The sequence below is a fragment of the Poseidonocella pacifica genome (assembly GCF_900111875.1).
GTDB classification, from domain to species: Bacteria; Pseudomonadota; Alphaproteobacteria; order Rhodobacterales; family Rhodobacteraceae; genus Poseidonocella; species Poseidonocella pacifica.
In genome coordinates this window covers 57,672-169,147 of record NZ_FOJU01000004.1, presented here as the reverse complement: position 1 = coordinate 169,147, position 111,476 = coordinate 57,672, and the positions used below count along the sequence as shown (strand labels likewise).

Annotated in this window: 116 protein-coding genes and 1 tRNA gene (2 of these 117 cut by a window edge); 50 read left to right on the top strand and 67 right to left on the bottom strand. The window is 59.8% G+C overall.

Annotated elements, in window-relative coordinates; genetic code table 11:
- The 3 genes in view from flaF to BM234_RS12760 are tightly spaced (each overlapping or abutting the next) and all read left to right on the top strand, a layout consistent with a single transcriptional unit that may run on beyond the window.
- Positions 1-52 carry the 3' portion of a flagellar biosynthesis regulator FlaF gene (gene flaF, locus BM234_RS12770; protein WP_092065576.1) on the top strand. 329 nt of this gene lie to the left of the window's left edge, so 52 of the gene's 381 nt are visible here — the last part of the coding sequence; the start codon falls outside the window, past its left edge; it ends in the stop codon at positions 50-52.
- The gene (flbT, locus tag BM234_RS12765) at positions 49-453 is read left to right on the top strand and encodes a flagellar biosynthesis repressor FlbT (protein ID WP_092065574.1); all 405 of its coding nucleotides are present in this window, start codon (positions 49-51) and stop codon (positions 451-453) included. Before flaF ends, flbT begins: the two co-directional genes overlap by 4 nt.
- Positions 450-1,241, top strand: a complete 792-nt coding sequence (locus BM234_RS12760) for a DUF1217 domain-containing protein (protein WP_092065572.1) — start codon at positions 450-452, stop codon at positions 1,239-1,241. Before flbT ends, BM234_RS12760 begins: the two co-directional genes overlap by 4 nt.
- 13 nt (positions 1,242-1,254) lie before the next feature.
- Here BM234_RS12760 and BM234_RS12755 read toward each other — a convergent pair whose 3' ends face one another.
- Positions 1,255-2,580 carry a FliI/YscN family ATPase gene (locus BM234_RS12755; RefSeq protein ID WP_092065570.1) on the bottom strand — a complete coding sequence of 442 codons (1,326 nt, stop codon included), beginning with the start codon at positions 2,578-2,580 and terminating at the stop codon, positions 1,255-1,257.
- An 86-nt stretch (positions 2,581-2,666) separates the two neighbouring features.
- Between BM234_RS12755 and BM234_RS12750 the strand changes: the two genes are divergently transcribed.
- From BM234_RS12750 to BM234_RS12710, 9 genes are read left to right on the top strand one after another with little or no spacing between them, the layout of a single operon-like run.
- Positions 2,667-3,053 (top strand): FlgB family protein, encoded by a 387-nt coding sequence (locus BM234_RS12750; RefSeq protein WP_092065568.1) that lies wholly within the window; start codon positions 2,667-2,669, stop codon positions 3,051-3,053.
- A 15-nt stretch (positions 3,054-3,068) separates the two neighbouring features.
- Positions 3,069-3,455 (top strand): flagellar basal body rod protein FlgC, encoded by a 387-nt coding sequence (flgC, locus tag BM234_RS12745; RefSeq protein WP_092065566.1) that lies wholly within the window; start codon positions 3,069-3,071, stop codon positions 3,453-3,455.
- 11 nt (positions 3,456-3,466) lie between these two features.
- Positions 3,467-3,757, top strand: a complete 291-nt coding sequence (gene fliE, locus BM234_RS12740) for a flagellar hook-basal body complex protein FliE (RefSeq protein WP_092065564.1) — start codon at positions 3,467-3,469, stop codon at positions 3,755-3,757.
- Positions 3,758-3,760: 3 nt separating this feature from the next.
- Positions 3,761-4,027 carry a flagellar biosynthetic protein FliQ gene (locus BM234_RS12735; protein WP_092065562.1) on the top strand — a complete coding sequence of 89 codons (267 nt, stop codon included), beginning with the start codon at positions 3,761-3,763 and terminating at the stop codon, positions 4,025-4,027.
- Between the two features lies 1 nt (position 4,028).
- Positions 4,029-4,742 (top strand): flagellar hook-basal body complex protein, encoded by a 714-nt coding sequence (locus BM234_RS12730; protein WP_092065560.1) that lies wholly within the window; start codon positions 4,029-4,031, stop codon positions 4,740-4,742.
- A gap of 14 nt (positions 4,743-4,756) precedes the next feature.
- Positions 4,757-5,542: a flagellar basal-body rod protein FlgG gene (gene flgG, locus BM234_RS12725; protein WP_092065558.1), complete on the top strand. Its 786-nt coding sequence runs from the start codon at positions 4,757-4,759 to the stop codon at positions 5,540-5,542.
- A complete protein-coding gene (gene flgA, locus BM234_RS12720; protein WP_092065556.1) occupies positions 5,542-5,964 on the top strand; it encodes a flagellar basal body P-ring formation chaperone FlgA in 423 nt (140 codons plus the stop codon). The genes flgG and flgA overlap by 1 nt, the downstream gene beginning before the upstream one ends.
- Before the next feature lie 4 nt (positions 5,965-5,968).
- Positions 5,969-6,700, top strand: coding sequence for a flagellar basal body L-ring protein FlgH (gene flgH / locus BM234_RS12715; protein WP_281247968.1), 732 nt, complete (start codon positions 5,969-5,971; stop codon positions 6,698-6,700).
- A 9-nt stretch (positions 6,701-6,709) separates the two neighbouring features.
- Positions 6,710-7,210: a flagellar basal body-associated FliL family protein gene (locus tag BM234_RS12710; protein ID WP_092065552.1), complete on the top strand. Its 501-nt coding sequence runs from the start codon at positions 6,710-6,712 to the stop codon at positions 7,208-7,210.
- 3 nt (positions 7,211-7,213) lie between these two features.
- Here the strand turns inward: BM234_RS12710 and BM234_RS12705 are convergent, their stop codons facing one another.
- The 10 genes from BM234_RS12705 to BM234_RS12665 form a co-directional block, all read right to left on the bottom strand.
- Entirely contained in the window at positions 7,214-7,582 is a 369-nt protein-coding gene (locus BM234_RS12705; protein WP_139226805.1) for a hypothetical protein, read from the bottom strand.
- Positions 7,558-8,664 carry a flagellar type III secretion system protein FlhB gene (flhB, locus tag BM234_RS12700; protein WP_092065548.1) on the bottom strand — a complete coding sequence of 369 codons (1,107 nt, stop codon included), beginning with the start codon at positions 8,662-8,664 and terminating at the stop codon, positions 7,558-7,560. Before flhB ends, BM234_RS12705 begins: the two co-directional genes overlap by 25 nt.
- Complete coding sequence (locus tag BM234_RS12695) at positions 8,661-9,440, bottom strand: flagellar biosynthetic protein FliR (protein WP_425439245.1); 780 nt, start codon at positions 9,438-9,440, stop codon at positions 8,661-8,663. The genes flhB and BM234_RS12695 overlap by 4 nt, the downstream gene beginning before the upstream one ends.
- The gene (flhA, locus tag BM234_RS12690; protein WP_092065546.1) at positions 9,437-11,524 is read right to left on the bottom strand and encodes a flagellar biosynthesis protein FlhA; all 2,088 of its coding nucleotides are present in this window, start codon (positions 11,522-11,524) and stop codon (positions 9,437-9,439) included. The genes BM234_RS12695 and flhA overlap by 4 nt, the downstream gene beginning before the upstream one ends.
- Complete coding sequence (locus BM234_RS17500) at positions 11,524-11,685, bottom strand: hypothetical protein (RefSeq protein WP_175501270.1); 162 nt, start codon at positions 11,683-11,685, stop codon at positions 11,524-11,526. The genes flhA and BM234_RS17500 overlap by 1 nt, the downstream gene beginning before the upstream one ends.
- 88 nt (positions 11,686-11,773) lie before the next feature.
- Positions 11,774-13,978, bottom strand: a complete 2,205-nt coding sequence (locus BM234_RS12685; protein ID WP_092065544.1) for a hypothetical protein — start codon at positions 13,976-13,978, stop codon at positions 11,774-11,776.
- On the bottom strand, positions 13,975-14,844 hold the full coding sequence (gene motA, locus BM234_RS12680; RefSeq protein ID WP_092065542.1) for a flagellar motor stator protein MotA: 870 nt from the start codon (positions 14,842-14,844) through the stop codon (positions 13,975-13,977). Before motA ends, BM234_RS12685 begins: the two co-directional genes overlap by 4 nt.
- 66 nt (positions 14,845-14,910) lie before the next feature.
- A complete protein-coding gene (locus BM234_RS12675) occupies positions 14,911-15,456 on the bottom strand; it encodes a MotE family protein (protein WP_245752635.1) in 546 nt (181 codons plus the stop codon).
- 75 nt (positions 15,457-15,531) lie between these two features.
- Complete coding sequence (locus tag BM234_RS12670; RefSeq protein WP_245752633.1) at positions 15,532-15,939, bottom strand: hypothetical protein; 408 nt, start codon at positions 15,937-15,939, stop codon at positions 15,532-15,534.
- A 10-nt stretch (positions 15,940-15,949) separates the two neighbouring features.
- Positions 15,950-16,453 (bottom strand): flagellar basal body-associated FliL family protein, encoded by a 504-nt coding sequence (locus BM234_RS12665; protein ID WP_092065538.1) that lies wholly within the window; start codon positions 16,451-16,453, stop codon positions 15,950-15,952.
- A gap of 115 nt (positions 16,454-16,568) precedes the next feature.
- On the opposite strand from BM234_RS12665, the gene fliF reads away from it, so the two are divergent.
- The 4 genes from fliF to fliP are packed head-to-tail and all read left to right on the top strand — an operon-like array spanning position 16,569 to position 19,801.
- Complete coding sequence (gene fliF, locus BM234_RS12660; protein WP_342714711.1) at positions 16,569-18,188, top strand: flagellar basal-body MS-ring/collar protein FliF; 1,620 nt, start codon at positions 16,569-16,571, stop codon at positions 18,186-18,188.
- Positions 18,185-18,784 carry a FliH/SctL family protein gene (locus BM234_RS12655; protein ID WP_092065534.1) on the top strand — a complete coding sequence of 200 codons (600 nt, stop codon included), beginning with the start codon at positions 18,185-18,187 and terminating at the stop codon, positions 18,782-18,784. Before fliF ends, BM234_RS12655 begins: the two co-directional genes overlap by 4 nt.
- Entirely contained in the window at positions 18,777-19,058 is a 282-nt protein-coding gene (locus tag BM234_RS12650; protein ID WP_092065532.1) for a FliM/FliN family flagellar motor switch protein, read from the top strand. The genes BM234_RS12655 and BM234_RS12650 overlap by 8 nt, the downstream gene beginning before the upstream one ends.
- Before the next feature lie 14 nt (positions 19,059-19,072).
- A complete protein-coding gene (gene fliP, locus BM234_RS12645; protein ID WP_092066041.1) occupies positions 19,073-19,801 on the top strand; it encodes a flagellar type III secretion system pore protein FliP in 729 nt (242 codons plus the stop codon).
- A 35-nt stretch (positions 19,802-19,836) separates the two neighbouring features.
- On the opposite strand, the gene bhcD is transcribed toward fliP, so the two are convergent.
- The 4 genes from bhcD to bhcA are packed head-to-tail and all read right to left on the bottom strand — an operon-like array spanning position 19,837 to position 24,207.
- Positions 19,837-20,802, bottom strand: a complete 966-nt coding sequence (gene bhcD, locus BM234_RS12640) for an iminosuccinate reductase BhcD (protein ID WP_092065530.1) — start codon at positions 20,800-20,802, stop codon at positions 19,837-19,839.
- Between the two features lie 53 nt (positions 20,803-20,855).
- The gene (gene bhcC, locus BM234_RS12635; RefSeq protein WP_092065528.1) at positions 20,856-22,019 is read right to left on the bottom strand and encodes a 3-hydroxy-D-aspartate aldolase BhcC; all 1,164 of its coding nucleotides are present in this window, start codon (positions 22,017-22,019) and stop codon (positions 20,856-20,858) included.
- A 12-nt stretch (positions 22,020-22,031) separates the two neighbouring features.
- Positions 22,032-23,003 (bottom strand): beta-hydroxyaspartate dehydratase BhcB, encoded by a 972-nt coding sequence (bhcB, locus tag BM234_RS12630; RefSeq protein WP_092065526.1) that lies wholly within the window; start codon positions 23,001-23,003, stop codon positions 22,032-22,034.
- Between the two features lie 13 nt (positions 23,004-23,016).
- Positions 23,017-24,207: an L-aspartate--glyoxylate aminotransferase BhcA gene (gene bhcA / locus BM234_RS12625; RefSeq protein ID WP_092065524.1), complete on the bottom strand. Its 1,191-nt coding sequence runs from the start codon at positions 24,205-24,207 to the stop codon at positions 23,017-23,019.
- Between the two features lie 178 nt (positions 24,208-24,385).
- Between bhcA and BM234_RS12620 the strand changes: the two genes are divergently transcribed.
- Positions 24,386-25,231: an IclR family transcriptional regulator gene (locus tag BM234_RS12620; protein WP_092065522.1), complete on the top strand. Its 846-nt coding sequence runs from the start codon at positions 24,386-24,388 to the stop codon at positions 25,229-25,231.
- Here BM234_RS12620 and BM234_RS12615 read toward each other — a convergent pair.
- The 7 genes from BM234_RS12615 to BM234_RS12585 all read right to left on the bottom strand — a co-directional run bounded on the left by BM234_RS12615 (position 25,228) and on the right by BM234_RS12585 (position 34,227).
- Positions 25,228-26,829: a putative bifunctional diguanylate cyclase/phosphodiesterase gene (locus BM234_RS12615; RefSeq protein WP_175501269.1), complete on the bottom strand. Its 1,602-nt coding sequence runs from the start codon at positions 26,827-26,829 to the stop codon at positions 25,228-25,230. The two genes, BM234_RS12620 and BM234_RS12615, sit on opposite strands and share 4 nt — an antisense overlap.
- Positions 26,830-26,928: 99 nt before the next feature.
- The gene (locus BM234_RS12610) at positions 26,929-28,038 is read right to left on the bottom strand and encodes a flagellar basal body P-ring protein FlgI (RefSeq protein WP_092066039.1); all 1,110 of its coding nucleotides are present in this window, start codon (positions 28,036-28,038) and stop codon (positions 26,929-26,931) included.
- A 5-nt stretch (positions 28,039-28,043) separates the two neighbouring features.
- Positions 28,044-29,054, bottom strand: coding sequence for a flagellin (locus tag BM234_RS12605; protein WP_092065518.1), 1,011 nt, complete (start codon positions 29,052-29,054; stop codon positions 28,044-28,046).
- A 2-nt stretch (positions 29,055-29,056) separates the two neighbouring features.
- Complete coding sequence (flgK, locus tag BM234_RS12600) at positions 29,057-30,508, bottom strand: flagellar hook-associated protein FlgK (protein WP_092065516.1); 1,452 nt, start codon at positions 30,506-30,508, stop codon at positions 29,057-29,059.
- Between the two features lie 43 nt (positions 30,509-30,551).
- Complete coding sequence (locus BM234_RS12595; protein WP_092065514.1) at positions 30,552-31,859, bottom strand: flagellar hook protein FlgE; 1,308 nt, start codon at positions 31,857-31,859, stop codon at positions 30,552-30,554.
- 132 nt (positions 31,860-31,991) lie between these two features.
- Positions 31,992-32,825: a flagellar motor protein MotB gene (locus BM234_RS12590; protein ID WP_092065512.1), complete on the bottom strand. Its 834-nt coding sequence runs from the start codon at positions 32,823-32,825 to the stop codon at positions 31,992-31,994.
- Positions 32,826-33,009: 184 nt separating this feature from the next.
- Positions 33,010-34,227, bottom strand: a complete 1,218-nt coding sequence (locus tag BM234_RS12585) for an argininosuccinate synthase (RefSeq protein ID WP_092065510.1) — start codon at positions 34,225-34,227, stop codon at positions 33,010-33,012.
- 125 nt (positions 34,228-34,352) lie between these two features.
- On the opposite strand from BM234_RS12585, the gene BM234_RS12580 reads away from it, so the two are divergent.
- Both BM234_RS12580 and ilvA read left to right on the top strand, forming a co-directional pair.
- The gene (locus tag BM234_RS12580) at positions 34,353-35,144 is read left to right on the top strand and encodes a hypothetical protein (RefSeq protein ID WP_092065508.1); all 792 of its coding nucleotides are present in this window, start codon (positions 34,353-34,355) and stop codon (positions 35,142-35,144) included.
- A 41-nt stretch (positions 35,145-35,185) separates the two neighbouring features.
- Positions 35,186-36,424 carry a threonine ammonia-lyase IlvA gene (gene ilvA, locus BM234_RS12575; protein WP_092065506.1) on the top strand — a complete coding sequence of 413 codons (1,239 nt, stop codon included), beginning with the start codon at positions 35,186-35,188 and terminating at the stop codon, positions 36,422-36,424.
- Here the strand turns inward: ilvA and BM234_RS12570 are convergent.
- A complete protein-coding gene (locus BM234_RS12570) occupies positions 36,387-36,749 on the bottom strand; it encodes an Hpt domain-containing protein (protein ID WP_092065504.1) in 363 nt (120 codons plus the stop codon). The genes ilvA and BM234_RS12570 overlap by 38 nt on opposite strands.
- A gap of 132 nt (positions 36,750-36,881) precedes the next feature.
- Here BM234_RS12570 and BM234_RS12565 point away from each other — a divergent pair, with 132 nt between their 5' ends.
- A complete protein-coding gene (locus BM234_RS12565; protein ID WP_092065502.1) occupies positions 36,882-38,147 on the top strand; it encodes a PP2C family protein-serine/threonine phosphatase in 1,266 nt (421 codons plus the stop codon).
- Here the strand turns inward: BM234_RS12565 and BM234_RS12560 are convergent.
- Positions 38,133-38,576 carry an NUDIX domain-containing protein gene (locus BM234_RS12560; RefSeq protein WP_092065501.1) on the bottom strand — a complete coding sequence of 148 codons (444 nt, stop codon included), beginning with the start codon at positions 38,574-38,576 and terminating at the stop codon, positions 38,133-38,135. The two genes, BM234_RS12565 and BM234_RS12560, sit on opposite strands and share 15 nt — an antisense overlap.
- Positions 38,577-38,651: 75 nt before the next feature.
- On the opposite strand from BM234_RS12560, the gene hslO reads away from it, so the two are divergent.
- The 3 genes from hslO to BM234_RS12545 are packed head-to-tail and all read left to right on the top strand — an operon-like array spanning position 38,652 to position 41,390.
- Positions 38,652-39,644 carry an Hsp33 family molecular chaperone HslO gene (hslO, locus tag BM234_RS12555; RefSeq protein WP_092065499.1) on the top strand — a complete coding sequence of 331 codons (993 nt, stop codon included), beginning with the start codon at positions 38,652-38,654 and terminating at the stop codon, positions 39,642-39,644.
- Positions 39,625-40,236, top strand: coding sequence for a CoA pyrophosphatase (locus tag BM234_RS12550; protein ID WP_092065497.1), 612 nt, complete (start codon positions 39,625-39,627; stop codon positions 40,234-40,236). Before hslO ends, BM234_RS12550 begins: the two co-directional genes overlap by 20 nt.
- Positions 40,233-41,390 carry a CCA tRNA nucleotidyltransferase gene (locus BM234_RS12545; protein WP_092065495.1) on the top strand — a complete coding sequence of 386 codons (1,158 nt, stop codon included), beginning with the start codon at positions 40,233-40,235 and terminating at the stop codon, positions 41,388-41,390. Before BM234_RS12550 ends, BM234_RS12545 begins: the two co-directional genes overlap by 4 nt.
- Positions 41,391-41,545: 155 nt before the next feature.
- Here the strand turns inward: BM234_RS12545 and BM234_RS12540 are convergent, their stop codons facing one another.
- From BM234_RS12540 to ilvD, 6 genes are all read right to left on the bottom strand, one after another.
- Positions 41,546-42,661: a site-specific DNA-methyltransferase gene (locus tag BM234_RS12540; RefSeq protein WP_092065493.1), complete on the bottom strand. Its 1,116-nt coding sequence runs from the start codon at positions 42,659-42,661 to the stop codon at positions 41,546-41,548.
- Positions 42,662-42,766: 105 nt separating this feature from the next.
- Positions 42,767-43,390 carry a ribonuclease HII gene (locus tag BM234_RS12535; protein WP_245752632.1) on the bottom strand — a complete coding sequence of 208 codons (624 nt, stop codon included), beginning with the start codon at positions 43,388-43,390 and terminating at the stop codon, positions 42,767-42,769.
- A complete protein-coding gene (locus BM234_RS12530) occupies positions 43,387-43,740 on the bottom strand; it encodes a hypothetical protein (protein ID WP_092065491.1) in 354 nt (117 codons plus the stop codon). The genes BM234_RS12535 and BM234_RS12530 overlap by 4 nt, the downstream gene beginning before the upstream one ends.
- Before the next feature lie 9 nt (positions 43,741-43,749).
- Positions 43,750-44,487: a DUF6478 family protein gene (locus BM234_RS12525; RefSeq protein ID WP_092065488.1), complete on the bottom strand. Its 738-nt coding sequence runs from the start codon at positions 44,485-44,487 to the stop codon at positions 43,750-43,752.
- The gene (locus tag BM234_RS12520; RefSeq protein ID WP_092065486.1) at positions 44,484-45,044 is read right to left on the bottom strand and encodes a hypothetical protein; all 561 of its coding nucleotides are present in this window, start codon (positions 45,042-45,044) and stop codon (positions 44,484-44,486) included. The genes BM234_RS12525 and BM234_RS12520 overlap by 4 nt, the downstream gene beginning before the upstream one ends.
- A 7-nt stretch (positions 45,045-45,051) precedes the next feature.
- A complete protein-coding gene (gene ilvD / locus BM234_RS12515) occupies positions 45,052-46,809 on the bottom strand; it encodes a dihydroxy-acid dehydratase (protein ID WP_092065484.1) in 1,758 nt (585 codons plus the stop codon).
- Here ilvD and BM234_RS12510 point away from each other — a divergent pair.
- The 3 genes from BM234_RS12510 (at position 46,793) to BM234_RS12500 (ending at position 50,131) form a co-directional block, all read left to right on the top strand.
- Positions 46,793-47,809, top strand: coding sequence for a CPBP family intramembrane glutamic endopeptidase (locus BM234_RS12510; protein ID WP_139226803.1), 1,017 nt, complete (start codon positions 46,793-46,795; stop codon positions 47,807-47,809). The genes ilvD and BM234_RS12510 overlap by 17 nt on opposite strands.
- Before the next feature lie 70 nt (positions 47,810-47,879).
- Positions 47,880-48,857, top strand: a complete 978-nt coding sequence (gene accD, locus BM234_RS12505; RefSeq protein WP_092065479.1) for an acetyl-CoA carboxylase, carboxyltransferase subunit beta — start codon at positions 47,880-47,882, stop codon at positions 48,855-48,857.
- Positions 48,854-50,131, top strand: coding sequence for a bifunctional folylpolyglutamate synthase/dihydrofolate synthase (locus tag BM234_RS12500; RefSeq protein ID WP_092065477.1), 1,278 nt, complete (start codon positions 48,854-48,856; stop codon positions 50,129-50,131). Before accD ends, BM234_RS12500 begins: the two co-directional genes overlap by 4 nt.
- A gap of 5 nt (positions 50,132-50,136) precedes the next feature.
- On the opposite strand, the gene BM234_RS12495 is transcribed toward BM234_RS12500, so the two are convergent.
- Both BM234_RS12495 and BM234_RS12490 read right to left on the bottom strand, forming a co-directional pair.
- Complete coding sequence (locus tag BM234_RS12495; protein WP_092065475.1) at positions 50,137-50,706, bottom strand: hypothetical protein; 570 nt, start codon at positions 50,704-50,706, stop codon at positions 50,137-50,139.
- A 191-nt stretch (positions 50,707-50,897) separates the two neighbouring features.
- Positions 50,898-51,923 (bottom strand): LacI family DNA-binding transcriptional regulator, encoded by a 1,026-nt coding sequence (locus tag BM234_RS12490; protein ID WP_092066035.1) that lies wholly within the window; start codon positions 51,921-51,923, stop codon positions 50,898-50,900.
- 109 nt (positions 51,924-52,032) lie between these two features.
- Here BM234_RS12490 and BM234_RS12485 point away from each other — a divergent pair.
- The 3 genes from BM234_RS12485 (at position 52,033) to msrA (ending at position 53,502) form a co-directional block, all read left to right on the top strand.
- Positions 52,033-52,109: transfer RNA gene (locus BM234_RS12485), tRNA-Arg, on the top strand.
- A 284-nt stretch (positions 52,110-52,393) separates the two neighbouring features.
- Positions 52,394-52,738, top strand: a complete 345-nt coding sequence (locus BM234_RS12480; protein ID WP_092065473.1) for a hypothetical protein — start codon at positions 52,394-52,396, stop codon at positions 52,736-52,738.
- A 98-nt stretch (positions 52,739-52,836) separates the two neighbouring features.
- Positions 52,837-53,502, top strand: a complete 666-nt coding sequence (gene msrA / locus BM234_RS12475; protein ID WP_092065471.1) for a peptide-methionine (S)-S-oxide reductase MsrA — start codon at positions 52,837-52,839, stop codon at positions 53,500-53,502.
- Here msrA and BM234_RS12470 read toward each other — a convergent pair whose 3' ends face one another.
- Both BM234_RS12470 and BM234_RS12465 read right to left on the bottom strand, forming a co-directional pair.
- Positions 53,503-54,363 carry a ribokinase gene (locus BM234_RS12470; RefSeq protein ID WP_092065469.1) on the bottom strand — a complete coding sequence of 287 codons (861 nt, stop codon included), beginning with the start codon at positions 54,361-54,363 and terminating at the stop codon, positions 53,503-53,505.
- 68 nt (positions 54,364-54,431) lie between these two features.
- Positions 54,432-54,881 carry a hypothetical protein gene (locus BM234_RS12465; RefSeq protein ID WP_092065467.1) on the bottom strand — a complete coding sequence of 150 codons (450 nt, stop codon included), beginning with the start codon at positions 54,879-54,881 and terminating at the stop codon, positions 54,432-54,434.
- 468 nt (positions 54,882-55,349) lie between these two features.
- On the opposite strand from BM234_RS12465, the gene mutS reads away from it, so the two are divergent.
- Together mutS and rpe are read left to right on the top strand one after the other, a co-directional pair.
- Positions 55,350-57,953, top strand: coding sequence for a DNA mismatch repair protein MutS (gene mutS / locus BM234_RS12460; protein ID WP_092066033.1), 2,604 nt, complete (start codon positions 55,350-55,352; stop codon positions 57,951-57,953).
- Between the two features lie 57 nt (positions 57,954-58,010).
- A complete protein-coding gene (gene rpe / locus BM234_RS12455; RefSeq protein WP_092065465.1) occupies positions 58,011-58,694 on the top strand; it encodes a ribulose-phosphate 3-epimerase in 684 nt (227 codons plus the stop codon).
- Here rpe and BM234_RS12450 read toward each other — a convergent pair.
- Positions 58,691-59,212 (bottom strand): isopentenyl-diphosphate Delta-isomerase, encoded by a 522-nt coding sequence (locus BM234_RS12450; protein ID WP_092065464.1) that lies wholly within the window; start codon positions 59,210-59,212, stop codon positions 58,691-58,693. The genes rpe and BM234_RS12450 overlap by 4 nt on opposite strands.
- 114 nt (positions 59,213-59,326) lie before the next feature.
- Between BM234_RS12450 and BM234_RS12445 the strand changes: the two genes are divergently transcribed.
- Positions 59,327-59,743: a c-type cytochrome gene (locus BM234_RS12445; protein WP_092065462.1), complete on the top strand. Its 417-nt coding sequence runs from the start codon at positions 59,327-59,329 to the stop codon at positions 59,741-59,743.
- Positions 59,744-59,745: 2 nt separating this feature from the next.
- Here BM234_RS12445 and BM234_RS12440 read toward each other — a convergent pair whose 3' ends face one another.
- From BM234_RS12440 to BM234_RS12400, 9 genes are read right to left on the bottom strand one after another with little or no spacing between them, the layout of a single operon-like run.
- A complete protein-coding gene (locus BM234_RS12440) occupies positions 59,746-60,732 on the bottom strand; it encodes an aldose epimerase family protein (protein WP_175501268.1) in 987 nt (328 codons plus the stop codon).
- On the bottom strand, positions 60,729-62,630 hold the full coding sequence (locus BM234_RS12435; RefSeq protein WP_092065457.1) for a beta-galactosidase: 1,902 nt from the start codon (positions 62,628-62,630) through the stop codon (positions 60,729-60,731). Before BM234_RS12435 ends, BM234_RS12440 begins: the two co-directional genes overlap by 4 nt.
- 15 nt (positions 62,631-62,645) lie before the next feature.
- Entirely contained in the window at positions 62,646-63,488 is an 843-nt protein-coding gene (locus BM234_RS12430) for an SMP-30/gluconolactonase/LRE family protein (RefSeq protein WP_092065455.1), read from the bottom strand.
- Entirely contained in the window at positions 63,485-64,090 is a 606-nt protein-coding gene (locus tag BM234_RS12425) for a 2-dehydro-3-deoxy-6-phosphogalactonate aldolase (RefSeq protein WP_092065453.1), read from the bottom strand. Before BM234_RS12425 ends, BM234_RS12430 begins: the two co-directional genes overlap by 4 nt.
- Positions 64,087-64,998: a 2-dehydro-3-deoxygalactonokinase gene (locus tag BM234_RS12420; protein WP_092065451.1), complete on the bottom strand. Its 912-nt coding sequence runs from the start codon at positions 64,996-64,998 to the stop codon at positions 64,087-64,089. Before BM234_RS12420 ends, BM234_RS12425 begins: the two co-directional genes overlap by 4 nt.
- On the bottom strand, positions 64,995-67,079 hold the full coding sequence (locus BM234_RS12415) for an alpha-galactosidase (RefSeq protein ID WP_092065449.1): 2,085 nt from the start codon (positions 67,077-67,079) through the stop codon (positions 64,995-64,997). Before BM234_RS12415 ends, BM234_RS12420 begins: the two co-directional genes overlap by 4 nt.
- Positions 67,076-67,924, bottom strand: a complete 849-nt coding sequence (locus BM234_RS12410) for a carbohydrate ABC transporter permease (RefSeq protein ID WP_092065446.1) — start codon at positions 67,922-67,924, stop codon at positions 67,076-67,078. Before BM234_RS12410 ends, BM234_RS12415 begins: the two co-directional genes overlap by 4 nt.
- Positions 67,924-68,898 carry a carbohydrate ABC transporter permease gene (locus BM234_RS12405; protein WP_092065444.1) on the bottom strand — a complete coding sequence of 325 codons (975 nt, stop codon included), beginning with the start codon at positions 68,896-68,898 and terminating at the stop codon, positions 67,924-67,926. The genes BM234_RS12410 and BM234_RS12405 overlap by 1 nt, the downstream gene beginning before the upstream one ends.
- A 58-nt stretch (positions 68,899-68,956) precedes the next feature.
- Positions 68,957-70,186 carry an ABC transporter substrate-binding protein gene (locus tag BM234_RS12400; protein ID WP_092065442.1) on the bottom strand — a complete coding sequence of 410 codons (1,230 nt, stop codon included), beginning with the start codon at positions 70,184-70,186 and terminating at the stop codon, positions 68,957-68,959.
- Positions 70,187-70,325: 139 nt separating this feature from the next.
- Here BM234_RS12400 and BM234_RS12395 point away from each other — a divergent pair, with 139 nt between their 5' ends.
- Both BM234_RS12395 and BM234_RS12390 read left to right on the top strand, forming a co-directional pair.
- On the top strand, positions 70,326-71,126 hold the full coding sequence (locus tag BM234_RS12395) for an IclR family transcriptional regulator (RefSeq protein ID WP_092065440.1): 801 nt from the start codon (positions 70,326-70,328) through the stop codon (positions 71,124-71,126).
- On the top strand, positions 71,126-72,184 hold the full coding sequence (locus BM234_RS12390) for an ABC transporter ATP-binding protein (protein ID WP_092065439.1): 1,059 nt from the start codon (positions 71,126-71,128) through the stop codon (positions 72,182-72,184). The genes BM234_RS12395 and BM234_RS12390 overlap by 1 nt, the downstream gene beginning before the upstream one ends.
- Before the next feature lies 1 nt (position 72,185).
- Here BM234_RS12390 and BM234_RS12385 read toward each other — a convergent pair whose 3' ends face one another.
- Complete coding sequence (locus BM234_RS12385; protein WP_092065437.1) at positions 72,186-72,746, bottom strand: nucleotide exchange factor GrpE; 561 nt, start codon at positions 72,744-72,746, stop codon at positions 72,186-72,188.
- A gap of 9 nt (positions 72,747-72,755) precedes the next feature.
- A complete protein-coding gene (hrcA, locus tag BM234_RS12380; RefSeq protein WP_092066032.1) occupies positions 72,756-73,820 on the bottom strand; it encodes a heat-inducible transcriptional repressor HrcA in 1,065 nt (354 codons plus the stop codon).
- A 111-nt stretch (positions 73,821-73,931) separates the two neighbouring features.
- Between hrcA and rph the strand changes: the two genes are divergently transcribed.
- From rph to hemW, 3 genes are read left to right on the top strand one after another with little or no spacing between them, the layout of a single operon-like run.
- The gene (rph, locus tag BM234_RS12375) at positions 73,932-74,648 is read left to right on the top strand and encodes a ribonuclease PH (RefSeq protein ID WP_092065435.1); all 717 of its coding nucleotides are present in this window, start codon (positions 73,932-73,934) and stop codon (positions 74,646-74,648) included.
- Complete coding sequence (locus BM234_RS12370; protein ID WP_092065433.1) at positions 74,641-75,249, top strand: non-canonical purine NTP pyrophosphatase; 609 nt, start codon at positions 74,641-74,643, stop codon at positions 75,247-75,249. The genes rph and BM234_RS12370 overlap by 8 nt, the downstream gene beginning before the upstream one ends.
- Complete coding sequence (gene hemW / locus BM234_RS12365; RefSeq protein ID WP_342714710.1) at positions 75,242-76,402, top strand: radical SAM family heme chaperone HemW; 1,161 nt, start codon at positions 75,242-75,244, stop codon at positions 76,400-76,402. The genes BM234_RS12370 and hemW overlap by 8 nt, the downstream gene beginning before the upstream one ends.
- Here hemW and BM234_RS12360 read toward each other — a convergent pair.
- The 7 genes from BM234_RS12360 to hemJ form a co-directional block, all read right to left on the bottom strand.
- Positions 76,385-77,278 (bottom strand): ParB/RepB/Spo0J family partition protein, encoded by an 894-nt coding sequence (locus BM234_RS12360; RefSeq protein ID WP_092065431.1) that lies wholly within the window; start codon positions 77,276-77,278, stop codon positions 76,385-76,387. The two genes, hemW and BM234_RS12360, sit on opposite strands and share 18 nt — an antisense overlap.
- Complete coding sequence (locus BM234_RS12355) at positions 77,268-78,092, bottom strand: ParA family protein (RefSeq protein ID WP_092065429.1); 825 nt, start codon at positions 78,090-78,092, stop codon at positions 77,268-77,270. Before BM234_RS12355 ends, BM234_RS12360 begins: the two co-directional genes overlap by 11 nt.
- A complete protein-coding gene (rsmG, locus tag BM234_RS12350; protein WP_092065427.1) occupies positions 78,085-78,681 on the bottom strand; it encodes a 16S rRNA (guanine(527)-N(7))-methyltransferase RsmG in 597 nt (198 codons plus the stop codon). The genes BM234_RS12355 and rsmG overlap by 8 nt, the downstream gene beginning before the upstream one ends.
- Positions 78,671-80,554, bottom strand: a complete 1,884-nt coding sequence (mnmG, locus tag BM234_RS12345; RefSeq protein WP_092065425.1) for a tRNA uridine-5-carboxymethylaminomethyl(34) synthesis enzyme MnmG — start codon at positions 80,552-80,554, stop codon at positions 78,671-78,673. The genes rsmG and mnmG overlap by 11 nt, the downstream gene beginning before the upstream one ends.
- A gap of 3 nt (positions 80,555-80,557) precedes the next feature.
- A complete protein-coding gene (gene mnmE, locus BM234_RS12340) occupies positions 80,558-81,844 on the bottom strand; it encodes a tRNA uridine-5-carboxymethylaminomethyl(34) synthesis GTPase MnmE (protein WP_092065423.1) in 1,287 nt (428 codons plus the stop codon).
- Between the two features lie 21 nt (positions 81,845-81,865).
- Positions 81,866-83,137 (bottom strand): transcription termination factor Rho, encoded by a 1,272-nt coding sequence (gene rho / locus BM234_RS12335; RefSeq protein WP_092065421.1) that lies wholly within the window; start codon positions 83,135-83,137, stop codon positions 81,866-81,868.
- Between the two features lie 120 nt (positions 83,138-83,257).
- Positions 83,258-83,704, bottom strand: a complete 447-nt coding sequence (gene hemJ / locus BM234_RS12330) for a protoporphyrinogen oxidase HemJ (RefSeq protein ID WP_092065419.1) — start codon at positions 83,702-83,704, stop codon at positions 83,258-83,260.
- A 385-nt stretch (positions 83,705-84,089) separates the two neighbouring features.
- On the opposite strand from hemJ, the gene BM234_RS12325 reads away from it, so the two are divergent.
- The 4 genes from BM234_RS12325 to dnaQ are packed head-to-tail and all read left to right on the top strand — an operon-like array spanning position 84,090 to position 86,800.
- Positions 84,090-84,701, top strand: coding sequence for a Maf family protein (locus BM234_RS12325; RefSeq protein ID WP_092065417.1), 612 nt, complete (start codon positions 84,090-84,092; stop codon positions 84,699-84,701).
- The gene (locus BM234_RS12320; RefSeq protein WP_092065415.1) at positions 84,698-85,528 is read left to right on the top strand and encodes a shikimate dehydrogenase; all 831 of its coding nucleotides are present in this window, start codon (positions 84,698-84,700) and stop codon (positions 85,526-85,528) included. Before BM234_RS12325 ends, BM234_RS12320 begins: the two co-directional genes overlap by 4 nt.
- The gene (gene coaE / locus BM234_RS12315) at positions 85,525-86,115 is read left to right on the top strand and encodes a dephospho-CoA kinase (RefSeq protein ID WP_092065413.1); all 591 of its coding nucleotides are present in this window, start codon (positions 85,525-85,527) and stop codon (positions 86,113-86,115) included. Before BM234_RS12320 ends, coaE begins: the two co-directional genes overlap by 4 nt.
- Positions 86,108-86,800 carry a DNA polymerase III subunit epsilon gene (dnaQ, locus tag BM234_RS12310; protein WP_092065411.1) on the top strand — a complete coding sequence of 231 codons (693 nt, stop codon included), beginning with the start codon at positions 86,108-86,110 and terminating at the stop codon, positions 86,798-86,800. The genes coaE and dnaQ overlap by 8 nt, the downstream gene beginning before the upstream one ends.
- A gap of 28 nt (positions 86,801-86,828) precedes the next feature.
- Here dnaQ and secB read toward each other — a convergent pair whose 3' ends face one another.
- Both secB and BM234_RS12300 read right to left on the bottom strand, forming a co-directional pair.
- On the bottom strand, positions 86,829-87,335 hold the full coding sequence (secB, locus tag BM234_RS12305; RefSeq protein WP_092065409.1) for a protein-export chaperone SecB: 507 nt from the start codon (positions 87,333-87,335) through the stop codon (positions 86,829-86,831).
- Positions 87,336-87,393: 58 nt separating this feature from the next.
- Complete coding sequence (locus tag BM234_RS12300; protein ID WP_092065407.1) at positions 87,394-87,906, bottom strand: FxsA family protein; 513 nt, start codon at positions 87,904-87,906, stop codon at positions 87,394-87,396.
- Positions 87,907-88,013: 107 nt separating this feature from the next.
- Between BM234_RS12300 and BM234_RS12295 the strand changes: the two genes are divergently transcribed.
- The 3 genes from BM234_RS12295 to BM234_RS12285 are packed head-to-tail and all read left to right on the top strand — an operon-like array spanning position 88,014 to position 90,195.
- Complete coding sequence (locus BM234_RS12295; protein ID WP_092065405.1) at positions 88,014-88,682, top strand: Tim44/TimA family putative adaptor protein; 669 nt, start codon at positions 88,014-88,016, stop codon at positions 88,680-88,682.
- Positions 88,679-89,620, top strand: a complete 942-nt coding sequence (gene mltA, locus BM234_RS12290; protein WP_245752630.1) for a murein transglycosylase A — start codon at positions 88,679-88,681, stop codon at positions 89,618-89,620. Before BM234_RS12295 ends, mltA begins: the two co-directional genes overlap by 4 nt.
- Positions 89,617-90,195: a Smr/MutS family protein gene (locus BM234_RS12285; RefSeq protein WP_092065403.1), complete on the top strand. Its 579-nt coding sequence runs from the start codon at positions 89,617-89,619 to the stop codon at positions 90,193-90,195. Before mltA ends, BM234_RS12285 begins: the two co-directional genes overlap by 4 nt.
- On the opposite strand, the gene hslU is transcribed toward BM234_RS12285, so the two are convergent.
- Together hslU and hslV are read right to left on the bottom strand one after the other, a co-directional pair.
- Positions 90,183-91,490 carry an ATP-dependent protease ATPase subunit HslU gene (hslU, locus tag BM234_RS12280; RefSeq protein WP_092065401.1) on the bottom strand — a complete coding sequence of 436 codons (1,308 nt, stop codon included), beginning with the start codon at positions 91,488-91,490 and terminating at the stop codon, positions 90,183-90,185. The two genes, BM234_RS12285 and hslU, sit on opposite strands and share 13 nt — an antisense overlap.
- Before the next feature lie 35 nt (positions 91,491-91,525).
- Positions 91,526-92,086 (bottom strand): ATP-dependent protease subunit HslV, encoded by a 561-nt coding sequence (gene hslV, locus BM234_RS12275; protein ID WP_092065399.1) that lies wholly within the window; start codon positions 92,084-92,086, stop codon positions 91,526-91,528.
- A 65-nt stretch (positions 92,087-92,151) separates the two neighbouring features.
- Here hslV and BM234_RS12270 point away from each other — a divergent pair, with 65 nt between their 5' ends.
- Both BM234_RS12270 and BM234_RS12265 read left to right on the top strand, forming a co-directional pair.
- Positions 92,152-93,096, top strand: coding sequence for a phosphotransferase (locus tag BM234_RS12270; RefSeq protein WP_175501267.1), 945 nt, complete (start codon positions 92,152-92,154; stop codon positions 93,094-93,096).
- A gap of 46 nt (positions 93,097-93,142) precedes the next feature.
- Entirely contained in the window at positions 93,143-95,116 is a 1,974-nt protein-coding gene (locus BM234_RS12265; protein WP_092065397.1) for a sensor histidine kinase, read from the top strand.
- Between the two features lie 47 nt (positions 95,117-95,163).
- On the opposite strand, the gene trxA is transcribed toward BM234_RS12265, so the two are convergent.
- The 8 genes from trxA to regB all read right to left on the bottom strand — a co-directional run bounded on the left by trxA (position 95,164) and on the right by regB (position 106,955).
- On the bottom strand, positions 95,164-95,484 hold the full coding sequence (gene trxA / locus BM234_RS12260) for a thioredoxin (RefSeq protein WP_092065395.1): 321 nt from the start codon (positions 95,482-95,484) through the stop codon (positions 95,164-95,166).
- A 65-nt stretch (positions 95,485-95,549) separates the two neighbouring features.
- On the bottom strand, positions 95,550-98,906 hold the full coding sequence (addA, locus tag BM234_RS12255) for a double-strand break repair helicase AddA (RefSeq protein WP_092065393.1): 3,357 nt from the start codon (positions 98,904-98,906) through the stop codon (positions 95,550-95,552).
- Complete coding sequence (gene addB / locus BM234_RS12250) at positions 98,903-101,836, bottom strand: double-strand break repair protein AddB (RefSeq protein WP_092065391.1); 2,934 nt, start codon at positions 101,834-101,836, stop codon at positions 98,903-98,905. Before addB ends, addA begins: the two co-directional genes overlap by 4 nt.
- Positions 101,829-102,518, bottom strand: coding sequence for a nucleotidyltransferase family protein (locus BM234_RS12245; RefSeq protein WP_092065389.1), 690 nt, complete (start codon positions 102,516-102,518; stop codon positions 101,829-101,831). Before BM234_RS12245 ends, addB begins: the two co-directional genes overlap by 8 nt.
- Positions 102,515-103,438 (bottom strand): aminoglycoside phosphotransferase family protein, encoded by a 924-nt coding sequence (locus BM234_RS12240; protein ID WP_175501266.1) that lies wholly within the window; start codon positions 103,436-103,438, stop codon positions 102,515-102,517. The genes BM234_RS12245 and BM234_RS12240 overlap by 4 nt, the downstream gene beginning before the upstream one ends.
- Positions 103,422-103,901 carry a tRNA (adenosine(37)-N6)-threonylcarbamoyltransferase complex ATPase subunit type 1 TsaE gene (gene tsaE / locus BM234_RS12235; protein ID WP_092065385.1) on the bottom strand — a complete coding sequence of 160 codons (480 nt, stop codon included), beginning with the start codon at positions 103,899-103,901 and terminating at the stop codon, positions 103,422-103,424. Before tsaE ends, BM234_RS12240 begins: the two co-directional genes overlap by 17 nt.
- Before the next feature lie 42 nt (positions 103,902-103,943).
- Positions 103,944-105,470 (bottom strand): PAS-domain containing protein, encoded by a 1,527-nt coding sequence (locus tag BM234_RS12230; protein ID WP_092065383.1) that lies wholly within the window; start codon positions 105,468-105,470, stop codon positions 103,944-103,946.
- Positions 105,471-105,572: 102 nt separating this feature from the next.
- Positions 105,573-106,955 carry a sensor histidine kinase RegB gene (gene regB, locus BM234_RS12225; RefSeq protein ID WP_092065381.1) on the bottom strand — a complete coding sequence of 461 codons (1,383 nt, stop codon included), beginning with the start codon at positions 106,953-106,955 and terminating at the stop codon, positions 105,573-105,575.
- Positions 106,956-107,046: 91 nt separating this feature from the next.
- Between regB and BM234_RS12220 the strand changes: the two genes are divergently transcribed.
- Positions 107,047-107,694, top strand: a complete 648-nt coding sequence (locus BM234_RS12220) for an SCO family protein (protein WP_092065379.1) — start codon at positions 107,047-107,049, stop codon at positions 107,692-107,694.
- Positions 107,695-107,727: 33 nt separating this feature from the next.
- Complete coding sequence (locus tag BM234_RS12215; protein WP_092065377.1) at positions 107,728-108,279, top strand: ActR/PrrA/RegA family redox response regulator transcription factor; 552 nt, start codon at positions 107,728-107,730, stop codon at positions 108,277-108,279.
- Here the strand turns inward: BM234_RS12215 and BM234_RS12210 are convergent.
- Positions 108,276-108,839 (bottom strand): HD family hydrolase, encoded by a 564-nt coding sequence (locus BM234_RS12210; RefSeq protein ID WP_245752628.1) that lies wholly within the window; start codon positions 108,837-108,839, stop codon positions 108,276-108,278. The two genes, BM234_RS12215 and BM234_RS12210, sit on opposite strands and share 4 nt — an antisense overlap.
- Before the next feature lie 113 nt (positions 108,840-108,952).
- Between BM234_RS12210 and BM234_RS12205 the strand changes: the two genes are divergently transcribed.
- Positions 108,953-109,246 (top strand): S-adenosyl-L-homocysteine hydrolase, encoded by a 294-nt coding sequence (locus tag BM234_RS12205; RefSeq protein WP_139226802.1) that lies wholly within the window; start codon positions 108,953-108,955, stop codon positions 109,244-109,246.
- 262 nt (positions 109,247-109,508) lie between these two features.
- A complete protein-coding gene (gene ahcY / locus BM234_RS12200; protein WP_092065371.1) occupies positions 109,509-110,903 on the top strand; it encodes an adenosylhomocysteinase in 1,395 nt (464 codons plus the stop codon).
- A 40-nt stretch (positions 110,904-110,943) separates the two neighbouring features.
- On the opposite strand, the gene BM234_RS12195 is transcribed toward ahcY, so the two are convergent.
- Positions 110,944-111,476: the 3' portion of a YjbF family lipoprotein gene (locus tag BM234_RS12195; protein ID WP_092065369.1), read on the bottom strand. Its footprint extends 70 nt past the window's final position; only the last 533 of its 603 coding nucleotides appear in the window; its start codon lies off the right edge, out of view; it ends in the stop codon at positions 110,944-110,946.

Genomic DNA, 111,476 nt, shown 5'->3' with positions numbered 1-111,476 from the left:
CAACACGGCTGTCATGCGCGGCCTACGCGGTAAAGTGGAGGCTGCAGCATGAGCGGACTTGTTCTCAAACTCAGCCCCAAGGAGCGGGTGTTGATCAACGGCGCCGTCATCGAAAACGGTGATCGCCGCAGCCGTCTCTCCATCGTGACGCCGAATGCGAACATTCTTCGCCTGCGGGATGCGATTCACCCCGAAGAGGCCAACACGCCGGTTCGCCGCGTCTGCTATGTTGCGCAACTCGTCCTGTCCGGCGATGCCGACCCGGAAGAGGCCAAAAGACAGCTTCTTCGCGGTATCGATCAGTTGCAGCAGGTCCTGCTCGATACGGAAAGCCTGACCCTCCTGACCCAAGCTCGGCGCAATGTCGAACTGGACCAGGTCTATCAGGCCATGAAGTCCTTGCGCGCCCTCCTCCCCAAGGAGGAAAAGCTTCTACAGTTCGCCGAAACATGAGCTTCTCACCGATCATACTCGGCACCGGCCTCATGGGCTGGCGCTTTCTGGAAAGTACGATTTCCACCCAGAAAGCAGCCTTCGAGGAGTCGGCGGTCATCCAGCGCGACATCGATTACTTTGCCGAGAAGATCGGTGACGTATCGACCGCGGAGGATCTCATGTCGGATCGCCGCCTACTCTCGGTGGCGCTCGGGGCTTTCGGGCTGGATGAGGACATCAACAACACCTACTTCATCCGCAAGGTTCTGGAGGAGGGCACCGTCGCCGACGATGCCCTCGCCAACCGGCTTTCGGATTCGCGATACGAAGAATTGGCCGGCGCATTCGCGTTCGGTGATCGCCCCGTCCCGCGTACGAAGCTCAGCACCTTCGCCGATGAGATCACCTCTCGTTTTGTGTCGGCCCAGTTCGAAATTGCGGTTGGCGAGCAAGACAACAACATGCGCCTTGCGCTGAACGCCGAGCGAGCGCTGCCTGAAATTCTCGAAAGCGATTCCACTGAGAATTCGAAATGGTTCCAGATCATGGGGACGTCGGCGCTTCGAACCGTGTTCGAAACTGCGCTCGGCCTGCCCTCGAACTTCTCGCAAATCGACCTTGATCAACAGCTGGACGTTTTCAAGGAAAAGGCCAGCCGGCAGTTCAACATCAACTCGATCGAGGACTTCCAGGACGAAGAAAAGATGGGAAAGCTGGTCGATACGTTCCTGCTGCGCTCGCAACTTACCACTGATGGCACGACGTCGAGCAACTCAATCGCCCTGACCCTGCTCACCGGCTATTGATCACCGGATTCTGCTACACCCTACCCTTTGCGAGATGATTGCGGAGCCGGCCAAAGCTGGCCGCGATGTTGTGTGGTTCGGCCTCCGAAACGAAACCATCCAGATGCGGCCACGTCGCTATCGCCTGATCGAGGATCGGGTCAGATCCACGCGAGTACAATCCTGAACGGATCATCATCTCGGAGCGGCTATACGCCCCGAGGAGCTTGCGGGCCTCCCCGATCAACTCATTTTCTTCCGGACTGGCTGCATCAGGCAAGCTTCGTGACACTGACTTTAGAAGGTCAATCGCCGGGAATCGGCCTCGCTCCGCGATTTGCCGATCCATCACCACATGACCATCGAGAACGCCCCGAAGAATATCCGCGACGGGTTCTTCCATGTTGGAGCCTGCGACAAGCACAGAGAAGATCGCGGTGATCATGCCCTGACCTTCCGCACCCGGCCCGGCGCGTTCGCACAGCGACATGATGGTATGTGCAGTGGAGGCCGGAAACCCCTTAAGGCTGGTATCCTCGCCGCCAGCGATAGCAATTTCTCGATGCGCCTCGGCAAAGCGGGTGATCGAGTCGGCGAGAAAAAGCACGTTTTGTCCCAGATCGCGGAAATGTTCCGCGACGGCCATGGCCGTCCAGGCACAGCGCCGCCGCACGAGGGGCGAGCGATCAGACGTGGCGGCGATCACCACGGACCGCTTCATGCCTTCTTCGCCCAAGACATTCTCGACAAAGTCCCGCAATTCCCTCCCGCGCTCCCCGACCAGTGCGACAACAACGACATCCGCGTCCATCTTGGCCGCAAAGGTGGCGAGCAATCGGGATTTCCCGACACCGGAACCCGCGAAGAGACCCAACCGCTGACCTTCGACGATCGGCAGCATGGTGTTGAACACTGCCATGCCCGTATTGAGTCGCTCTCCGAAAGCTCTTCGACTTGCTGGCTGGGGCGGATCGGCCCGCAGATCGCGAGCGACAGGCCCCCGAAGAAGGGGTTTTCCGTCAAGGGGTTGACCATAAGGATCGATGACCCGGCCCAACCATTGATCTTGCGGCGCAATACCGGGATCAGGTTTTAGAATCACCCTGTCGCCCAAGGCAATTCCCTGGATGGGAGCATCGGGAAGCATGACGAGCGTGGCGCCTCCGAGGCGGAGCACTTCGCCCCCCACCGTGCCGCCCGAGCGTCGCCGAATTTGAAGCTGGTCACCGACACGCGCGTGCCGTGACAGACCGCTGACAAGCAGCGTACCGCCCTCGACGGCGGCCACGCGGCCTACGGGAAAACTCATTTGGAGCGAGGAGAGCTCCGCACCGAGGCCTTCGATCGAGCGTGCTGTCATTTAGCCTCTCCTAAACTTCTATGAAAACGGTTTCTAAAGGAATCAGGGTTAAGCCTTGGTTGAAGCCAATCGAGGGAGAAGCCCCGATGTACGACAATCTGAAGATTTTCCATTCTGCGAATGCAATGGCCGCCCACGCCGGAACCCGGCAATCGGTAGTCTCGTCGAATATCGCGAATGCCGATACCCCGGAGTACAAGGCGCGCAAAGTCGCGCCGTTCACGCTTGAAAGCGGTCCCTCCGGTTCTGGCTTCGTCGCTCGGTCAACCCGCGCGCGACATCTCGACAGCGGTTCTGCGACCCGACCGGTCGTAATAACTGCCGACGACACCCCCGACTCCCCCAACGGCAACAACGTCGTGATCGAACTCGAAATGCTCAAGGGCGTCGAAGCTCGTGAGCAACACGATCGCGCCTTGACGATCTACCGCCACGCCATGGGGGTCATTCGTACCTCCATGGGTCGCGGTTGATAGAGGTTAGACAACATGAGTGATTTTTCCAACGCCCTAAATGTATCGGCAAGCGGTCTTCGCGCTCAGGCAACCCGCCTTCAGCACGTCTCCGAAAACATCGCCAATGCCGACACCCCCGGCTATCGCCGCAAATCCATCTCCTTCGAAGCTGTACGCAATGGCGACGAAGGCGCCGTCAAGACAAGCCGGGTCAATCTCGACCGCTCCGATTTGCCCTCTGTCTTCGACCCGGCTCACCCGCTGGCCGACGACAACGGCTATTACCAAGGCTCCAACGTCGATCTCATCATAGAGATCGCGGACGCCAGGGAGGCCCAGCGAAGCTATGAGGCCAACCTCAAGATGTTCGACCAGGTCCGACAAATGTCGTCGGGTCTGATGGATCTTCTCCGGAAATAGGAACTGCCAGAATGGACATGACCGCTCTTACCGCCGCCAGGAATTACCAATCCATCCGCCCGGCGACCCAGCCCGACCCGAACACACCCGGATTCGGCGAAACTCTCGTCCGCGCCGGACAGGATTTTGCAGCGACCCTGCAAGCCAGCGAACAGGAATCGATGAACACCATGTCGGGCAATGGCGACCCGCATGCGCTTGTCCACGCCCTCGCCCAGACCGAACTCGCCGTGGAAACGGCTGTGACGGTTCGCGACAAGGTGGTCGAAGCCTATCAGGAAATCCTCCGGATGCCGGTCTGATCAATGGATCAGCTGATTTTCTTCGACACGCTCCGCCAAGGGCTTTGGGTCGCCGTCACTGTCTCGATCCCGATCCTCGGCGTAGCGCTTGTCGCAGGTTTGACGGTCGGTCTCTTTCAGGCGCTGACATCGATTCAGGAAATGACGCTGACATTCGTGCCCAAGCTCGCGGCCATTGTGGCGATCTTTTGGCTGACCATGGGGTTCATGACGCAAACGCTCGTGACCTTCTTCCAGGACATGATTGTCCCGACCATAATCGGAGGCTGAATTGGAAAATGCCGTCTATGCCACACTGACCCGTCAAACCGGGCTGCTGCGCGAGATGAACCTCATCGCAAACAATATCGCAAATGTGGGAACCTCGGGCTTTCGGCAGGAGGGAATGATCTTCTCCGAGTACGTCATGTCCAGTGATGAAGGCCCCTCGCTTTCCATGGCCAATGGCAACGCAAGGGCGCTGTCGTTTGAACAGGGAACCCTGAGCCAGACAGGCGGCAAGTTCGACTTCGCGATCGAAGGCGATGCGTTCTTCTTGATCGACACGCCGAACGGAGAGCGTTTGACCCGAGCGGGCGCGTTCCTTCCGAATGAAAACGGCGATCTCGTCACACCAGACGGGAACCGCGTTCTTGATGCGGGCGGCGCCCCGATCTTCATTCCGCCGAATGCGACTGATCTTGCCGTCGCATCCGACGGCACGATCTCTGCCGATGGACGCCCAATCGCGCAGATCGGGCTTGTGGCGCCGAATGATCCCGGCGCGCTGGAGCGGGAAACCGGCGTGTTGTTCATCGCCGAAGCAGGGTTCGAGCCCGCCGAGGGAGCATCCATCGTGCAGGGCTTCGTCGAGGGATCCAACGTCGACCCGATCCTACAGATCGCGCGGATGATCGAAGTGCAGCGGGCCTATGAGATGGGCCAGAAATTCATCGAAAAGGAAGATGAGCGGGTCCGTTCCGCCATCAAATCCATGATCCGATAAACCGGGAGAGAACCATGCGTGCCCTGAAAATCGCCGCCACCGGCATGAGCGCCCAACAAATGCGTGTCGAGGTCATATCCAACAACCTCGCCAACATGAGCACCACGGGCTACAACGCTCGTCGCGCAGACTTTGCCGACCTTCATTACGAACAGGTCACGCGGCCGGGTTCGATCAATGCCAGTGATGGTACCGTGCTGCCCACCGGCGTTCAGATGGGCCTCGGCGTTCGTCCCTCCTCCGTTTCCATCAACCTTGCCCAGGGGTCGATCTCGGCCACGGGCGGGGATCTTGATCTTGCGATCGAGGGCAACGGTTACCTGGAAGTCACCCTGCCGAATGGCACCGCCGCTTACACACGTGATGGCGCTCTCAAGCGCTCCGCCGACGGCCTGATCGTCTCGGCGGATGGCTTTGCCGTGGCCCCGGAGATCGTCATCCCCGAGGATGCCAATTCCATCTCGATCAATGCCGATGGCGAAGTCTATGCGTATTTTGCCGATCAGGTCGACGCGCAGCTGCTGGGCCAGTTGAACCTCGTGGGTTTTACCAATCCAAAGGGTCTCGAAGCGATGGGGTCCAACCTTTTTCGTGAGACAGCGGCATCGGGCGACGCTCTCGTCGGAGAACCTGGCGAAGACGGGCTTGGAACGCTGCGGCAAGGCTATCTTGAGGACAGCTCCGTCGATCCGGTCAAGGAAATCACCGACCTGATCGAAGCGCAGCGCGGATATGAACTCAACTCCAAGGTCATTTCCGCCGCGGACCAGATGCTCAGCGCGACGACACAGGTGCGCTGATGCGGGCTGTCGCGATCTCTCTTCTTCTCGCCCTCGCGGCGGGTGGTGCCGTGGCCGACACGCTATATGCCACGGTCACCCTCCGCCCCGGCACGATCGTCGGGCCGGGCGATTTCGAACCGAGAGACGTGGCAATCCCCGGCATGGTCAGCGATGCAAGAGACATCGTCGGCCTTGAGACACGCGTAGCGATCTATGCCGGGCGCCCCGTGCGGCCGGGCGACTTTGGTCCCCCCACCATAATCGAGCGGAATGATGTTCTGACGCTCAATTATCGCGGCGGCGGCCTGCGCATTTCAACTGAGGGCCGCGCGCTCTCTCAAGGCGGTGTCGGCGACGTGGTTCGGGTCATGAACCTGTCATCCCGCAGCACCGTGACAGGCATCGTCCAGCCCGATGGCACGGTCGAGATCCAGAGGTAGTTTCGTGAAAAAATCCAAATACATCGCCCTCGCCCTTTGCTGCGCCACCGCAGCCTGCGGACGCATGGACCACCTCGGCAAGGCCCCAAGCTTTACAGCACCCGCCGAAAGCCCGGAGCATCTCGCCATGATGCACGCCGGCGCCCCCGAGGTGAGCACAGCGCTGCGCAACAGCGACCGCGCATCGCTCTGGGATACGTCCCGCGCATCACTTCTGGGCGAACGTCGCGCCGTGAAGCAGGGCGATATCATGACAGTGGTCATCGAGATCGACGAGAGCGCTGAAATCAGAAATTCCACATCGCAATCCCGAACGGGGTCCGAAAGCCTCGGCATTCCCCAACTGTTCGGTTTGCCGCAGCGTGCGAACGAGAAGCTCCCCGAAGGGGCAACAATGGCAGACGCGGTATCGATCGATTCCAGCAGTTCCGCTGACGGAGACGGTTCCGTCCGTCGCAACGAGAAGCTTGAGCTGCGCGTGGCGGCCACGATCGTCGACATTTTGCCAAACGGGGTCTTCGCGATCTCCGCAAGTCAGGAAGTGCGCGTGAACTTCGAGCTGCGCGAACTTCTGGTGACCGGGTATGTTCGCCCCGAGGATATTTCGCGCCGTAATGAAATCACCTACGACAAGATTGCCTCGGCCCGTATTTCTTATGGCGGCCGCGGCCAGATCACCGACGTTCAACAACCACGCTATGGTCAGCAAGTGCTTGACCGCGTGCTGCCCTTCTAGGAGCGCCCCATGAAAAAGCTCCTGCCAATTCTTCTCGCAATCATCGGCATCGGGTCCGGCGTGGGCGCCGGAATCATGCTCAAGCCGTCACATGAACCGGTGGTGGCTGAAAATCCATGTGAGTCGCCTGAATTTCCTGACGAGGTGCACGAAGCGGTTGCGACCGAACCCGAAGAAGCGCCTCAGGGCGTCGAATATGCTGAAATGTCCAACCAGTTCATCGTGCCTGTCGTCCTGAACGACAAGGTCACGTCAATGGTGGTGATGACGCTCAGCATCGAAGTGCCCGAAGGCATGTCAGAGGAAATCTACGCCCGCGAGCCCAAACTCCGCGACAAGTTCCTTCAGATCATGTTCGACTATGCCAACATGGGTGGCTTCAAGGGTAACTTCACTGCTGCATCGACCTTGGAACCGCTTCGCGCAATGCTCATCACGCAGGCCAAACGGCTTTTGCCCGGCGTCGCTTCAGATGTGCTGATCCTCGACATCATCCGGCAAGACATCTGATCCTCAGCTCTTCTTCGCCAGATCTTCGACGATCTGGCGGACGACCTGATCACGGCCAAAGGCCCGCCGCGCGCGGGCCTCGACCGACGCTTTCTCAGCCAGCACACGCGCCAGAGCCATATTGAGCTCCGACTTCTTTCGCGCGGCCCACCTGTCCCACATGAAATCCGCACCTGTTTGACGCGCCATGGTCTTGGCATCTTCGGGCACGTCCTCCGCCCCCAGCCATGCCGAGCTGGGCGTGAGCGCCGCAAGCGCCGCCCGCAACTCTGCCTCCCGGCGCGCGAATTCGACCAGCGGCGCAGACGCTCTCTGAAACGCCACATCCGTCAACTCAGCAAGTGCCTTCATCTGCTCGGTTTCTTCATCCATGGCTGTCCCTTAACCTTCCTGCGCATCTTTTCCGCGAAACGGATTGCCGCTGCGACGGCTTGGTAGTGTTCTTCTGCAATTTCCTGTCCGATCTGAACGGTCGCATAGAGTGCGCGGGCCGTCGGTGGATCTGAATGGATCGGTATCGCGTTTTCCTGAGCAATCTCCCGGATCCTCGCGGCGATCTCATCGACGCCCTTGGCGATGCACGCCGGCGCCTCGCCCTTCTTGCGGCTCCATTTGAGCGCCACAGCGTAGTGCGTCGGGTTCACGATCACCACATCGGCCTCCGGAACGTCCTTCAGGACCTGTCGCATCGCGATTTCATGACCCCGCTGACGCCGCTGCTGTTTCATGTGCGGATCGCCTTCGGACTGCTTCATCTCATCCATCATGTCCTTGCGAGACATACGATTCTTGCGAATATGCTCGAAGTGCTGCCAGGCGTAGTCCACCGCGGCGATAGTGGTGGCGATAACGATCACGACCAGCATGAAATCGAGACACAGCGACAGCATCAGCGCGCCAATACTGCCGGGCGAAGTATGAATCGCGAGGAGAAGCGAGTCGAAACGCCCCCGGAGAAAGATGCCGAGCACGACCGAGTATATCGTCAGCTTGGCGAAGCTCTTCGCAAACTCAAAAAGACCGTTCCGCCCGAATTTGTTTTTCGCGCCTTGGATCGGAGATATCTTGCTCAGTTTTGGTTCCAGCTTGGAGGGCGCGACGACAAAGGCCCGCTGCGCGATCACCGCGAGGAGTGCAGCCAACGCCGGGAGTAAGAACCACACCAGCAGAGGTGGGATGATTTCGGATATCAAGCTTCCGAAAATCGGGCGGCCCGGCTCTTCGAAGATGACCTTGGAAAGCTCGGGCGCCCGATCAATCAAGCTCGACAACGCCGTACCGAACCGGTCGATCGACGCAGCGCCAAAAGCGGCCCCGACCACCGTAAAGGCCAGGTAAACTGCCGCTGTTGATACATCGGCGGATTTGGCGATTTCACCCTTCTTCCGGGCATCCTCGAGTTTCTTCGGGGTTGGGTCTAGGTTCTTTTCACTGTCGTCGTCGCCCCCGCTCATGGCTGCGCCCCAAAAGGATTGGCGATGAACCCGTTAAGCGCCGTCAGCCAGACCTCAAGCATGATCGGGGAGGCAAGAAACAGAATGAAAAGGCCACCTGCCGTCACCACCGGTGCGCCCACGAAGGACACCATGAGTTGCGGCATCGCCTTGTTGATAACCCCAAGCGCCAGATTATAGACCAACGACGCGATCACGAATGGTGCCGCAAGCATGAACGCCAGCGAAAAGGCCCGCGAAATGCGCTGAACCCCCCATTCAGAGATAAGATTGGCATCGGGAAGACGGCCCGGCGGAAAGAGATCGTAAGACAGAACCATCCATTCAGTGATCCGGGTATGCAGTCCGAAGAGAACCGCGAGTGCGAGCCCTGAAACGACGAGGAGGTGCCCGATAGCTGGCATCGGCTCCAGCGCGGCACCGCCAAGAATCTGTGAGAGCGAGGTCGACTGCGCCGCGATGGACCCGGCCACGGACAGTGCGAGAACAAAGAGCCGCAGCATCAGCCCCATGACCAATCCGACAATGGTCTCGGGGATCAGATAACCCAGCATCTGCATTGGCGTTTCAAAGGCGATGTCCCAACCCGGAGTCACAATCGGCGCGACAATAAGCGTGAAGGATAGCGCGACAATCAACCTGACCTGAACGGGAACTGCACGTTCCCCGAAGGCTGGCAAGGTCGCAAGTATGGCGCCGATCCGAAAGAAAACCACCATCCCGACCGCGAGAAAGCCTTCGAGCAGATCTGTGGCGCTCGTAAGCTCTTCGATCACGCGGAGACTACCCCTACAAGAGCGGGGCGTGCCTCCAATCCGATCTCCTCGAAGGAGAGGACCGGGTTCAGCAACCCCTTGGCGCTCATCACCGTGCGCAGGAAACGTCTGCGACGCGTTGATGTAATCACTGCCGCATAAATGCCCTTTTCGTTGGCATCTCCCACCTTCTCGGCGAGGTTGTTGGCCAGTTGGTTGAACGCTTCGGGCGGGAGAGCGACGTCAAAACCGCCACGATCCCCTTCTACCTGATAGCGCGAGAAGATATCTTCCCACTCGGGGGCCAGTTGCACCAACGGAATGGAGCCATCCGGCCTTTTCATCTCTGCTACCAATTGGAACCCCAGGCGATGACGTACGTGTTCGCAGATCGCCTCCGTGCTCATGTTGACAAGCCGCGCTTCTGCGATGGCCTCCAGGATCACAGGGAGGTTTCGGATAGAAACCTGCTCTTCGAGCAAGAGTCGCAGCACACCGTGAAGCACATCCAGCGGTACCTTGTCGGGTACCAGTTCATCAAGCAAACGGCGGTTGGCTTCGGCTCTGCCGGCATCCGTGAGGTTGACCATCTCATCCAGAAGGCGCCGGAGCGATTTCAGCGTGAAGAGACGCGAGAAGTTGCGCTTGAGCGTCTCCAGAAGGTGAGTGGCCAAGACTTCTGTTGGCGCGACGATGGTCGACCCCGTGAGCGCCGCCGTATCTTGATCGTCCTCGTCAATCCAGCGGGCCGAGGCCCCATAAACCGGCTCCTTGACGTCTTCGCCGGCCGGAAGCCCCGCCGTACCATCAGCGGTCAGCGCAAGGACCCTGCTTGGATGAAGAACATCACGTGCCTGCTCAACACCGTGAATGCGGATTACATAGGTCCCTTTTGGCAAGGATGGGTCATCCGTCAAACGCATCTCTGGCAGGACGATGCCGAACACTGTCGCCACGTGATTACGCATGTTGGCGATGCGCGCATCGAGCCCGGTCCCCGGGTCGAGAACCATATTCACCAGATCAGGCGCAAACTCGACGTGGATCTCATCGAGATCGAGAGTGTCACCCATCGGGCGCGCGCGCGGCTCGGACGGCTCATCAGGGGCCAGATCCACTGCATCCTGCTCAGCTTGGCGTCGTCTGGAAAGATACACACCAGTCATCCCCAAAACGAGCGCACCCACCACGAAGGGGATGAACGGAAGGCCCGGCACCAATGCAAAGAGAAAGAGCAGCAGACCCACGGTATAGAGCGCCGGCGGATATTTTCCGAGCTGTGCCAGAACGGCAATGTCGGCCGCACCAGATGCCCCGCCCCGGGCGAGGAGAAGCGCGGAGGCGATGGAAATGATGACCGCGGGTATCTGGGTAACAAGACCGTCGCCGACGGTGAGGATTGCATAGGTCTCAAAGGCCTGACCCACTGGCATCCCGTGCACGACGATGCCCATCACGAGCCCCATGATGAGGTTCAAGAGGGTAATCAACAAGCCCGCGACGGCATCGCCTTTTACGAACTTCGACGCGCCATCAAGAGATCCGAAGAACGTCGTTTCAGCCTGTTCGCGCTCTCGTCTGGCCTTGGCCTCGGTATGATCGATTGATCCGGCAGAGACGTCAGCGTCGATTGCCAACTGCTTGCCGGGCATCCCGTCGAGTGCGAAACGCGCTCCGACTTCGGCCATACGAGCCGCACCCTTGGTGATCACCATGAAATTCACAATGAGCAGGACGCAAAAGACCACCAACCCCAGAAAGACGCTGCCGCCCATGATGAAATTGGCAAAGCCTTCGATCACCTCGCCCGCCGCGCTGGTGCCCGTATGGCCCTGCCCGATGATCAGCTTTGTAGAGGATACGTTGAGCGAAAGCCGCAACATCAGGGACGCGAGAAGGATCGTCGGAAAGGACGAGAAATCCAGCGGGCGTTCAATGAACAGTGTGACGGTAAAGATGAGAATCGCCAGGGCGAAAGAGGCGGCAAGGCCGATATCCAGAACGATAGGCGGCATCGGCAAGATCATCATGACGATGATCGCCATAAGCGCGACAGCCATGAGGACGGTCGGCTGAAAAATTGCGGCGACAGAGAAGTTTCGCATCAGTCTTCTTCCCCGATCAGCGTAAAGCGAAGGGGAGGAAGCTCAACCCGGCGCGTCGCCGCGCCTTCGATCCGCGCCCTTCCCCCGAAAAGGAAAGCGGCACAATCGGCGTTCGGCTCTGGGGTATCCCCTTTGGGGACGATGTCATGATGCGGTGTCATCCGGCTCTATCGTGCATTCTGCTACGTCTTAACCGGGATAGTGAAAAATGGTTTACGAGACATGACCGCCGGTCTGTGCCGGGGTCATTTACTCTCCTGCGATCAGCGCATCGACCCGCTCGCGCACTTCCATGCTGTTGGATAGCAGTTCGCGACTGTCTGCGAGCGGCGCGGACGGGCGAGCAGACTGTTCTGGCTGGTCGGTTTGCGCGACCAGAAGGCTTTCAACACTACTCTCAGGGGGAATAGCTGCGTCCTGCTGCCCCCCCTCGCTGAACGCACGAGCACGGAGAACCTCCGCCTCTTCTCCACTCAGTTCGAAGAGTTCAAGCAGAGCCATGTCGGACTTTTCCATCGCAAGATAGATTTCCGCCCGCAGCAGTCTTCGCTTGTCCGAGTCGCTCGGATTGGGCAAGCCAACGAAATCCAGTGCCTGCGACGCAAACCCCTCAGATAGAAGCCGCTTTGCGATTCCATTCGCGTTTCCGCTCGAAAGGTTCTTGCGCTCGTTTCGTCCCATGGGCAGCGTGTGAATGAGGAAGCTATCGGTTGCGGCTTCCCGCGTCAGATCCGCATAAACCTTATCATGAACGCGCTGGACCTCTGGCCCGGCCTCAAGCGCGGAGAGCCGCTCGATGGATTCCGCGTGACGAGCGCTATGCGAAAGCGCGAGCACGAAGGACCGCGATAGTGGACCTTCCGCCGGCGTTCCTCGATTTTCGACCAACATGACGCCAATGAGTTCGACAATCTCGGCAGCGATCTCTTTGTCTTGCTCGATAGCCTGTTCGATATACGCTGTCATCGCCTCGGGGGATTCCGGCTGATTGGCGCGTGCGATATCCTTGAGTTCGTCAAGGCCGTGATCATCGCCGTCAAAACCGCGCAATTTTACTTCAGCAAGTTGCATGGCGGGCTCAGGCTCATCAATTTGCCGCTTCACGAAGCGCAGAAGGGTTTCGGCCAGTTCCCGTTCTCCAAGCTCGCCTAGGCGGGTGGTAAGCGCCGGGGAGATAGCGGATTTCACCGCGACGGGGAGATCCGAATAGGCCTGCACGATTTCTTCCCGAGGCACGACGCCGAAAGGAAGGTCGGACTCGGGCGAAAACAGAGACCAAAGGCTGCGCGCGCCACCACATTTCCCCTGATAGGGAAGGATGTCCTGTCGCGCATTCGCCCCGTGTTCAAGGATACGAGCCATATCGGCCGCCACAGTGACAGCCGGATCCTCTGAATTTGCAAATTCAAGCGCTTGCGCGGCTTCCGCTCCGAATCCAAATGCGATGAACATCCGGGCGTAATCAAGGGCGGCATCAGTATCTGGCTCTTCACGTTCGTCAATCAGTGCGGCCCTGTTCTTTGCCAGTTCAGCGCCAAAATCTTCTGAGTCGATCCACGATGCGACATGGAAATCCGCGGCGTCGACGCAGGACGAAGAAGCCGACAAAGGCGAGAGCGCTTCGGCCACACCCGCCAAGGATTGGTCGACAGAGGTGGCGGCACGAATCTGGGCAGACGCCGCAGGGTGGGATTTCACCATCTCCGGGGTCGTCGGTGTATGCTCTTCCTTGCGTTTCACCACTGGGTCGGGACGTTTCGCCTCGACCGGCGCCAAAAGGCCTTGGCTCGCCGCTCTGCCGATCTGCTCCAACAGCTGTTTTTCAATCTCCGAAACTCGGCCACGGCGCGCCAACTCGTCGTCAAGACGCGTCAAGAGATCCCCTTTGTATTCAGAATCCGAGCGTTGGAGATTCGGTGCAGGTGCGGGGGGGGCAGGCTCCTCCGCAGGAGCCTCAATCGTCTCCATACGACCTGTTGTGATCACCGTCGGGGTGGTTGACCCATAAGAGAGTTCGCCAAAGGAAAGCGATGCGCCTGCGGGTGCCGAAAGGCCGAAGGGGCGCGATACGGTTTGCGCGCCTGGCTTCGGTTCCGATCCGTTGCCGGAAATATCGAGCACCAGATAGTTGTCCAGATGCCAAAACTGGGACACTTCACATTCGCATCCCAGTTCAACCTCTAGACTTCCAGCGCGCCCCGGGTCGGGAAAAGAATGAATTCTTTCCCGACGAATCCGTGCAAAAACCCGCCCCGTATCAAAACTCAAGTCGTCGTCCTCGAAGTTGAGACGAAGACGGGAACCATCCAGTTCCGAAGAAAAGTTCATACGCTGCGGAAGGTCCAGAACAAGGCGGGTATAGCCATCGTGTTCGCCGGAAAGCACGCGAACAGTCTCAGCCTCCGTCATGGCGGGCAAAAGCAGAGATATACCAACCAGACATCTTTTTATCATGCCGCTTCCTGTTTCGTCGATTTCAACGCGTCCTCGAGATCACTGAAGCTCGGGCGGAAATGCTCGGGCGTATTCTGACGCCCCACTTCGATGCAGATATTGGTGGAATGGTTGTGGAGGTTCGCAACCAGGACTTCGCGGATGAGCCTGTAGAAGTTGGCATCCTCTTCGATCACGGCCTTGACCTTTGAAGCGAAGGGGCCGACGAGACCATAGGCAAGAAACACGCCCAGGAACGTTCCCACAAGCGCGCCGCCGATCAACTTCCCCAACACCTCTGGCGGCTGATCGATCGATGCCATCGTCTTGATCACACCCAGAACCGCCGCAACGATACCAAGCGCTGGCAACCCGTCTGCAATCGTTTGCAACGCATGGCTGGAATGCATGGAATGGTGCAGTTTGGATTCGATCCGCTTTTCCAGAACCTCTTCGACCTGATGCGGATCGTCATAGTTCATCGACGCCGAACGCATCGTATCGCAAATCAGCGCGACCGCTTCTTTGTCTGCAAGTATCTTTGGGTACTTTGCAAACACCGCAGATTCGTCGGGAGCCTCGATATGTTCCTCGACCGCGACTGCGTTTTGACGCGCAAGGCGCAGCAATTCGAAGAGGAGGCAGAGGAGATCCTTGTAATCATCCATCTTCCACTTCGGCCCCTTGAATACCTTGCCTATATCTTTGACCGTGTGCTTCACTGCGGGCATATCGTTGCTGATGAGGAAGGCGCCAACAGCTGCGCCACCGATCATGGTCATCTCAAAGGGCAATGACTTGAGGATGATCCCCATCTTCCCGCCAGCGGCAAGATACCCGCCGAAAACCATGACGAAGATCACCACGATACCGACTATACCGATCATTTCACTGCTCCTTCAAAACCAAGGGCACTGTGGCACCGCACGGTTAACAAAGGTTGTTTCAACACCTCATTGCTTCGGAACATTCGCGTTTCTTCCCGCAAGAACCACACTCACGGAGTAAGCCGCCTCGGAACTGAGCCCCGCCATGATACCGGCTGCCGATTCTGGTTTCATCCGAGCGAGAAAACCTGCGGCAAAGTCAGGTGACATCGTCTCAAAGAGCGCTGCCGCATCCTTGGACTTCATGTTCTCATAAACCGCTGTCAGTTGCGCGATGTCGCCCTCGGATGCCGATTCGGCCTTGGTGATGGTTTCCGCCAGACGCGCTTCGGCCTGCGTGAGGGAGGCAAGCTTGGCCTCGATTTCGGCCTTGGCCTCTGAAAGCTTTTGCAAACGGGCCGCGACTTGCGATTCCCTCAGCGCGACCTGCTCTTCACGGGCCTGAAGCGCTTCGAGTACAATGGCCACATCTGCTGCAGGTTCGCATTCAGCAAGAGCGATCGGGGCTTCGGGTTGAGCCGGCTCCTTCGTAAACTCAAGAGCGATTGCCTGACCTGTCTCCCCGCCCAACCGAAGAACGGCCGACCCGATCAGCATGACGGCTAGGGTCATCAAAGCTCCACGCCCGCGGCGACGTCTGGCTTTGCGAACTGGCTTTTTGGGATTTGTTTTTGGTTTTGCCATGGCTCAGCTCCCCGAACGCCGAAAGAAGACCGGGGCTTCTGTTTCGTTCGCGGTGCCCGCATCACCCGCCGCTGGAGCGGCTGGCGCTTCCGGAGGCGCCTGTGGTTTAGGTGCTGCCTCCTGAGTCGCTGGAAGGTCGTGCATCGAGGCTACCATCAGTTCCAGCCGCTGGGCCACGCCGTCGGCACGTTCGGTGAGTTCCTGTAGCGTCCCTGAGGAGGAATTCGCCACCGATTGCGCGGCGGTCAACGTCTTGGTCAAATCATCGACCTGGGCAGAGAGTACGGCGACCGCGCCGCCTACGCCATTTTCCAGATCGTTAAAGCGGGACAATCTGCGTGCAAGAACAAAGCAGTAGATCCCTGCGCCAAGGGCCCCACCCACGAGAAGTACATCAGCTATCAAGTTCATTTTCTCGCCCTCAATTCATCACAAATTCCATGACGAGAAGGTCACGAACGCGATCCTCCCCGGCCACGACTTTGACTCGCCTCAACATCTGGGAGCGCAGCCGCACAAGCGCCGCGTTGCTTTCCAGATCCGCCAGTTCGAGTGCGCGAAGGTAATTGTTCAGCACATCGACGATTCGCGGCATGAGGGTCGTGACGTCGCTCTCATAGGAAGCGGGAACTTCGAGTTGGGCCCGAAACCGCAGATGCGTGTCAGATCCCAGTCCACCGATGGAAACCACCATTGGGTCGACCGGAACAAATGCCAGACCGGTCACGGATTCCAATTCGGTTTCCGTTTCATGAACCTCCTGGGGCGTTGCGTGTTCTTCTTCGGAAAGGCCGGGAATCAGTCCCGCATAGGCCGCGAAGAATCCTCCGCCGCCCCCCGCGAGGCCAAGCACCAGCCCGATGATCAAGGGAAGTTTCGAAGATTTCTTCGGTACTTCCTGTGTATTCGGCTCTTCGTCCGCCATAGCGCCTCCTGACAGCTAACAGGCATTGCTATAATCCCGAGACGACTAACCGATTGTTAAGCCTGATCACCGAAATATCGCCAAGAGCCGCGCAGAATGTCGGCAATGGAGGCGAGTGTTGCAGCAGTTAACAGAAGTCTGGTCACGGATCGGGGCACAACGCCGAATCATCGCGGTGATCGCTGCAGTAGCAATGTTTGCAGCTGTATTGGGCCTGACCCGCATGGCGGGAACGCCGACGATGTCCCTCCTATACGCAGGCCTCGAAAGCAGCGTCGCAGGCGAAGTCGTCGCGGCGTTGGAGCAAGGCGGGGTCGCCTATGAGGTGCGGGGCGATTCGATCTTCGTCGACTCCGCCCAACGCGATGGGCTACGCATGACATTGGCGAGCCAAGGCTTGCCCGCGTCGACCTCCAAGGGGTACGAGCTTCTCGACAACTTGTCAGGCTTTTCAACGACATCACAGATGTTCGACGCGGCCTACCTTCGTGCGAAAGAAGGTGAATTGGCGCGAACAATCATGGCAAGCGCGCATATCCGTTCGGCGCGGGTTCATATCGCCAATTCCTCAAGCAATCCGTTTCAACGCGACATCCAAGCCTCTGCCTCGGTGACCGTGGTGCCGTCCAACGGCACGGTTTCCCCGTCGCAGGCCAAGGCGCTCAGCTATCTCATATCCTCCGCAGTCGCAGGCTTGCGGCCCGAGAATGTCGCCGTCATCGACGCCGCCGGAAATCTCATTGGCGCGTCGGACGATCAATCCACGACACCCATCGGTGAAGAGCGCGCCGCCGCACTGCGTGAGCGGGTTCAGCGCCTTCTCGAAGCGCGCGTCGGATTCGGCAATGCGGTCGTGGAAGTCAGCGTCGATACCGTGACCGAGGCGGAATCCATTGTGGAACGTCGATTCGATCCATCCTCTCGTGTCGCCATCAGCACCGAGACAGAAGAACGCAGCACCAACGCAAACGACAGCAACGGCGGCGACGTCACCGTGGCCTCGAATCTTCCCGACGGAGATGCCGCCGGTGGCAACGGCACCAGCAGCTCGCAGAACAGCGAGACGCGCGAGCGGATCAACTACGAAGTTTCCGAAACCCAGCGGGAAATTGTTCGCCAGCCGGGGGACATCAAACGTGTCACCGTCGCGGTGCTGGTCAACGGCGAAGAAAGCCTGAGCCCTGAGGGTGAGCCGATCAATACCGAGCGCTCCGAACAGGAATTGGGCGCTCTGCGCGACCTCGTGGCCTCCGCAGTCGGTCTCGACGAATCCCGCGGGGACGAGATCACCATCAAATCGATGGAGTTCCAGCCGATCGCCCCCCTGGGTACCTTGGTGGAGCCCACATTCCTGCAAAAGAACAATCTCGATCTGACCTCGCTGATCCAGATGGCAGTGCTTGCAATCGTCGCACTTATCCTCGGGCTCTTCGTTCTGCGTCCCCTCTTTGCGAAACCCTCCGCCGATGACGGAATTCTCGCTCTGGAGAACGGTATGGATGACAATGCCGAAGGCGCTGGCGCAATGACCGGGGAAATCGACTTTGACGAGGATATCCCCGAGATGAATTTCATCGAGACACCCGCCTCCGACCTTGGTTCCTTCGCCCCGGCGCCGGCACCCGCCGTGCCACAAGACCCAGTCGCGCGCCTTCGCGCCATGATTGGCGAGCGCCAGGAAGAAACGGTGGAGATTTTGCGTAGCTGGATGGAAGATCAGGAGGAAAAAGCATGAGCAGCATCGGACACTTCCTCCCCGATTTCTCCATGCCCGGTGCCGTACCGGGCGGGACGGGGATGAGCGAAAGCGAGGTCGAGGAGATCCGGCTTCAGGCCTTCGAGAATGGCTATAACGCGGGCTGGGAAGATGCATCCAAGGCAAAGGCTGAAGAGGCATCCCGGTCCGGCGAAGAACTCTCTCGCAACCTCGCCGATCTAGGATTCACCTATCACGAGGCCCACAAGAGCGTGATGGGGGCGATGAAACCCCTAATTGAGCAACTTGTTCAGTCCGTATTGCCGGAGATCCTGCGCAGCACTTTGGGCGAACGCCTGTCCGCGGAACTACAGGATATTGCCGCGGCGCACGGACAAATCGACGTGCAACTCGCCTGTTCTTCCGGCGATGCGACCTTGTTGGAAGACTCCCTCCCGCAGGACAGCGCGATTCCCCTGCGCCTCGTGACGGACGAAAGCCTGAGCGATGGCCAGATTGAATTACGCTTCGATGACAGCGAAAGGCTCATCGATTTCAGCTCCGTCATGGGCACAATAGAGCAGGCCACGGCCGGCTTCTTCGAAGAACAACAAAAGGAAGTGGTCAATGGATGACGCAGATACAGAACTCAGCAGCTCGAACCCCTTCACATCGGTCCCGATCGATCTTCTCGTGTCCGTCGGCCGGGCGAAGCCGCTCGTGCGCGAACTGCTCGAACTGGGTGAAAACGCGATTCTGGCGCTCGACCGAAAGGTCGACGATCCAGTGGAGCTTTACGTAGGCGACCGCCTTATCGCCCGAGGTGAGCTGGAGGAGCTTGAAGGCGACCAAAAGGGTCAACTCGGCGTCCGTCTTACCGAGATCGTCGATCTGAAAAACGGCCTCTGACGTCCATTATGACAATGCGGATCACATTTTTCACGGCGGTATTTGCGCTGTTTGTGGCGGCCTTGCCCGCCCATGCGCAAGATATCTCGCTGTCTCTGGGCGATGATGGCTCGGTCGCCGCGCGCTCGGTCCAATTGCTGATCCTGCTCACGGTGCTGAGCCTCGTTCCGGGGCTTGCCATAATGGTGACGTGCTTTCCTTTTCTCGTCACCGTATTGGCGATTCTCAGACAAGCCATCGGTCTGCAACAATCACCACCCAACATGCTGCTGGTGAGCCTCGCTCTCTTCCTGACCTATTTCATAATGGAGCCGACGTTCACCGCCGCATGGGAATCCGGCCTCACGCCGCTTTTCGCCGAAGAGATCTCGGTCGAAGAAGCGTTCACGCGAACCGTAGAGCCTTTCCGGCAGTTCATGGGGGGGCGGGTCTCTCCGGATACCTTCGAATCCCTCGCCACTCTGCGGCCAAGTATAGAGCTACCGGGGGACCGGGCCGATGCGCCGCTGTCGCTTCTGGTTCCGTCCTTCCTGCTGTCGGAAATCGAACGCGCGTTTCAGATCGGCTTCTTGATCTTCATGCCGTTCCTGATCATCGATCTGGTGGTCGCCGCCATTCTCATGTCCATGGGCATGATGATGGTTCCCCCAGTTGTGGTTTCCATGCCCTTCAAGCTGGCCTTCTTCGTGGTCGCCGATGGATGGAGCCTGATCTCAGAGGCGCTGGTTCGCAGCTATCTGTAGCGAATGGGGCGGCGCGGGCCGCCCCTACTTTCTATTCAAAAATCGACTTCGACGGCCACGCCCGCCTCTACAGCGCGCTTAACCACGGCATCTGCTACAGCAAGATCCTGAAGCCCGACCCCGGTTCCGTCAAAGAGGGTCAGTTCATCGTCGCTGGTACGCCCCGGGTGATCACCGTTGATGACCGCTCCGATCTGCGCAATGTCTGCTTCCTTCAGCACTCCATTCGCAACAGCATGCTGAGCCTCACCAATACTGATCGACTGTGCGACCTCATCGGTGAACACAGTCGCACGACCGACAAGCGCGGCATCGACTTCCTGTTTCCCCTTTGTATCGGTACCCATACAGGCAATATGCGTGCCGCCAGTTACCTGTGCATCCATCAGGATCGCGTCGAAGGACGATGTGATGGTGATGATCGTATCGGCCTCTGCGCCCAGCCGGTCCAGATCGACCGCCTCAAAGGGAAGCCCGATCTCCGCCGCCGTCTCCTCCAACCGGGAGAGCATGGCCGGATCGACATTCCATCCGATGACCTTCTCGAAATCGCGCTGCTCCGCCGCGGCCCGCATCTGAAAGGCCGATTGGTGGCCAGCGCCGATCATGCCGAGCACCTTGGCACCCTTTGGCGCGAGATATTTGATCGACACAGCCGAGGCCGCCGCCGTTCTGAGCGCAGTGAGCAGGTTACCACCCACCACAGCCTTGCACTTGCCCGTATCCGCATCGAACAGAAAAACGGTCGACTGGTGATTGGTCAGCCCCTTCTCCATGTTGCCCGGCCAGAATCCGCCGGATTTCAGCCCAAGAACCAACTCCGACCGGTCAAAACCCGATTTGAATCCATAGAGCGCATCCGCATGGCCGATGGCCTCTCGAATAACGGGGAAGTTGTAGGCGCTACCCTTGGCCATCGAGGCGAAGACCTTTTCGACCGCAGCGAAGCTATCCGCGCGGGTCATCAGGTCTCCGATTTTGTTTTCGGGGACAATAATCATGAATTCTTCTCTTTGTTCAGGAATGGGCGGGATGCTGATCCCGCCCCGATATCTCAATAAGCCTTGCCGCGCGCACTCACGGGCCAAAGCGTTTCGACCTTGCCGCCTCGTACGCCGACGTACCAATCGTGAACGTTGCAGGTCGGATCACAATGCCCCGGCACAAGCCTCAGCTTGTCGTTCGCCTTCAGCACGCCCTGCCCGTCCTCGACCACGCCATGTTCATCGGAACACTTGATGTATTTGACATCGTCCCGACCAAAAACGGTGGGCAGGCCACTATCCACCGATTGTGCCTTGAGACCGGCATCAACAATCGCTTTGTCCGACTTCGCGTGGCTCATGACGCTGGTCAGGATGAAGAGAGCGTTTTCCCATTCCCCCTGATCGATCCGCTTGCCGTCCTTGTCCAGGATACGCCCGTAATCGGCATCCATGAAAGCATAGGAGCCGCACTGCAGCTCATTATAGACGCCCGAGGTTCCTTCGAAATAGTAAGATCCGGTTCCTCCTCCACCGACGATGTCGCATTCCAGACCCTCGGCCTTCAGTCCATCCACGGCATCGCGCACCATGGCGACGGCGGTGTCGATCTTGGCCTTGCGCTCATCATAGCTGTCGATGTGCTGCATTGCGCCTTGATAGGCTTGGATGCCGGAAAACTTGAGCCCCGGTGCGGCGTCGATGGCTTTGGCAATCTCGATCACTGCGGGCGTCGTGGTCACACCGCAACGCCCCGCGCCGCAATCGATCTCCACCAGACACTCGATCTCGGTGCCATGTTTCTGTGCGCCAGCGGACAGATCGGCGACGTTCTCCACGTCATCGACGCAAACGATCGTGCGCGCCCCGAGCTTTGGCAGGCGCGCCAGACGGTCGATCTTGGCCGGATCACGGACTTGATTGGAGACGAGCACATCCTTGATGCCGCCACGGGCGAACACTTCCGCCTCCGACACTTTCTGGCAGCAGACGCCGCAGGAACCGCCAAGAGATTCCTGAAGTTTCGCCACATCCACGGATTTGTGCATCTTGCCGTGCACCCGGTGGCGAACCCCATGCTCCTTGGCCCAATCGCCCATCTTCTTGATATTGCGTTCAAGCGCATCGAGATCGAGCACCAGACAAGGGGTCTGGATTTCATCCTCGCTCATCCCGATGGCGGCGGGAATGTCGAAGCCCACCTCGAGTTCGTCTATGTTCACTTGCTGGTTCATTGGTCGTCCTCCTCAGCCTTCGATCCAGGGAAGCTTGTTCATGTCCACATTGCCGCCGGTGATGATCACCCCGACGCGCTTGCCGCGGAACACTTCCGGGTTCTTCAGTATGGTGGCGAGCGGCACGGCGCAGCTCGCCTCGATGACGATCTTCATCCGCTGCCAGGTCAGCTTCATCGCGTCGATGATCTCTTCTTCGCTCGCGGTCAGGATATCGGTCACATGGTTCGACACGAAATGCCAGGTGTTGTCCTTGAGCGGCACCTTGAGCCCGTCCGCGATCGTTTCAGGCGCATCATCGGCGATGATGTGCCCCGCCTTGAAGCTTCGATAGGCATCGTCGGCCTGCTCAGGTTCGGCCGCGTAGATTTCCATTTCCGGAGCGATGTTTGAAAGCGTGAGACAGGTGCCCGACACCATTCCGCCCCCCCCGATCGGCGCAATGACCGCATCAAGCCCCGCAACCTGATCAAGCAACTCGCGGGAGCACGTCGCCTGTCCACAGATAACGCGCGGATCGTTGTAGGGGTGCACGAATTCAGCGCCCGTGCGCGCCTCTACTTCGGCAAAGACCGCTTCTCTTGATGTTGTGGAGGGTTCACATTCCGTGATTTGCCCCCCATAGCCCCGCACGGCTGCCTTCTTGGCTTCTGGCGCTGTGCGCGGCATCACGACATGGCAGGGAATTCCACGCCGGCCCGCCGCGTACGACAGGGAAAGCGCGTGATTGCCGCTCGAATGCGTCGCGACGCCCCGTTTGGCCATTTCGTCAGAAAGCCCAAAGACAGCATTGCACGCACCCCGAACCTTGAAGGCACCCGCCTTCTGGAAGTTCTCGCATTTGAAGAACAACTCCGCCCCGGTCAGTTCATTGAGATAACTGGAGGTGAGGACTGGGGTACGGTGCACATAGGGGGCAATGCGCTCATGAGCGGCAATGACATCGTCCAGCGTCAGACTGGCGGCCGGTACCTTGTCGAGCATTCTCAGATCCTCCTCATGCTGCTGAACGCAGCGCATTGGCGCGCGACGCCCGATAGTGTTCTTGTGCCGCAGCCACGCCCGAGCCCAGTTCGATGGGATAGCCGAGATCCGCCATCGCCATTTCGATGGTCGCCAACCCAGACAGAACCATGACATCCGTCAGCATGCCGAGATGGCCGATCCGGAACGCCTTGCCGTTCATTTCCCCAAGGCCAACGCCGAATGAGACACCATAGGCACGATAAGCATGCTCTGTCAGCGCATTGCTGTCGAATCCCGAGGGTACGTAAATGGCGCTGACCGTTTGTGAGTACAGTTCCGGCCGCGCGGCGCAAAGTGACAGCCCCCAAGCCGACGCGGCACGCCGCACCCCTTCGGCAAGACGAACATGCCGATCATAGACCGCGCCCAACCCTTCCTCGAAAAGCATATCGAGGCTGGTTCGCAGCCCCTGGATGAGTTGCACTGGGGGCGTGTAGGGATAGCCGCCACCGACGTAGGCTTTGCGCATGTCACGGAAATCAAAATAGGTGCGAGGCAGTTTCGCGCCTTCCATCGTGTTCAGAGCCTTTTGACTCACCCCCAGGATCGCCATGCCCGTCTGAAGCATGAACCCTTTTTGGGAACCGCTGACCGCGATATCGACACCCCATGCATCCATCTCGAACGGAACGCAGGCCAGCGAACTGACGCAATCCACAAGAAGGAGTGCATCGTGATTTGCACCGTCCATTGCCTTGCGCACCAAGGAGATGTCACTCATGACGCCCGTTGCGGTTTCGTTATGTGTGACGAGCACCGCCTTGATCTCTCCGGCGGTATCATCGGCAAGAATCTCCCCAAAGCGCTCGGCTGGCGCGCCTTCTCCCCAAGGGCATTCCACAACGCGCACATCGAGCCCGTGCCGCTCACACATGTCGATCCATTTGTGGGAGAACATGCCATAGCGCGCGATCAGAACCGCATCGCCCGGAGAAAGCGTGTTGGTGATCGCCGCTTCCCACCCTCCGGTACCGCTTCCGGGAAAGAGAATGATTTCCCCCTCCGCGGTGCCAAAGACCCGCTTTGTATCTTCGAGAACGGGGGCGAACGTCTCCACGAAATCGGGCGCGCGATGGTCTTTTGTCTGCATGGACATCGCCATGCGCAAACGGTCGGGAATATTTGTGGGGCCCGGAATAAAGACCGGATTCTGGTCTGACATGGTAAGCTCCTCCGCATTTTTTCCTGACCATAGGTCAACTTAGCCGTGCTTGCAATTTTTTTGAAAAACGATTTCATTTTTGTGTTTTCCGCGTAGATCGCTGAAATGCTGTGATTTTCATTTTACGAAATATTGGATGCTGCGGTATGCTGAAAAAAATTTTCAGTGTGAGTCTGGCATGTCGACCACCTTGGATGACCGAAAAGGCGAAAGACGTGGCCGTGGGCGCCCCAGAGGGCCCGCCGCCGCTACGGGCAGCATTCAGGCGCTGGATCGCGCGTTATCGGTGCTGCAAAGCCTCGCCGCTCAGGGCCGCGTGAAGCTCACCGATCTTGCGTTGGAGGTCGGAATCCCTACCGCCACCGCCTATCGCATCCTGACCACATTGCACTCCCGAGGTTTCGTGGATTTCGAAGAGGCGACACAGAGTTGGAAAGTCGGTCTCGAAGCATACCGGACGGGAAGTGCCTATCTCGTACAGACCCAACTCGTGGATGCCGCGCGCCCCGCGATGCGCGATCTTATGGAAGAAAGCGGCGAAACCGCAAATCTCGCGATTCCCGACGGGGGCGAAGTGGTGTTCATCGGACAGGTCGAAACCCGCAACCCTATCAGGGCCTTCTTTCAGCCGGGCACACGGACCAAGATGCACGCCTCCGGCACCGGCAAGGCGATCCTCGCCGCGATGAGCGAAGCGCAGGTTGTCCAGATCCTGACGAGGCAAGGTTTGCCGCAATTTACCGAGACGACGCTTGTCACCAAAGACGCGCTCTTTGCCGATCTGCACCTGACACGGGAACGCGGATGGTCCTTCGACCGTGACGAACGGCACGTCGGCATGTCCTGCATCGGAGCGCCGATCTTCAACAATCGCGGTGATGTGCGGGCGGGTATCTCCATCTCAGGACCAAGCGCCCGTTTTGACGATGGAAACATCCCGCTTCTTGGCCGCAGAGTGCGTACCGCTGCGGATTGGATCACCCAGATCACCGGAGGCACCCCCCCGGAAATCCCAGCGCCCTAGCCGGCCTCTCGGCCGGGCCAGGTCATGGGCATAGATGCGCCGACATCGGTCTCTCCCCTGAGTTCAAGGAACCAGGAGACATCCTCGCACGACATGGCCTTTGCGTAGAGGAACCCTTGCCCTTGCTCACACCCGATGCTGCGCAGCCAGACCTCGTCATCCTGCGTCTCTATCCCTTCGGCGGTCGCGATCAGGCCGAGGGTCTGGGCGAGGTTGACTATCCCCAGGACAATCTTCGCATTCTCCGTGTCCTGCCGTCCGTTGGTGACAAGGCTCCGGTCGATCTTGACCTTGTCGAAGGGCAACTGGCGCAATGTGGTGAGGCTGGAGTAGCCCGTGCCGAAATCGTCCAGCGCGATCTTGATCTTCTCTGCCTTGAGCGCATTGATCACCTTGGTCGCTGCTTGGAATTCGTGGATCAACGCGCCTTCGGTGAATTCGACCTCGAACCGCTCGGGCGGGAAGCCAGTTTCCTGAAGTGTCTTTGCGATAGAGCGAACAAGATTACGGTCCTTGAACTGCACCGGCGACAAGTTGAAGGACAGTGTCAGCGACGGATCCCAATCGCGCGCCGCGAGACAGGCCTTTCCCAGCACGACGGAGCCGAGCTGTCCGATCAGGCCAATATCTTCCGCAATGTCGATGAACTCGGACGGGGGCAACACGCCTTGCCGGGGATGGTGCCACCGGGCCAAAACCTCAAAACCTCGGATCCTGTTGTCCGCCAAGGTCACCATAGGCTGGAAATGCGGGTGGAACTCCTTCTCGCGAATCGCCCGACGAAGATCCGCCTCCAGCCCAGCGCGAATTCGCAAATGCTCTCCCAATGCCTCATCGAAATGGGCGATACGATTACGTCCGTCCCGTTTGGCGCGATACATTGCCTGATCCGCGTTTTTGACCAGATCGCCGACCGAGAGCGCCCCGACCTGCGTGGCGATCCCGATGCTTGTCTCCACATCGATCTCCAGACCCTCAATGGTGAACCGCTGGGTCACCGCATCACGCAGGCGATGAGCAAGCGCGGAAACATAGACATGATCGGATCGCTCGAACGCCGCCGAGACACCAAATTCATCGGCGCCCAGCCGGGCGACCAATTCCCCGTCACCGCAAGCGATCTTGAGCTGATCCGCCACGCGCTGCAACAGAAGATCACCGATCGCGTGACCATGTATATCATTGATGTGCTTGAAGGAATCCAGATCAAGAACCATGACCACGGGGATCAGATTGGTATCCACCTGCTCCCGGATACGGGCTGCGATATCTTCGACAAAGTACCGCCTGTTGGCCAGACCCGTCAAAAGATCGTTCCGCGCGAGAAGCTCCGCCCGGCGCTCAGCTCGACGTCGCACCAAAATCTCTGTCGATAGTTTCCGGTCGCGTATCAGCAGCAGGATCATCATCGTGACGCTGGTGGTCAAGGCGATGGGAACCATCTCCTTGTGGGACAGATGATTCCGCTCGTGAACAAAATAATCGAAGGCTTCGATCGCACCGAGTGACCGCAGCGTCAGATACACCGCGACCGCGCAACAGACGACGAGGATATACTCATACCGAGATTTGAGCGCGCAGATAAACCGATCAATCATAACAGGAACCCTAGCCAATCTGGCTATCACCATGGAGAACAGGGGTTAAGACGCTGCTTAGCTGGTGAGAGAAAATGTCGGGTCCGACCCGGCCTTCACCTAGCGAACAACGAATTCAGCATGCAGTGCGCCAGCCGCCTTGATGCTCTTGAGGATATCGATCATGTCGCGCGGCGCCACGCCCAAGGCGTTTAGACCGGCAATGACCTCCGACAGGGATGTCCCGTCTGGCACTTCGGCCAAGCCGATCCCTAGCTCTTCCTCGATCTGCGCATTGGTTCGCGGCACAACCACCGTTTCGCCCTCGGCGAAGGGGTTGGGCTGTACCACAAGCGGCGCCTCCTCGATACGTAAGGTCAGATTGCCCTGTGACACCGCCACGCGGCTGATCCGGACATCTTCGCCCATCACGATCGTACCGGAGCGTTGATCGACGACCACGCGGGCCTTTCGCTCAGGCTCGACGAGAATATTTTCGACACGGCCAAGCACATGCGCCGGAGAACGCATGCGCGCGCCATCGACATCAAGGCGTACGGTCCCCGCATCCGTCATCGCGGCGATACCCCGGCCAAATTCGCTGTTGATCGCCTGTTCGATCCGCGCGGCAGTGGTGAAATCCGGTGTACGCAAGGCGAGGCGGATACTGCTGAGTCCGGCAAAGTCGAATTCCACTTCGCGTTCGACGCGGGCCCCCGCAGGAATGACACCAGCCGTAGGGACGCCTTGCACAACTTGCGCGGCTTCGCCCTCTGCGACCGCACCGCCGGCGATGATCGTTCCTTGCGCCACCGCATAGATCTGGCCATCGGCAGCATTGAGAGGGGTCATGATCAGGGTCCCGCCGAGCAAGCTGCTGGCATCCCCGATCGCCGAGACGGTCACATCGATCTGGCCGCCCGTTCGCGAAAATGGCGGGAGGGTCCCGGTGACGATCACCGCAGCCACGTTTCGCGCCCTGAACTGTTCGCCCGCCACGTTGACGCCGAGCCGTTCGAGGATGTTCGACATGATTTCTTCGGTGAAGGGGGAGTTGCGCAAACCATCTCCCGTCCCGTTGAGACCGACAACGAGGCCGTATCCCACAAGATCGTTGCCACGAACGCCGTCGAATTCGACGAGGTCCTTGATCCGGATCGGGCCAGCCTCCCCGACCGATGCGTGAAAGGTCAGCGTCAGGGCGAGGAACAGGGTCAGGGCGCGCAACATGATCATCACATCAGGTAATCCATAAGGGACAGCCGTGAGGAACTGGCCGTGGCAACATAAAGCGACTCAAGCTGGAACTGAGCGTTCTCGAGCAATGTCGCCGTTTCGAACGGGTCGGCAGTCACCAGAAGCGATCGCGCGATGGAGAAGGCCGAGTGCTCCGCGGAAATCCGCGTGGTCTGGTATTCCAACTGCGCCTGCACCGTCCCCACCTTGGAGCGCGTATCGGTCAATGTGGCCTTCGACGACAGGCCGAGTTCAGCCGTGCGACCGAGAACTTGCCCACGCAGGGTGATGTTCGACGTCACGAGATTGTCTTTCATCAATGCGCCCATCGCCAGCGCCTTGAGTGTATCTCGAATGCCGCCATCAAGCGCCGTGACCCCGGGACCGACCTCGCGGCCATCGCCGATCATGAAGGGCTCCATTTCATCGGTCGAACCGGTATAGGCCCAGGTTTCATAGCCCCCCGCCGGATCCTTGAACCATGTGTCCAGTGCTGTCTCGATGGAATCGAGATCGGTCATCCCAGAGACGAGCGTACTTAGCTCATCGAGGATTTCCTGCGCGGGACGAAGTGCCGGATCCCCGGTCGCATCCCCGGAGAAGAGCGAGCGCCCACCCGCCGGAACGTTCAATGAGGAGACCAGCGTTTTGAATTGCGTGTCCGCTTCGATCGACGCCGCGTTGAGAACCGAGGAGAAGGTGGAGTTGGCCGCGGTAAGCATCGCCTCCACGGCCGTATCCAGCCCACCCATGACATTTTCCAAGGTGAGCTGCTGCGTCTCCATGAAAAATGCCGCTTCGTTCGTCGCTACCTGATAGGTATCGAGGGTCGTCAGAGAGCGTTCAAGGCTGGCAAGTTGTCCGAAATCACCCTGCAAAGAGGCGGCGAGATCGCTGATCCTGTTGGATGCCAGCTGATCGGTCAGGGTGTTGATATCCTGCCGGATTTCCGCATTTCGTTTGCGGGTGACATAAGATTGGGCGAGATCGCCGAGCGAGGAGATATTCATGGTCAGATCCTCAAGATTGCGTCCATCATCTCATCGATGACCTGGATGACGCGCGCGTTGGCTTGATAGCTTTGCTCGATCAACATGAGCTTTTGCGTTTCTTGATCGGTGTCGACACCCCCCTCCATCTGAAGAAGGCTGAGTTCGTTCTGGCGCGCGGCGGCAAAGGAGACATCCGCCTCCACGCCCTGCCGTGCGACGCCAAAGAATGACAGGATATCGGAGGCCATCGCGGATGAGGTGCGCGCCACTGCGCTTGCATTCGGCGAGTTTGGGGAGACCTGCTCCGCCAGTGCCCGTGCGCCCGCCTGAAGGATGTCGCTCATGCCCGAATTGCCTTGGGCCACGGCGTTTACACCATCGCGGAAGCGCCAGATCTCACCGCCTTCGTCCGGGTTGACCGAATCGTTGATCTGGATACGCGCGGCAACGCCAAGCTCAAGGGACGCGTCGAATGCATTGCCCTTGTCGGTAAACAGACCGGGGTCGCCGGCCGTGAGTGTGAAATCGACGTCCGTATCCTCGAACCGCTCCATGAGATCACGGGCAAGCGCATCTACCTTGCCCTGCGCTTCGACCATCATGTCGTCGCGGATATTGAACAAGGCCGAGAGCTTTCCGCCCCCGAGCTGTCCGCTGTCGGTTCCGTTGGTCTCGTTGCCGTTGACATAGAGCGCCGAGAGCGATCCCGCATCCAACGTCATATCTGCTTCGACGGCGTTGGACGCCGTGAAATCGATCTCAACGGGATTTGTATCGAGCAGCACCATTCCCCCTGCGGACAACAACGCCACCGCCTCGCGCGGGCGGCTCATGAGTTTGACCGGGACAATCTCGTTGATGTCGTCGATCACTGTCTGGCGTTGGTCATGCAAGGCTGCCGTCGTGCCGCCCGTCGCCACCGCACGGGTGATCTGCCGATTGAGAAGCTGCACCTGTTCGAGCTTCTGGTTGAGCAGCGTGACTTCGTTCTCGATGGCACGGTCGGCCTGCGCGCGCATCGTCTGAATATCCTCGGACAGGCCATTCATCGTATCGGTCAGGTTGACGGCCGCGTCGTGAACCTGGCGCAGCCGAGGTTCAGAATCTGGTCGGCTGGCCGCGGCAATGAGCGCGGATTCAAAGCTGTTCATCTGCGCAGTCAGCGAATCCGCATCGTCAGGAATTCCGAAGGCCCCCTCAAGCCGCGTCATATACGCCGAGAGGACCTCCTTGTTGGCAAGCTCCGCATCGGCGACGCGGCGATCGGCAAGGACGACGGGATCGACATTTCGGATGATCCCCGTGACCTTGACCCCGCCCGAACCCACGGAGGAATTGGCCGAAAGACCGACCTCCCGCACGCCATATCCTTCGGTCATGACGTTCGACATGTTCGAGGATACGGCCTGCGCAGATTTTGCCGCCGCAGTAAGGCCGCTCAGGGCATTCTGTAGAGAAGAAGAAATCGACATAGTCAGGCCTCACACGGCTAGCGGAACGGACGGGCGCGCTGGATCAGCGCTTGATGTTGGTTGTTTCCTGCAACATCTCGTCCACGGTCTGAATGACCTTGGCGTTGGTCGAATAGGCGCGCTGCGTCTGGATCAGGTCCGTCAGTTCGCCGGCGACATCCGTGGTGGATTGCTCCCGAGCGAATGACACCACCTCGCCGACCGACCCCTCACCCGCATTCAACAGGAAGAAGCTGCCGCTTTCGGCGGTAGGAAGGTAGATCTGACCATCCAGCGCCAACATCCCGTTGGGGTTCGGAAGATCGACCAGAGGGATCTGGTACAAGGTGCGGGAAATGCCGGTATCAAAGACGCCGTTCACGAAACCCTTCTCATCCACTTCGACCGAGATCATGTTGCCGACCGGCACACCATCCTTGGAAATGTTCACGGGCGCGAAGGTGCCCGCAAGCTGGGTCATGCCATCGGCATCACCGGGCTCGCCAATATTGATTTCGATATCACCGCTCGCCGTGGTGACCGTTAGGGCGCCGGTGGCGGGGTCATAGCTCGTGCCCGGGTTACCCGTCGCATCGGCCACCGACAGAAGCGTGCCGCCGCCAGTTCGGCTGTCATCGAATGTCAGGACGTATTCACCGATGACCGCCCCGCCCAGCGCGGCATCCGAGATTGCCATGGTCCATTCGTTCGAGGACCCCGAGCCGGGGATTGTCGGCGTGAATGTCAGGTCCAGTGTGTCGGAGCCACCGAGGTTGTCGAAATACTCGACGGAAACCGCGCTCGAATCGCCGGTGCCGCCCGCTTCGGTATCGGTAGAGGGCAGGTTGACCGCGATCGACATCTCCGTGGTCGGCTCTGCGGAGAATGTACCGGTGCTGATCTGTAGCGGCTCAAGACCGGTGGCCGTATCGCGCGGATACGCCGGAATGGTTCCATCAGAGCCAGCCGGCCAGCCGAGCAGGACCAGCCCGGATTCGGAGCGGAGGTAGCCATCGCCGTCGGGACGGAAAGATCCGGTTGTCGACAGGAACATGGTCGGGTCTTCGCCCGTGCCGAGCTGTGCGGCCTCCATGACGGGCAGAAACCCGCTACCCTTGACGGCAAGGTCCGTTGCATTCGTCGTGTTGATCAGCGTGCCCTTGGTATCGACCAGATGCTGGGTCGAGCTGCGCACACCCCCTGCGGAGTAGGAGCCGCCGGCCCCCGCGATCACAACCGAATGGAAGTCGGTCTCTACGCGCTTGTATCCGTAGGTGGAGGAGTTCGCGATGTTCTGCGAAATCGTTGCGAGCTTGCTTGCATTGGAAGAAAGCCCTGCCACACCTGCGTTGAGCGAGGAGGAAATGGTCATGATACGCCTTTCTGCTGTATGAGCCCCATCGTTGCGGACAGCAGTAGCGCGCGGTGCTTAACAGGCACCTAATATCTAAAACTGTTGCGGGGTGCCCCCCCACCAAAACCTCGGTGGAAAGGTCGCCTTGGCCTATCTTCCAGACCGCAGAAGGATCACTTCCACCCGGTCGTTCCGAACCGACATCGGATTCTCCACGATGGGTTCACGGTCCGCATGACCGGTAACGCGGTTCAGCCTTGAGGATTTCAGCCCTGAGCCTTGAAGCAGCCCCCGAACCGATTCCGCACGTCCCGCCGACAGAGTCCAGATCGGGTTGTCTTCGAATACCAATGGACGGGCGCGAACATGGCCTTCCACAGCTACGTCATTGACAACAATTCGGAAAACACGGGCCAGCATCTCGGTCAGATCGCGCAGCATCGCCGTCGGCTCCGCGGTGCCCTCTTCAAAGATTGGCGCGCCTTCGAGTGCAAAGATCTCGATCACGAGTCCTTCGTCCGTGACCCGCGTGACGATATGCCGGAGCATCTCATCATGGGCATCGCTCTCGCCCGATTGTCCCAGCAAGGCTTCTTCAACGGCGGCAAAGGCTTCGGTATCCTTGGCCTGTCCCTCTTGACCGACATCGCCGCGGGCCATGTCGCCCTCGGTCGACTTGTCCTGGCTGGCACCGATTCCGTTCTTGGGAAGCGTCATCTCGGCAAAGATATCGTTGCCGCCGAACGCGCCGTCACCACCGCCCGAAATCGGGCTCAGGGGAATCGTCGGACTGAAGTAATCCGCGATTCCGGCTCTTTGTTGTTCTGTTGTCGCATTCAAAAGCCACATCAGCATAAAGAAGGCCATCATTGCCGTGACGAAGTCGGCATATGCCACTTTCCAGGCACCACCATGATGCCCGTCGCCACTTACAACTTTTTTCCTCTTGATGATGATGGGCGCGACATTGCTGCCACTCGCCATCGGTCCACCACTTTCATTTCACCCAAGGATGAACATAGGACCGGTCGTTTAAGCCTGCCTTAATAGATCGGATTTTAGCCGGTTTACGGCATGTTGGCCCGCCCCCGACCTGCGGGCCACCACAGTCGCGCAAACGCCAACAGACGCGGGGGCGGCCATCGCTCCCGCGCCGATTCGCCCCGCCCTAGCGGTTCCGCTTCGCGCGCGCCGCCAGCAGCTTGAGCCGGAGCGCGTTGAGCTGGATAAAGCCCGCCGCGTCCTTCTGATCATAGGCGCCGGCATCGTCCTCGAACGTCACATGCGCTTCTGAATAGAGTGAGTTCTCGGACCAGCGGCCCACCGTCCGCGCCAGACCCTTATAGAGTTTGACCCGCACGGTCCCCGACACCATCGCCTGCGAATGGTCGATGGCAGCCTGCAACATTTCGCGCTCTGGGCTGAACCAGAAGCCATTGTAGACCAGTTCCGCATAGCGCGGCATCAACTCGTCCTTGAGGTGCATCGCACCACGGTCCAGGGTGATGCTCTCGATCCCGCGGTGCGCCTCAAGAAGGATGGTGCCGCCCGGCGTTTCATAGATCCCGCGCGACTTCATGCCGACAAAGCGGCCCTCCACGAGGTCGAGCCGGCCAATCCCATGCTTGCCGCCTAGTTCGTTGAGTTTCGTGAGAACCTCCGCCGGGCTCAGCGCCTCACCGTCGATCGAAACCGCATCCCCACGGGAAAATCCGATCTCCACGTATTGCGCCTCATTGGGGGCATCTTCGGGGTTCACGGTTCGCTGATAGACATAATCGGGCGCATCGACCGCCGGATCTTCCAGAACCTTGCCCTCGGAGGAGGTGTGCAACAGGTTCGCATCGACAGAGAATGGCGCCTCGCCGCGCTTGTCCTTGGCCACGGGGATCTGGTGCGCCTCGGCAAATTCCAGCAGCTTGGTCCGCGAGGACAGATCCCAGATCCGCCAAGGCGCGATCACCTTGATCTCGGGGTCCAGCGCATAGGCCGCCAGTTCAAACCGCACCTGATCGTTCCCCTTGCCCGTCGCGCCATGCGCCACCGCATCGGCGCCCGTCTCCGCCGCGATCTCCACCAACCGCTTGGAAATCAGAGGCCGCGCGATCGACGTGCCCAGCAGGTATTGCCCCTCATAGAGCGCATTGGCCCGGAACATCGGAAAGACGAAATCGCGCACGAACTCTTCGCGCAGGTCCTCGATGAAGATCTCCGAGACCCCCATCATCTCGGCTTTCTTGCGGGCGGGCTCAAGCTCCTCGCCCTGCCCCAGATCGGCGGTAAAGGTCACGACCTCACAGCCATACTCGGTCTGGAGCCACTTCAGGATGATCGAAGTATCAAGGCCGCCGGAATAGGCGAGAACGACTTTCTTGGGCGCGAGCATGCGATTTTCCTCTGTGTGTTTGCCCGCGCGGATATCCGGTTTTGCAGGCATGGGCAAGATTGGCCGGTTGACGCGATTCGGCGTCTTGAGGCATGGTCCGCCCTGATTTGACCAAAGGATTTTCCATGTCGGCACAGCGTTTCACGGCTTTCGCGATTTTCAAACATGGCTTGCGCATGTTGCTCCGCAATCTCGGACCTGCGTTCCGGATCTCCCTTCCCCTGGTGGTCGTTTCACTGGTCGCCGGTCTATATGGTCAAACGCTCGATCAAGGTCCCGGGCCTCACCCGGAGGCCAATACGCTGACCATCTGGTCCATCCTGCTCATCATTCCCTACGTCATCGCGACCCTCTGGACCGGCGTGGCTTGGCACAGATTCGTCCTGCTGGAAGAGACCCAAACCGGCTTCCTGCCGCCCTTCGACGGTGGCCGCATCCTCTCCTACTTCCTGAAATCCCTGCAGGTATGGATCGTGGGAGTTGGGGCAACCATCGCCGCCGTGATCGCCATAACGCTCTTTACCGCGCTCATCGCCTCGGGCGGAGGGTTCGGAATATTTGATCTGGATCGGTTCGGTCCCGGCGCAATCGCCCTCTTTGTCATTGCCATGTTCGGGGTGTTCTGGGCGATGCAGCGCTTCCTTCTTGTTCTGCCCGCCGCCGCCGTGGGCCATCCCTTCGGGCTCCGCGATTCGTGGAATGTGACCCGGCCCTACATTTTCACGATCCTCGGTGTGCTCGTCTTGCAATGCCTGCTGTCGATCCTGCTATCGGCCATCGTGATCGGATTCATCCTCGTCGCTCCGGCTCTGGGCTTTTTGCAATCCGCCATCCTTGAGTGGTTCAATACCATGTTCATCCTGTCGCTGATCACCACCTTCTATGGCATCTGCGTGGAGGAGCGCGATTTGTCCTGAAGGGCCTTGCCTCGGGGCGCGCGACCCGCCAAACCGGCAACATGACCGAGTTTCAGGATAAAGCCCGCGCCGCCGAGGCCGCCATTCGCACGCTGTTCGAGCCAACGCCGTGCCAGCGGAATGAACACCTCTCTGCCCGCTTTGACGCCGATATCTGGCTCAAGCGCGAAGATCTCAGCCCCGTGCGCTCCTACAAGATCCGCGGCGCCTTCAACGCGATGCGCAAGGTCCGCGCACAGGCCCCAGAACAGGATCTTTTCGTCTGCGCGTCCGCGGGCAACCATGCGCAGGGCGTCGCCTTTGTCTGTCGCCACTTCGGGGTGCGCGGTGTCATCTTCATGCCCGTGACCACGCCGCAGCAAAAAATCGCCAAGACCAAGGTGTTTGGCGGCGACAACATCGATATCCGCCTGACCGGGGATTATTTCGACGACACGCTCGCCGCCGCCAAGACCTTCTGCGCCGAGGCGGGCGGCCATTTCCTCGCCCCCTTTGACGATGAAGACGTCATCGAAGGACAGGCCAGCGTCGCGGTGGAAATAGAAGCCCAGCTGCCGACCCTCCCCGACCGGGTGGTCCTGCCCGTGGGCGGTGGTGGTCTTTCGGCCGGGGTCAGCGCCTATTTCGGCCCCGCCCTCGCCTTCAGCTACGTGGAACCGGCGGGCGGCGCGAGCCTGACCGAAGCCGTGGCCAGAGGCGCGCCCTACACGATCCGCCCTGTCGACAACTTCGTCGATGGCGCCGCCGTGGCCCGGATCGGTGACAAACCCTTTGCACGGCTCAAGGGGATCGCCCCCGCCGATGTGCACCGGGCGCCCGAGGATCGGATCTGCACCACCATTCTGGAGATGCTCAACCTCGAAGGCATCGTTCTTGAACCTGCGGGTGCTCTGTCGATCGACGTGCTGGAGGATCTGCGAACATCAATCCGCGGCAAGACCGTCGTATGCGTCACATCGGGAGGAAACTTCGATTTCGAACGCCTGCCCGAGGTCAAGGAACGCGCCCAGCGCTTCTCGGGGGTGAAGAAGTACTTCATCCTGCGCATGCCCCAGCGCCCCGGCGCGCTCAAGGAATTCCTGAACATCCTCGGCCCCGAGGATGACATCGCCCGCTTTGAGTATCTCAAGAAATCCGCGCGCAACTTCGGCTCTGTCCTGATCGGGATCGAAACCCTGCGGCCAGAGAACTTCGTGGAGTTCCGCGCCCGTCTCGACGCGGCGGGACTTGTCTATACCGACATCACGAATGACGAACTTCTGGCGCAGTTTCTGGTCTGAAGAGCGGGACCGTGACCCGCGATTGGAACCGGATCAGCGACGCCTCGTAACAGGCGACCACCTCGCCCAGATCGACAGGTTCGCCCGCAGTCGCGCGCCGCTCCCCTTCGCGGCAAAGATCGGCCAGCGCCCCGAACCCGAGGTTGAGCGCACCACCCTTCAGAAAGTGCATCTCCTGCGCGACGGTCCCGTTCAGGGCGCCGCTGCGAAGCCGCGCCATGATCTCATCCACCTCTTCGAGGAACAGCTCGACCACCTCGTCGAACCCTTCTTCGCCGATCTCCTCGCGCAGCTCGTCCACCCGCGACCAATCTATCCGATCCATGCTCATGGTCCCTTCGATAGCGGCTGCTCTGTTACCGAGGGGTGAACCGAAACCCGGAAAATGCCCCGATTTGAAGGTTTAATGCGCTCTTAAGCAAAATGCCCCAAGCAGGTTCCACCGCGGAGGCAGACCATGCAGCAGCAGCAACCCAGCCGGGCGCGGGAGCGCGGCCGGACCATCCATGTGCTCGTCGTCGATGACAGCAAACTACAGCGCCGCATCCTGTGCGCCGCGCTCAAACCTCGTGGCTACCGCGTTTCCGAAGCAGCCAGCGGAGAAGAGGCGCTTGGCATTTGCCGCGCCGATCCGCCCGACATGGTCATCAGCGACTGGATGATGCCGGGGCTTTCCGGGATCGAATTCTGCCGCGCGTTCCGCAGCATGCCCCGCGACAGCTATGGCTACTTCATCCTCCTGACCTCCAAGTCTGAAAAGGAAGCGGTGGCCGAGGGACTCGATGCCGGTGCCGACGATTTTCTGACCAAACCGGTTCATGTGGCCGAACTGCGCGCCCGCATCGCCGCCGGGGAACGCATTCTGGGGATGGAGCGGGAAATCAGCCAGAAGAGCCGGATGATTTCCGCCGCCCTCGAAGAGATCCAACAGCTTTACGGCGCGCTCGACCACGACCTGCGCGAGGCCCGCAAGCTTCAGCAATCGCTGGTCCGCGAACGCCACCGCACCTTCCCCGGCGCCGAAGTCTCGCTCATGCTGCAACCCTGCGGCCATGTGGGCGGGGATCTCGTCGGGTTCTTTCCGGTGGATGAGCGGCGCGTGGCGCTGTTTTCCCTCGACGTGTCCGGCCACGGGATCAGCTCGGCACTGATGACCGCGCGGCTGGCCGGATACCTCTCGCCCACCGCGCCCGGCTACAACGTCGCGCTGCGCAAGGACAGCGATGGCACCTATCGCGCCCAGCCTCTCGACACGGTCGTTGCCCGGCTCAACGCGCTCTTTCTCGAAGAGATGGACACCGAGCATTACTTCACCCTGATCCTCGCCTATGCCGACATGGTCACGGGTCAGGTCGATCTGGTGCAGGCCGGGCATCCGCATCCGCTCATCCTGCGATCAGGCGGCACGATAGAGCCGATCGGAACCGGCGGTCTGCCTGTCGGGCTGATCGAGGCGGCGGAATACGAGGTGACATCCTGCCGGTTGGAGCCGGGCGACCGGTTGCTGCTCCTGTCCGATGGCGCTTTCGATTGCACCACCCCCGGCGGCGCGATGCTTGGCGAAGACGGGGCTCAGGAAATGCTGGAATCGCTCCGCGGCTGCAAGGGGCCCTCGTTCCTCGATCGCTTCACCGTCGCGCTCAGCACCTTTACCCGCGGCGAGGATTTCCCTGATGACGTCTCCGCCGTGCTGTGGGATTTCGCCGGATCACCCCAGTCCTAGCGCCTGCCGCAAAAAGGCCCGGTCGCCGGAGTTGGAAAGCCGCTCCGCCGCCGCCTCGGGCCGCAACCACACCGCCTTGTGCCCCGGTTCCGTGGGCGGCCCCATCCGCATCACCGGCCGCGCGCGATAGATCGTACAGATCTTCTCCGCCCAAAGGTCATATTCCGGCATATAGGCAAACCGCCGGAATGCCCCGAGCCGCAGAGCCGGCCCCACATGCCAGCCTGTCTCTTCATAGATTTCCCGGTGCAACGCCGCCACCGGATGCTCCCCCGGATCGATCCCGCCACCGGGCAGTTGAAACTCCCGGTGCGGCGCATCCTGCCACGTCAGAAGCACCCGCCCGTTCCGCTCCAGAACCGCATAGACGCCCGGCCGCGCCACATAGCGCCGCCCCGGCTGCGCAGCCCTGCCATACCGTCTGATCATGCCGCCCCTCTTGGCCCGTGCCTTGCCCTGCTTATATGGTAGCGATATGCCAAACGGCGGCAATCAAGGAAACTCATGACCCTCGGAACCAAAATCGCGTGGGACGACACCGTCCTGCCCTTCCAACTCGACCTCGCCGATACGCGCGGCCGCGTGGCGCGGCTTGACGGCGCGCTCGGGAACATTCTGGCACAGCACGACTATCCGCCCGCCGTAGAGGCGCTGGTGGCCGAGATGGCGTTGTTGACGGCGCTCATCGGCCAGACGGTAAAGTTGCGCTGGAAGCTGTCGCTTCAGGTTCAGTCCAACGGACCGGTCCGCCGAATCGCCACCGATTACTACGCGCCCTCCGCGGACGGGGAACCGGCACGGATTCGCGCCTATGCCAGCTTTGACGCGGATCGCCTGACCTCCGGCACCCCCTTTGAGCAGGTGGGCGAAGGCTATTTCGCCGTGCTCATCGATCAGGGCCAAGGGACCACGCCCTATCAGGGGATCACCCCGCTCACCGGCGGCTCCCTCTCGGCCTGTGCCGAAGCTTACTTCGCCCAGTCGGAGCAGCTTCCGACCCGCTTTGCGCTCTCCTTTGGCCGCTCGACGGAAACCGGCGGACAGGAACACTGGCGCGCGGGCGGCGTGATGATTCAGCACATGCCAAAGGCCTCCCCCTTCGCCGCCGAAGGCCCCTCGGGCGATGAGGGCCTGCTGACCGGGTCCGATCTCGTGTCGGGCGAGGATGGCGAGACGTGGAACCGCGTGAACATCCTGCTCGATACCGCCGAGGATATGGAACTGATCGGCCCGCAAGTGCCGCCCACGGACCTGCTCGTCCGGCTTTTCCACGAGGAAAGCCCGCGTGTCTTTGATGCGCAATCGGTCAAGTTCGGCTGTACCTGCTCCGAAGAGCGGGTGCGCAATTCGCTCTCGATCTATTCGGCCAAGGACATCCGCACGATGACCACCGAAGAGGGGCGCGTGACCGCCGATTGCCAGTTTTGCGGCGCGCATTACGATCTGGACCCGGCCACTCTCGGCTTCGAAGCACCCAATGCCCCGGACGAATCCTGATCCCTTCGAGGCGCTCAGCGCCGCGCTCGGCGATACACGGGCCGCCTCGTCGGATTACGATCTCAATCCCAATCACCGGCCGCCGGCGCGACACCTTCGCCCGGCGGCTGTGCTTGTGCCCCTGATCGAGACACCTGGCGGGCTGCATGTGATCCTGACCAAACGGTCCTCCGCGCTTCAGCATCACCCGGGCCAGATCGCCTTTCCGGGCGGCAAGATGGACCCCACCGACGCCTCCCTCGAAGATGCCGCCCTGCGCGAAGCCCATGAGGAAATCGGCCTCCATCCCGCCTCTGTCACGATCATGGGCCGCCTGCCGGAACATGAAACCGTCACCGCCTTCACCATGACGCCGATCATCGGGCGGCTGACCGCGCCCTTCACGCCCGTGCCCGAACCGGGGGAGGTCGCGGAGGTCTTTTCCGTGCCGTTCGATCATATCGCCGATCCCGCGCGCTATTCGATTCAGTATCGGCGGTGGCGCGGCGAGCGGCGGTACTACTATACCGTGCCCTACGGCCCGTACTACATATGGGGGGCGACGGCCCGCATCCTGCGCGGTCTCGCCGGCAAGCTCTCGGGAGAGGCATGAAGGTCAGCGGCGACTGGATCAATGGCAAGGTGACGCAATCCGTCCTGCGGATGCTGACGGACGGGGGGCATGAGGCCTATGTCGTGGGCGGCTGCGTGCGCAACGCCCTTCTGGGCGAGGCGGTGAGCGATGTGGACATCAGCACCAACGCCCGCCCCGCACAGGTCATCGCTCTGGCCGAAGCCGCACGGCTCAAGGCTGTGCCGACCGGCATAGACCACGGCACCGTGACCGTGATCGCCTCCGGCACCCCGCATGAGATCACCACATTCCGCCGCGATGTCGAAACCGACGGTCGCCGCGCCGTCGTCGCCTTTGCCGATACGCTCGAAGAAGACGCCCGCCGCCGCGATTTCACCATGAACGCCCTCTATGCCGATGCAGAGGCCCGCGTGCACGACCCCCTCGGCGGGCTGGGCGATCTGCGGGCGCGTCGGGTGCGGTTCATCGACGATCCCGCCGCGCGCATCCGCGAAGATTACCTGCGCATCCTGCGCTTCTTCCGGTTTCACGCGTGGTACGGCGATGCGACCGCCGGGCTCGACCCCGAAGCGCTCGCCGCCTGCGCCGAATTGGCTGATGGCCTTTCCAACGTCTCTCGCGAACGGATCGGGGCGGAGCTTCTCAAACTGCTTGGCGCGCCCGATCCCGGCCCGGCCGTGGCCGCGATGGATCATGCTGGTGTGCTGGCGCGCATACTGCCGGGGGCGGACTCGCGCGCCCTGCCCGTGCTCATCCACGAAGAAGACCGCCTCGGCGCCGCGCCCGACCCGCTGCGCCGTCTGGCCACCCTCGCGGTGCCCGACCCCAAGGCGCTTCGCCTCTCACGGGCGGAGGCTCGGCGGCTCGCGCTTCTCGCTGGTGCCGCTCGTGATGGGACGGACCCCGCCGCGCTCGCCCTCGACCATGGCGCGCAAACCGCCCGGGATGCCCTCCTGATCCGCGCCGCCCTGATCGGTCAGCCGGTGAGCGACGAGGCATGGGCGCTGCCCGCCATCGCCGCGGCTCAGAGCTTCCCGGTCGCCGCGCGCGATCTCATGCCCGCGTATCAGGGGCCCGCGCTTGGCGCCCGCCTCGCCGCGCTTCGCGCCGCGTGGATCGCCTCCCGTTTTGCCCTCACCCGCGAAGATTTGCTCGCCCTCCCCGAGGTGTGACAAGTGTATGCCGCCGAGTCATACGCTTGTCATACAAAAGTCACACCCACTTTTCAGGGGCTTAGCCCAAAACGAAAAAACCCCGCCGAAACACGGCGGGGCAAGTTCGTGCCGTGGCAAAGGCCACAGGCACCGGCGGTACACCTTGAAAAATATCAGTTGGGACGATCGCCCATTTCTGCGCGGATCTGCTGGCGCAAGACGTCGATCGGGATGGTCTTGCCCTCCCGCTTGAAGCACCAATAGGTCCAACCGTTGCAGGATGGCGCGCCCTCAAGATGCGCCCCAACCTGATGGATGGATCCCTTTACATCGTTGCCCACAAGCGTGCCATCGGCCCGGATCTTGACCTTGTAACGCTTGTTCATCGACGTCAGTTCTTCGCCCGGGCGCAGCATGCCGCGCTCGATCAACTGGCCAAACGGCACCCGTGGTTCGGCCCGCTTGGAGGTCGAAACCTGAAGCGCTTCGCGGTCATATTTGCGAATGTTTTCAAGCCGCTTCTCCGCCACGGCGCGATAGCCCGCGTCGCGCTCGATACCGATGAAGTCGCGGCCCAGCATCTTGGCAACCGCGCCCGTCGTGCCCGTCCCAAAGAACGGATCAAGCACCACGTCGCCGGGATTGGTTGAGCCCACAAGCACGCGGTGCAGCAGCCCCTCGGGCTTTTGCGTCGGATGCGCCTTGTCGCCCTTGTCATCCTTCAGCCGCTCATGCCCGGTGCAGATCGGCAGCACCCAGTCAGAGCGCATCTGGATGCCCTCGTTGAGCGATTTGAGCGCCTCGTAATTGAAGGTGTATTTCGCACCCTCGTCGCGCGACGCCCAGATCATTGTCTCATGCGCGTTGGTGAACCGCTTGCCGCGAAAGTTCGGCATCGGGTTCGACTTGCGCCAAACCACGTCGTTGAGGATCCAGAAGCCTTCGTTCTGAAGCGCAGCCCCGACGCGGAAAATGTTGTGATATGAACCGATTACCCAGATCGCGCCATTGGGTTTCAACAGCCGCCGCGCGGCCTTCAGCCATGCTTCGGTGAACCGGTCGTAGGTTTCAAAACTTGCAAACCTGTCCCAGGCATCATCGACCGCATCAACCTTGGAGTTGTCAGGGCGGTGCAAATCGCCCTTGAGCTGCAAGTTATACGGAGGGTCCGCGAAAATCAGGTCGACGCTTCCCTCGGGAAGCGAATTCATCACTTCGATACAGTCGCCCGCAAGAATACGGTTAAGGGGGAGCGCATCAGCGCCCTTTTTCTTGGTCATCGTGTCCATTTCTCTGCCTCAAACCCCGGCGCATTTTTGCGCTCTCTGGATGTGGATAAGATGAGTCAAACACGAATCGCGGTCAATTTGTTTTTTGAATCAGTGGGTTAAGCTTTACTGTTGATACAAGATATTGTGGACAGGTTTGAACGAATGTCTATGGTGTGGGGTCACACCAAGATTTTGGAGCGCCAATTTGTGGCTTTTTGAGGGGTAACCCTTGTTCGTCTCCCACCCGTAGCCCGGAAACTGTTGCGCCAAATCCCTCATGATCTCGTCGCGCACGCATTTCGCGACGATCGACGCGGCCGCAATCGACAGGCAATTCGCATCCCCCCGCACGATCCCGGTGGCGGGCAGGTTGATTTCGCGGGGCAACATCTTGCCGTCGATCAGCGCATGGTCCGGCCGGACCGACAGCGCCGCCAGCGCCCGCATCATCGCCAGATGGCTGGCCCGAAGAATGTTGATACTGTCGATCTCCTGCACGCTGGCCTCACCCACACCGACGAAAGCCTTCGCCCGGATCTCCTCGCATAGTTCCGCGCGGCGCTTTGCGCTCAACTTCTTGGAATCGTTGAGCCCCTCGGGGATGGACAAAGGGTCAAGCACCACAGCAGCCGCCACCACAGGGCCGGCAAGCGGGCCGCGACCGGCCTCATCCACACCAGCCACTCGCTGCGCCCCTGCACCCATCAAACCCAGTTCTCGCAAGTAATCCGGAAGCCCGCCTGTCATCCCTCCTGCGTCTCCACGCAATGTCGGCGGAACGCCGATTTCAAAAGGTCCAACTCCGCACGAAGCAGCGCAAGCTCCGCCTCAAGATCACTGCGCAGATCGCCCGCGACAATCACGCAGCGGGCTAACTCCTGTCCCGCCGCGCTCGTCAACGAAAGGGTGTGCGCCCCGTCGGATATTGCCGCCGCAGGCACCCCCACCTCGGCAAAGCGCCCCTCAGCGCCCGTTCCGCCAAGGCGCACGTCCTCGATCCGGGCCCCGTCGCAAAAGGCGATGGGCGGCTCCTCCGAAGGATCAAGCTCTACCCGCCAGACGCCATCCCGCAGGCTTTGTTTGCGAAGGTCGGACATCCCTCTCTCCTAAAAGGCCGCGCGCGTCAGGCGCATCAGCGTCACGTCGCGCAGGTCGATCTGGTTCATCGCCGGATCATGCAGGATCAGATCGAGCCAAAGCCGATCTATGGGCCGCCGCTCCAGCTCCGCATAGGCCAGATCGAACTCAACCATGGGCCGGGCATGGGACGGGTCGAAATCGCGCACCAGCGTATTGGTTTGCGGTCCCTGTCGGATGTTCAGGCGCGATGAAATCCGGGCGGGACGCTCAGAGGACACATGCACATCCAGACGAAGAAGGTGGCGCGGCTCCAGCCCGGCACAACCATCTTCGGGAATATCGATCACCAGCGACAGGAACCCGCCTTGATAGTGATAGCAATCGAGCGACAGGCCAAAGGGGGCAAGGTCGTCCAGCCCCGTATTCGCGCGCTGCGACAAGGCGACTTCCGGCTCGCGCCCATCTACGAACAAAGAGGCCTCGGCCCCGATCGCTGTCCGGTTTTCCGAAATCACCTGCCCCTTTGGGCTGAGCGGGCTTTGCCAGATTTCCGGCCGCCATGCCCATTCCGTGCCGGGTGGTCGCCGGAATGTATCGCCCCCGGCCCGCCTGTCGCTAAGGTTCAGAAAACCATCGAGTTCCCGTTGCAAGGCCCGCGCCCTTGCCCTCGTTTCCAAGGTTTCCGAGGGATCCAGGGTTTGCGCCGCAGCCGCGCGTCCGCGCCAGTGCCGGAGGGCGAGGCTTTGGATCAACCGGCCAATCATTTTGCCGAACTTGCCTTGCGGATGGACTCTGCGAAAGATCGTGCCAGACGCGCCCCCGCCGCGTCGCCCACCGCGCTTCCCTTGGGGCCGAACACTCCGATCAAGACCCCGTGGCCATTGACGTTCAGCCCCGCCCGCCAGTGCGCCGAAGCGCCATCAGGCACGATCTTCTGACCGCCTTTCGACAGACGGACCAAGGCCATATCGCCTTCGGCTCGTGCCTCGGAGGGGCCGAAGGGCTGCAATGCGGTGGTCAGAACCGTCAGGTCCACCTCCCCCGCCGTCGTCGGGCTGAGATCCACCGTCGCGGTCAACACCAAGGGCCGGGCCGGGCCGGGCTCAGCCCCATCGGAAAGCCGGGAACAGCTCGCCACGAGGGCAAAGGCCATCCCGTCCCCCCGGCGGGTCGCCTCCCGGTCGATGCAATAGCCAAGCGGTGGCGCGATCACCACGCCGCCCCCTGCAAAGGACATGCTCTGCGTTACCGGACCACCCGCGGGCACGCAGCCCGCAAGCATGACAGCGCCCAGAGCGGCGATGCGAATTGCGCGCCCCACGGGCCCCTCAGAGATCCATATAAATGTGGGTCTCTGCCTCCGCGCCCGGATGGGTCACAGCACCCTTGTAGGTCGCGCCCACCAGTTGCGCATATTTCCAAAGAGCGCCCGAGGCATAGTTGGTCTCCCGCGGTCCCGCCCATCCAGCGCGGCGCGTGGCCATGTCCTCGTCGGTGATGTCGACGCTGATCTCGCCAGTAACGGCGTTGATGGTGATAAGATCGCCATCCTTCAGAAGAGCGATGGGGCCACCTTGCGCCGCTTCGGGGCCGACGTGACCCACACAGAAACCGCGCGTTGCGCCCGAAAAGCGCCCGTCGGTGATAAGCGCGACTTTCTTGCCGACACCCTGTCCAGAAAGCGCCGCCGTGGTCGACAGCATTTCGCGCATACCGGGGCCGCCTGCGGGGCCCTCATTGCGGATCACGATGACCTCGCCCTCTTCATAGGCGCGTGCCTTCACGGCCTCGAAAGCATCTTCTTCGCATTCGAACACGCGGGCTGGGCCGGAAAAGACCTGCTCTTCCTCGCTCATGCCTGCGACCTTTACGATGGCACCCTCGGGGGCAAGGTTGCCCTTGAGGCCAACAACACCACCGGTCTTGGTGATGGGCGTCTCAATGGGATAGATCACCTTGCCGTCCGCGACGCGCTCGATGAGCTCAAGCTCTTCGCCGATGCTGCGGCCCGTCGCTGTCATGCAATCCTCATGGATGAGTCCCGCCTTGCGCAACTCTTTCATGACCACGGGAATTCCGCCCGCATCATACAGATCCTTGGCGACATAGGCGCCGCCCGGCTTGAGATCCACGAAGTACGGGGTCTCGCGGAAGATTTCGCACACATCTTCGAGGAAGAATTCGATCCCCGCCTCGTGGGCGATGGCCGGCAGGTGCAACCCGGCGTTGGTCGATCCCCCGGTGCAGGCGACGACCCGCGCGGCGTTTTCCAGCGACTTGCGCGTGACGACGTCCCGCGCACGGATGTTCTTTTCCAGAAGGCTCATGACCGCGCGGCCTGACGCCTCCGCATATTGGTCCCGGCTTTCATAGGGCGCGGGCATCCCCGACGAATTCATCAGCGCAAGCCCGATCGCCTCGGAGACACAAGCCATGGTATTGGCGGTAAACTGTCCGCCACAGGCCCCGGCTGAGGGGCAAGCCACCCGCTCCAGCATATCGAGCGCCTTGTCCGACAAGGTGCCATTCTGGTGCCGGCCAACCGCCTCGAACATGTCCTGCACGGTCAGATCGCGCGTGCGGAAATCTTCGGGGATCTCGTCCACCTGAGGCGCCTTGCCGGGAAGGATCGACCCGCCATAGATGAACACCGACGGCACGTTGAGGCGAACCATCGCCATCATCATCCCCGGCAGCGACTTGTCGCATCCGGCGAGCCCGACAATCGCATCATAGCAGTGGCCGCGCATCGTCAGCTCGACCGTGTCGGCAATGGCCTCCCGAGACGCGAGAGAGGATCGCATGCCCTCGTGCCCCATGGCGATCCCGTCCGTCACGGTGATGGTCGTGAATTCGCGCGGGGTGCCGTGGGCCTCTTTCACGCCGCCCTTTACGGCCTGAGCCTGACGGGACAGCGAGATATTGCACGGTGCAGCCTCGTTCCAGCAGGTCGCAACACCGACCAGCGGCTGGTGAATTTCCTGCTCGGAAACTCCCATCGCATACATGTAGGACCGGTGCGGCGCGCGGGCCGGTCCCTCGGTCACATAGCGGCTGGGCAGGACTGACTTGTCGAATTTGGTCATTGGCTGGCTCCCCGGAAAAGTCTGCCTTGGTCTAAGTGACCGCGCGGGGGCGCGCAAGCGGCTGACGCATCGCATTGCAGAGCGCCCTTCGCCGCCCTACCTTCCCCGAATGCGCTACGCCGCCCATCAACGCTTCATCGAACCGGCCCGGCCCACCAAGGAACCTTGGCGGCTCATAGCGGGTCTGTTGCTGCTTATGGTGCTTTTTCTTGCCCTCAACTGGGGTCTTGATGCTGTTATTGCCCTTCTTGGCGGCCGAGAGCTTTCGACGGCGCTCACGAGACTGACCCAAGACCAAAGCGGCCCGGGCTTCGCACTCGCCTCGCTCTTTCGCCTCGGATTTCTCGGCGTCGCCTGCATTTTGACTGTACGAACGCTGCACCGCCGGGGAGGCCGTTCGCTTTTTGGCGACACAAAACGAGCCCTGGGCCAAGGTGGCCGCGTGCTCGTCGCGCTTGCCCTGCTCTATGCGGCGATTGCGGTCTTGCCGCCGTGGGGGTCGGATTTGCAGCCGGAACCAAACCTGCCGTTCGGGCTCTGGCTTTCTCTTCTGCCGCTATCGCTTGTCGCCATAATCGTACAATCGGGGGCTGAGGAACTGGTCTTTCGCGGCTATCTGCAACAACAACTCGCCGCGCGCTTCGCCTCCCCTCTCATATGGGCTGCTCTTCCAACAGCGCTGTTCGCCGCGCTGCACTATGCGCCCGCGCTCGCGGGGGAGAACGCAGGCCTTGTCGCACTCTGGGCTGCCGCGTTCGGGATCGCCGCCGCAGATCTGACCGCGCGCGCCGGAACGCTGGGCCCCGCCATTGCCTTTCACGCCTTCAACAACGCCACAGCGCTTCTGTTGCTGGGCGTTGCGGGGAACTTCGACGGGCTGGCGCTCTATGTGCTTCCCGTAGAGATGACGGATACCGCTGCGATCCCCGCCTTGATGCTCGTCGATCTCTGCATCCTTTTTGTCGGGTGGCTTGCCGCCCGTCTGGCGATCCGCGCATGAGTGCGGCGCCGATTGCAATTTGCTGTCCCCGAGATTATTTGGGGCCGCATCCGTCCAGCAAGGATTTGGCATGAACTGGATCACCAACTACGTCCGGCCGAAGATCAACTCGCTTTTCTCCCGCCGTGAGACGCCCGAAAACCTCTGGCAGAAGTGCGATGAGTGCGGAACGATGCTCTTTCATCGTGAACTGGCGCAGAACCTGAATGTCTGCACCAACTGCGGGCATCACATGGCAATCCGCCCCCGCGACCGCTTTACCGCGCTGTTCGATGGCGGGATTTTCGCAGAGGTGAAGGTGCCCGCGCCGATTGCCGATCCACTGCACTTTCGCGACCAGAAGAAATACCCCGACCGTCTGCGCGCCGCACAGCGCGCCACCGGAGAGGCCGAAGCGATGCTGGTGGCCACCGGTGAAATCGGACGGACACCCATCGTCGCCGCCGCACAGGATTTCTCCTTTATGGGTGGCTCCATGGGGATGTATGTCGGGAATGCGATCATCGCGGCGGCGCAAGAAGCGGTGAAGCTCAAGCGCCCGCTCGTCCTCTTTTCAGCCGCTGGCGGCGCACGGATGCAAGAGGGGATCCTGTCTCTCATGCAGATGCCGCGAACGACCGTTGCCGTACAGATGCTGAAGGAAGCGGGCCTGCCCTATATCGTCGTGTTGACCCATCCGACGACCGGCGGCGTCACCGCGTCCTATGCGATGCTGGGGGATATCCAGATCGCCGAGCCGAACGCGCTCATCTGTTTTGCTGGCCCCCGTGTGATCGAACAGACCATCCGCGAGAAGCTCCCCGAAGGGTTTCAGCGGGCGGAATACCTGCGCGACCACGGCATGATCGACCGAGTGACTGATCGCAACGCTCTGCGCGGCGAGTTGATATCCATCATCCGCATGCTGCTCGGCCAACCACCCGCGGTCATGGGGGATCTTCCGGCCCCGGCACCGATCCCTTCTGTCTCCCGTCCGGCATCGGAGCCGGATGCCGCGGAAACGGAGATCCCCAGCAAAGCGCACAGCGCCGCGCCGGTTCGCGAATGACTGCCCAAGGTTCCGACGTCGTCCTTGAACGGATGATGTCGCTCCACCCCAAGATCATCGACCTGACGCTGGATCGGGTGTGGCGGTTGCTGGACGCGCTCGACCACCCGGAAAAGCGCCTTCCCCCGGTGATCCACATCGCGGGGACGAACGGCAAGGGGTCGACCCAGGCCATGATCCGCGCCGGGCTCGAAGCAGGTGGGGCGAAGGTCCACGCCTATACCTCGCCCCATCTCGTCCGGTTTCACGAACGCATCCGCCTCGCTGGCGATCTCATCTCAGAGAAGGCGCTCACCGCGATCCTTGATGAGTGCTATGAGACGAACGGCCCCGACGCGATCACCTATTTCGAGATTACCACCTGTGCCGCGTTGCTTGCCTTCGCCCGAACCCCAGCAGACTACACCTTGCTGGAGGTGGGATTGGGCGGACGGCTCGATGCCACCAACGTCATCGAAACGCCGCGCCTCACCGTGATAACCCCGATCTCCCTCGACCACGAAAGCTATCTTGGCGACACGCTGGCAAAGATCGCGACGGAAAAGGCGGGCATTCTCAAGCGCGGCGTTCCCTGCGTGGTTGGGCCACAGCCCGACGAAGCGATGGACGTGATCGAAGCGCGCGCGGCAGCACTCGGCGTACCGCTCCATGCCTATGGTCAGCAATGGCACGTCACCCGCGAGCATGGGAGACTGGCGTTTCAGGATGAGACCGGCCTGCTCGACCTCCCGCCGCCCGTTCTGCCCGGCGTGCATCAGACGGAAAACGCTGGCGCGGCGCTCATGGCGCTACGGCTTCTCGGACAGGCTGAGCCTGCTTGCGAAGCGGCACTGACGCGGGCGGATTGGCCTGCTCGGATGCAACGGTTGCGCGGTGGCGCTCTCAACGCGCTCGCGCCGCAAGCTGAAATCTGGCTCGACGGGGGCCACAATCCCGCTGCGGGCAAGGCGCTGGCCACCACGCTGTCGGAATTGCCCGAGCGGCCCACGCATTTGATCTGCGGAATGCTCAATACCAAAGATGTGTCGGGATATTTGCGGCCTCTCGCTGGGCAAGCGCAGTCCCTGACGGCAATTTCCATTCCGGGTGAAGCCGCGACCCTCTCCGCCGAGGAGACCGCCTCCGCAGCAAACGGCGCAGGCTTTCAGGACGTAACGACCGCGCCTGACCTTGCCGCCGCCGTTTCCGCGCTGCACCGGGTGGACCCCGATGCGCGCATTCTCATCTGCGGCTCGCTCTATCTTGCCGGACATGCCTTGAGACAACAGGGCTAGCTGGCTCAGCTTTTTTCTTCGGCCTTGGTCTTGGGTGCGGTCGTCTTGGACGCTTCACCCTTGGAAACCGCAGGTTTGGCCTGAACGGCCTTTTCGGTTTTCTCCGAAGGGACGGGCGCTGTCGCCTCTGCCGCAGGTGCCGAGATCTTTTCCGCTACGACCTCCGCAGCCTTAGCGGGAGGAGTGACTTCTGTCGTCTTGGCGACTGTTTCGGGCGTCTTGGGGGCGAGTTCCGCTGACTTAGCTTCAACAGGAGCAGTCTTTTCCGCCGCCTTGGGGGCCGCGCTCTTCGCAGAGCTGCGGCGGGTCGCTACCTTCTTGGCCGGAGCGGGAGCCTTAGGAGTGACTTCGGTCGGTGCAGGGAGGGTTTCGATGGAATTTGCCGCGACAACGGCGGGTGCCTTGGCGACCTTGTTGCCCGTTCCGCAAAGCGACACGGGCGCATCGTGCCACGGCGAAAACGTAAGGCTATAGCTCATCATCTGCTGGGCGAAGCGGATCTGCATCTCCATCATATAACCAGCGAAACGAACCTGCGCTGCGGAAAAACGTAGGGGATCGGGTGCCATCATCATGGGCGATCTGTCCTCTTTACATCGAAAAGGCCGGGCAATGGCCGGCGGTGGATTCTGGGCAAGGCGCCCGCCACGACTCGTGACATCAGGACTCTAACGTTAGCCGCACTGCAGCGAAACCACTTCGAGTAGAACAGCGGACGAAAACGGGGGTTTCCCGCCAGTTGCCCATTTCCGCGGCCTAAGATGGATCAGGTCCGCCGCAGAGTCTCGCCATAGGAAAGGGTCGGAAACAACTCTATCACCTTGTCGATGGAGGCATCCGGCGCGGCAAGACGTTGTGACACCAATTCCGCCGCTTTGCGCCCAATCTCAAAACGACAGGCATCCATCGTTGCCAACTGGCGCGGCAAACCGTTGAGCAGCTCCACACCGTTGAAGCCCGCCAATCCTATCTGATTTGGAATATCGATCCCCTTGTCGAGAAGGTACAGCAGCCCCCCCGCGGCAATCATGTCATTGGAGTAATAAAGAAAATCAAGATCCGGTGTGCGATCCAACATCGCTGCGGTCATCTCCCGCCCCTTGGCTAGCGCCGATCCGCCGGAGTAGAATTCCTGATCCGCCACTTCGATACCCGCCTTGGCGAGAGCGCCGGTAAGACCCTCGAACCGTTTACGCGCCCGGTGATCAAGTGGCATCTTGGTGCCCATGAACCCGATCCGCCGAAATCCAGCCTCCGCGATGGCTTGGCCCATCATACGCCCGGCACGCCGATGAGAAATGCCCACGGCGCAATCGACCGGCTGGCCGTCGATATCCATGATCTCCACCACCGGAATGCCCGACGCTTCGAGCATGGCGCGACTGGCATCGGAATGCTCGATCCCCGCAATGATGACCCCCGAAGGACGCCAACTCAGCATCTCGTAGAGGACTTTCTCTTCCTTTTCGGGAATGTAATCCGTGACCCCGACGACCGGTTGCAACTCCGTATCCTCCAGAACCTGACTGATACCGGTCATCACGTCGGGAAAAACCATGTTGGACAGCGACGGGATGATCACACCCACGAGGTTCACGCGCTGGCTTGCGAGAGCGCCGGCAATCTTGTTTGGCACATACCCTAGGCGCTTGGCGGCGCGAAGAACCCGTTCGCGGGTCGTTTGGCTGACATCGCCGCGATTGCGCAATACGCGGCTTACGGTCATCTCAGATACGCCGGACGCCTCCGACACATCCCGCAGAGTCAAAGGGCGTTTCGGGGGCTGGGTCACTGCATGCTTTCTGTTTTTGCTTTGCCCCATGATACTTCTGATCGCTTCCGCTGTACAAGCGAATGCAGGGTCTTGTCATGAACGTCACTCCGGGCGAAAAGGGCCGGGTGACCTCGTGGCTCAACTGGATAGAGCAGCCCCCTCCTAAGGGGCAGGTTGCAGGTTCGAATCCTGCCGGGGTCACCATTCGGATCGGGTCAGAGATCCTTCGATCCACCTCCCCCCGCAATGAATGATTCCATGACCCTGGGTCATGATTTCAACGCGAAAGAGAGCCTCCTGAGATTAGCTCGCGTCGGATTGTTGACGGCTCCTCTACAACGCACTTCGAGAGAGGGTATTGCCCGGCAGTTTGCCGCTCAATCCGGAAACTATTAACTTTTTAGTAAAATTGGCCTCCTGAAAAAGCACATTGTCGCTACATAAACTCACTGACGCTGTTCCGCAGCAGTGTATTGGAAAGGTACGAAATGGTGAGTCGCAATGCCGCGCTAGACGATATGATCGAGTTCGCAATGGAGGAACTTCTTTCAGGGAATGCTCCTCGCAAACGCTCCATGGTGCGCCGCATGGCTCAACGCTGGCCCGAGCAACCGGCTCTGGCGCTTGTCTATTCGGTCACATCCGCCACTGAGATGATCGAAGATCAGTTCGGGCGTTCGGACGATCCTGTCATACCCTTGGGCTATCGGCTTGCCGCGCTCGTATCCTCCGACATCCACGCCGTGCAATCCATGGGACAAACCCCCTCCGTAGCGCAGGACCTGCTCCATTTCTGGCGACGTGTCGATCCGCTTTTCCTCCGTCTGAACTAGACCGATCACCCGGCGTCACCTCTGCGTGAAACGGCGTTGCAGGGGCTTGGCCAACGTTCCGCCCGGTAGCACTCTGGTCAGATACTGGAGGATATCGAATGACCCTGTTGCCTGAAAAAGTCAAAGTCCTGTCGCTTACTTTGGCGCTTGGGATTGCCGCCCTGCTCACATGCGAACGCGCCGAGGCCGCAGCCCAGGAAACCCTGATCGTCGCAGGAGGATGCTTCTGGTGTGTGGAAGCGGACTTCGAAAAGGTCCGGGGTGTCGAAGAGGTTGTCTCAGGCTACACTGGCGGAACCGTTCCGAATCCGACTTACAAACAGGTCACTGCGGGCGGAACCGGCCACTATGAAGCTGTAGAAATCCGCTTTGATCCAGCCCAGGTAAGCCGGGCGAGCTTGATCAATTTGTTCCTCCGATCGGTAGACCCGACCGATGCCGGGGGTCAGTTCTGTGATCGCGGCGCCTCTTATAGAACGGCAATCTTCGCGCAAGACGCCTCGGAGGCGGAGTTGGCACGAAGCGCCGTAGCCTCCGCCGAGAAGGAGATCGGCCAAACGATCGTGACCCCCATTCTGAACGCGGGGCCATTTTACGGCGCTGAAGAGTATCATCAGGATTACTACAAAAGCTCTGACCGCGTGCTGACCAGATTTGGGTACGTGGCCAAGAAGGACGCCTATAAACGGTACCGCGAGGGGTGTGGGCGCGACCAAAGAATCCGTTCGATCTGGGGCGACGACGCGCCGTTCGTCGGCGGCTGATCAGAGGGCGAGAACCTCACGCAAGTCCGGAATGACATCCGCCGTACCATGACGGGCTACCATAAGTGCGGCGGCTCGGGATGCCAGATCTATGGCTTCTTCTACTGGATGGCCACGATCGAGCCCGGCGAGGAGATAGCCGGTAAACGTGTCGCCCGCGCCCGTCGTATCTACTGGAATGGCAGGATGGGCCGGAAAGCGGCGCGTCTCACCTTGGGTAATCCAGTCACAGCCGTCGGCCCCGTGGGTGACAAAGACATTTTCAATGCCCAATTCCCCTGCGAGCACCCCAAGTTCATCCTGTAATTGCCTCGCTTCCACAGCGTTCAGGATAAGCAGATCTAGAAAGGGCACGAGCGCGCGAAGACGTCCCGGAACGTAAGGTGCCACCGCATAGGCGACCCGCATTCCGAGCTTTCGACCTGTTTCCGCGGCAAAGCCTTGTTCCCCTGTCTCATTCTGAAACAACAGGAAATCTCCCGTTTCCGCCCCGGAAATTGCTGCGCCAATCATATCCGTTGAGATTTTGGCATTGGCCCCCGGATAGAGAACGATGGTGTTTTCACCCTCCGTATCGCGCATGATATTGGCGTGGCCCGTCGCCCCCGTCAGGACGCCTATATGCCGGGTGTCGACACCAAATTCAGTCAGACGGTCCCGCGCCCAGACGCCGTCACTTCCCACAGCGCCGATATGGGCCACATGAGCGCCGGCCCTTGCGGCAGCGACGGACATATTCGCCCCCTTGCCACCAAGACCCATGCTCAATTCGGTGGAGGCAATGGTCTCGCCCGGCCCGGGGATACGCGGCACACTATAGAAGTTGTCGACGTTGATAGACCCGAGATTCCAGATGGTCATGGTGGCCCCCGCCCGAAGAATTCAGGCAGAGAATGCCCGTGGAGGTCGGTGGCCGCAAGGCAATGAGCCTATTCCGAGAGCCAGTGCAGCAGTGTCTCGAACTCATACTCGATACGAAAGGCATTCTCATCGGCGGCGCGCATCGCAGCAGACCAACTCTGAAGCATCCGCGACATCCCGTAAGCAACTTCGCTGTCGACGAGGATTCCGCGCCGAAGGGATACACGATGAGGGTATCGCGCAGAAATCTGAACCATCATACGAATATGATCGGTCGTCACCCGGCTGAAATCATAGCCCCGAACGTCGATGAGCATGGGGAGGCTGTCTTCGCCAAGGTTCCGGCGCTGCAAGACCTCGAGCATCTCGGCGACGTCATGCGGTGCGATCTCTCTCAGAAGATAGAGATAGAGCACCGATGGTTCGCTGAAAGCGGTAACCCGATTGATGCTGAATCCGGAAACCTCCAGGATCGGCTCGAAAGAAATATCCGGCCGATTGGCGCGCGTTGCACTCATCCGCAAAAACCTCGTTTACTCGTTAAAAAACGTCTTGGGTGGCGATGGCCCGGAACAAAGTTAATTGACCCGTTAGTCAAGCTAGGTAGAAGCCTCTGGCCTTTCAAACAACGTTTTCCTTCCGTCATGACGCTACGTAAAAATGTGCGCGAAACAATCTTGCTTTCCCTACGTCATCTGGCATCGAAAAGTTGCATAGATTTTTCACGAACGAACTTTTCATCTCGCGCGCATTGTCGTTCTGAGGGCTAACCTATCCTCGAAGCGCTTTGGATCGGCCAATTTTCGCCGTCCATCGAATCAAAGCGGTTTGAATACACAGGGCCCGCGGGATTATCTTGGCTCCCGCGGTTACCGCGACAGAGGGCAAGAACGGGGGTTCAATCCCCCGAGGCCGGACTTTAGTCTGCGCTCCGATCAACCCGTCAGGAGAAGTTGGTGAAATCAGACGCCCCCGCAGCCACGCCCATGATGGTGCAGTACCTAGAGATCAAGGAAGCGCACCCGGGCGCGCTCTTGTTCTACAGGATGGGCGATTTCTATGAGTTGTTCTTCGATGATGCGGTCGCCGCCTCCGCTGCGCTCGATATCGCGCTGACGAAGCGGGGCAAACACGCGGGCGAGGATATTCCCATGTGCGGCGTTCCCGTACATGCGGCGGAATCCTATCTTTTGACACTCATCAGAAAAGGCTTTCGCGTCGCTGTTTGCGAACAGCTTGAGAGCCCGGCCGAAGCCAAGAAGCGTGGATCCAAATCCGTTGTGAAACGCGATGTCGTGCGATTGGTGACACCCGGCACTTTGACCGAAGACTCTCTTCTGGAGGCGCGGCGGCACAATTTTCTCGCCGCCTTCGCGCGGATCAGGGATGAATGTGCGCTTGCTTGGGTGGATATATCGACAGGAGCGTTTCATGTCGCCGGCCTCAAGGAGGCGTCGCTCGGCCCGGAACTTGGCCGCATCAGACCTGCGGAGCTTTTGGTTTCGGAGGCCGAGGAGAGCAAGTGTAGAGACATCACGGACGAAGCAGGAGCTTCGCTAACGACACTGGGGGCATCAGCCTTCGATTCCACGAGCGCCACCCGCCGCATCTGTGAGCTTTTTGGAATTGCGTCCATCGACGCCTTCGGAAGCTTTGAGCTTGCGCAGATCGCCGCGATGGGCGCGATCGTCGAATGGCTTACCATCACCCAGAAGGGCAACCTGCCCTTGCTTCGCCCCCCGCAGCAGGAGCCCGCAGGGGGCAATGTTCAGATCGACGCGTCGACCCGCCGCAATCTCGAACTGACGCAGGCGTTGGGTGGAGGACGAGCCGGCTCACTGCTGCAGACGATTGATCGCACAGCGACGGCCGCCGGCGCGCGTTTGCTGGAGCGGCGCCTATCGGCCCCCTCAAGGCAGTTGGATGTGATCCAATCGCGCCTTGATGCCGTAAGCTTCGCGGCGGAAAACTCAGGGGTTGCGAACGCGCTGCGCGAGAGTTTGCGCCATATTCCCGATGTCGATCGCGCTCTTTCTCGGCTCGCACTTGATCGCGGAGGGCCACGTGACCTCGCGGGCATAGGCACGGCGCTCGCACGTACGGAACAGATCGCAACGGCGCTTGAAGGGTTTGATCTTCCTGACCTCATTCGGAGCGCCACCAAGAGCCTGCGCGGACACGAAGACCTGCGCGCGTACCTTGATGAGGCCCTCGTGGCCGATCCTCCTCTGCTGGCAAGAGATGGCGGCTTTGTCGCCAGCGGGTTTGATGACGAGTTGGACGAAACGCGCAGGCTTCGCGACGAAGGCCGCAGCATCGTCGCATCGCTTCAGGCGCGATATGCCGAGGACACTGGGATCCAGAGCCTAAAGGTCAAGCACAACAACGTCCTCGGCTATTTCATTGAAACAACGGCCACCCATGCGCAAAAGATGCTGGCGCCGCCACACTCGGAGACCTTTATCCACCGGCAAACCACCGCAAATCAGGTGCGTTTCACCACCGTGGAGTTGAGCGGCCTCGAGACGCGCATCCTCAACGCGGGCGGCCGTGCGCTTGAGATTGAGAAACGGATCTACTCTGAACTCAGGCAGGCCATACTGAAAAGCGCAGGGCCCTTGGGTAACCTCTCGCAGGCGCTCGCGGAAATTGATCTGACCGTCGCCCTCGCGACCCTTGCCCGCGAAGCGGATTGGACACGGCCCCAGCTTGATGCAAGCCGCGCCTTCGATATTGAGGGCGGACGGCACCCGGTTGTCGAGGCCGCCTTGCGCCGCTCGGGCGATCCGTTCATCGCGAACACATGTGAGTTGAGCGAGACGCCTGTCTGGTTGCTCACCGGTCCGAATATGGCGGGTAAATCTACCTTTCTGCGGCAAAACGCGCTCATCGCCCTTCTTGCCCAGATGGGTAGCTTCGTTCCGGCACGGCGTGCACATATCGGGATCGTCAGCCAGATCTACTCCCGTGTGGGGGCGTCGGACGATCTCGCACGGGGCCGTTCGACATTCATGGTGGAAATGGTCGAAACCGCCGCCATCCTGAATCAGGCGGATGACCGCGCCCTTGTCATTCTTGATGAGATCGGGCGCGGGACGGCGACATACGACGGGCTTTCGATCGCATGGGCAACGCTGGAGCATCTGCACGAAACAAACCGGTGTCGCGCACTTTTTGCGACCCACTATCACGAACTCACGGCGCTGGCTGGAAAGCTGCCGGGCGTGGCCAATGCGACCGTCGCGGTGAAGGAACACGATGGCGACGTGATCTTTCTCCATGAAGTTCGGAAAGGGGCTGCCGACCGGTCCTATGGGGTCCAAGTTGCCCAACTCGCGGGCCTTCCGCCCTCGGTCGTGGCGCGCGCGCGCACCGTTCTTGATGCGCTGGAGAGGGGTGACCGAGGCGGCTCCCCCGCCAAACAGACGATCATCGATGACTTGCCCTTGTTCAGCGTCGCCGCCGCTCCGCCCCCAAAGACCAAGCCTCAACCCGCCATTGAGCGACTACGTCAGGTTCATCCCGATGAACTTTCTCCCCGTGAAGCGCTAGACCTGCTCTATGAGCTCAAGTCGCTGGCCGAGAGTTGACCTTGCCAAGCTCGTCTCAGGCGGCCATCTAGGACAGGATCCAAAGGAGACGCCGCCATGACACGCGCTATCAAAATCGCCCCTTCGATCCTTTCGGCCGATTTCGCCAACTTCGGCGCTGAATGCGCAGCGATCGAGTCACAAGGGGCCGACTGGGTTCATGTGGACGTCATGGATGGGCATTTTGTCCCCAACATCACATTTGGCCCCGCCACCTGTGCCGCCATCCGCCCGCATATCAAGGGGGTGATGGACGTTCATCTGATGATCGCGCCGGTCGATCCGTATATCGATGCCTTCGCCAATGCAGGCGCGGATGTCATTACCGCTCACCTGGAAGCAGGGCCGCACATTCACCGGACACTGCAGGCCATTCGCTCCCATGGTGTGAAAGCCGGAATCGCCCTCAATCCCGGAACGCCCGCCGAAGCGATCGCCCCACTCATGGACATGATCGACTTGGTATGTGTGATGACGGTAAATCCGGGCTTTGGTGGGCAAAGCTTCATCATGAGTCAGATCGAGAAGGTGCGTAGCCTCTCGGACATGATCGGTGATCGGCCCATTCACATAGAGATCGACGGCGGGGTCGACCCGAAAACAGCCCCACTTGTCGCGGCAGCCGGGGCCGATGTGCTTGTTGCGGGATCTGCAGTCTTTCGCGGTGGGTCAGTTTCCGCCCCTGAGGTCTATGGTGAGAATATCCGCGCGATCAGAGCCGCCGCCGAAGCCGCGCTTTAGTCCCCGAGTATCAGGTGTCTGTGCTCAGCAAGATAGATGCGCAGCCACGGCGTGAACTTTTCCGGGCTTCTTGATATCTCTGCTTCGAGGTCCGCAATCTCCACCCAACGGGTATCGAGAACTTCTTCGGGGTTAGGCACGGGTTCGAGGTCTTCGGGCGCATCGAGCTTGAAAAGAGAGACGTCCTCATCCTCGATCAACCCGCCACCGACCTCCGCGCGATAGTGAACTTGCCCGCAGGAAAATGGATTGAGCCCCGGCAGCCCCAACTCTTCGGCGAGCCGCCGCTTCGCGCAATCCAGCGGCGCTTCGCCCCAATGCGGATGGGTGCAACAGGTGTTCGCCCAGAGGCCCGGCGTGTGATACTTGCCGAGCGCGCGTTGCTGCAGAAGCAAGTTCCCCCGCCGCAAAACGAACACCGAAACAGCCTTGTGCCGCAGCCCGAGCCGATGCGCCTTGAGCTTCTCGACAGGGCATAACTGACCATCTAGATAGGCGGGTATTAGCGTTTGTGTCATGGCGTGACAGGTGCCCCTTCCTGCCCTCTTGTACAAGAGGGCAGCACAGCCCCTTGGACTGGGCGATCAAAGAACTTATCTCCTCATCTATTGCCCGTCTCCCCCGGAGTTCTCATGTTTCGTTCCGCCCTGATATTTTTCGCACTTCTGGCCGCAAGTTCCGGCCATACCCAGTCGGCCGACAACGGTCGGGTCGTGGTGGAAAAGCAATGCACCACCTGCCATGCCGTGATCGATCCGGAGGGCAACAAGCTTGTCGGACGCGACGCCCGCACCGGCCCTAACCTTTACGGCATTGTGGGGCGCAAAGCGGGCGATGCTGATTTTCGGTATGGTTCCGCCATCCTCAAAGCGCGGGAATTCGGGTTGGTTTGGACCGAGGCGAACCTGAGCCAATACCTTCAGGATCCAAGCGGCTTTCTGGCAAAATTTCTCGATGATCCGCAAGCCCAGAGCAAGATGCCCTACCGAGTTAGAAACGCGGGCGAAGCTGCCGATGCGGCGCACTATCTCTCGCGCGCAGCGCGGTAGGATCACGCGATCTGAAGGTGGTAGCGTGTCCTCTGACAATACACCTCTTCGGGGCAAAGCGTGATGCTGGGGTAATCGGGGTGGTTTGGTGCATCGGGCCAGCCTTGTGGTTCCAACGCCACTCCCGACCGCGGCCCGAATTCGAAATCGTTCAAGACCCTTGGGCCTGTGATAGGCAATGAATATCCGTTGAACACTTGTAGCCCCGGCTCTGTCGTTTCCAGCGTCAGCTTTGCCAAAGGCCCTGCAAGGCGCGCGGCCAAGGCCATTGGCCGCGAAGCGGTAGCCAAACAGTAGCTGTTGTCGATTTCGACGTCGCCATCCAAAGCATGGGCCGTTCGGAAATCAAACTTTGTATCCTCAACGGGCTGAGGCAATCCCATAGGGATAAGATCCTTGTCCGTTTCCAACACATGATCCGCGAAGATCTGTAACTCGTGATCTGCCGTGTCGCCATTCGATCCGAGGTTCCAATAGGGGTGATGCGCGAGGTTCATCACCGTCTGCACATCACTCTTTCCAGTAAGCGTCAGCTCGAGGGTCGCGCCGCTAATTTGATAGTGCGCTTCGAGCCTGCGCGTTCCCGGTAGACCGTCTTCGCCAGCCGAAAGGTCGAGCGTGAGGACCGCATCGGTCGGACCAGCATGGACAATTTTCCAGATGCTATGATGGACACCCGCCTCGCCACAATGGACAACGTGCCCGGTCGGTTCATTGGGGGGCAATTTGTAGCGCTCCCCGTCAATCCACAGTGATCCATCACGCAGCCGGTTCGCAACCGGCCCGACGACCGCCCCCGCGTATTGCAGCGGCCCCACCATCTCTGAGGGGGCAGCAGGCGCAAGCAGCAGCGGAGAATCCACTCCCTCAAGTCGCAGGTCGGCCAATGTTGCGCCCAAAGTCCAAATCTCGGCGCTAAGGTCATCCGACCGTAGGGTTACGGCATGAACATCTTCGCCACGGGGCGCTACGCCGACAAAACGCATCATAGCAATTCCCACGCCACATCCGCAGCCCCGATCGTTTGACCTCGCCATTCGATGGGCGCCGCGCCATAGTTTGTGTAAACCCGATGAGTTGCCGTATCGCGCCGGCGAAGCGCCGCAGGCATGGCCTCAGTCTCGATCCCCGCGTCCAAGCAGGCAGATCCGATCATCCGGTCCAACGCGGTCTCGTCTGGCCAACCACAAAGATACGCGACCCGGCCTGATTTCAGCAGTGACGGTGCACCGCTTTCTGTGCGTTCAGCCACGTGTACCAAGGCCTCCACCGTTTCAAACCAGTGGCGAAAGGCACCGCCCGCCGCCAAGGAAACCTCTTCCTCCGGAGGGAGGCTTTCGACGAAATTCAGCCGAGCGCCAAACAATCTGAATGCTGTGGGCTCTGGGAGCGCTGTGGCCATCTCTGGCGTCTTCATGCCCGTTCGTGGACCAAGCAGGACGTGCGCCCCGCATGCCTCAAGCGCCGCGAACATGGCGCTGGAAAGCTCCGCCAGACCGGGCGCGAGGACCAGATCATACCCCTCGACCTCTTCTGGTTCCGGCGCGATGATATCGACGGACAATCCCAGCCGCCGCAGCCCGCGATACATCTCGAAGCACAGACGGAAGTAATCAAAGTCCGCGCCCTGGGGTTGGGTTTCCCACGCCCACGCGGCGGCATAATCAAAGACAAGCCCCACCTTTGCTTTTGCCGTGCTCGCATCGGGCATGGCGCTCAATTCCTTCGCGACCTGTGCGACCTCTGCCATCGCAGGTGCATCGAGCCCGTTCGGGCGCTGCAGCCCCGCGTGCATCTGTTCCTGCGCAAAAGGTGCCTGTCGCCACCGGAAATAACAGACGGTCTCGGCACCGTGGGCAAAGGCTTCCCACGCCCAGAGCCGCGCCATCCCGGGCAAGGGGGCCGGGTTGTAGGGCGCCCAATTCACCGGACCCGGTTGCTGTTCCATGATCCACATGCGCCCCTTGCCGACGCGGCGATAGAGATCGTGGTGAAAGGCCTGTAGGTCCGGATCGCCCTGACGGAGGAACGCGCGTTTGTGCGCATCGCTCGCCTCCAGCCGGTCGGACAGGAAGCCGATGGGGTAGGAATCCCAACTTGCGATATCGAGGTCTGCGCCGACCGCGAAATGATCAAATGCGGTTTCCCGGCCCATGTAATTGTGGATCAGCGGGGCGTTCGTGGCCGCCCGGAGGATATCGACCTGTAGGCGGTTGAAGCTGACGACCTGATCCGAAGAAAACCTGCGGAAGGCCATATGATGCGCGGGATTGGCCTCCGTCACGGTCAGGTTCGGAAGGTCAATCTCATCAAAGCTGCGATACTCCATCGACCAGAAGACGTTGCCCCACGCCTCATTGAGGGTCTGGACCGTCCCATAGCGCGTACGAAGCCAGCGCCTGAACGCATCCCGGGCCGCGCTGGACCATGACAGGACCGTATCATGGCAACCATATTCGTTGTCCGTCTGCCACGCTGCGACATGGGGGTTCGGCCCGTAGCGTTCGGCTAGAAGCGATACGATCCGCGCGCATTCCTCACGGTAGCCGTCGTGCGAAAAACAATAGTGGCGGCGCGAGCCGAACTTTCTCGGCCGTCCTTCTGCATCAACGGCGAGCATGTCCGGGTGACGCTCCAGCATCCAACGCGGCGGCGTGGCCGTCGGGGTGCCGAGAACCACCTTGAGACCGGCTGCTCCCAGCACGTCGATCGCCCTGTCGAGCCAGTCGAAAACCATGACCCCCGGTTCCGGCTCCATCCGCGACCACGCAAATTCCCCGATCCGAACCCAGCTAAGGCCAGTCTCGACCATGCGCCGGGCATCCTCAGCCCACCGATCCTCGGCCCATTGCTCAGGATAGTAACAGACACCAAGCGTACGTTTCATCAAACGCCTTTCAACTCAGATCAGGACACGGTGTTCGGCAATGCCCGCAACACCCGGATCAAGTTCAACCACACAGCCGGAATCAGGAGCAGTTTCCAGCGCCGATACGTCCATTCCCTCCCGCGCGGTCGTGACGAAGAGGCGATCAAACGAGGTTCCGCCAAAGGCCGGGCAAGACGGTTGCGGCAAGCCGACAGAAAGGCGCGCGCGGAGTGCCCCATCCTGGCCGTAGCAAGAGACTTCGCCGCTCCCCCACTCTGCGCACCAAAGCGCGCCAGAGCTGTCGACCACCGCGCCGTCGGGATTGCGCCCTTCCGGCGCGAGATCGATGAACGGCTCTTCTGGGCTAGATGGCCAACCCTCCGGCCCAAGCGCTTGGCGATAGATCACCTGGCGCTTGGTATCCGCAAAATACGCCCACTGGCGATCCGGTGAAAAACAGATGGCATTGGGGATCGTGATCGCGCCATGCAATTTGCGAAGTTCGCCGCGAAAGTAGCGGTAAATTGCACCCGCTTCGTGTTCCGCGCGCTTGCCCATGGTGCCGATCCAGAACCCGCCCCAAGGATCTGCCCGTCCATCGTTGGAGCGCGTCTGCGGATCTCCGGCCTCAAGTGGGATGAGGGATGTGGCAGAGCCTTGAGAGAGGTCGAAACGGAAAAGATCGGTTTCTGATGCGACCAGCAATGCAGTCTCGGAGATCCACCCCGCAGCGGAGACATAACGGTCAAACTCCCAGCTTTGCTGCCGGGAGTGTAGCTTGCGATTCAGGATGTCGAACCAGAACAATTCCTGCCGCACCGGATGCCAGAGGGGGCCTTCGCCAAGAAGGCATAGGCGAGGGTCGTAGAGGTTCATGCTATGGCGTTGTCATAGGCCGCGACCACCGCAGCGGCCTTCTTGCGCAAAGTGTCCAGCGTTTGACCGGGGGTATAGAGCGCCGTGCCAAGCCCGAACCCAGTCGCTCCGGCTTCGATCCACGTTGCGAAATTGTCCGGCCCTGCCCCTCCGACCGCATAAACCTGGGTGTCTTCGGGCAGCACGGCGCGGATCGCCCCCAAGCCCGCAGGCCCGATCAACGACCCGGGAAAAAGCTTGAGCCCGTCCGCCCCGGCCTTGCGCGCAGCGAAACATTCCGATGGAGTCATGACACCCGGCCAACTTTGCAGCCCGCGCGCCTTGGTGGCCCCGATAACCTCCGCATCGCAGTTCGGAGATACGATCAATGTACCCCCCGCATCGGCAACCTGTGCAACCTGATCCACCTCGAGAACGGTACCTGCGCCGATCAAGGCGGCGTCTCCGCAGCGCCGCACCATCTCAGTGATCGAAACCAGTGGTTCCGGGGAGTTCAGGGGGACCTCGATCTTGGTTATTCCCGCCTCGATCAAGGCTTCGGTAAAGGGAACGGCGTCGCGCGGCGTGATCCCGCGCAGAATAGCGATAAGGGGGCGGGTCATGAGGTAGCCTTTTTGTATTGTGCGGTAAGGCCCGCAAGCGTGCAGGCATCAGCCTCGACGATCGTGGCATCGACGTGCTGCAAAGCCAAAGCGCGGGCATAGCGTTGGGCGAGAGAGTTCGCCCCGAGAATAGCAATCTGTTGGCCAAGCCAATAGGGACGCGCTGCGGCAAGTTCCGCCCCGAGAAGCATCCCCGAAAGGGCAGCGGTCGCGGCAGCAGGATCAAGACCCTCAAGCAGACCTTGTGCCCGCAGGCCAAAGAGCCGCGAGGCAAGTCGTTCAGGGCGGGTCATGATCTCCTCGACGGCATCGTCGAAATCGGTGCCTTCCCGTCCCTCGGTGCCGACCGAATGCCGCAAGACCGTATGACCACTGATCGCGGCAAACAGGTCTCCGGTCATGAATGTCTGAAAGCTCACCACCTCACCAGCACTCAGATGCGCCCACTTTGTATGGGTACCGGGGAGGCAAATCACGCCGTCCCAACCGGGATGAAGCGCGAGGAACCCTGCGATCTGCGTTTCCTCGCCGCGCATGACATCCGCCGGGCTTGTCTGTTTCAGTCCGGGCACCACGCGTACGTCGAGGCCTGCGCGCTTCGCCGGAGCGGACACAAGCTCATCGGCGGCCGGCCGCGCCGGTACCACCCGGTAGGGTGCCTCAACCCATCCCTGCCGCGATCCGACCATGCCGCAGGCGATCACGGGAATACCCGGCGCCAGCCAATCGCCCGCGAGGCGCAGCAAGGCATCTTCGAACTCGTGGCGCGCCAGAGCGCCCATACCATCCTCCGACGATGCGCTGGACAGCACTGTGCCGCCCTCGCCCATGGCCCACGCCCGCAGACGGGTTGTGCCCCAATCGACGGCGACCCAGAGAATGTCTTGCGGGTTGATTGCGGCTGTCATGTGCGCGTCCCTTCGATGACCCAGATCTGCTCGGGCACCGCATAGGGAAGTTGAACCCCATGTTCCATCATGAACCGGCCAGACAGCGTCAAAGCGCCGTCCCGAAGCGCAGACCTCCCACGCGAAAGGTTGCTGATGTCCTCAGGATTGGCCAGTGTCAGCCGATAGCGCGCGGCGGGGTCAAGCGCCGTGAACCGCACAGGGCGCGGGCTGATCTGTGCGCTGGTCGCGGCCTTTCCGGCAAAGACAACAAAGCGTTCTCCGCTTCGGGCGATCTGCTGCTCCGCGATGATCGCCGGGTCGTCGCTGTCCAACCGATGGATGTCAGCTTCCATGCGCCAGTCGCGATTTGCTTTCCACCATGCTGTAACTCGTTTGAGAACGGCAATTTCCGCGTCTGTAAGCTCTCGGGGGTCCATCTCGTAGCCGAGGTGCCGCTCAGCCGCCACCCATGCACGGAAGGGCATGGACAGCGTGCGATGGGACGAATGGCAGTGCCGGGGACCAACGTGCGAGCCGGTCACGGATGCAGGCAACAACAAGGCGGCATCGTGCTGAATGCGCAATCGTTCCAGCGCGTCGTTGCTATCGGAAAGCCAAACACGGCCGGTGCGGGCGAGAATGCCGAAATCGATGCGGCCCCCCCCGGATGCGCAGGTTTCGAATTCGACGTCGGGAAACGCTTGAACGAGACGGTCAAAGAGATCGTAGACGCCCGAGGTCTGAGTTGCATCCGCGTATGGCAGAACACGGTTGTGGTCCCATTTCACGTAGTCGACAGGATAGCTGCGCAAGATGTCGGAAATGGCGTCGAACAGGTAATCGCGCACCTCATCCTTTGACAAATCGAGCACGAGTTGCTGGCGGCCTAGAAGCTGATCTGCGGGCCCGAGAATCCAGTCGGGATGGACACGGTAAAGCTCGCTGTCGGGATTGATCATTTCCGGTTCAAACCAGATCCCAAAATGCATCCCCAAGGATTGGATGTGATCTATCAAGGGACTCAGGCCGTCGGGATACTTGCGGGTGTCCACGGTCCAGTCCCCCAAGCTCGTGCAATCGTCATCACGGAGGCCAAACCAACCATCGTCGAGCACGAAACGCTCGGCCCCGAGATCCGCTGCCCGCGCCACTATGTCCTTGAGAGCGTCGAGGTCGTGATCGAAGTAGATGGCTTCCCAACAGTTGTAGTGCACGGGCCGCGGCCGGGCGGAACGGTTCGAAGGCGTCAAAACATCGTGCACGTGGCGCTGGAACGCTACCGCGCAGCCGTTGTGCCCTGATCGGGAGAATGCTGCATAGAGCGGGCCGGAACTGAATAGGCGACCCATCTTAAGATGGCTGCCGCGCGCCTTGCCGAACTGTACCTGACGACGGCCATCGGGCAACTCTTCGGCGATCATGCTGTGGCCTCCGGACCAACCGAGATGCAGGGCACGGCAGGATCCACCGGTGTTGGTGGCACCGGTCGATGGCAAGTACAACAGGGGCGGATGCTCGTGACCTGATCGTCCGGTAGGAGCATGACGGGTGTACGCGCCGGGTGTCCACGGAACCTCTGCGGTCTGGAACTCTCCGATCCAGCGACCCGAGAATGAGATCATCCGATCCGCATCCTGCGGCGCTGGAAGAACGGGCGCGCAAAGCCAGTCCACAGCAACCGGGGTGTCCGTCTCCAATTCCGCCGAAAGTTCCAGAAGCTGCGAGGTGGGGTGATACCGGATCGACGCCACATACCGGGTGCCAAGATCGGAATCCTCGGCCCGAACGGTAAGCCTATCCTCCCTTTCGTCAACGCTCACGAGGGTGAAGGCCGGGAACAAGGAACGCCCCGCGCCGTCGCGCAGGCTCAGCCCCGGTTGCCCCGGAAAGGTCGCAGATGTCTGGGGGCATAGAGTGATTGCTGGCAAGGCATCGAGCATCCCCCCCGTGATGTCGGGCTGCGTGGCCGCCACGAGATCCCCGAGATCCTCATCGAACGGTAGAGAGGCGCCCCAGTATGCAACGTGGGGCAACTCTGTCCCTTCGGAGCAGAGGACCAAGGTCATCTCGGGCCCATCAAGACGCCAGTACTGGCTCATTTGACCGCTCCGAGCGTCAAACCCGCGATGAAGTGCCGCTGCATCAGAAAGAACATGATCACCGGCGGGATCGCCGCAATCAACGATGCCGCTGAAACCAGATGCCAGTTGTTCACGAATTGCCCGTTGAGTGCGCGCACCCCAGCCGTGATGGGCTTGGCCGATTCACCTTGGGTCAGAACATTCGCCCAGAAGAAGTCATTCCAGACGAAGGTGAAAATCAGCACGGCAAGCGCGGCAAGCGCAGGCCGCACGAGAGGCAGGACGACAAACCAGAAAATACGCCATTCCTTCACACCCTCGATCCGCGCGCTCTCAATCAGGTCGAACGGAAGTGCCTTGATGAAATTCCGCATGAAGAGCGTGCAAAACCCGGTCTGGAACGCCGCATGAAAAAGAAACTGCCCCGCGATGGTATCATAGAGCCCAACCCGCACCGACATGTCGCGGACCGGGACCATCAGGATCTGAAAGGGCACGAAATTGCCCGCGACGAACAGAAAGAACAGGGGAAGTGCGACCCGGAACCGATAGATGGCGAGCGCATATCCCGCGAGACACGCCAACGAGACGGAGATTGCAACGGATGGCACCGTGATGAGGATCGAATTGATGAAGTACATTGAGGCTTGGGATCTGGTGAAGACAGCCACGTAGTTCTCGATCATCGCAAATTCACCCGGCCAACCAAAGACGTTGCCCGCGTTGATGTCGGCGCCCGATCGTATCGAGGTGGCAAAGATCGCCAAGAGTGGCAGAAGCCAGATGATCAACACGAAGGGAAGCAGAAGCTGATACCCGATACGGGCCCCCGGCCCGGCCTTTTCAATGGGGCGAGGAAACATCAGCGACCTCCCTTCTCGTCCTGGTACATCCGCCACAGGAAGTAGGAGATGTAGATCAACATGATGAGGAACAGCACCGTCGCAATGGCCGATCCATATCCGTATCGCTCGCCATATTCCGAAATGGCGGTTTCATACATGTAGTAGGCCAGCACATTGGTGGAGCCGAAGGGACCGCCCTGCGTCATGATGGCGATCATGTCGAAGCTGCGCAGCGCACCGATGACCGTCACCACCACGGCGATGAATGTGGCAGGTCGGAGTTGCGGCAGCACAACGAACCAGAGCATCCTCCATCCCTTGGCCCCATCAAGACGCCCCGCTTCGATCTGATCCGCGGCCACGTTATTGAGCCCCGTCAGGTACAGGATCATGCAATAGGCGATCTGGGGCCAAAGCCCGGCAGCGATGATGCCATAGGTGGCAAATTCCGGCGAAGAGAGAATATCGGGAGGCGGGCTTGAGCACCGGAAAGACACGTTCCCCACGATGTTGATGGTCTCTTCGCAGAAGAGCGCCTTCCACACTGATCCGACCACTCCGAAATCGGGGTTGTAGAACCAGCCAAAGATAAGCCCCACCACGACCTGACTTATCACGAAGGGAAAGAAGAAGAGGGATTTATAGATGCGCATTCCTGAAACCGTCTGGTTCAGAAAGAGCGCAATCATAAGGCCGATGGGAACGGCCAGCATGAAGAGAAGGAGCCAGAGCAGGTTGTTCTTGAGCGAGGTCCAGAACTTTGGATCGTCCCAAAGCTTGATGTAGTTATCCACACCGACCCAGACGGCGGTACTGGTGCCGTCGGCACGGTAGAGACCGTTCCATTCGTAGAACGAAAGCCAGATCGACTCAAAGATCGGCTCAATCACGTAGACCGCGAAGAAGGCCAGCGCCGGGATCAAGAAGACCCAAGGCGCGATCTTCAACTTGTTGCGAAGCAGCCAGCTGTGCTCTGTTGCTTTCACGTCCATGAATTTCCCTCCTCACTGCGGCCTTGACGGGCGCCCGAAGGCGCCCGCCGAACGGGGTTCAGTAGACTTGCGCCTGAACCTCATCGAGGCGCTGCAGCACCTCTTCGAGCGTCGAGGTATCGGTCATGAAGCGCTGAAAGCCCTCCATCCCCGCTTTGGCCATCTCAGCCGGTGCATCACGGTCGAAGAACTGTGCGAGACCTTGTGCCTTGTTCAACATCGCGAAACCTTCCTGAATGAACTTGTCATCCGAAACGTCCGCCTGAGAGTTGATGGGCAGTTGGCCCATGGTCTTGTTCCACTGCGTCTGCACGTCCGGCCGCGCCACGAAAGCGAGGAATTTACGCGCATCTTCCTTGTTCTTGGCATTGGCCGGAATGAAGAACGCGTCCGTCGGCGCTTCTTCTGCTGCCGGAACATCCGGATCAATCGTCGGGAAGGGAAAGAAATCGAGCTGTGACACGTCGAGGCCGGAGTTCAAGAAAGCATCCACGGCAAAGTTGCCCATGACATACATAGCCGCGTCGCCGTTCGAGAAGGGCGCGATCGCGTCTTGCCAACTCATCGAGGCGTGGTTTTCGACAAAGCCACATTCGTTGATCAGGGTTTCGAAATTCGCGAAGGTTTCGCGGATCGGCTCGTCGGTATATTTGACCTCACCGGCGGTGAGCGCCATGTGCGTCTCATACCCGTTCGTGCGCAGGTTGATATAATCGAACACCCCAGCAGCAGGCCACAGGAACTTGGTACCGATGGTGAAAGGGGTGACCCCATTTTCCTTCATCTTGCCGCAAGCGGAAAGCAATTCGTCCCAGGTTTGCGGCTCTTCGAGTTCAAGCAAGTCGAAGATGTCTTTGCGATAATAGATCCCCCACTGGTAGTAGGAATAGGGAACGCCCCAGATTTCTCCATCGCGGGTCATGGTCGGCTTGATGGCTGCAAGGTGCTCGCCAAAGCCCTCTTCTTCCCATAGGTCAGTGACCGGCTCAAACAGGCCCGCATCCACAAAAGGCGCCATGCGGTTACCCGGATACCAGCTTGTGACATCGGGCGCGTCTGCCGTCAGGAAGTTGCGGATCGCCGTCTTGTGCGCCTCTCGGTCATTGTTGTTCACGATGACATTGATGTCGGGATTTTCTTTCTGAAACAGGGCCACCGCGTCATCAAAGCCTTGCTTTGGACCGGGATTCAAATCGTCGAAATTGATGACGAGGTCAGCGGCATTCGCGCCGCCCCCAAGACATGTCGCAGCAGCAAGTGCCACCGCAAGCGTGGATTTTTGTAGCATTTGGTCTCCTCCCTATAGCTCCCCAAGTTCCAAATAATGAAACTTGGTTTTACATATTGAAATGATAATGCGAACTGCCCTATGTTTGTCAACAACGGTGATGAGCGCTTGTCGCAAAGCTGCCGCGAGGGAGGATTTCATGGAGAAGCAACACGGCGACGGTACAGTGGGTAAGGCATTGGAAGTGCTTGACCTCGTCGCAAGCTTTGAGCGCCCCGTTCGGTTTGCCGAGCTTCAGTCCCGTGCGCCCTACCCCAAGGCAACGCTGTATCGCCTGATGCAGACACTGACGAATCAGGGAATGCTTCAGTTTGATCCGGACCGTCAGTCCTATACTCTTGGGATGCGACTGGTCCGCATGGCCCACTCGGCGTGGCGGCAAAGCGCCCTGGCCCCGATTGCCCGCGATGCCGTAGATCGCCTTAGCCTTGATGTCGGGCACACCGTTCACCTTGCCCAACTTGACAATGCCCATGTGATCTACGTCGACAAACGCAACGCTCGGACGCCGATCGCCATGTATAGCGAGGCGGGCAAAGTCGGCCCCGCCTATTGCACCGGTGTCGGCAAGGCCATGTTGGCCTTTCTCCCGGAGAAGGATCTGAACGCGGCGCTCCCGCAGCAGAGCTATCACCGATTTACAGATCATACACTGACGACGCCCGACGCCTTGCGCCAGGAATTGGTGGCGATCCGATCCCGCGGCTATGCATTTGACCGCGAGGAACACGAGCCGGGAATTATCTGTGTCGCTCTTCCGATCCTGTCCCGCCGCGGACGGGTTCTGGGCTCACTTTCGATAACAAGCACAACGGCCCAGACCGACCTTGATGGTCTGGCCGCTCTTGCTCCGCGCATTCGTGCGGCAGCAGAAGAAATCGCAAGCGCTGTGGAGGATTGGCGCTTTCCTGAGCAATCCATAGGGGAGGAGGTCGCCTGATGTCTGGTGTCTCAATCGAGAACGTCGTCAAGAAATACGGCGAAGTACAAGTCATGCATGGGGTCGACCTTGCGGTAGAGGACGGAGAGTTTTGCGTCTTCGTGGGGCCTTCGGGATGCGGAAAGTCGACCCTGCTGCGCATGATCGCAGGACTGGAGGAAACCACAGACGGTCGCATCTCCATTGCTGGGCGCGACGTAACCCACCTCGATCCGGCCGAGCGGGGGATCGCTATGGTTTTTCAGACCTACGCGCTTTATCCCCACATGACGGTCGGGGAAAATATGGGTTTCGGCCTGAGAATGAACCGGCAGCCCAAGGAAGAGATCCGCGCAAAGGTCGACGAAGCGGCACGAATCCTCAAGCTTGAGGACTATTTGGACCGCAAGCCCAAAGCGCTTTCCGGAGGTCAGCGCCAGCGGGTCGCGATCGGGCGGGCCATCGTACGGGGGCCGGACGTGTTCCTGTTCGACGAACCGTTGTCAAACCTTGATGCGGAACTGCGGGTCGAGATGCGCGTCGAGATTGCTCGCTTGCACAAGGAAATCGGCGCGACGATGATCTATGTGACGCATGATCAGGTCGAAGCGATGACGCTCGCTGACAAGATCGTGGTGTTGCGGGCCGGGCGGATCGAACAGGTCGGTGCCCCAATGGATCTCTACCGCGATCCCGACAACAAGTTTGTCGCAGGGTTCATCGGATCGCCCGCTATGAACTTTGTCGGGGCTACCGCCCAAAACGCCGAAATCCGTATTCCCGGGATTGGCATCTCCGTCGCGGCGCCTGCGTCGATCGGTGGTGGGACACGCGCCCTATCGGCCGGAATACGCCCCGGCCACGCACGTATTGTTCCCGGGGAGAGCCACGTTGTTGACCTGACGGAATCGCTCGGCGGCGTCTCCTACATCTATCTTCGGAACAAGGAAACGCAGGAACGCGTCATCGTGGAAGCTGGTGAAGACCGCCCTGCGAGGGACGGAGACTCGGTCGGGCTCGAGGTGGACACATCTCGTATCCTGTTCTTCGACGCCGAAACCGAGCTCCGTGTACGCTAGATCAGGCGGGGGTCGATGAGACCCCTACCGCTGCCGGACGTAAAAGACGCTCATGCAGCATGAAGCCTTCGGCAGAGACCTGAATGATTTCGCCTGCTTTGGTGCCCGGCAAGGGTGCTTCGAACATCGCCTCATGCACCTGCGGATCAAAACGATCACCGACCTTTGGCGACACGACGTGAATCCCGTGTTTCTCAAAGACGTTCTGCAACTCGCGTAGGGTGAGTTCGATCCCTTCGATGAGGGCTTTCGCGGCCTCGCGCTGTTCGTCGTTTGCCGCTTCGAGCGCACGCTTGAGGTTGTCATAGACCGGAAGCATGTCACGGGCGAACTTCGACCCGCCATACTGCTCGGCTTCGCGGCGTTGCTTGTCGGCGCGTTTGCGGGAGTTTTCCGCATCTGCCAACGCCCGCATCCACTTATCGCGTAGCTCGTCACGCTCGGCCTTCAGGGAATCGAGCTCAATGGCTTCGTCGCTAATTTCCCCGGCCTCCTCTGCGTAAGCCTCCGCCTCGGCGGTCTCGACGTCGTCTAGGAACTCGTCTTCTCTTGGCTCTGCCATGTCTCACCTCTATCCGCGGTCGGATATCAGCTTTCCGACCAACTGCGCCGTGTAATCCACGATCGGCACTATACGTCCATAGTTTAGGCGCGTCGGTCCAATCACCCCGACGGCGCCCACGATCTTACGGTCTGCGTTCATATATGGAGAAACCACCAGAGATGAACCCGAAAGTGAGAAAAGTTTGTTTTCGGAGCCGATAAAGATACGGACCCCATCCCCTTCGTCCGCCAATTCGAGAAATTCCGCGATGTCTCGTTTGCGCTCAAGATCGTCAAACAGCTCACGAATCTTCAGGACGTCTTCTTCTTCTGCACCACCACCAAGTAGATTTGCACGGCCCCGGACGATGAGGCGTTCGTGACGGTCCGTTTCCCCATCCCATACCGCAAGGCCGCTTTCGACCAGATCGCGGGCGAGTACGTCGATCTCCTGTCGGCGTCGGGTGACTTCCTTGCGCATCACATCCCGCAAGTCGCTCAGCCGCTTTCCCTCAACAAGTGCATTCAGGAAGTTCGCGGCCTCTCGCATGGAGCTGGGTGTTTGACCCGGCGGCGGCGTGAAAAGGCGGTTCTCTACATGTCCATCGGCAAACACCAGCACCACCAACGCACGATCATGGGCCAGAGAGACGAACTCGATATGCTTGATCGGCGCTTCGCGTTTGGGCGCGAGCACCAGCGATGCCCCCTGAGTCACTCCCGAAAGCGCGGTTCCGATGTCATCAAGCAGACCGCCGACATCGGCAGAATTACTGGCGACCGTCGCGTCGATCTTGCTGCGGTCACCCTCGTCGAGATTGCGCACCTCGAGGAGCCCATCCACAAACATACGAAGCCCAAGCTGTGTCGGAACGCGGCCTGCGGAGGCATGGGGGCTGTCGAGCAAACCCAGAAACTCCAGATCCTGCATCACGTTGCGGATCGTGGCGGCGCTGATCTTTTGGCTGAAGTTCCGGGTGAGGGTACGGCTTCCGACGGGATCGCCGCTTTCAAGATATCCTTCGACGACGCGCCGGAATACCTCGCGCGACCGCTCGTTCAGCTCATCGATGATTCCAGATTGGTTGGTCATGTCATATTTGCCAAGTGAGAAGCATAGGTCCGAAGCATGCGCGGGGTCAATCAGGCTTGCGCTCCCCCAAGGCACAGAGGTATCTCCCCACAAAATAAGGAAGGAAACCACATGCGCCCATCCGGTCGAGATTTAAGTGAAATGCGGTCGGTTTCAATCGAAACCGGTATCACCAAACACGCCGAAGGAAGCTGCCTCATCCGCATCGGCGATACGCACGTCCTCTGTACTGCAACGATCGAAGATCGCGTCCCGCCGTTTATCAAGGGATCGGGCCTTGGCTGGGTCACTGCGGAATACGGCATGCTCCCGAGGGCGACCCATTCCCGGATGCGCCGCGAAAGCGCGGCGGGCAAGCAAGGTGGCCGGACCGTGGAAATTCAACGCCTGATAGGGCGAAGCCTCCGGGCCGGAGTAGACCGGGTCGCACTTGGAGAACGTCAGATCACCGTCGATTGCGATGTGATACAAGCGGACGGCGGCACGCGCTGTGCCTCCATCACCGGTGGTTGGGTCGCTCTTCGCCTCGCAGTCAACAAGCTCTTGAAAACAGGGTCGATCCAAAGCGACCCCCTTCCCGACCCGGTGGCAGCGATCTCCTGTGGCATCTATGCGGGGCAACCCGTTCTTGATCTCGATTACCCCGAGGACAGCGAAGCCGGCGTCGATGGCAACTTTGTCATGACAGGCTCGGGGCGCCTCATCGAAGTTCAGATGTCAGCCGAGGGCGCAACCTTCTCCCGCGCGCAGATGGACAACCTCATGGGTCTTGCGGAACAAGGCGTTGCTCAACTCGCAGAAATCCAGAAATCCGTCACCAATGTCTGATCATCTCAGCGGAACCATTGTTCTGGCAAGCCACAACGCGGGCAAGCTGCGGGAAATCGCGGCATTGCTTCTTCCCTATGACGTAGAGGTGAAATCGGCGAAGGACTTCGGGCTGAGTGAGCCGGACGAGACAGAAGAGACCTTTGCCGGAAACGCAAGATTGAAGGCTCATCACGCGGCGCGCGAAACTGGCCTTCCTGCCCTTTCAGACGATAGCGGATTGAGCGTCATCGCGCTTGATGGTCGCCCCGGTGTCCATACCGCGGATTGGGCCGAGACAGAGCATGGCCGCGATTTTGATATGGCTATGGAAAAGGTCTGGCAGGCTGTGCAGATCACGGGGCGCCCTGCCCCGTATTCTGCCGCGTTTCACTGTACATTATGCCTCGCCTTCCCCGATGGCAGCGACAAGATCTTCGAAGGGACAGTCGAAGGCGTTCTCGTCTGGCCCAAGCGCGGCGACCGCGGCTTTGGCTTTGACCCAATGTTCCTGCCTGAGGGTGAAACGGAAACCTTAGGGGAAATGGATCCAGAGCGAAAGCACGCTATCTCTCATCGCAGCCTCGCTTTCGAAAAGTTCGTAAAGGTTTGTTTTGATTGAGGATTGGCAGAATGCTGGTTTCGCGATCTATATTCACTGGCCGTTCTGCGAGGCCAAGTGTCCCTATTGCGATTTCAACAGCCACGTTTCCCAGTTCATAGATCAATCCCGTTGGCGCCGTGCCTACTTGTCCGAGATTGATCGTCTTGGCCGGGAATTTCCCGGTCGGACGTTATCTACCGTCTTTTTCGGCGGCGGAACGCCCAGCCTCATGGACCCAGATACGGTCGGACACATTCTTGAACGAATTCGAGCAACCTGGCCGATATCGAACAATTTTGAAGTCACGCTAGAAGCAAACCCATCCTCCTCTGAGGTCGGCCGGTTTCGTGCGCTGCGTGATGCTGGCGTGAATAGGCTGTCACTCGGCGTGCAGGCTCTGCACGACGACGATTTGCGCCGGCTCGGACGTCTGCACGATGTCGAAGCCGCACTGCGCGCGATCTCCATTTCCCAGCAAACCTTCCCGCGTTCCTCCTTCGATCTTATCTACGGGCGCCAGGGCCAAACGCTGAGTGCGTGGAAATCAGAGCTTGATCGGGCGCTCGACATGGCCGCCGGGCATCTCTCGCTTTATGAGCTGACGATTGAGCCGGGGACCATGTTCGCAAAGCGCAAGGCTGCGGGAAAGCTCAATGGCTTGCCCGATGAGGACCTCGCCATTGCCCTGTTCGAGGAGACCGGAGCACGGACAGCCAAGGCGGGCATAGAGAATTATGAGGTGTCCAACTACGCGGCCGACGGGAATGCCTGTGAGCATAACTTGATCTACTGGCGGTATGGTGACTTCGCGGGGATCGGACCTGGCGCCCACGGGCGCCTCACGGTGAATGGGTTAAAACGCGCCACAACGGAGCCAAAAGCGCCAATTCCGTGGCTCAAATCCGTTGAAAACGGCGCTGGGGAAGCGCTGATCGAAGATCTGGGACCCGAAGATCAGGCGGATGAATACCTCATGATGTCGCTTCGCCTCACCGAAGGTATGGATTTGGATCGGTACCACGCGATCGCCGGGAAATCGGTCAGCCAGTCGGAAATTGCGCGACTGGAGGAGCTGGGGCTCCTGCAATCAGGAGAGAACGGCCTACGCATCACGACAAAGGGGCGGCCCCTCACCGATGCGATCGTTTCGTCATTAATCGCGGCTGGTTGACTGCCCCAATAAGCGGCAAATATCGTCCAACTGATCCAAAGTATCATAGCTGATCGAAACGCGGCCACTGCCCCGCTCTTCATCGTGATCAATGCCGATCTTCATCCCGACCGCGGCGCTCAGATCAGATTCAAGCTCAATTGTACTAGGATCCTTGGAGCCGCTACGCGCAGACCGGCGAGTTGCCTTCGACGGTGTCTCGGTCTTTTTGGCAAGCTTCTCGATTTCCCGAACGCTCAGTCCTTTCTTGACCGCCTCTTCGATGAGTTCAACGGCCCGCTCATGACCAATGACTGCACGCGCATGTCCGGCGGAAATGAGCCCCCGTGAAACATAGGCCTGTATCTCAGGGGGAAGGTTCAATAGCCGTAGGACGTTGGCGATGTGACTCCGGCTTTTGCCGAGTGCCGTCGCGATCTTTTCCTGCGTGTGGCCAAAGCTATCGATCAACTGTTTATAGCCTGTCGCCTCTTCTATAGCATTGAGATCCGCGCGCTGTACGTTCTCGACAATGGCGATCTCAAGCACTTCGACGTCGTTAAGTTCCCTGACAAGAACCGGAATTTCATGAAGACGCGCCATTTGCGCGGCACGCCAACGACGCTCACCCGCGACGATTTGATAGCGTTCTCCCCCGTTGACCGGACGCACGATCAGCGGCTGCAGGATACCCTTCTCCGCAATCGAGTTGGCCAGATCGTCAAGATCAGCATCCGAAAATGCCTTTCGTGGCTGGTCCGGATTAGGCTCGACCTCTTCGATGGGAACAAATTTCGTATACGCACGATCAAGCCGCTCGTCCTGTTCGGGCTGAATATCGGCCAGAAGTGCGGAGAGGCCGCGACCAAGGCCCTTCGATCGGCTCTCACTGGACATGTGCTGTCTCCTGGGAAGTTTCGTACCGACGGAGGATTTCCCAAGCAAGCTTTCGATACGCTTGGCCCCCCTTGGAGTATCTATCGTAGTCGTGAATCGATTGCGAGAATGATGGCGCTTCGCTGAGACGGACGCTGCGAGGAATGCGCGTCTCAAACACGAGGGAACCCAAGTGGCTCCGAGCATCGTCTTCTACCTGACGTGAAATTCGGTTCCGAGCGTCAAACATAGTCACAAGAATTCCCTCTATTCTCAATGACTTATTAGAAGATTTCCTGATCATTGTGATTGTTTGCATGAGCTGGGAAAGCCCCTCAAGCGCAAAGAACTCGCTTTGCAACGGTACAACGATGGAATTCGAAGCTACCAAGGCATTAAGCGTCAGGAGATTGAGAGATGGCGGACAATCGATGAACACGAAATCATAGTGCAACTCCGCTCGGCGCAGCGCGGAGATCGAGTCCTTTAGCTGATAGAGCTTTCGCTCCCTGTCATAAAGCTCAATATCAGCGGAACTCAGGTCCGTGGTCGATGCTACGATATCTAGGTTCTCGTACTTGGTCTCTGATATCGTTTCTGCCAGCTTCGTGCGGTTGAAAATAAAGTCATACGACGAATAAGTTCTGTCCCTGAGTTCGCGCCCAAGTCCAGTCGATGCATTTCCCTGAGGATCCAGATCTATCAGAAGGACACGCTTCCCAAGTTCGCTAAGTGCGGTTGCCAGGTTGATTGCGGTTGTTGTCTTGCCCACCCCGCCCTTCTGGTTCGCGATCGCAATCACTCGGGTGTCTGCGGTGGTACCATGATTATGCATGTCTGATCGCCGAGATTTTGAGAACACTGGACGCCGGATTCGTCACACTAGGCGTCGCTTCCAGATCGAAGTTGTACTCTTTCCGAGCCAACTCCACTTCTTTCTTCCAATTCTCACCGCAGAGCAAGTGAAGCTCACCATCTTTTCGCAAATGAGGTCCTGTCAGCGCGATAATCCGCCCGACCGAGGTAAAAGCCCGCGCACTGATCTTATCCGCTGAATCCATAGCCAAATCTTCGACCCTCTCTGCGCGTACATGCACATTTAGTGATAGACTATGGGAGGCGTACGTTAAAAATGCACACTTCCTCTTATCACTATCTACTAGAGTGAAATCGACGCTTATGGATCTGTGCTTCGCAATTACTGCAAGCACGATCCCTGGAAATCCACCACCGCTACCAACGTCAAGCCAAGTGCACCGCTCAACGAGCGCTCTAGAAAGTTGAACAGAATCAAGTATATGCCGGTCCCAAAGGTGGGTTCTTTGCTCCCGCGATACCAAATTAATCCTAGCAGTCCAGCTAAGAACCAACTCCTCGAACTTCCGAAGGTCAGCTACCTCCTCAACTGATAGTTCAACCGACATGGGCTCGGCTTAACTCCACTCGCCGAAGCTCGATGACGATCCGTGTCAACGCAGCTGGTGTAATGCCCTCTAATCTAGCAGCGTGGGCGATAGTTTTTGGTTCGTGGGCCTTAAGCTTGGATTTTACCTCGTTCGAAAGCCCTGAAAGCCGTTCGTAATCAAAATCTAAGGGGATTGTTAGATTCTGGTCTTTCGCAAGCGCCTCAACTTCGCTCTCCTGACGATGAAGAAGATGCGCGTATCGTGCTTCTATAGCCAGTTGCTCAAGTATTGACGGTTCAAACTCTGCGATTTCATTGGATTCGACGAGTTTGACAACATCAGCAAGATCGACGCCAGGCAATGAAAGGAGTTCAAATGGAGTTCGCTTCTGCCCATCATGCTTGACGGAGAACCCTACTCTCTCAAGTTCGTGTGACGTAAAACCCCGCCTGGACAGGATGTGGTATCCCGCAGCTATGCGTCCCTTCTTTGTACTATAGTGAGCCCAGCGATCCTCAGATACGCACCCGATCGAATATCCTATTTCCGTCAAACGCTGATCGGCATTGTCGATTCGAAGTTTCAACCGAAACTCCGCGCGGGATGTAAACATTCGGTAGGGCTCAGTCACACCACGGCTGACCAGATCATCAATCATAACCCCAATGTACGAACTGGATCGATCAAAACTAAGTCCTGGAAGTTCTTTCGCCGCCAGTCCGGCATTCAGCCCCGCGACCAAACCCTGGGCGGCAGCCTCCTCATATCCAGTCGTCCCATTAATTTGCCCAGCGAAGTACAAGCCCTTTAGCTCTGAATGCTCAAGCGTGGGTTCCAACGACTTTGGATCCAGAAAATCGTATTCTATCGCATATCCAGGTTGGAGGATCTCGACCTGCTCTAACCCTCTAATAGACCGTACGTAAGATTCCTGAATGTCTACCGGTAGGGATGTAGAGATACCATTCGGGTAAACGGTATCGTCGTTCAAACCTTCAGGTTCAAGAAAAACTTGATGTTCTGACTTATCCGCAAACCTGCTCACCTTATCCTCAATCGAGGGACAATACCTGGGCCCCACGCCCTCGATATCTCCTCCGTACATCGCCGACAAATGGAGGTTATTCCGGATAATTTCGTGAGTAAGATCGTTTGTCGCCGTTACCCCACAGGCAATTTGAGGCAAAGATGTTTTCCGCGTCATAAAGGACAGAAATTCAGGGTGCGTATCACCCTCCTGACGACTGAGCGCATCCCAGTTGATCGTTCTCGAGTTCAATCTAGGCGGAGTTCCCGTTTTTAGACGCCCTACCCCGAGACCCAAACCTCTGAAACGGTCAGAAAGCGCCTTGGAGGACGTTTGCCCCATTCTCCCACCGAAAACGACCTCTCGTCCAACAAATATCTTACCACCCAGAAAGGTCCCGGTAGTAATGATAGTCGAAGTAGCCCGAATATCCCCGAGCTTTGCGACATTCACGCCGCAAATTCGTCCGTTTTCCTCGATTATATCGAGGACCTCACCTTCTATAACGGAGATATTACCTGCTTTCGCGATCTCAGACGCCATCTCCTGGCGAAACACCGAGCGATCGATCTGTGCTCGTGGCCCTCGAACCGCCGGCCCTTTACTGCGATTGAGCAGCCTATGTTGAATAGTGGATCGATCTGCTACACGCGCCATCAATCCATCCAACGCATCTATTTCACGTACAAGGTGTCCCTTACCCAACCCGCCTATTGCCGGGTTGCAAGACATTACTCCTAGGTCGTACTTTGATTTCGTGATCAGTGCCGTTGACAGTCCAAGACGATGTGCCGCATGTGCCGCCTCGACTCCGGCGTGCCCCCCACCAACAACCACGACATCGAATTGTTTCACGTGAAACATTGTCTATTTCCCAATGCAGAAGGATGAGAAAATTTTACCGAGCATTTCTTCTACGTCAACTCTACCTAGAAGTTCCTCAAGAGCATAGACAGCTGAACGTACTTCTTCCGCGGCTAAATCCACGCTACTCTCACCTAGTTCTAGATAACGCAACGCTTCGTCAATCGCATCACGGCAAGATTTTAGAGCATTATAGTGGCGCGTTCGCGTTGCTAGCCCGCCTAGCCCTACTCGATCTATCAGTATATCCGAGATCTCAGATAGAAGTTCGTCTACGCCTTCGCCCGATAGGCCCGAGATGGCGAAAGCGCGGTCGCTTCCTAAGTCCCGCTTCGAACCGACTACGATATCGCCAGGCTTTCGTTCGACCACAAAGCTCTCACCACCATTCACCAAAAATATCCTAAGGTCCGCCCGCTCAGCGCGAGCAATAGCGCGTGACACACCCATCGCTTCTATGGGATCACTGGATTCACGAATACCGGCCGTATCGAGAAACGTAATCGGAAGCCCTCGGAGGTCTACGCGAACCTCTATGACATCCCGCGTTGTCCCCGGTATGTCCGAAATAATGGACGCTTCGCGCCTCGCAATGTAGTTCAGCAGCGTGGATTTACCCACATTAGGCTCTCCGACAATCGCGACCTCGAATCCGTCTCGAATGCGTTCCGCAACGGAAACGCCGTCCAATTCCGCTGAAATCTCATAACGAATATTCGCTAGTTGAGGGATGACCACAGGTATCACGTCAGATGGCACATCTTCATCAGAAAAATCGATCATCACTGCAAGTAATGCGCTGATCTGGACGAACTCAGCGCGCCAAGCCTCAGCTTTCTCCGAGAAGCGCCCCAAGAAACTCGACATTGCTTGCGCATGCTGAGCAGTAGTCTCAGCTTCAATCAGATCTGCCAGACCTTCAACCTGGGTGAGATCCAACCGTCCATTTTCAAGTGCTCGCCGCGTAAACTCACCATTTCTCGCATGCCTGAAACCATCCAGTTTGGCGAGTTCGGCTTGAAGAAGAGTTACAACGGAATTACTTCCATGTACTTGAAATTCAACAACATTTTCACCGGTAAAGCTCATTCCCTTAGGGAAAGCGATGATCAAGCCCTCATCGATAAGTGCCCCGGACAAAGACCGTATTTTCTTCAGTGAAGCATATCTGGGTTCTGGAACGCCGCCTGCCAGCTTTTCGGCTGCGTCAAACGCCTTCGGCCCTGACACACGGACTATCGCTACGCCCGCCTTCCCCGGCGGCGTTGACAAGGCAAAGATCGTATCCACAACATGCGCCCTTTGAGCTCGCTAGGTGTTCATAGAATCGAAGAACTCAGCATTACTCTTTGTCTGCTTCAGCTTCGATAGGAGGAACTCAATCCCATCCGTGGTACCCATCGGATTAAGGATCCTACGTAGCACAAAGGTCTTCTGAAGGTCGATCTTCTCGACCAGCAACTCTTCTTTCCGCGTCCCGGACTTCAGTATGTCAATCGCAGGGAACACACGCTTGTCGGCGATCTTACGATCCAGAACAATCTCACTGTTACCCGTACCTTTGAACTCTTCGAAGATCACTTCATCCATACGGCTGCCCGTATCGATCAGAGCAGTCGCGATAATCGTCAAACTGCCTCCTTCTTCGATATTACGAGCCGCGCCAAAGAACCGCTTCGGTCGCTGCAAGGCGTTGGCGTCGACACCACCTGTAAGAACCTTACCGCTAGATGGGACCACAGTGTTGAACGCCCTACCAAGTCTTGTAATGGAATCCAAAAGGATCACAACATCTCGTTTATGCTCGACAAGGCGCTTGGCCTTCTCGATCACCATCTCACTGACCGCCACATGGCGGGTCGCAGGTTCATCAAAGGTAGAGGAAATGACCTCCCCTTTCACGCTCCGCTGCATGTCTGTAACTTCTTCGGGGCGTTCGTCGATCAACAGAACGATCAAGTAACACTCGGGATGGTTTTTCTCGATGCTGGCTGCGATATTTTGCAACAGAACAGTCTTACCTGTCCGAGGTGGCGCAACGATAAGACTCCGCTGACCCTTACCAATCGGCGCGACAAGATCGATGACACGTGAAGAGCGGTCCCTAACCGTTGGATCCTCGACCTCCATCGTCAAACGCTCATCGGGATAGAGCGGCGTCAGGTTGTCGAAGGCAATCTTGTGGCGTGCCTTCTCCGGATCCTCGAAGTTGATCACCGTCACGGTCGTCAACGCAAAATAACGCTCGCTATCGTCAGGCGCCTTGATCTGGCCTTCGACGGTATCTCCAGTGCGAAGCGAGTACTGACGGATCATGTCGGGAGAAACGTAAATATCGTCCGGCCCCGAGAGATAGTTCGCTTCGGGAGAGCGAAGAAAGCCGAACCCATCCTGTAGAACTTCAAGCACGCCGTCGCCATAGACATCCCAGCCCTCTTCGGCGCGCTCTTTCAGGATCGAGAACATCATCTCGCCCTTACGCATTGTCGAGGCGTTCTCGATTTCGAGCTCTTCAGCCATCGAAAGAAGGACCTTCGGGCTCTGCGCCTTCAAGTCTGCGAGGTTGAGACTCTCTTGGGTCATCTAAACATATCCTTCAGCGTGACCGGTGGAGGCCTGAACGCTCGATTTTGATGAAATTCGCAACCCGGACGGGTTGATCAGGGCCAATACCCGAGTGACGTGGGCTGAGTCAACCTCAGCTCAGAACTTCACGATGACCGACGCGACGATGACTATGAGCAACAACGTCGGAACCTCGTTCATTATCCGGTAGCGACGGCCGTCAAACCGGTTTTGCCCAGCGGCAAACTCTTTGCGGCGCAGCCCCAGCCAATGGTGGAACCATGTCATGCCAAGTACGCCAAAAATCTTGGTGTACGGCCAGAGCGATCCCCAATCTACGATGCCGGGAGTTGCCACAAGCGCCAAACCAAAAATCCACGTCGTCAACATCGCCGGGTTCATGATGAGACGGAGCAATTTGTATTCCATCGTCTGGAACAATCGATCGGTCTCTCCGCCGATCGCGACCTGCTCCGCATGATACACGAATAAACGGGGCAAGTAGAAGAGCCCAGCCATCCACGCAATGACGGAAAGTACGTGAACGACTTTCGTCCAAGGGTAGAGATCGAGAAGAAAATTCATGGCTCGGCCCTTCGGTTGGTCGCCAACCATCTACAGAAAATAATATATAGAAAGAAGTGATGATGATTTTGTAGGGACTCAGATTTCTGTGGATCAAATTTTTTCCCATGAGTTATACACACCCATCTGAGTACGACAGGAGAAGGTACTTACCGGAAATACTCTAGAAATATATATTTATTTCAACGGGTTAAACTGGAAAATCTTCGGGACCTTCTTTCCTCAAGCAGGAATTTGGCGAAAGTATCCAACATCGAAGTTGTACTAACCCACAGGGTACAAACCATGTCGGCGAAAAGGTCTGTGTGGGATGGGAATGTTGGCGAACGCTTGAAACAGGGGTTATGCCCGTTTCAAGCAAGAACTATCCGATCGGAAGTACCCAATGTTATCCACAGAAGACGCTCATATCGTTCTCGCTTCCGGATCGTTGACCCGGAAGACTCTGCTCGAAAATGCAGCATTGGTGGTCGCAGTCTGCCCCGCCAAAGTTGACGAAGAGTTACTTCGTGCGGGCCTTCTCGCCGAAGGTGCGGCGCCGCGCGACATCGCCGATGCTCTCGCAGAACAAAAGGCGCGGAAGGTGGCGTTTCGCTTTCCTTCGTCGCTCGTGTTGGGCTGTGATCAGGTACTGCAGCATGAAAAGACATGCTTAGCCAAGGCCGGATCACCCGGCGAAGCGTTCGACCAGCTCAAGCGGCTTCGAAATGACCGCCATACTCTGCTGTCGGCTGCTGTGATCTATGAAAACGCCGTCCCAGTCTGGCGACACATCGGAGTGGCACATCTGCGGATGCGCGACGCAACGGATGAGTATCTTGAGGACTACGTATCGAGGAACTGGCATAACATCCGCCACTCCGTCGGGGGTTACAAGCTTGAGGAAGAAGGTGTTCGGCTCTTCAGTTCGATTGAAGGCGACTATTTCACCATACTGGGTTTGCCGCTATTACAAATCTTGAACTACCTGACCACGCGGGGGATCATCAGCGGATGACGCACAGCCAAATACCGCTCGCCGGCGTCATGGGGGACCCGGTTTGCTTTAGTAAATCTCCCCGGCTTCATGGCCACTGGCTTAGCAGTTACGATATTCCCGGACATTACGTACCGATCCATGTCACGAGCGAAAATCTCGAAGACGTTCTGCGTGCCATGCCGCGGATGGGATTTGTGGGCGCTAATGTGACCGCGCCCCACAAGGAAGCGGTATTGCGTCTTGCTCATAACGTAACTGACCGCGCCACGATGATCGGGGCGGCGAATACACTCATCTTTGGTGAGGACGGCAGGATCCATGCGGACAACACCGATGGATATGGGTTCATCGAAAACCTTCGTCAGGGGGCCCCAGACTGGGACCCTGCTACTGATGCGCTTGTTCTTGGAGCCGGGGGCGCTGCGAGGGCGGTGTTGGCCGCACTGATTGACGCAGGCACGACGCGGATCTTTCTCTCCAACCGCACTCGTATTCGCGCGGAAACATTGCGGGAGACGTTCGGCGCCAAGGTTCAGATCGTCGATTGGGAAAAGGCCGCCGGGATAGTCGACAGGGTGGGCCTATTGGTCAACACCACTTCTCTGGGTATGACAGGCAAGCCGGAACTTCGGTTTTCACTCGCAGGTGTGAGACCTGAGACGATCGTCACCGATATCGTCTACTCGCCGCTTCAGACACCGCTCCTTCAGGACGCTCAGGCGCGGGGTTGCAGGACGGTCGATGGGTTGGGCATGCTGCTCCATCAAGCAGTCCCGGGGTTCGAACGGTGGTTCGGGGTGAGGCCGCAAGTCACCCCGGAACTTCGTGACCTTATTCTCAAGTGACCTGCCGAATTGGGCTCACTGGGTCGATTGGAATGGGAAAGTCGACCACGGCGCGCATGTTTGCAGATCTTGGCTGCGCGGTATGGGATGCAGATGCTGCGGTCCACCGCCTCTATGGGCCCGGCGGCGCCGCAGTAGCGCCTATCGCAGCGCTCTATCCTTCCGCGGTGCAGGACGGCGCGGTATCCCGGGCGAAGCTGCGGGAGATCATTCACGATGACCCTGAAGCGCTTCGACGCATAGAGGATATCGTCCATCCGCTGGTTCGCGAAGATCGTGGACGATTCATCGACGAGACCGCTGCGGACATCGCCGTGTTTGATATTCCCCTTCTTTTCGAGACGAAGACAGATCAGGAAATGGACCTGACCGTCTGTGTCTCAGCGCCGGAAGACATACAGCGGGCTCGGGTTCTGTCGCGCAATGCGATGACTGAACAAGATCTCGATCACATCCTCGCGCGACAAATGTCAGATGCAGAGAAACGCGCCCGAGCCGATGTGATCATAGAAACCAAAACGCTTGAAGCCACCCGCGAGCAGGTGCAAGCACTTGTGAAGCGACTGCGGGAGAATTCGGATGCGTGAGATTGTGCTCGATACTGAAACCACCGGCTTCGAGCCGGAGCAGGGGGATCGGATTGTCGAGATCGGCGCGGTGGAGTTGTTTAACCACGTCGCCACGGGCGAGACATATCATCAGTACATCAATCCCGAACGCTCCATGCCACAAGAAGCGTTTCAGGTTCATGGCCTGGGCGATGACTTTTTGCGAAAGCAGCCGGTCTTTGCAAAAATCGGGCAAGCATTCCTCGATTTCATCGGCGACTCGCAGCTAATCATCCACAATGCCAGTTTCGATATGAAATTTCTCAATGCCGAGTTGGGATGGATGGGATTGCCGCAGATCCCGCATGATCGCGCAACCGATACGCTCGCGATCGCGCGACGCAAGTTTCCGGGATCCCCGGCATCACTGGATGCGCTTTGTCGCCGGTTCGGTATCGACAACTCTTCGCGGACCTTGCACGGAGCGTTGCTCGACTCCGAGATTCTCGCAGAGGTTTATCTCGAACTGATTGGAGGACGGCAGCCTGATTTTGGGTTGAGCGGTGGTGAGCAGCAGCGGACCACGACGCAATCAAGCGACGATTGGCGCCCGTATCCCAGGCCCGCGCCATTGCCGCGCCATTTGACTGAAGCAGAGGCCGAGGCTCATGATGCATTCATCGCGAAGCTTGGGGAAAACGCTCTGTGGCGGCAAAAAGCGTGACCGGGCGCTAAGACGCCCGGCCGGTCGATCACTGGGCCGGAGCGGCCTGTTCTTGCTGACGACGAGTCAATTCGTTGCGGTACAGCGCAAGGAAATCGATCGTCTCTAGGTTCAGTGGTGGGAAACCACCATCACGGGTTACATCGCTGACGACGCGGCGGATGAACGGGAATGTCATCCGGGGGCACTCAATCAACAAGAATGGGTGCAGCTGTTCGTCCTTCAGACCTTCGACCAGGAAGACACCAGCGTATTCGAGCTCAAGCAAAAAGAGCGGTTCGCCTGACTCCTTGTTCTTGGAATTGATGGTCAGCTTCGTGATCACTTCATACTGATGCTCGACGCTGCGCTTGCGGGCATCGAGGTTCACCTGCACGGAGACTTCGGGCTTTGCTTCGCCCTGAAGACCCTTCTGAGCGAGGATGTTTTCAAAGGACATGTCGCGGATGAATTGCGCAAGCACGTTCATCTTGATCTGCTGCTGAGGTTGCGCTGCTCCTGCGGCGGTTTCGTCTAGGCTGCCGTTCTCGGCCATCTGTAATCTCCGGTGGATATGATCTCGGACCGGTGCTTACCAGATGCCCCGTCGCGCCTCAATGCTTCGTCCAGCCGGAGGGGCGATGTGTGGGGCGCTTGGTACCGTCACCAAACTCTTCGGGCCCCGCGTTTTCAGCAGGTTCACCCGAAACCTCCTCAAATTCCCCTTCAATTGTATCTGGGTAAACTGGCCTCGGGCCGGGCCCCGTGCGAAAGCTTTGTACCTTGATGCGGCGGCGCATGGACCGGAATACGGCGCGGCGCACAGCTGGAAAAAGAAGAGAGAAGCCAAAAGCATCGGTGAAGAACCCAGGCGTAAGAAGAAGCGCGCCGGACAGAAGGATCATCGCCCCGTGGGCCAGCGGTTCGGTCGGATCGGTCAATTCGTTGAACGATGCCTGAATCCTGGACAGCGCATTTCGCCCCTGACTTTTCACGAGATAGGTCCCCGCAATCGCCGTCAGCACAACGATTGCAAGTGTTGGCCAAAGGCCGATCAGCCCGCCAACTTGGATGAAAAGCGCGATCTCGATGAGCGGTACCGCGATGAAGATGGCGAAAAGCCACATGTTGCCCCCTTGCTCGTTCGGGTAGAATGGTAGACTTGACCCTGACGCTACCCTACATAGGTGCGGTATCGGGGTGATACCAACCCCATAGCGTCCGCGAGGTGTCGATGAACTCCCAGATACTCCAACTCCTGGTACTGGCCGGGATCGCGATTTTCCTGATCCTGCGCTTGCGCAGCGTCTTGGGCACGCGTGACGGCTTCGAGAAACCGCCGGTCCCACGCACAGGTGCGACAACCGGGGCAGGGGAACGACAGCGGAGCTTCGAAGTCATCGAAGGTGGGCCAGATCGAGACATCACCGATTATGTCGCCGAAGACAGCCCGGAGGGCAAAGCTCTCGCAGCGATGAAGCGGGTCGAGCCGAGCTTTTCCGTCTCCGACTTTCTCGGGGGCGCACGTTCCGCCTATGAGATGATCCTGATGGGCTTCGAGCGCGGGGATGTCGAAAGCCTGCGTCCTTTCGTTTCCGCTGACATCTACAATAGTTTTTCGCAGGCCGTCGCCGCACGCGAAGCGCAGGGCCTGAGTGTCGAAGCGCAGTTCATCGGGGTACGCGAGACGGCGCTTGTCGATGCGAATTTCGACGAGAGCAGTAGCGAGGGCGAGATCACCGTGCGCTTCACCGGTGAGATGACGTCCGCCGTTCGCAACGAGAGCGGAGAGATTGTCGAGGGCAGCACCACCGAGATCAAGCGCCAGAAAGACGTCTGGACCTTCGCCCGTTCCTTCGGCAGTGACGACCCCAACTGGCAGCTGGTCGCGACGGGCGAGTGACCGTTGGGATCGACCTCATCGCCGGGCAGGATCACCCTGCCCAGCGAGAGATCGCCTTTGACGATCTGATAGGATGGGCTGAGGACAATCATCACGACGCTCTGAAAGTTTATCGACAGAGTGGAAATGAGGATCTTGTCGGCCCTGATGATGCACGCGCTTTCTTTGAAGAGCGATTTCGGCCCGTTCTGATCGGCGATCCTGAATGCGCGCTCTTCACAGGTTACTTTGAGCCTGAACTCGATGGCTCGCTTACGCCATCAACCGCGTTTCCCGTTCCCATCTATCGCCGCCCGGATGCGCTCTCCAGCGATGCACCATGGCTTACCCGCTGCGAGATCGAAGAGAGCGATGCTTTGTCCGGGCTGGAGTTGGCATGGGTCGCAAGCGCCGCCGACGCCTTCTTCCTGCAGGTTCAGGGATCTGGCCGCATACGGCTGCGGGAGGGAGGATGTTTGCGGGTCGGATACGACGGGCGCAATGGGCATCCTTATCGCTCAATCGGCAAAGAGTTGCTTCGTCGGTCAATCTTTACGTCCGAGGAGATTTCGGCGGACGCCATCCGTGATTGGATAGAGGTCAACCCGGTCGAGGGTCGGGCGCTCATGCATCATAACCCGTCCTTCGTTTTCTTCCGGCCGTTGAATATGCCTGAGGCACAGGGCCCCATCGGTACATTGGGCTGTCCTGTGACGGCCATGCGAAGCATTGCCGTTGACCCGGACCATACCCCACTAGGATTGCCCGTCTGGATCGAAACAGACGGGCCACAGCCGATACGCCGTCTTATGATCGCGCAGGATACCGGGGCGGCGATCAAGGGACCACAGCGCGCAGACATCTTTATCGGGACAGGCCGTGATGCCGGGCGGATCGCAGGAGGGATGAAACAGGGAGGTCGGATGATCGCCCTTCTCCCGAGGTTGCCTGCGGCATGAGCAAGAAGAGACGACTTCGGCCAGACGAGCGGGAACTCTGGGAGCGCGTTGCACGAGGCACGGACCCGCTCCATGCTCGCCCGCACGGGATGGCGGAGCCGGAAGTGCGGCAGCCGATTTCGCCCGCACCCAAGGCGCAACCTGATCCCATTCCCGCGTTCCGACTTGGCGAGAGTGCAAAGCCGCAGACCTCATCCGGGCCTACGTCACAACCGCCTCTTGCGATGGACCGCCGGACCCATGATCGGATGAAACGTGGCAAGTTGCGCCCCGAGGCGCGGCTGGATTTGCACGGGATGACCAGGGACCGCGCGCATTCCGCATTAAGCCGTTTTATTCTTGATGCGCACGGGCGGGGCAGGCGGCTTGTTCTGGTCATCACCGGAAAGGGCCGTGACCGAGACGAAGGCGGGCCAATCCCCGTGCGTCCCGGCATCCTGCGCCACAGTGTGCCACAGTGGCTTTCGCTTCCGCCGCTCAGATCCGCTGTTCTGCAGGTAACCCCCGCGCATATCCGTCACGGGGGCGCGGGGGCTTATTATGTCTATTTGCGGCGTGGCCCTCAGAGAACGTAGCGGCTGAGATCGGCGCTGCGTGTGAGTTCTCCAAGGTTCTTTTCCACGAAGTCACTATCCACCACGATCTTGTCGCCGGACCGGTCCGGCGCGGTGAAGGACAATTCCTCAAACACCCGCTCCATCACAGTATAGAGCCGACGCGCCCCGATGTTTTCGACGGAACTGTTGACCTCCGCAGCGATGCGGGCAAGCGCCGCGATACCGTCCTCTGTGAAGGAAACCTCCACATCTTCGGTCCCCATGAGCGCCGTATATTGCAGCGTCAGCGCGTTGTCGGTTTCGGTGAGGATGCGTACGAAATCCGCTTCTGTCAGCGCGCGCAACTCGACCCGGATGGGCAGACGACCCTGTAGTTCGGGGAGAAGATCGGAGGGTTTCGCGATGTGGAACGCCCCGGACGCGATGAAGAGGATATGATCCGTCTTCACCGGGCCGTGCTTCGTCGAAACGATCGTGCCTTCGATCAGGGGAAGCAGATCGCGCTGAACCCCCTCGCGGGAGACGTCGCCGCCACGCGCGTCGGATTTGGCACAGACCTTGTCGATCTCGTCGAGAAACACGATCCCGTTCTGTTCGACTGCTTCCCGCGCCGTACGTATGACCGCCTCATCGTCGAGCAGCTTGTCGGCCTCTTCACCCAACAGGATGTCATAGCTTTCTGCCACGGTCAGTTTCTTGCGCGTGGTCCGCCCTCCGAAGGCCTTGCCGAACATATCACCAAGGTTGAGCATCCCCACGTTGCCGCCGGGTTGGCCGGGAATATCCATCATGCCAAGCGGGTTGGAATTGTCCTGCAGTTCCAGCGTGATCACGGTGTCATCCAGTTCGCCGTTCTTGAGCTTCTTGCGGAACATTTCGCGTGTGCCTTCACGCGCGTCTTCCCCGGCGACAGCTTCGATGACGCGTTCTTCTGCGGCTTCATGCGCTCGGGCTCGGACGTCTTCGCGCATATATTCGCGGGTCATCGCGATGGCATTGTCCATCAGGTCGCGGATAATTTGCTCTACGTCGCGGCCGACGTATCCGACTTCGGTGAATTTCGTCGCCTCGACCTTGATGAACGGGGCGCGGGCCAGCTTGGCGAGCCGGCGCGAAATCTCCGTCTTGCCGACGCCGGTGGGCCCGATCATCAAGATGTTTTTGGGATAGACCTCGTCGCGCAGGTCCGCGTCGAGTTGCTTGCGGCGCCAGCGGTTGCGCAGTGCAACGGCCGTGGCACGCTTGGCATCCTTCTGGCCAATGATAAAGCGATCAAGCTCGCTGACGATTTCGCGGGGAGTGAGATCGGTCACGTCCGGTATCCTTCCGTGCGGGGAGATGGGGCGGCTCAGCCGTCGATGGTTTCGACGGTGAGCGAGCCGTTTGTGTAGACGCAGATGTCTGCGGCGATGGCCATGGAACGGCGGGCGATCTGTTCCGCATCCATCTCGCTGTCCATGAGGGCGCGAGCTGCGGACAGCGCGTAGTTCCCGCCGGATCCGATAGCCGTCACGTCATGTTCAGGCTCCAGCACGTCACCCGCGCCTGTGATCACAAGAAGATCCTTGCCATCCGAGACGATCAGCATCGCTTCGAGCTTCTGCAGGTACTTGTCGGTGCGCCAGTCTTTGGCAAGCTCGACCGAGGCACGCTGAAGCTGTCCCGGCGTCGCTTCGAGTTTCGCCTCTAGCCGTTCGAGCAGGGTGAATGCGTCGGCTGTTGACCCTGCGAACCCGGCCAGCACATCATAGCCTCCGGGGGAGAGACGTCGCACCTTGCGCGCCGTACCCTTGATGACCGTCTGGCCGAGGCTCACCTGTCCGTCACCCGCGATGACGACCTTGCCGCCCTTGCGAACGCCGATGATCGTGGTGCCGTGCCAGCCGGGGAATGCGTCACTTTCTGCCATGTCTGCCCTTTCGTTTGCCCATATATCTGTGCATCCCTTGGTCATTGCAACCGGACGGGGCGGAGATGGAGCGGACTGAAGAGGTCTGGGCGCGAATTGCCGCCGACTGCGGGATCGAGGCCTCTCGATACCATGTCAGGCGGGAATGGCGCAAAAGGGATGCGCGCCGGGACCACCTCGTGCAGATCTACGCAAGCTCGGATCACGAAGTCGTCTTCAAGCAGATATATCGCCCGAAAGATGAGGGATTTGCGACCGCCCTCGCCGCACAGAAACGTGCCTGCGTGGCGATGGGAGGAGACTCTGCGTCAGTTCCCCGAGTGCTCGCTGCGTCGTCAAAGGATCGCGCAATGATCATGGCGGCGGTTCCGGGTGAAACCGCGCAGGCGCATCTCGAAGCCGGGGGTGATGCCGCTGAGGTGCTGGAAAGGGCAGGGCGCTGGATTGCAGCGTTTCACCGGGCGAGCGGCCCTGAAGCCCGAACGTTCCAACCGAGGTTCATGCGTGATCACATCGCCCATCTTCTGGGTCAGCTTGACCGGAACGAGATCGCCGTGGCCAATCCGCGTCTCTTCAAGCGTCACGCCGGCGACTGCATCGCGCTCGCCTCGAATTTCGAAGGTCGGGAAACCATGTCGTCCGCGACGCACGGCGACATGAACTTGCGCAATATCCTGCTCGATGGACCAAAGAGCGCGGGTATCGACTTCACCGCACTTCACAGCGCGCCGGTCGGCTTCGATATTGCGCGGCTGCTCTTGCATTTCACGGGTCTTCACGCGGACCCCGCGCAAATTCCCGAGGGCCATGTTGTACCACCCGAGGCGCTCGCAGGATTCTTTCGCGGCTATACTCTGGTGGGGCCGGAGGACCCTTCGGTGGGGTATCTGTTGCGTGTCCGCCTCCTTATGGATTGGGTCAGCATACCTGCACGCTTGCGGGATCGGTCCTTTGCCGCCACCCTGCGGCTTGAGAGATTGCGCAGGCTGGCGTCGCGCGCCTTTCCATGACCAAAGACGGTCAGGTCGCGCATCTCAAAAGGGGGAAAATCACATCATGACGATTACCCGCTCCATTCGGGTACGGCTTCTGCTGATCGCGCTGCTCCCCATGCTTGTGCTCTTTCCGCTATTGCTTGGAACCACGATGCAGCGTTGGTCTTCACGGCTGGACGATCTGTTGATCGTGAAGGTTAACGGGGATCTGACGATCGCGGATCAGTACCTGCGCCGGTTGCAGGAGAACGCGGGGGAGCGGATCGCGGCTCTTGCGGATTCGGCGGCCTTTGCTTCCGTGGTGGATGAGCCGGCAGCGCGCGCCGATGTCATCGCGCAACGCAAGCGCGACGCCGGGCTTGATTTCCTGTATCTTACCGACGGACGCAGCGCGCCGTGGCCGGGGTTTGTCCCCGCAGACTGGCCCGTCGTGCGAAGCGCACTTGATGGTGCGCGGCAAAGCGCGGTCGATATTCTGGACGCCACCGAATTGGATGCGCTTTCCCCCGGTTTGGCGGTGCGCGCGGCCATTCCCTTGGTCGATACCGAGGCGGCGCGGGCCAGCACACGCGAGGTAGAGGATCGGGGGATGATCGTACACGCGGCGGCCCCCGTCCGGATGCCCGATGGCCGGGAAATGGCGCTTGTCGGGGGGATCCTGCTCAACCGAAATCTTGCCTTCATCGATACGATCAACGACTTGGTCTATCGCGACCGCAGTCTACCGGAAGGAAGTCAGGGGACCGCCACGCTCTTTCTTGATGATGTGCGCATCTCGACCAATGTTCGGCTGTTCGAAGGGGTGCGCGCCCTTGGGACGAGGGTGTCAGAGGCGGTGCATGACCGCGTGCTGGTCGAGGGGGAAACCTGGCTCGATCGGGCTTTCGTCGTGGATGACTGGTACATATCCGCCTATCGACCGATTCAGAACAGCCGCGGTGAACGGGTCGGCATGCTGTATGTCGGCTTTCTCGAAGCTCCGTTCCAACAGGCCAAGATTACACCGTTCATGACGGGAACCCTGACCTTTCTGGTCCTTGCCCTGCTCCTCGTTCCGGTGTTTCTCCGCTGGGCGGGTCTGATCTTCAAACCTCTGGAACGCATGACGCAGACGATCGCACGGGTCGAGGCGGGAGATCTCAATGCGCGCAACGGCGACATCGGGGCCGAGAATGAGATTACCCGCGTGGCGGCCCATCTCGATACGCTGCTGGATCAGGTGCAGGAACGTGACCGCCGCTTGCGGGGATGGGCCTCCGAATTGAACCAGAAGGTGGAGGAGCGTACAGCCGATTTGCGTGACAGCAACCGGCGGCTCGAAGAGGCAACCGAAAGGTTGATCATGTCCGAAAAGCTCGCAGCTGTCGGGGAGATTACCGCCGGAGTGGCGCATGAGATCAACAACCCCATCGCGGTCATTCAGGGCAATCTTGATGTGGCGCGTGGCCTATTGGGGCCGGAGGCCGACAAGGCCGCGACGGAATTCAAGCTGATCGACGATCAAGTGCACCGGATCGGGGCAATCGTCTCTCGGTTGCTTCAGTTTTCCCGACCGGGGGAGTTTTCGGGGAGCGACCACACTGCTTCTCCCTCCGAAGTGGTGAACGACTGTCTGTTGCTCACACGGCACGAGCTTGATGCCGCCCGCATAGAGGTCGAGACTTCACTGCAAAGCATCCGCACCGTGCCGATGGAGCGGACGGAGTTGCAACAGGTGGTGGTCAACCTGATCATCAATGCCCTGCATGCGGTCAAACAAGAAGGTCGGCTGAGCATCTCGGTCGAGGATGCCAATGACGGGGTGATCATCACCGTGGCCGATACAGGTGTCGGCATGTCCCGTGAAACCTTGCGCCATATCTTTGATCCGTTCTTCACGACAAAGCAGGCGGAGGGGACAGGCCTTGGCCTGTCGATTTCACAGCGCCTTGTGACGGAAGCGGGAGGGCGCCTGACGGCCGAGAGCGTGGAAGGAGAAGGCAGCACCTTTCATATGTGGCTTCCGGCAACGCCCGATTCCGACGACTTGGCATGAAAAAGGCGCCCAAAGGGGCGCCTTTCTCTCAACCTGAGAAATCTGGTTCAGATTGCCTCTTCGATCCATTTTTTCAGTGCGGCCTTGGGCGCGGCACCGGTCTTGTTGGAAATGGGCTGGCCGTCCTTGAACAGGAACAGCGCGGGAATACCGCGAACGCCCATCGCTGCGGCCGTGTTCGGATTGGAATCCACATCGACTTTCGCGACCTTGATCCGGCCATCGTATTCGGCTGCAAGCTCTTCTAGCGCGGGGCCAATCTGCTTACAGGGGCCGCACCATTCCGCCCAGAAGTCCACGACGACGGGAACGTCGGAACTGCGGACTTCGGCGTCGAATGTCTCATCGGTGACGGCAACTGTGGCCATGATGTCTTCTCCATAGGTATGTGTGGGGCGTCGGGAGCGGAAGGTAAGCACCGTGCAGTTGGCCGTCAAGGCAACTCCGCGCGGGTGAAGGCGGCGGTCACAAGATCGTGCGGCAGGGTCATCAACTCGTGCGTTTCGGTCCAGAGGATGGCGGTTTCAACCCTGCGGTCCGGATAGATCTGCCCAAGCGCCCCTGCATAGGCGCCCATCTGACGAAGCAGTCCTTCGGGGCACTCTTCCGGGCGGCGGGGAACGACGCGGTTTGTCTTGAAGTCTATGGCAAGTACTCTGGTCTCTTCCACGATCAGGCGATCAATGACCCCATGTATCCGTACGCCACCGATCATCACGGACACAGGGACTTCGGCGAGCGTCTCTGGCGCAAAGACCGCGCGCAGGTTCGGAGTGTCGAGCAAGGCGGAGGTCGCGCTCAGGGCCGCCTCCCGCTCGGCGGGATCCGCGTTCGGGAGCAGACGGGCAGCGATCGCTTCCAGGTCCCGGGCCGGGAGGCCGGGAAGATGTTCCAGCAGAAGGTGAATTTGCGTACCGCGCCGCTTGGCCGTCTCTTCATCCAATCCAGCTTCGCCCGGGAGCGCTTTCGCCCCGCCAAGCGCGCTCGGGGTCACGGGTTCGGGCAGGGGTTTGGCAGGGGCTGCGCGGTGAGTGGCCCAGTCCGGAAGGTTTGGCAGCGGCGAAACCGGAGGCGGCGCCAAAACGCTGTCGGGGCGCGACCAATCCCCGGTTTGATGGCGTCGTCCGGTCCCGAAGGCAAATTCGTATGCCGGGGTGCCAAGGCTATCGAGACCGGCCTCCACGCATCCATACCAGCTTTGCTCCTCGGACCCCACATTCCCCGCCGCGGCGACGATCAGCCAACTTTCCGCGCGCGTCATCGCCACATACAGCAGGCGCATACGTTCGGCCTCATCGCGGGCACGAAGTCGCTCGGAGGATTCGCGATACACCTCGGGCATCTCCGGCGCAGGAACCCGCCAGAAGACGTTCTGATCGATTTCCAGCAGTGCGTCCCCCTGCCGCGCACGACGAACGGCGGTATCGGGCAGGATGACAATCGGTGCCTCAAGCCCCTTCGCGCCATGCACGGTCATGACCCGGATCTTGTCACCGGCACTGTCCATCTGGCGTTTTATTTCCAGATCGTCGGTCTGCATCCACGTCAGAAAACCCGTCAGGCTCGGAACCTCCGTCCGTTCATATCCGAGAGCTTGGGAAAGCAGGGCGTCTATTCCGTCCTCTGCCTCGACGCCAAGCCGCGCGAGGATCCGTCGCCGACCGTCATGACGGGTCAGCACCCGTTCGATAAGTTCGTAAGGACGCAGGAAATCCGCCTCGCGGCGAAGATCTTGGATGACCTCCATCGTCTGCGGAAACTCTGCCTGTCGACGGCGCAGTTCTTCCCAGAGAAATTTCGGCCCCCGCCGCGCGGCGAGGTCGAAAACCTCCTGTTCGGACCACCCGAATATCGGTGATCGCAGCGCGGTGGCGAGAGAGAGGTCGTCTTCGGGCAGTGCGAGGAAAGACAGAAGCGCCGCCAGATCCCGCACTGCGAGTTCCGAGCCGACCTTGAGCCTGTCCGCGCCCGCGACGTCCAGGCCCTCCACCTTGCAGGCGCGGATGATCTCATGGAACAGCGGGCTGCGACGTTGAACAAGAATGAGGATGTCACCCGCCCGCACGGCTCTGCGGGCTCCGCCATGGGCGGGAAGCGTTTCTTCGTCGATCATCCGGCGGATTTCACCGGCGATCCGCTGGGCAAGCATCACCGCCGCGTCGTTTTGCGCAGGTTGGTCTATGGGCGCGTACCACGGGCCATCTTCGGGTGTCTCGGGAGGTTCGACAACAGGCCAAAGATCGACGCGGCCCGGCATTTGCGCGTGAAAGGCCCGGTGATCGGAACTCTGCCCCAGTCCGGCATCACGAGGCGTGGCGAATGTATGATCGACAGCTTCGAGAATGGCGGGTGAGGACCTGAAGGAGTGCTGCAACTCCAGCACCTGAAACGGGTGGTCGACTTCTTCGAAACGTTGGCCGAACCGGTTCCGCATTTCGGAGAACGCGTCCGGATCGGCCCCTTGAAAGGAGTAGATCGATTGCTTCACGTCACCGACAACAAACAGCGTTCGTATCGCTTCGGGCCTTGCGCCCGCGCCACTGGTGAATTCTTCGGTCAGTCGCTTTACCACATCCCACTGTAAGGGGCTGGTATCCTGCGCCTCGTCGACGAGGATATGATCGATCCCACCATCCAGCCGATAGAGCACCCATTGCGCCAGCCTCGGATCGGTTACCAGCCCGCGCGCCTTGAGGATCAGGTCGTCGAAATCAAGCCATCCCCGCGCAAGTTTCGCCGCCTCGTAGCGCTGCAGGAAGGCCTTTGCGAAGCGATGCAAGGCCAGCGTCTTTTGCGCGGCATTGACCGCCCCCAAGAAGCGTTTCGCCTCCGCCACGCGATCCATGAAGGCGTGCAACTCATCGATGATGGGCGCGAACGCCTCCACCGCCTTCTTGTGGTTTGCCTGAGGGAAGTTACGGGATTTGGATTCCCCCGCGGTTTCCCCGGATTTGTAGAGAAACAGGTCGCAAACGCCCTCGAACTCCGGCCAGCCGGGCGCCTCCAGATCAAGATTTGCGAGGTCCGCTGCGAACTCTTTGTAAGTTTTGGTCTGCTCAGCGCAAATGCCAAGGATGGCTTGGGCCAAATACTTCTCGCTGCCGTCGAACGCGATGGACAACGCGTCTTGGGGAGCGGAGCCTTCACGGAGGTCGAGCGCCGCGAAGATCGCGCTTTCACCAAGATCGGCTTGGAACGCTGCCCGGTTCCGGATGATCTCGGAGATCAGCGCCGCAATCTGTTCGTCCCCGATATAGGCGGCGATGCCTTTCAGCAGCGATACGTCGGGTCCAGCGGCCATATCGTCGAGAACCTGCCCGCGAAGCAGGTCCGCTGCGCGATCTTCGATTTCGGTAAAATCCGGGCTGACCCCGGCTTCGAGGGGAAATCGTCTTAGCAGGGCCGAGCAAAACGAGTGGATCGTCTGGATCTTCAGACCGCCGGGTGTCTCGATCGCGCTGGCGAAAAGCGTACGTGCGCGGCGGAGCGTCTCTGGACTGGCATCGGCATCCGCGCCCAACTCATCCAGCGCTGTGCGAAGCTCCGCATCGGGCAGCATGGCCCATGCGCCAAGACGCCGGAAAAGCCGGTTTTGCATCTCGCTCGCAGCGGCCTTGGTGTAGGTGAGGCACAGGATATGGCGCGGGTCCGCACCGGTGAGCAATAGCCGCGCCACGCGGTCGGTCAGAACGCGGGTCTTGCCCGATCCCGCATTCGCCGAAAGCCATGTCGAACGGGCAGGATGCGCCGCGCGGACCTGTCGTTCGGTTGCGTCATCGCGGGGGCTCATATCAGGATCTCCGGTTCCGGGTCTTGCGTCTCATCCCATTCTCCGAACCGCGAAAGTGTATCGTAATCGGAGCCAAAGCCCTGTTTTTCCATCGCCCGCCGCGCGGTGAACCCGGTCTCTGGGTCGAGATAGGCCGCGATGAGGGCGCGCAACCCTTCCAGCGTTTCCGCGGGCGGTTCCTTGTCGATCGGGGCCAGAACATCGGCCGGTTTGCTTGTCAGCCCCACGTAGACCGCCTGTGCCACTGGCGCGGGATCAAGGCCCTCAAACGCCCCTGCTTCAGCCATCACGGCCTCCAGCAAAAGCTGCTTTTCAAAGGCGCGTTGTTGAGTTGGGGTTTTGGGTTTGCCGGTCTTGTAGTCGAGAAGCACAAGCGCGCCATCGGCCCGCCGGTCGATACGGTCGGCCATTGCCGTCAGGGTGAAGTCCGGCATCCCGATGTGCATACGCCCCCGCAACTCGGTGCCGACGGGAAGGGCATCAAGCCGCCGCCGTTTTTCCTGCTCGATGAACCAATCGGCAAACCGGCCGATCCGGGCGATCCAGATTGCTCGGGTCGCGGGCCATGGGACCAGCCCCTCCAGTTGTGCCTCCGCCGTGGCGAGCAAATCCGCCCGGTTGAGCCGCGACGGGTCTTCGATCACGCGGCGCAAGAAAGTGTCGAGCACGTCATGGATCGCCGTCCCGCGTAGCGGAGCATCGGGAGACTGAGTGATGGGATCGAGCCGTTTGAGGCGAAGCACATGGCGCGCATGGATTGCATAGGGATCGCGGATGAGACGGGAAATTTCTGTCACCGACAGTTGCTTTGGCCGGAATTCCACAGGCGGTTTTGGCGAAGGGCGCGGCGCGCGGGGCGCGATGCCCGGATCTTCCAGAGCCTGCGCGAGCTTCAGCCATTCCGCCCCGCGTGCGCGCATTTCGGCCAGCCGATCAGGACCGCCAAGCATTGGCAGACCTTCAAGCAGGTTGGTGAGGCGGCTTAGCCAGCGTGAGGGCACGGTCTCTGCCTCGTCCGACCGGATCGACCGACTGAGCCAGACTTCGGCTCCGCCCATGGCCTGCTGAAAATCGTGTGCCGAAAGGCCGATGCGCCGATCAGGCAGGAGCAGGCCGGCACGATGGCGCATCTCGCGGTTGAGCCACGGGTCCGGCGCGGGCGGTTCGGGCCAGCTTCCGTCATTGAGCCCAGCAAGAATGAGCAGGTCCGCGCCCTGCATCCGCGCTTCCATCGTGCCCCAGATCAACACTTTCGGGTGTGGGGTCGCGGTCTCGCGCACCTCGCCCCGGTTCAGGATGGCGCGAAACAGGTTGCCGTAGTCATGGGCGGACATGCTGCCACCATGGTGGGCCTCGTCGCGCAACTCCCCTACGATCCGTGCGGCCTCTTCTCCGGCCTCGCCGTCCCAGAGCGGACAGGTCTCCGTCGCATTCGCCCCCGCGCAGAACGCCTCCGCCGCCGAGATATGGCGCGCGACAAATCCGCTGAGCGCGTCTTGCTCCAAAGCGGCACAGGGGTTTGCCGTATCGAAAATCCAATCGACCCACGCCTTGGCGCCTGTGTCCGTTTCTCGCCGTTCCGCCCAGCCGTGCAGCACATCGCGCGTCGGAAATGGCATCCCTTTGCGCCGGATGTGCAATTCCAGATCCCGGGTCCGGTTGAGGTGAGGACCACGATCGACACCCCTGTGGACGAGCGGATGTTTCATCAGGCCAAGGAGCGCTTCGGCGGTGATTTCCCCACCCATCAGGCTGCCAACTTGACGCAAGAGACGACCCGCAGGGGTAAGCGGCAGGGGAATGCCCGCGGAATCGTCCGGGCGAATTCCCCAACGGTCCAGAGTGGCGGCGACCTGCCGGGTCAGCATCCGGTCAGGGGTGATCAGCGCGGCGATGGTGCCATCCTCCGCCGCTTTTCTCAGCCGAAGCGCAATGGCGAGCGCTTCTTGTCTGCGGGTCGGGGCATCCAGCAGCGTCATGCTGGCGCAAGCCTCTCCCAAGCCGGTCAATTGCGGGCCATCGCGCAACCACTGGTCGGTCACCGGGGCGGGACGCAGAGCGAGCGACATGAGCGCATTCCGCGGCGGGCATGGGGCCGGTGTCCCGGTCCAGCCGGGGATGTCGGCGGGGTGCATCCCGGCGTCGTGGGCGATCCGGACGAAGCGAAACTGGGGGTGGTCCTCGCAGGAGAGAGCATCGCTCATCTGGTCCCAGACTTCGCGCGGCTGATGCGTATCGACACCGGGCAGGACCACGGCCCCTTGTGGCAACCGCAGGACGGCCCGGAGGAACAGAGCGGTTGTCCCGCGTGATCCGGTGGAACCGGCGACGATGATCGGGTGCTCTGGGGGTGCGTTTTCCCACAGACGCGCGAGTGTTTCGACGATGCGGCGTTGCCGCTGCTCCATATCCGGCTCGGCGTCGTCTTCGAAATAGCGGCTGACGAGGTCGAGAAAAGCTTGGGTCCGCTGCCAGTGTCCGGAGTGCTCGCTCACATCCAATCCTGCGACAACCGATGGCGGGACGCCTTCGCCCTGCATTTCGTCGAGCAGTGAGGCAAGGCTATCGGCGAGGTCGAACAGCGCCGCGCGGGGCGCCAGCGTTTCCGACGTGTCGAGCAGCTTGGAGACGAGTTGTGTGAGTTCCAGACGTCGGCGAAGCCCCGGAACTGCGGGCGGAAAATCCGGAAAGGTCGGGTCCTGCGCCAGATCGGTGATGAGCCTGATACGCGGGAGCAACGTTGGTGGACCTGCATCAAAGACGGCCCGGATACGGCGGGCCATGCGGCGGGTGCTTACGAAAAGCTCAACCCGCGCCATTGCCTCGGGCGGCTGGTCGGCAAGCCTGTTGCGCAATCCCTGTACCAGTTCTTCTGCGAAATCCACTCCGCAGGGCAGGCCGAAGAGACGCGGGCTTTCACGCTCAAACATCATGATCCCCCAACATCGCTTCTGCGGCAGCGACCCCCGCCGGCGTTCCGACGTCGCACCATTCCGATGGGTAACATGCCCCAAAAAGCCGTCCGTCCGACAACATATCATCCCAGAGCAGGTTGAGAGAGAACGCCGTGTCGGAGATCCGTGCGAGGCCGTCGGTCTTGAGGATCTGAACGCCGGTATAGATCTTTCCGGGACCGCGAGAGAGCCGTCCGTCAGGCCCCACGATGAAATCCCCAGATCCTGTGTGCCCGTGCGCGCGTTCGGAGGGAAGGCAGAGCAGCAGCGCGTCCATCGCGCGGGGATCCCAAGCTTGCGCCAGAAAATCGAGCGGGTTCGGCCCGCTGAAAACGGCGTCGGTGTTCATGGTGAACACTGGCCCGTCACCCAATAGCGGGAGCGCCGCGCGCAGGCCGCCACCAGTTTCCAGAAGAGCTCCCCGTTCATCGGAAATGGTAACGCCACGGTTCTTCAGGTGCGCGATCAAGGTCTCTGGCTTGTAGTGGACATTCGCGACGCGCCGGGCAGGGTCATAGGCATCGACATGATCCAAGGCGTGGTCGATGAGCGGCCGGCCCGCGACAGGCACCATCGGTTTGGGCCTATCTGCCGTCAACGGCCCCATCCGGCTTCCAAGTCCGGCGGCAAAGAGCATAACGGCTTCGGGTCGGTTCATGGTCGAACTATGCTTTCCAAAAGATCGCGCACACCCTTCAGCGCGGGGTGTGCGAGGTTGGCCGCCAGATGCGCCCGGACACGGGGGACAAAGTCCAGGTAGCGAGTCTTGCCCTGTTGCGCGGCGAGACGGGCGAAAATTCCGAGGATGCGTAGCGCACGGCCTGTCCCGAAAAGGGCCATTGCGGTATCGAGTTCTGCGACGGGGATGCCGGAGCATGCCGCGAAGCGTGAGGTACATTCGGCAACGATTTGGGGAGACACGTCGCGCCGAGCATCCTGCAGGAGCGAGACGAGATCATAGGCAGGATGGGCGCACATCGCATCCTGAAAGTCGATCAATCCGGCGCGTTCGACACCTTGCTTTCGGGGCAAAAGAATCAGGTTTTCCGCATGATAATCCCGGAGCATCAGAACGGGATCGCAGTCCGGCAAAGCCCCTGCCGCGGCAACCAATTCTGACCTGAGGGCGGCTGCGTCCACATCCGGCGCGAAATGGGGCAACACCTCAACGGCCTGCGCAGCCATGACCTGCGGCGTATAGAGGGGCAAATCCGGAGCGGGGCCTTCGCCGAGGCGGAGCAACACATCCGTCGCGAGGGTATACAGATCCCGCTCTTGCGACGGATCATGCGCAAGGCGCGCCGCGAACACGTCGTCGCCGAGATCCTGCATCAAGAGATAGCCCTGTTCGATATCCTGCGAGAATATCGCCGGGGCGGATACTCCAAGGCCATTCAAGAGCGCGGCGACATTCACAAAGCGCCCGGTGACATCCGGGGTATCCTTCATGAAGACAGCACGGCGGAGGCCATCCGACAGTCGCATGAACTCCTTGGTCGAGGCATCGCCCTGCATCGCTTCGGGTTCGGCATTTTCCCAGCCTGCGCGTGCGAGGAAATCCCTAAGCTCCGAGTGCATCGACCACCTCATCCCAGTCCGGGTTACGCCACGCAAACCGCCCGCGGCGTCCCTCTCCCTCTTGCTCGAGGGTCAGTGTCAGCGCGCCTTCGGGTGAGAGATCACCCAACCGGTCGGGCCATTCGATCATGCAGAACGCGGTCTCAAACGCTTCGGTCAGGCCCAGCTCCAGGCATTCGTCCGGATCGCCCAAACGGTATAGGTCGGCGTGCCAGATTTCGGCCTCCGGGTCGGGGTAGGTCTGAACCAAGGTATAGGTGGGCGAGGGGACGTCGATCGGACCAGAACGCGCATGGATCAGCGCGCGGGCGAAATGGCTTTTGCCAGCTCCGATATCGCCGACAAGGAGAAGCACTCGACCGGGGCCGACATACGGGGCCATTCGCGCAGCAAGCGCCGCCGTCGCCTCCGCGTCGGGAAGGTAAAAGGCGCGGTCGCGGAGGGGGTGTATCGGGGCGGGCATGACGCAATCAATACCGCACTGATCCCTGCCTGCAAGGTAGGCTCAGTGTGACGCGGCCGTAGCCTTGGCGTTGGGTACGGCGGCCACATCCTGATAGCGAAAACTCACCATCGTTGCGCCGCCGCTGAGCGGGACCACGCGCAGGCGCAACTTGCCGATGATCGCGGCCCATTCGGTTCGGTCGCGATTGTTCAGAACAAAATCACAGATGTCCTGCCAATGCGGGGAAGGGCCGCGTTCCTCGTTCCACGTCTGAGAGGAATCGAACACGGTGATCTCTGAAAAAGCGGTCTGGTGATCCATGTTCCACAGATCGCGGTAGGCCTTGTTGCTCAGGGAAAGAACACCGCTGTTGCTAAACACGGCCACGGCTTCGCCGAGGTTATCGAGCAGCGATTTGCTGAGTTCCAGTTCGGCGCGGAACCCACGGGTCAGGGTGATCTCGGCGGTAATATCTTCAAACAGGAAGGCAAGCGCGCCATCGGGATGGGGCCGTCCTGTGACGCGATAGGTAAGGCCGGAGGGCAAGCTCCAGAGTTCGGAATACTTTCCATCCCCCGCTTCAGATACCAGCGCGCCGATATTTTCCCGCCAACTGGCGTAGTTCTTGGGCTCGGGCATCACCTTGGATTCCCGCATATGGTCGAAAAATGAGAGCAGCGCGGGGCGAGAGCTGAGGAAATCGACCGGCAATTTGGTCAGGTCGATCAACGCGGGATTGAACAACACCAATTGCCGATTGCGATCAAAGATGGCGAGACCCGTCGAAAGCTGCGCGAAGGTTTTGGCCAATGTCTGGACGAAATTGCGCTGGGCGGCCTCGGAATTGACGACAGCGTCGATATCGACCGCAAAGTTATGGGTTCCGGTCGGTAGGCGGACAGAGTGGATATCGTACCAACGGCGGGCCCCGTCTGGTTCGGCAATGGCTTGGCGCTGCGGTCCGTCCGAGAGTACGCTGGCTGGCTCAAACACCTGCCGCAGCCGGCCCTCATCATCCACAGCATCCGACGGCGCGCCGGAGAGGCCACGATAGGCGGCATTGGCAAAATCGATCTCTTCGCGGGTATTGAGGTGCCAGATCGGCGCAGGAGCATTTTCCAGCATATAGGTCAGCTGTTCGACCTGCCGTTTGAGAGAGTTCTGCTCATAGAGGATCTGACCGATATCCTGTGGGACAGGCTGATGCAGTCGCACGATGGTTCGCGCGCCTTCGCGGCGGATCAGAACGCGCGCGGGGTCTTCCTCACATGTTGATCGGCATTCGAGCGGCTCGTCCTCGTCCACGTCCGAAGGTCGGCCCGGTAGACCGGCAAAGCGCTGGGTAAAGCTCTGTAAAAGCAGATCCCAGTCCGATTTCGGCCCGGAGGCGTCGGATCGTATCAGGCCGGGCGCGGTACAATCCACCAGCGCCTCCTTGTCGAAGAGAAAGACAAGATCCGCACAGGGTTCGGGTGCAGGCATGGACGGCGGCCGCACCGATGCGGGCGCTTTGAGCAGGACGAACATCATCGCTGCTGTCACGGCGCTGAGGCCGATGACGACCAAATGCGTTAGTGTCAAATCCAAGATAGGCGACCCTGCTGCAATACCGGTGCACCGTCGTCTGGTATCGTTAACAGACTGTTAATACATACATCACCGAAGAGGTGCGTTTCGGCGATCATGCAACTAGTGCGTGTTAAGCGCAACACTGTCATGAGTGGCGGTCGCCGCGTCAATCGAATGACGGGGCCAGATAACTTCGACAACCGCCCCGCTTTGCTCACCCTGCTCGGGCAGGCTGAGAAATGGATCACTGCCATTGGCAAAGCTGAGTTCAGCGCCGGTCCGTTCCAGAAGCGTCTTGGAGATGAACAACCCAAGGCCCATGCCTTGGTATTCCGGGCGCGCGCGCTCGGTGTCCGGGGCGCGGTGGCGAACGAAGGGGTCCCCGATCCGGCCGAGGATCGCGGGCGGAAAACCCGGGCCGTTGTCCATGATCCGCAGGCGTATTTCATCCTCTGACCACGATGCATCGACCCAGACCCGTGAATGCGCGAAATCAACGGCGTTCTGGAACAGGTTGCGCAATCCGTGGATAATCTCAGGCCGGCGCAGGACAGAGGGCTGCGGCAGGCCCGGCCGTGCGGGATGCTCGGAAAAGAGCACTTCGATACCCCGCGATTGATGAGGCTCCGCCGCCTCCCGCAGTACGGCCATGAGGGGGGCTTGGCGCAAATGTGGATCGGATTTTCCGGCGCGGCCCATTCCCTGCAGGATGTCGCGGCAGCGGTCTGCCTGCTCGCGGATAAGGAGGGCATCTTCGAGGAGTTCGGGCTGCGTCTGTAGCTCCTCAGCAAGTTCCGAGCTGGTCAGTTTTATGGTGGCGAGGGGCGTTCCGAGTTCATGCGCCGCAGCGGCCACGACACCGCCAAGGTCGGTCAGCTTCTGTTCGCGGGCGAGTGCCATGTTCGTCGCTGTGAGGGCGTCCTGCATGGAATGAAGCTCCGCCGTGATCCGCCGGGCGTTGATAGACAGGAAGACTATGGCGATGACCAGCGCGACCCAGTGACCGAACACGAAGACATCAGGAACACGCAGCACGAAGCCCATCTCCGTTTGCAATGTCAGGTGATACTCGGCCAGCGCCGTCACCAACAGGATCGCCGCCGCGGCAAGCAGGATCGTCGACCGGGTCGACAGCGCAGCAGCAGAGAGCGTGACTGGCCCAAGGATCAGAACGGCGAAGGGATTGTGCAGCCCGCCCGTGAGGTAGAGCAAGAAGCTGAGTTGCAGCAGATCGAACAGGAACATCAGGAAGTTCTCGACTTCCGAGAGGCGCTTGTTCTGCGGAAAGACGAACATCGCCACGAGGTTTGCGATCACCGACAGCCCGAGCGCAAAATAACATAGGCCCAGTTCGAGTTGCAGATTGTAGAGGCGCTGTGCGACTTCGAGCGCGATGAGCTGCCCCAGAATCGCCATCCATCGCAACAGGATGAGCGTCCGGAGCCGGACCCAGCCCCCGCGCGCCTCATGTGCAAGTGGAAACGGGTTATCAGCTTCGGACATCTGCGCGCCTTCGTCTCATTGCGTCCCGCGTCGATGAGGTTATGTGCCCCACTGACGGTGTTCAATCGCTTTTCACTCGGGAGTTCTTGTCATGACACGCATGATCGCAATTGCAGCCAGCGCGCTTTTGGTCGTGGTCCTTGGCGTCACGTGGGTCCTCACACGCGGGGCTGGGGATGAAGAGTTTGCGCAATGCAGGGGTGGCGCGATTGCAGGGGGTGGCGGAGATATCGGCGGCCCATTCACCCTTGTTGATGAGACTGGCGAGACGGTCACGGATGCGGATGTGTTGTCGACACCGTCGCTGATCTATTTCGGCTACACCTATTGTCCCGACATCTGCCCCATGGATGCGGCGCGCAACGCCGACGCGGTTGCGCTGCTAGAAGAGCGCGGCATGGACGTACAGCCGGTCTTCATCACCATTGACCCGGAACGCGACACGCCGGAGGTGCTGGCGGAATTCACCGATTATCTGCATCCTCGAATGCTCGGCCTGACGGGCAGCCCGGAACAGGTGAAGGCTGCAAGTGACGCTTACCGGACCTATTTCCGCAAGGGTGAAGAGGACGACGGGTATTACCTGATGGATCATTCCACCTTCACTTATCTCACTCTGCCCGGACATGGTTTTGTTGACTTTTTCCGCAGAGACATCTCCGCTGAACAGATGGCCGATAGGGTTGGCTGTTTCGTGGAGGAGGCAGGCCCGTTTGACGGAGGCCAGTCGCAAGGCTAGAACGTTTCCAAACAGGCGGAAAGGCGTTTGAACATGGCGGACACCGCGTTCGATATCGGGCAGGACAAATCGCTGCTTCTGGTGGACGATGACGAAGCATTTCTGCGCCGTCTCGCCAAGGCCATGGAAAAACGCGGGTTTGAGGTCGAAACGGCCGGATCGGTGGTCGGGGGCCGCGCAATAGCTTCGGCCCGCCCGCCAGCCTTCGCTGTGGTGGATCTTCGGCTGGAAGACGGGAACGGGTTGGATGTTGTTGAGGTTCTCCGAGAGCGACGCCCCGATTGCCGTGTTGTGGTCCTGACGGGGTATGGCGCGATCGCGACGGCTGTTGCGGCGGTAAAGATCGGGGCGACCGATTATCTCTCAAAACCTGCTGATGCGACGGATATCGTCAACGCGCTCTTGTCCGGTGAAGGGGAATTGCCGCCTCCGCCGGAAAATCCCATGAGCGCGGATCGCGTTCGGTGGGAACATATCCAGCGGGTCTATGAACTCTGTGATCGCAATGTGTCTGAAACCGCGCGCCGGTTGAACATGCACAGGCGCACCTTGCAGCGTATCCTCGCAAAAAGATCGCCGCGCTAAAGCAAGCGCATCAACTCTTCGTGCCGTTTCAGGAAGGCGGCGCGAACCTCTACAGGTGGCCGCAAGGTCAGGTCGAGTTGCGCCAGAAGATCGGCATCCGGCTTGCCGAAAAAGCGGTTGGCCTCGCTTTCCGAAAACCCTGCAAGTGTCACAGCCTCCAGCCAAGCGCTGATCCGGTCGGCGCGCTTGATCTGTTGCTTGACCGATGCGGGCGTGCGGGCGGGGAGGCCAAATCGGATGTGGATCGCGGAGGCCAAACGTTCATCCAGAGCGCCATATTCATGGCCGACAGCAGCTTTCACAGGGGTGATCATATCTCCGATGACGTATTCGGGCGCATCATGCAGGAGCGCGGCCATGCGGTTGCGCGCGGGCGCATTCGGATGGCGAAGCGCAAAGATTCGTTCCACCAGAAGCGAATGCTCCGCCACGGTATAGGGGAAGTCGCCCTTGGTCTGCCCGTTCCAGCGAGAGACGAAAGCAAGCCCGTGGGCGATATCTTCGACCTCGATGTCGATCGGTGTCGGATCCAAAAGATCGAGCCGACGCCCAGAAAGCATGCGTTGCCAGGCTCGGGGAGTTTTAGGGGGTCGCGGCATGGGTCTTGGGGGCTTTCGACGCAGAAATGAACCAATTCGCTTCCTACTGCGTTATGTCGTTGGAGAAAACCGACATGCGACAGATGATCAAAATTTTCATATCCAGCCTGATGCTTGCTGCGCCCGCCGCAGCCCAGACCTGTATGGATGCCCAAGAGTTGGAGGCGTCTCTCATCGACTGGTATGGCGAGACACCGGTAGGCGCACAAGATACCGACTTTCAGGTTTGGGCCTCCGAAACAAGTGGCACATGGAGCATGGTCGAATACCGGGAAACCGGTGAGGCTTGCGTGCTCAGCACCGGTGAAGGTTGGCCAAAAAATGGGCCGCTTCCCACGAACCTCATGGCAGAGTTGTCCGCCGAGTGACGTAGGAGCAGTTTAGTAGGGTTGTTTGCGCGGTGTGTTCAGGCAGCGCGCGTGGTGTGAGGTGCCGCTGAGGCATTAGGCCTCTGTGAACCTCCGCCCTTCTTAGAATGCCTGAAGCCCTGCGCTTCTTCCGCTCGGCTCCCCGGTCCCAACTGGTGGTCATGATTGATCAAGCTTCTGTGCTTACCACTCGCTGCCAGTTTGAACCAAGATCGCTCTGCTGCTATCAGCCAGCCAACCAACTTGCAGGAACAGTCTCCACATGACCCAAGATTACATCATCAAGGATATCGCGCTGGCCGATTATGGGCGCAAGGAACTCGACATTGCCGAAACCGAGATGCCGGGTCTTATGGCGCTGCGGGAGGAATATGGCGAGTCCAAGCCGCTCAAAGGCGCGCGCATTGCCGGCAGCCTGCATATGACTGTCCAGACCGCAGTTCTGATTGAGACACTCGTCGCACTGGGTGCGGATGTGCGCTGGGCCTCGTGCAACATATTCTCCACCCAAGACCATGCGGCCGCCGCGATCGCGGCCGGTGGCACCCCGGTGTTTGCGATCAAGGGCGAGACGCTTGAGGAATACTGGGACTATGCCGACCGGATCTTCATGTTTGAAGAAGGCGGGGCAAACCTGATCCTTGACGATGGTGGCGATGCGACCCTCTATATTCTGATCGGGGCACGTGTCGAAGCGGGCGAGGATGACCTTATCGCCGTGCCGACCTCGGATGAAGAGGTGGCGCTTTTCGCGCAAATCCGCAAACGCCTCAAGGAAAGCCCGGGCTGGTTCACCAAACAGCGCGCGATGATCAAGGGCGTGTCCGAAGAGACCACTACCGGCGTACATCGTCTCTACAAGATGATGGAAGAAGGCCAGCTTCCCTTCCCGGCGATCAACGTGAATGACAGCGTGACCAAGTCGAAATTCGACAACAAATATGGCTGCAAGGAATCGCTCGTCGATGGAATCCGGCGCGCTACCGACACCATGATGGCGGGCAAAGTCGCAGTCGTTTGTGGCTATGGCGACGTCGGCAAGGGCTCGGCGGCGTCGCTGCGCGGCGCAGGCGCACGCGTGAAAGTCACCGAGGTCGATCCGATCTGTGCATTGCAGGCAGCCATGGACGGGTTCGAGGTTGTCTTGCTCGAAGACGTTGTTTCCTCAGCTGATATTTTTGTGACGACGACGGGCAACAAGGACGTCATTCGCATCGAGCACATGCGCAAGATGAAGGACATGGCGATCGTCGGCAACATCGGCCACTTCGACAACGAAATCCAAGTTGCCGCGCTCAAGAACCACAAGTGGACCAACATCAAGGATCAGGTGGACATGATCGAGATGCCATCCGGCTCTCGCCTCATCCTGTTGTCCGAAGGTCGCCTTCTGAACCTCGGGAATGCCACTGGGCACCCCTCTTTTGTCATGTCGGCCAGCTTCACCAATCAGGTTTTGGCACAGATCGAACTTTGGACGAAGGGCGAGGATTATGCGCCCGGCGTCTTTATCCTGCCCAAGCATCTCGACGAAAAGGTTGCGCGGCTGCACCTTGATCGGATCGGCGTAAAGCTCTCCAAGCTGAATGCAGAGCAGGCGGCCTATATCGGGGTAAAACCTGAGGGGCCTTTCAAGCCGGAGCATTACCGCTACTAGTCATCGGACGCGCCGGTTGGTCCTTGGGGGTCGACCGGCGTTACCTTCTGAGTTGCTGGACAGCTATATAGCCCACCCCCGGGCTGACCCACTGGCGCGACGATACGACATAGCCGTCGGGCGCGACCACATAGCTATTGGTGATCTCTGCGGGACCGCTGCAAGCCTCGGTCACCGATGAGCCATCAACGCTGATCTCACACATCAGGCGGAGGGTTTCGGTTACCCCTTCACCCGTGAGATGGCTGTACTCGCGCGTCGAAGTTCCGGCCCTGCGGGTCAGGATGAGCGACGCGCTGTCTTCCAGTCGCGTAGACATCATGTCATTCCCAAGCCCGCGCGTTTCTTCGATCATTCCATTTCTGAGGGTAATGGTCCGTCTGTCGCTGGATGTGTACGTATCGAAGCCGTCTCGTTCGGAAATTCGGAGGAGATATGTCGCGGCTCCCGTGCTGCCCGCTCGAACGACGACCAATGGCCCTTGGGTTGAGGCGAGCACAGTTTCGGCGGAGGGTTGGGTCGCCGGAGGGGATTTCCGGAGGACAGACCGAAGGGTGTCAAACGCGGTTTTGG

Excerpts from the sequence above, each read along its gene's own strand:
- flbT (WP_092065574.1), top strand. The coding sequence starts at position 49 with ATGAGCGGACTTGTTCTCAAACTCAGCCCCAAGGAGCGGGTGTTGATC.
- BM234_RS12760 (WP_092065572.1), top strand. The coding sequence starts at position 450 with ATGAGCTTCTCACCGATCATACTCGGCACCGGCCTCATGGGCTGGCGC.
- BM234_RS12755 (WP_092065570.1), bottom strand. The coding sequence starts at position 2,580 with ATGACAGCACGCTCGATCGAAGGCCTCGGTGCGGAGCTCTCCTCGCTC.
- BM234_RS12750 (WP_092065568.1), top strand. The coding sequence starts at position 2,667 with ATGTACGACAATCTGAAGATTTTCCATTCTGCGAATGCAATGGCCGCC.
- flgC (WP_092065566.1), top strand. The coding sequence starts at position 3,069 with ATGAGTGATTTTTCCAACGCCCTAAATGTATCGGCAAGCGGTCTTCGC.
- fliE (WP_092065564.1), top strand. The coding sequence starts at position 3,467 with ATGGACATGACCGCTCTTACCGCCGCCAGGAATTACCAATCCATCCGC.
- BM234_RS12735 (WP_092065562.1), top strand. The coding sequence starts at position 3,761 with ATGGATCAGCTGATTTTCTTCGACACGCTCCGCCAAGGGCTTTGGGTC.
- flgG (WP_092065558.1), top strand. The coding sequence starts at position 4,757 with ATGCGTGCCCTGAAAATCGCCGCCACCGGCATGAGCGCCCAACAAATG.
- flgA (WP_092065556.1), top strand. The coding sequence starts at position 5,542 with ATGCGGGCTGTCGCGATCTCTCTTCTTCTCGCCCTCGCGGCGGGTGGT.
- BM234_RS12710 (WP_092065552.1), top strand. The coding sequence starts at position 6,710 with ATGAAAAAGCTCCTGCCAATTCTTCTCGCAATCATCGGCATCGGGTCC.
- BM234_RS12705 (WP_139226805.1), bottom strand. The coding sequence starts at position 7,582 with ATGGATGAAGAAACCGAGCAGATGAAGGCACTTGCTGAGTTGACGGAT.
- flhB (WP_092065548.1), bottom strand. The coding sequence starts at position 8,664 with ATGAGCGGGGGCGACGACGACAGTGAAAAGAACCTAGACCCAACCCCG.
- flhA (WP_092065546.1), bottom strand. The coding sequence starts at position 11,524 with ATGCGAAACTTCTCTGTCGCCGCAATTTTTCAGCCGACCGTCCTCATG.
- BM234_RS17500 (WP_175501270.1), bottom strand. The coding sequence starts at position 11,685 with ATGACACCGCATCATGACATCGTCCCCAAAGGGGATACCCCAGAGCCG.
- BM234_RS12685 (WP_092065544.1), bottom strand. The coding sequence starts at position 13,978 with ATGATAAAAAGATGTCTGGTTGGTATATCTCTGCTTTTGCCCGCCATG.
- motA (WP_092065542.1), bottom strand. The coding sequence starts at position 14,844 with ATGATCGGTATAGTCGGTATCGTGGTGATCTTCGTCATGGTTTTCGGC.
- BM234_RS12675 (WP_245752635.1), bottom strand. The coding sequence starts at position 15,456 with ATGACCCTAGCCGTCATGCTGATCGGGTCGGCCGTTCTTCGGTTGGGC.
- BM234_RS12670 (WP_245752633.1), bottom strand. The coding sequence starts at position 15,939 with ATGAACTTGATAGCTGATGTACTTCTCGTGGGTGGGGCCCTTGGCGCA.
- BM234_RS12665 (WP_092065538.1), bottom strand. The coding sequence starts at position 16,453 with ATGGCGGACGAAGAGCCGAATACACAGGAAGTACCGAAGAAATCTTCG.
- BM234_RS12655 (WP_092065534.1), top strand. The coding sequence starts at position 18,185 with ATGAGCAGCATCGGACACTTCCTCCCCGATTTCTCCATGCCCGGTGCC.
- BM234_RS12650 (WP_092065532.1), top strand. The coding sequence starts at position 18,777 with ATGGATGACGCAGATACAGAACTCAGCAGCTCGAACCCCTTCACATCG.
- fliP (WP_092066041.1), top strand. The coding sequence starts at position 19,073 with ATGCGGATCACATTTTTCACGGCGGTATTTGCGCTGTTTGTGGCGGCC.
- bhcD (WP_092065530.1), bottom strand. The coding sequence starts at position 20,802 with ATGATTATTGTCCCCGAAAACAAAATCGGAGACCTGATGACCCGCGCG.
- bhcC (WP_092065528.1), bottom strand. The coding sequence starts at position 22,019 with ATGAACCAGCAAGTGAACATAGACGAACTCGAGGTGGGCTTCGACATT.
- bhcB (WP_092065526.1), bottom strand. The coding sequence starts at position 23,003 with ATGCTCGACAAGGTACCGGCCGCCAGTCTGACGCTGGACGATGTCATT.
- bhcA (WP_092065524.1), bottom strand. The coding sequence starts at position 24,207 with ATGTCAGACCAGAATCCGGTCTTTATTCCGGGCCCCACAAATATTCCC.
- BM234_RS12620 (WP_092065522.1), top strand. The coding sequence starts at position 24,386 with ATGTCGACCACCTTGGATGACCGAAAAGGCGAAAGACGTGGCCGTGGG.
- BM234_RS12615 (WP_175501269.1), bottom strand. The coding sequence starts at position 26,829 with ATGATTGATCGGTTTATCTGCGCGCTCAAATCTCGGTATGAGTATATC.
- BM234_RS12610 (WP_092066039.1), bottom strand. The coding sequence starts at position 28,038 with ATGTTGCGCGCCCTGACCCTGTTCCTCGCCCTGACGCTGACCTTTCAC.
- BM234_RS12605 (WP_092065518.1), bottom strand. The coding sequence starts at position 29,054 with ATGAATATCTCCTCGCTCGGCGATCTCGCCCAATCTTATGTCACCCGC.
- flgK (WP_092065516.1), bottom strand. The coding sequence starts at position 30,508 with ATGTCGATTTCTTCTTCTCTACAGAATGCCCTGAGCGGCCTTACTGCG.
- BM234_RS12595 (WP_092065514.1), bottom strand. The coding sequence starts at position 31,859 with ATGACCATTTCCTCCTCGCTCAACGCAGGTGTGGCAGGGCTTTCTTCC.
- BM234_RS12590 (WP_092065512.1), bottom strand. The coding sequence starts at position 32,825 with ATGGCGAGTGGCAGCAATGTCGCGCCCATCATCATCAAGAGGAAAAAA.
- BM234_RS12585 (WP_092065510.1), bottom strand. The coding sequence starts at position 34,227 with ATGCTCGCGCCCAAGAAAGTCGTTCTCGCCTATTCCGGCGGCCTTGAT.
- BM234_RS12580 (WP_092065508.1), top strand. The coding sequence starts at position 34,353 with ATGTCGGCACAGCGTTTCACGGCTTTCGCGATTTTCAAACATGGCTTG.
- ilvA (WP_092065506.1), top strand. The coding sequence starts at position 35,186 with ATGACCGAGTTTCAGGATAAAGCCCGCGCCGCCGAGGCCGCCATTCGC.
- BM234_RS12570 (WP_092065504.1), bottom strand. The coding sequence starts at position 36,749 with ATGGATCGGATAGATTGGTCGCGGGTGGACGAGCTGCGCGAGGAGATC.
- BM234_RS12565 (WP_092065502.1), top strand. The coding sequence starts at position 36,882 with ATGCAGCAGCAGCAACCCAGCCGGGCGCGGGAGCGCGGCCGGACCATC.
- BM234_RS12560 (WP_092065501.1), bottom strand. The coding sequence starts at position 38,576 with ATGATCAGACGGTATGGCAGGGCTGCGCAGCCGGGGCGGCGCTATGTG.
- hslO (WP_092065499.1), top strand. The coding sequence starts at position 38,652 with ATGACCCTCGGAACCAAAATCGCGTGGGACGACACCGTCCTGCCCTTC.
- BM234_RS12550 (WP_092065497.1), top strand. The coding sequence starts at position 39,625 with ATGCCCCGGACGAATCCTGATCCCTTCGAGGCGCTCAGCGCCGCGCTC.
- BM234_RS12545 (WP_092065495.1), top strand. The coding sequence starts at position 40,233 with ATGAAGGTCAGCGGCGACTGGATCAATGGCAAGGTGACGCAATCCGTC.
- BM234_RS12540 (WP_092065493.1), bottom strand. The coding sequence starts at position 42,661 with ATGGACACGATGACCAAGAAAAAGGGCGCTGATGCGCTCCCCCTTAAC.
- BM234_RS12535 (WP_245752632.1), bottom strand. The coding sequence starts at position 43,390 with ATGACAGGCGGGCTTCCGGATTACTTGCGAGAACTGGGTTTGATGGGT.
- BM234_RS12530 (WP_092065491.1), bottom strand. The coding sequence starts at position 43,740 with ATGTCCGACCTTCGCAAACAAAGCCTGCGGGATGGCGTCTGGCGGGTA.
- BM234_RS12525 (WP_092065488.1), bottom strand. The coding sequence starts at position 44,487 with ATGATTGGCCGGTTGATCCAAAGCCTCGCCCTCCGGCACTGGCGCGGA.
- ilvD (WP_092065484.1), bottom strand. The coding sequence starts at position 46,809 with ATGACCAAATTCGACAAGTCAGTCCTGCCCAGCCGCTATGTGACCGAG.
- accD (WP_092065479.1), top strand. The coding sequence starts at position 47,880 with ATGAACTGGATCACCAACTACGTCCGGCCGAAGATCAACTCGCTTTTC.
- BM234_RS12500 (WP_092065477.1), top strand. The coding sequence starts at position 48,854 with ATGACTGCCCAAGGTTCCGACGTCGTCCTTGAACGGATGATGTCGCTC.
- BM234_RS12495 (WP_092065475.1), bottom strand. The coding sequence starts at position 50,706 with ATGATGATGGCACCCGATCCCCTACGTTTTTCCGCAGCGCAGGTTCGT.
- BM234_RS12480 (WP_092065473.1), top strand. The coding sequence starts at position 52,394 with ATGGTGAGTCGCAATGCCGCGCTAGACGATATGATCGAGTTCGCAATG.
- msrA (WP_092065471.1), top strand. The coding sequence starts at position 52,837 with ATGACCCTGTTGCCTGAAAAAGTCAAAGTCCTGTCGCTTACTTTGGCG.
- BM234_RS12470 (WP_092065469.1), bottom strand. The coding sequence starts at position 54,363 with ATGACCATCTGGAATCTCGGGTCTATCAACGTCGACAACTTCTATAGT.
- BM234_RS12465 (WP_092065467.1), bottom strand. The coding sequence starts at position 54,881 with ATGAGTGCAACGCGCGCCAATCGGCCGGATATTTCTTTCGAGCCGATC.
- mutS (WP_092066033.1), top strand. The coding sequence starts at position 55,350 with ATGATGGTGCAGTACCTAGAGATCAAGGAAGCGCACCCGGGCGCGCTC.
- rpe (WP_092065465.1), top strand. The coding sequence starts at position 58,011 with ATGACACGCGCTATCAAAATCGCCCCTTCGATCCTTTCGGCCGATTTC.
- BM234_RS12450 (WP_092065464.1), bottom strand. The coding sequence starts at position 59,212 with ATGACACAAACGCTAATACCCGCCTATCTAGATGGTCAGTTATGCCCT.
- BM234_RS12445 (WP_092065462.1), top strand. The coding sequence starts at position 59,327 with ATGTTTCGTTCCGCCCTGATATTTTTCGCACTTCTGGCCGCAAGTTCC.
- BM234_RS12440 (WP_175501268.1), bottom strand. The coding sequence starts at position 60,732 with ATGATGCGTTTTGTCGGCGTAGCGCCCCGTGGCGAAGATGTTCATGCC.
- BM234_RS12435 (WP_092065457.1), bottom strand. The coding sequence starts at position 62,630 with ATGAAACGTACGCTTGGTGTCTGTTACTATCCTGAGCAATGGGCCGAG.
- BM234_RS12430 (WP_092065455.1), bottom strand. The coding sequence starts at position 63,488 with ATGAACCTCTACGACCCTCGCCTATGCCTTCTTGGCGAAGGCCCCCTC.
- BM234_RS12425 (WP_092065453.1), bottom strand. The coding sequence starts at position 64,090 with ATGACCCGCCCCCTTATCGCTATTCTGCGCGGGATCACGCCGCGCGAC.
- BM234_RS12420 (WP_092065451.1), bottom strand. The coding sequence starts at position 64,998 with ATGACAGCCGCAATCAACCCGCAAGACATTCTCTGGGTCGCCGTCGAT.
- BM234_RS12415 (WP_092065449.1), bottom strand. The coding sequence starts at position 67,079 with ATGAGCCAGTACTGGCGTCTTGATGGGCCCGAGATGACCTTGGTCCTC.
- BM234_RS12410 (WP_092065446.1), bottom strand. The coding sequence starts at position 67,924 with ATGTTTCCTCGCCCCATTGAAAAGGCCGGGCCGGGGGCCCGTATCGGG.
- BM234_RS12405 (WP_092065444.1), bottom strand. The coding sequence starts at position 68,898 with ATGGACGTGAAAGCAACAGAGCACAGCTGGCTGCTTCGCAACAAGTTG.
- BM234_RS12400 (WP_092065442.1), bottom strand. The coding sequence starts at position 70,186 with ATGCTACAAAAATCCACGCTTGCGGTGGCACTTGCTGCTGCGACATGT.
- BM234_RS12395 (WP_092065440.1), top strand. The coding sequence starts at position 70,326 with ATGGAGAAGCAACACGGCGACGGTACAGTGGGTAAGGCATTGGAAGTG.
- BM234_RS12390 (WP_092065439.1), top strand. The coding sequence starts at position 71,126 with ATGTCTGGTGTCTCAATCGAGAACGTCGTCAAGAAATACGGCGAAGTA.
- BM234_RS12385 (WP_092065437.1), bottom strand. The coding sequence starts at position 72,746 with ATGGCAGAGCCAAGAGAAGACGAGTTCCTAGACGACGTCGAGACCGCC.
- hrcA (WP_092066032.1), bottom strand. The coding sequence starts at position 73,820 with ATGACCAACCAATCTGGAATCATCGATGAGCTGAACGAGCGGTCGCGC.
- rph (WP_092065435.1), top strand. The coding sequence starts at position 73,932 with ATGCGCCCATCCGGTCGAGATTTAAGTGAAATGCGGTCGGTTTCAATC.
- BM234_RS12370 (WP_092065433.1), top strand. The coding sequence starts at position 74,641 with ATGTCTGATCATCTCAGCGGAACCATTGTTCTGGCAAGCCACAACGCG.
- BM234_RS12360 (WP_092065431.1), bottom strand. The coding sequence starts at position 77,278 with ATGTCCAGTGAGAGCCGATCGAAGGGCCTTGGTCGCGGCCTCTCCGCA.
- BM234_RS12355 (WP_092065429.1), bottom strand. The coding sequence starts at position 78,092 with ATGCATAATCATGGTACCACCGCAGACACCCGAGTGATTGCGATCGCG.
- rsmG (WP_092065427.1), bottom strand. The coding sequence starts at position 78,681 with ATGTCGGTTGAACTATCAGTTGAGGAGGTAGCTGACCTTCGGAAGTTC.
- mnmG (WP_092065425.1), bottom strand. The coding sequence starts at position 80,554 with ATGTTTCACGTGAAACAATTCGATGTCGTGGTTGTTGGTGGGGGGCAC.
- rho (WP_092065421.1), bottom strand. The coding sequence starts at position 83,137 with ATGACCCAAGAGAGTCTCAACCTCGCAGACTTGAAGGCGCAGAGCCCG.
- hemJ (WP_092065419.1), bottom strand. The coding sequence starts at position 83,704 with ATGAATTTTCTTCTCGATCTCTACCCTTGGACGAAAGTCGTTCACGTA.
- BM234_RS12325 (WP_092065417.1), top strand. The coding sequence starts at position 84,090 with ATGTTATCCACAGAAGACGCTCATATCGTTCTCGCTTCCGGATCGTTG.
- BM234_RS12320 (WP_092065415.1), top strand. The coding sequence starts at position 84,698 with ATGACGCACAGCCAAATACCGCTCGCCGGCGTCATGGGGGACCCGGTT.
- dnaQ (WP_092065411.1), top strand. The coding sequence starts at position 86,108 with ATGCGTGAGATTGTGCTCGATACTGAAACCACCGGCTTCGAGCCGGAG.
- secB (WP_092065409.1), bottom strand. The coding sequence starts at position 87,335 with ATGGCCGAGAACGGCAGCCTAGACGAAACCGCCGCAGGAGCAGCGCAA.
- BM234_RS12300 (WP_092065407.1), bottom strand. The coding sequence starts at position 87,906 with ATGTGGCTTTTCGCCATCTTCATCGCGGTACCGCTCATCGAGATCGCG.
- BM234_RS12295 (WP_092065405.1), top strand. The coding sequence starts at position 88,014 with ATGAACTCCCAGATACTCCAACTCCTGGTACTGGCCGGGATCGCGATT.
- BM234_RS12285 (WP_092065403.1), top strand. The coding sequence starts at position 89,617 with ATGAGCAAGAAGAGACGACTTCGGCCAGACGAGCGGGAACTCTGGGAG.
- hslV (WP_092065399.1), bottom strand. The coding sequence starts at position 92,086 with ATGGCAGAAAGTGACGCATTCCCCGGCTGGCACGGCACCACGATCATC.
- BM234_RS12270 (WP_175501267.1), top strand. The coding sequence starts at position 92,152 with ATGGAGCGGACTGAAGAGGTCTGGGCGCGAATTGCCGCCGACTGCGGG.
- BM234_RS12265 (WP_092065397.1), top strand. The coding sequence starts at position 93,143 with ATGACGATTACCCGCTCCATTCGGGTACGGCTTCTGCTGATCGCGCTG.
- trxA (WP_092065395.1), bottom strand. The coding sequence starts at position 95,484 with ATGGCCACAGTTGCCGTCACCGATGAGACATTCGACGCCGAAGTCCGC.
- addA (WP_092065393.1), bottom strand. The coding sequence starts at position 98,906 with ATGAGCCCCCGCGATGACGCAACCGAACGACAGGTCCGCGCGGCGCAT.
- addB (WP_092065391.1), bottom strand. The coding sequence starts at position 101,836 with ATGTTTGAGCGTGAAAGCCCGCGTCTCTTCGGCCTGCCCTGCGGAGTG.
- BM234_RS12245 (WP_092065389.1), bottom strand. The coding sequence starts at position 102,518 with ATGAACCGACCCGAAGCCGTTATGCTCTTTGCCGCCGGACTTGGAAGC.
- BM234_RS12240 (WP_175501266.1), bottom strand. The coding sequence starts at position 103,438 with ATGCACTCGGAGCTTAGGGATTTCCTCGCACGCGCAGGCTGGGAAAAT.
- tsaE (WP_092065385.1), bottom strand. The coding sequence starts at position 103,901 with ATGCCCGCCCCGATACACCCCCTCCGCGACCGCGCCTTTTACCTTCCC.
- regB (WP_092065381.1), bottom strand. The coding sequence starts at position 106,955 with ATGTCCGAAGCTGATAACCCGTTTCCACTTGCACATGAGGCGCGCGGG.
- BM234_RS12220 (WP_092065379.1), top strand. The coding sequence starts at position 107,047 with ATGACACGCATGATCGCAATTGCAGCCAGCGCGCTTTTGGTCGTGGTC.
- BM234_RS12215 (WP_092065377.1), top strand. The coding sequence starts at position 107,728 with ATGGCGGACACCGCGTTCGATATCGGGCAGGACAAATCGCTGCTTCTG.
- BM234_RS12210 (WP_245752628.1), bottom strand. The coding sequence starts at position 108,839 with ATGCTTTCTGGGCGTCGGCTCGATCTTTTGGATCCGACACCGATCGAC.
- BM234_RS12205 (WP_139226802.1), top strand. The coding sequence starts at position 108,953 with ATGCGACAGATGATCAAAATTTTCATATCCAGCCTGATGCTTGCTGCG.
- ahcY (WP_092065371.1), top strand. The coding sequence starts at position 109,509 with ATGACCCAAGATTACATCATCAAGGATATCGCGCTGGCCGATTATGGG.